The organism is Paenibacillus sp. J22P169, assembly GCF_059691995.1.
Genome location: NZ_JCAUAO010000002.1, coordinates 288,356 through 403,698 on the forward strand (window position 1 = coordinate 288,356; position 115,343 = coordinate 403,698).

The 115,343-nt window shown below is 41.6% G+C and carries 107 protein-coding genes, 2 pseudogenes and 1 other annotated feature; of the genes and pseudogenes, 79 read left to right on the plus strand and 30 right to left on the minus strand.

Annotated elements, in window-relative coordinates; genetic code table 11:
- The first annotated feature begins 575 nt into the window (after window positions 1-575).
- From AC58QG_RS15695 to AC58QG_RS15725, 7 genes are all read left to right on the plus strand, one after another.
- Window positions 576-1,289 carry a DUF975 family protein gene (locus AC58QG_RS15695; protein ID WP_497363057.1) on the plus strand — a complete coding sequence of 238 codons (714 nt, stop codon included), beginning with the start codon at window positions 576-578 and terminating at the stop codon, window positions 1,287-1,289.
- Between the two features lie 145 nt (window positions 1,290-1,434).
- Window positions 1,435-1,815: a DUF2500 domain-containing protein gene (locus AC58QG_RS15700; protein ID WP_497363058.1), complete on the plus strand. Its 381-nt coding sequence runs from the start codon at window positions 1,435-1,437 to the stop codon at window positions 1,813-1,815.
- Window positions 1,816-2,003: 188 nt separating this feature from the next.
- On the plus strand, window positions 2,004-2,276 hold the full coding sequence (locus AC58QG_RS15705) for a YjcN family protein (RefSeq protein WP_497363059.1): 273 nt from the start codon (window positions 2,004-2,006) through the stop codon (window positions 2,274-2,276).
- 327 nt (window positions 2,277-2,603) lie between these two features.
- Window positions 2,604-2,846, plus strand: coding sequence for a hypothetical protein (locus tag AC58QG_RS15710; protein WP_497363060.1), 243 nt, complete (start codon window positions 2,604-2,606; stop codon window positions 2,844-2,846).
- A gap of 176 nt (window positions 2,847-3,022) precedes the next feature.
- A complete protein-coding gene (locus AC58QG_RS15715; protein ID WP_497363061.1) occupies window positions 3,023-3,631 on the plus strand; it encodes a DUF1349 domain-containing protein in 609 nt (202 codons plus the stop codon).
- Window positions 3,632-4,186: 555 nt separating this feature from the next.
- Window positions 4,187-5,056 carry an aminoglycoside phosphotransferase family protein gene (locus tag AC58QG_RS15720; RefSeq protein WP_497363062.1) on the plus strand — a complete coding sequence of 290 codons (870 nt, stop codon included), beginning with the start codon at window positions 4,187-4,189 and terminating at the stop codon, window positions 5,054-5,056.
- A 240-nt stretch (window positions 5,057-5,296) separates the two neighbouring features.
- A complete protein-coding gene (locus tag AC58QG_RS15725; RefSeq protein WP_497363063.1) occupies window positions 5,297-5,878 on the plus strand; it encodes a GNAT family N-acetyltransferase in 582 nt (193 codons plus the stop codon).
- A 232-nt stretch (window positions 5,879-6,110) separates the two neighbouring features.
- Here AC58QG_RS15725 and AC58QG_RS15730 read toward each other — a convergent pair whose 3' ends face one another.
- Complete coding sequence (locus AC58QG_RS15730; protein WP_497363064.1) at window positions 6,111-6,722, minus strand: CGNR zinc finger domain-containing protein; 612 nt, start codon at window positions 6,720-6,722, stop codon at window positions 6,111-6,113.
- A gap of 119 nt (window positions 6,723-6,841) precedes the next feature.
- Between AC58QG_RS15730 and AC58QG_RS15735 the strand changes: the two genes are divergently transcribed.
- The 9 genes from AC58QG_RS15735 to AC58QG_RS15775 all read left to right on the plus strand — a co-directional run bounded on the left by AC58QG_RS15735 (window position 6,842) and on the right by AC58QG_RS15775 (window position 19,320).
- Window positions 6,842-7,315, plus strand: coding sequence for a hypothetical protein (locus AC58QG_RS15735; protein ID WP_497363065.1), 474 nt, complete (start codon window positions 6,842-6,844; stop codon window positions 7,313-7,315).
- Window positions 7,316-7,446: 131 nt separating this feature from the next.
- The gene (locus tag AC58QG_RS15740; RefSeq protein WP_497363066.1) at window positions 7,447-7,995 is read left to right on the plus strand and encodes a VanZ family protein; all 549 of its coding nucleotides are present in this window, start codon (window positions 7,447-7,449) and stop codon (window positions 7,993-7,995) included.
- A gap of 403 nt (window positions 7,996-8,398) precedes the next feature.
- Complete coding sequence (locus tag AC58QG_RS15745) at window positions 8,399-9,196, plus strand: phosphotransferase family protein (RefSeq protein WP_497363067.1); 798 nt, start codon at window positions 8,399-8,401, stop codon at window positions 9,194-9,196.
- 305 nt (window positions 9,197-9,501) lie between these two features.
- Window positions 9,502-10,293 carry a helix-turn-helix domain-containing protein gene (locus tag AC58QG_RS15750; RefSeq protein WP_497363458.1) on the plus strand — a complete coding sequence of 264 codons (792 nt, stop codon included), beginning with the start codon at window positions 9,502-9,504 and terminating at the stop codon, window positions 10,291-10,293.
- A gap of 232 nt (window positions 10,294-10,525) precedes the next feature.
- Entirely contained in the window at window positions 10,526-12,469 is a 1,944-nt protein-coding gene (locus tag AC58QG_RS15755; RefSeq protein WP_497363068.1) for an alpha-glucuronidase, read from the plus strand.
- 12 nt (window positions 12,470-12,481) lie between these two features.
- Window positions 12,482-13,411, plus strand: a complete 930-nt coding sequence (locus AC58QG_RS15760; protein WP_497363069.1) for an ABC transporter permease — start codon at window positions 12,482-12,484, stop codon at window positions 13,409-13,411.
- Window positions 13,412-13,422: 11 nt separating this feature from the next.
- Window positions 13,423-14,292, plus strand: coding sequence for a carbohydrate ABC transporter permease (locus AC58QG_RS15765; RefSeq protein WP_497363070.1), 870 nt, complete (start codon window positions 13,423-13,425; stop codon window positions 14,290-14,292).
- An 82-nt stretch (window positions 14,293-14,374) separates the two neighbouring features.
- Window positions 14,375-16,090 (plus strand): type 2 periplasmic-binding domain-containing protein, encoded by a 1,716-nt coding sequence (locus AC58QG_RS15770; RefSeq protein ID WP_497363071.1) that lies wholly within the window; start codon window positions 14,375-14,377, stop codon window positions 16,088-16,090.
- An 80-nt stretch (window positions 16,091-16,170) separates the two neighbouring features.
- Window positions 16,171-19,320 carry a glycoside hydrolase family 2 TIM barrel-domain containing protein gene (locus AC58QG_RS15775; RefSeq protein WP_497363072.1) on the plus strand — a complete coding sequence of 1,050 codons (3,150 nt, stop codon included), beginning with the start codon at window positions 16,171-16,173 and terminating at the stop codon, window positions 19,318-19,320.
- 100 nt (window positions 19,321-19,420) lie between these two features.
- On the opposite strand, the gene AC58QG_RS15780 is transcribed toward AC58QG_RS15775, so the two are convergent.
- Window positions 19,421-20,509, minus strand: coding sequence for a Gfo/Idh/MocA family protein (locus AC58QG_RS15780; protein ID WP_497363073.1), 1,089 nt, complete (start codon window positions 20,507-20,509; stop codon window positions 19,421-19,423).
- Between the two features lie 291 nt (window positions 20,510-20,800).
- Here AC58QG_RS15780 and AC58QG_RS15785 point away from each other — a divergent pair, with 291 nt between their 5' ends.
- The 10 genes from AC58QG_RS15785 to AC58QG_RS15830 all read left to right on the plus strand — a co-directional run bounded on the left by AC58QG_RS15785 (window position 20,801) and on the right by AC58QG_RS15830 (window position 34,547).
- On the plus strand, window positions 20,801-21,877 hold the full coding sequence (locus AC58QG_RS15785) for a CHAP domain-containing protein (protein ID WP_497363074.1): 1,077 nt from the start codon (window positions 20,801-20,803) through the stop codon (window positions 21,875-21,877).
- Window positions 21,878-21,892: 15 nt separating this feature from the next.
- Window positions 21,893-22,747 (plus strand): GNAT family N-acetyltransferase, encoded by an 855-nt coding sequence (locus AC58QG_RS15790; protein WP_497363075.1) that lies wholly within the window; start codon window positions 21,893-21,895, stop codon window positions 22,745-22,747.
- Window positions 22,748-23,035: 288 nt separating this feature from the next.
- Window positions 23,036-23,266, plus strand: coding sequence for a hypothetical protein (locus tag AC58QG_RS15795; protein ID WP_497363076.1), 231 nt, complete (start codon window positions 23,036-23,038; stop codon window positions 23,264-23,266).
- A 194-nt stretch (window positions 23,267-23,460) separates the two neighbouring features.
- The gene (locus AC58QG_RS15800; protein WP_497363077.1) at window positions 23,461-24,033 is read left to right on the plus strand and encodes a BsuPI-related putative proteinase inhibitor; all 573 of its coding nucleotides are present in this window, start codon (window positions 23,461-23,463) and stop codon (window positions 24,031-24,033) included.
- A 349-nt stretch (window positions 24,034-24,382) separates the two neighbouring features.
- Window positions 24,383-25,333, plus strand: coding sequence for an ABC transporter permease (locus AC58QG_RS15805; RefSeq protein ID WP_497363078.1), 951 nt, complete (start codon window positions 24,383-24,385; stop codon window positions 25,331-25,333).
- A 14-nt stretch (window positions 25,334-25,347) separates the two neighbouring features.
- Window positions 25,348-26,220 (plus strand): carbohydrate ABC transporter permease, encoded by an 873-nt coding sequence (locus tag AC58QG_RS15810; RefSeq protein WP_497363079.1) that lies wholly within the window; start codon window positions 25,348-25,350, stop codon window positions 26,218-26,220.
- 128 nt (window positions 26,221-26,348) lie between these two features.
- Window positions 26,349-27,968 carry an extracellular solute-binding protein gene (locus AC58QG_RS15815; RefSeq protein ID WP_497363080.1) on the plus strand — a complete coding sequence of 540 codons (1,620 nt, stop codon included), beginning with the start codon at window positions 26,349-26,351 and terminating at the stop codon, window positions 27,966-27,968.
- 209 nt (window positions 27,969-28,177) lie between these two features.
- Window positions 28,178-31,108 carry an alpha-L-arabinofuranosidase family protein gene (locus AC58QG_RS15820; RefSeq protein ID WP_497363081.1) on the plus strand — a complete coding sequence of 977 codons (2,931 nt, stop codon included), beginning with the start codon at window positions 28,178-28,180 and terminating at the stop codon, window positions 31,106-31,108.
- A 179-nt stretch (window positions 31,109-31,287) separates the two neighbouring features.
- Window positions 31,288-32,724 (plus strand): response regulator transcription factor, encoded by a 1,437-nt coding sequence (locus AC58QG_RS15825; protein WP_497363082.1) that lies wholly within the window; start codon window positions 31,288-31,290, stop codon window positions 32,722-32,724.
- 14 nt (window positions 32,725-32,738) lie between these two features.
- A complete protein-coding gene (locus AC58QG_RS15830) occupies window positions 32,739-34,547 on the plus strand; it encodes a sensor histidine kinase (protein WP_497363083.1) in 1,809 nt (602 codons plus the stop codon).
- A gap of 59 nt (window positions 34,548-34,606) precedes the next feature.
- On the opposite strand, the gene AC58QG_RS15835 is transcribed toward AC58QG_RS15830, so the two are convergent.
- Window positions 34,607-37,309 carry an MGH1-like glycoside hydrolase domain-containing protein gene (locus AC58QG_RS15835; protein ID WP_497363084.1) on the minus strand — a complete coding sequence of 901 codons (2,703 nt, stop codon included), beginning with the start codon at window positions 37,307-37,309 and terminating at the stop codon, window positions 34,607-34,609.
- A gap of 145 nt (window positions 37,310-37,454) precedes the next feature.
- On the opposite strand from AC58QG_RS15835, the gene AC58QG_RS15840 reads away from it, so the two are divergent.
- The 3 genes from AC58QG_RS15840 (at window position 37,455) to AC58QG_RS15850 (ending at window position 40,045) form a co-directional block, all read left to right on the plus strand.
- Window positions 37,455-38,348 carry an AraC family transcriptional regulator gene (locus AC58QG_RS15840; RefSeq protein WP_497363085.1) on the plus strand — a complete coding sequence of 298 codons (894 nt, stop codon included), beginning with the start codon at window positions 37,455-37,457 and terminating at the stop codon, window positions 38,346-38,348.
- A 59-nt stretch (window positions 38,349-38,407) separates the two neighbouring features.
- Complete coding sequence (locus AC58QG_RS15845; RefSeq protein WP_497363086.1) at window positions 38,408-38,695, plus strand: hypothetical protein; 288 nt, start codon at window positions 38,408-38,410, stop codon at window positions 38,693-38,695.
- A gap of 264 nt (window positions 38,696-38,959) precedes the next feature.
- Window positions 38,960-40,045 carry an S-layer homology domain-containing protein gene (locus AC58QG_RS15850; RefSeq protein WP_497363087.1) on the plus strand — a complete coding sequence of 362 codons (1,086 nt, stop codon included), beginning with the start codon at window positions 38,960-38,962 and terminating at the stop codon, window positions 40,043-40,045.
- 204 nt (window positions 40,046-40,249) lie between these two features.
- Here AC58QG_RS15850 and AC58QG_RS15855 read toward each other — a convergent pair whose 3' ends face one another.
- On the minus strand, window positions 40,250-40,492 hold the full coding sequence (locus AC58QG_RS15855; RefSeq protein ID WP_497363088.1) for a hypothetical protein: 243 nt from the start codon (window positions 40,490-40,492) through the stop codon (window positions 40,250-40,252).
- A gap of 253 nt (window positions 40,493-40,745) precedes the next feature.
- Between AC58QG_RS15855 and AC58QG_RS15860 the strand changes: the two genes are divergently transcribed.
- The 6 genes from AC58QG_RS15860 (at window position 40,746) to gltX (ending at window position 44,942) form a co-directional block, all read left to right on the plus strand.
- Window positions 40,746-40,949, plus strand: coding sequence for a hypothetical protein (locus tag AC58QG_RS15860; protein ID WP_497363089.1), 204 nt, complete (start codon window positions 40,746-40,748; stop codon window positions 40,947-40,949).
- A 21-nt stretch (window positions 40,950-40,970) separates the two neighbouring features.
- A complete protein-coding gene (locus AC58QG_RS15865) occupies window positions 40,971-41,318 on the plus strand; it encodes an ArsR/SmtB family transcription factor (protein ID WP_497363090.1) in 348 nt (115 codons plus the stop codon).
- 53 nt (window positions 41,319-41,371) lie between these two features.
- Window positions 41,372-42,019 carry an MIP/aquaporin family protein gene (locus AC58QG_RS15870; RefSeq protein WP_497363091.1) on the plus strand — a complete coding sequence of 216 codons (648 nt, stop codon included), beginning with the start codon at window positions 41,372-41,374 and terminating at the stop codon, window positions 42,017-42,019.
- A gap of 5 nt (window positions 42,020-42,024) precedes the next feature.
- Entirely contained in the window at window positions 42,025-42,447 is a 423-nt protein-coding gene (gene arsC, locus AC58QG_RS15875) for an arsenate reductase (thioredoxin) (RefSeq protein WP_497363092.1), read from the plus strand.
- A 4-nt stretch (window positions 42,448-42,451) separates the two neighbouring features.
- Window positions 42,452-42,904 (plus strand): ArsI/CadI family heavy metal resistance metalloenzyme, encoded by a 453-nt coding sequence (locus tag AC58QG_RS15880; protein WP_497363459.1) that lies wholly within the window; start codon window positions 42,452-42,454, stop codon window positions 42,902-42,904.
- An 81-nt stretch (window positions 42,905-42,985) separates the two neighbouring features.
- Window positions 42,986-43,222 (plus strand) — a binding site (T-box leader).
- A 58-nt stretch (window positions 43,223-43,280) separates the two neighbouring features.
- Window positions 43,281-44,942 carry a glutamate--tRNA ligase gene (gene gltX, locus AC58QG_RS15885; protein WP_497363093.1) on the plus strand — a complete coding sequence of 554 codons (1,662 nt, stop codon included), beginning with the start codon at window positions 43,281-43,283 and terminating at the stop codon, window positions 44,940-44,942.
- 65 nt (window positions 44,943-45,007) lie between these two features.
- Here the strand turns inward: gltX and AC58QG_RS15890 are convergent, their stop codons facing one another.
- Window positions 45,008-45,793 (minus strand): HipA family kinase, encoded by a 786-nt coding sequence (locus AC58QG_RS15890; RefSeq protein WP_497363094.1) that lies wholly within the window; start codon window positions 45,791-45,793, stop codon window positions 45,008-45,010.
- Between the two features lie 241 nt (window positions 45,794-46,034).
- Between AC58QG_RS15890 and AC58QG_RS15895 the strand changes: the two genes are divergently transcribed.
- The gene (locus AC58QG_RS15895; protein WP_497363095.1) at window positions 46,035-47,657 is read left to right on the plus strand and encodes a PAS domain-containing sensor histidine kinase; all 1,623 of its coding nucleotides are present in this window, start codon (window positions 46,035-46,037) and stop codon (window positions 47,655-47,657) included.
- A gap of 168 nt (window positions 47,658-47,825) precedes the next feature.
- On the opposite strand, the gene AC58QG_RS15900 is transcribed toward AC58QG_RS15895, so the two are convergent.
- The 3 genes from AC58QG_RS15900 to AC58QG_RS15910 all read right to left on the minus strand — a co-directional run bounded on the left by AC58QG_RS15900 (window position 47,826) and on the right by AC58QG_RS15910 (window position 49,997).
- The gene (locus AC58QG_RS15900) at window positions 47,826-48,551 is read right to left on the minus strand and encodes a polysaccharide deacetylase family protein (protein ID WP_497363096.1); all 726 of its coding nucleotides are present in this window, start codon (window positions 48,549-48,551) and stop codon (window positions 47,826-47,828) included.
- 117 nt (window positions 48,552-48,668) lie between these two features.
- Window positions 48,669-49,283: an RNA 2',3'-cyclic phosphodiesterase gene (thpR, locus tag AC58QG_RS15905; protein WP_497363097.1), complete on the minus strand. Its 615-nt coding sequence runs from the start codon at window positions 49,281-49,283 to the stop codon at window positions 48,669-48,671.
- A gap of 171 nt (window positions 49,284-49,454) precedes the next feature.
- The gene (locus tag AC58QG_RS15910; RefSeq protein ID WP_497363098.1) at window positions 49,455-49,997 is read right to left on the minus strand and encodes a hypothetical protein; all 543 of its coding nucleotides are present in this window, start codon (window positions 49,995-49,997) and stop codon (window positions 49,455-49,457) included.
- Window positions 49,998-50,396: 399 nt separating this feature from the next.
- Between AC58QG_RS15910 and AC58QG_RS15915 the strand changes: the two genes are divergently transcribed.
- The 4 genes and pseudogenes from AC58QG_RS15915 to AC58QG_RS15930 form a co-directional block, all read left to right on the plus strand.
- On the plus strand, window positions 50,397-50,663 hold the full coding sequence (locus AC58QG_RS15915) for a hypothetical protein (RefSeq protein WP_497363099.1): 267 nt from the start codon (window positions 50,397-50,399) through the stop codon (window positions 50,661-50,663).
- Between the two features lie 495 nt (window positions 50,664-51,158).
- Window positions 51,159-51,282 (plus strand): annotated as a pseudogene (locus tag AC58QG_RS15920) (glutathione-dependent formaldehyde dehydrogenase); the annotation flags it as partial.
- 105 nt (window positions 51,283-51,387) lie between these two features.
- Window positions 51,388-51,882, plus strand: a complete 495-nt coding sequence (locus AC58QG_RS15925; RefSeq protein ID WP_497363100.1) for a hypothetical protein — start codon at window positions 51,388-51,390, stop codon at window positions 51,880-51,882.
- Between the two features lie 73 nt (window positions 51,883-51,955).
- Window positions 51,956-52,252 (plus strand): annotated as a pseudogene (locus AC58QG_RS15930) (MBL fold metallo-hydrolase); the annotation flags it as partial.
- Window positions 52,253-52,549: 297 nt separating this feature from the next.
- On the opposite strand, the gene rocF reads toward AC58QG_RS15930, so the two are convergent.
- The 4 genes from rocF to AC58QG_RS15950 form a co-directional block, all read right to left on the minus strand.
- Window positions 52,550-53,461, minus strand: coding sequence for an arginase (rocF, locus tag AC58QG_RS15935; RefSeq protein ID WP_497363460.1), 912 nt, complete (start codon window positions 53,459-53,461; stop codon window positions 52,550-52,552).
- Between the two features lie 417 nt (window positions 53,462-53,878).
- Entirely contained in the window at window positions 53,879-54,985 is a 1,107-nt protein-coding gene (locus AC58QG_RS15940) for a Ger(x)C family spore germination protein (RefSeq protein ID WP_497363101.1), read from the minus strand.
- Complete coding sequence (locus AC58QG_RS15945) at window positions 54,982-56,091, minus strand: GerAB/ArcD/ProY family transporter (RefSeq protein ID WP_497363102.1); 1,110 nt, start codon at window positions 56,089-56,091, stop codon at window positions 54,982-54,984. The genes AC58QG_RS15940 and AC58QG_RS15945 overlap by 4 nt, the downstream gene beginning before the upstream one ends.
- On the minus strand, window positions 56,088-57,419 hold the full coding sequence (locus AC58QG_RS15950) for a spore germination protein (protein ID WP_497363103.1): 1,332 nt from the start codon (window positions 57,417-57,419) through the stop codon (window positions 56,088-56,090). Before AC58QG_RS15950 ends, AC58QG_RS15945 begins: the two co-directional genes overlap by 4 nt.
- 253 nt (window positions 57,420-57,672) lie before the next feature.
- Here AC58QG_RS15950 and AC58QG_RS15955 point away from each other — a divergent pair, with 253 nt between their 5' ends.
- The 7 genes from AC58QG_RS15955 (at window position 57,673) to AC58QG_RS15985 (ending at window position 68,277) form a co-directional block, all read left to right on the plus strand.
- Window positions 57,673-57,921 carry a hypothetical protein gene (locus AC58QG_RS15955; RefSeq protein WP_497363104.1) on the plus strand — a complete coding sequence of 83 codons (249 nt, stop codon included), beginning with the start codon at window positions 57,673-57,675 and terminating at the stop codon, window positions 57,919-57,921.
- A 659-nt stretch (window positions 57,922-58,580) separates the two neighbouring features.
- The gene (locus AC58QG_RS15960) at window positions 58,581-60,638 is read left to right on the plus strand and encodes a response regulator transcription factor (protein ID WP_497363105.1); all 2,058 of its coding nucleotides are present in this window, start codon (window positions 58,581-58,583) and stop codon (window positions 60,636-60,638) included.
- A 297-nt stretch (window positions 60,639-60,935) separates the two neighbouring features.
- Entirely contained in the window at window positions 60,936-61,685 is a 750-nt protein-coding gene (locus tag AC58QG_RS15965; protein ID WP_497363106.1) for a stalk domain-containing protein, read from the plus strand.
- Window positions 61,686-61,871: 186 nt separating this feature from the next.
- Entirely contained in the window at window positions 61,872-64,541 is a 2,670-nt protein-coding gene (locus AC58QG_RS15970) for an S-layer homology domain-containing protein (protein ID WP_497363107.1), read from the plus strand.
- Between the two features lie 554 nt (window positions 64,542-65,095).
- On the plus strand, window positions 65,096-65,593 hold the full coding sequence (locus AC58QG_RS15975; RefSeq protein WP_497363108.1) for a hypothetical protein: 498 nt from the start codon (window positions 65,096-65,098) through the stop codon (window positions 65,591-65,593).
- 451 nt (window positions 65,594-66,044) lie between these two features.
- Complete coding sequence (locus AC58QG_RS15980; RefSeq protein WP_497363109.1) at window positions 66,045-66,461, plus strand: DUF4274 domain-containing protein; 417 nt, start codon at window positions 66,045-66,047, stop codon at window positions 66,459-66,461.
- 205 nt (window positions 66,462-66,666) lie between these two features.
- Entirely contained in the window at window positions 66,667-68,277 is a 1,611-nt protein-coding gene (locus tag AC58QG_RS15985) for an RCC1 domain-containing protein (RefSeq protein WP_497363110.1), read from the plus strand.
- Window positions 68,278-68,440: 163 nt separating this feature from the next.
- On the opposite strand, the gene AC58QG_RS15990 is transcribed toward AC58QG_RS15985, so the two are convergent.
- From AC58QG_RS15990 to AC58QG_RS16000, 3 genes are read right to left on the minus strand one after another with little or no spacing between them, the layout of a single operon-like run.
- Window positions 68,441-69,160 carry a DUF4386 domain-containing protein gene (locus tag AC58QG_RS15990; protein ID WP_497363111.1) on the minus strand — a complete coding sequence of 240 codons (720 nt, stop codon included), beginning with the start codon at window positions 69,158-69,160 and terminating at the stop codon, window positions 68,441-68,443.
- A gap of 59 nt (window positions 69,161-69,219) precedes the next feature.
- Window positions 69,220-69,444 carry a helix-turn-helix transcriptional regulator gene (locus AC58QG_RS15995; protein WP_028554760.1) on the minus strand — a complete coding sequence of 75 codons (225 nt, stop codon included), beginning with the start codon at window positions 69,442-69,444 and terminating at the stop codon, window positions 69,220-69,222.
- 1 nt (window position 69,445) lies between these two features.
- Window positions 69,446-69,892: a hypothetical protein gene (locus AC58QG_RS16000; protein ID WP_497363112.1), complete on the minus strand. Its 447-nt coding sequence runs from the start codon at window positions 69,890-69,892 to the stop codon at window positions 69,446-69,448.
- 346 nt (window positions 69,893-70,238) lie between these two features.
- Here AC58QG_RS16000 and AC58QG_RS16005 point away from each other — a divergent pair, with 346 nt between their 5' ends.
- From AC58QG_RS16005 to AC58QG_RS16020, 4 genes are all read left to right on the plus strand, one after another.
- Complete coding sequence (locus AC58QG_RS16005; protein WP_497363113.1) at window positions 70,239-70,568, plus strand: hypothetical protein; 330 nt, start codon at window positions 70,239-70,241, stop codon at window positions 70,566-70,568.
- Between the two features lie 148 nt (window positions 70,569-70,716).
- Window positions 70,717-71,493 (plus strand): DUF3888 domain-containing protein, encoded by a 777-nt coding sequence (locus AC58QG_RS16010; RefSeq protein ID WP_497363114.1) that lies wholly within the window; start codon window positions 70,717-70,719, stop codon window positions 71,491-71,493.
- A gap of 28 nt (window positions 71,494-71,521) precedes the next feature.
- Window positions 71,522-72,055, plus strand: a complete 534-nt coding sequence (locus AC58QG_RS16015; protein WP_497363115.1) for a hypothetical protein — start codon at window positions 71,522-71,524, stop codon at window positions 72,053-72,055.
- A 189-nt stretch (window positions 72,056-72,244) separates the two neighbouring features.
- Complete coding sequence (locus tag AC58QG_RS16020; protein ID WP_497363116.1) at window positions 72,245-72,760, plus strand: hypothetical protein; 516 nt, start codon at window positions 72,245-72,247, stop codon at window positions 72,758-72,760.
- A gap of 127 nt (window positions 72,761-72,887) precedes the next feature.
- On the opposite strand, the gene AC58QG_RS16025 is transcribed toward AC58QG_RS16020, so the two are convergent.
- Complete coding sequence (locus AC58QG_RS16025) at window positions 72,888-73,178, minus strand: hypothetical protein (RefSeq protein WP_497363117.1); 291 nt, start codon at window positions 73,176-73,178, stop codon at window positions 72,888-72,890.
- A gap of 533 nt (window positions 73,179-73,711) precedes the next feature.
- Here AC58QG_RS16025 and AC58QG_RS16030 point away from each other — a divergent pair.
- The 8 genes from AC58QG_RS16030 to AC58QG_RS16065 all read left to right on the plus strand — a co-directional run bounded on the left by AC58QG_RS16030 (window position 73,712) and on the right by AC58QG_RS16065 (window position 80,341).
- A complete protein-coding gene (locus AC58QG_RS16030) occupies window positions 73,712-74,794 on the plus strand; it encodes an endospore germination permease (protein ID WP_497363118.1) in 1,083 nt (360 codons plus the stop codon).
- 20 nt (window positions 74,795-74,814) lie between these two features.
- Complete coding sequence (locus tag AC58QG_RS16035; RefSeq protein WP_497363119.1) at window positions 74,815-76,293, plus strand: spore germination protein; 1,479 nt, start codon at window positions 74,815-74,817, stop codon at window positions 76,291-76,293.
- Window positions 76,290-77,411: a Ger(x)C family spore germination protein gene (locus tag AC58QG_RS16040; RefSeq protein WP_497363120.1), complete on the plus strand. Its 1,122-nt coding sequence runs from the start codon at window positions 76,290-76,292 to the stop codon at window positions 77,409-77,411. Before AC58QG_RS16035 ends, AC58QG_RS16040 begins: the two co-directional genes overlap by 4 nt.
- Window position 77,412: 1 nt before the next feature.
- A complete protein-coding gene (locus tag AC58QG_RS16045; RefSeq protein WP_497363121.1) occupies window positions 77,413-77,541 on the plus strand; it encodes a hypothetical protein in 129 nt (42 codons plus the stop codon).
- Between the two features lie 117 nt (window positions 77,542-77,658).
- Window positions 77,659-77,847 carry a hypothetical protein gene (locus AC58QG_RS16050; RefSeq protein WP_497363122.1) on the plus strand — a complete coding sequence of 63 codons (189 nt, stop codon included), beginning with the start codon at window positions 77,659-77,661 and terminating at the stop codon, window positions 77,845-77,847.
- A gap of 105 nt (window positions 77,848-77,952) precedes the next feature.
- Window positions 77,953-78,432 carry a tyrosine-type recombinase/integrase gene (locus tag AC58QG_RS16055; RefSeq protein WP_497363123.1) on the plus strand — a complete coding sequence of 160 codons (480 nt, stop codon included), beginning with the start codon at window positions 77,953-77,955 and terminating at the stop codon, window positions 78,430-78,432.
- Complete coding sequence (locus AC58QG_RS16060) at window positions 78,425-78,796, plus strand: tyrosine-type recombinase/integrase (RefSeq protein ID WP_497363461.1); 372 nt, start codon at window positions 78,425-78,427, stop codon at window positions 78,794-78,796. Before AC58QG_RS16055 ends, AC58QG_RS16060 begins: the two co-directional genes overlap by 8 nt.
- Before the next feature lie 975 nt (window positions 78,797-79,771).
- Window positions 79,772-80,341, plus strand: coding sequence for a DUF4367 domain-containing protein (locus AC58QG_RS16065; protein WP_497363124.1), 570 nt, complete (start codon window positions 79,772-79,774; stop codon window positions 80,339-80,341).
- Window positions 80,342-80,759: 418 nt separating this feature from the next.
- Here AC58QG_RS16065 and AC58QG_RS16070 read toward each other — a convergent pair whose 3' ends face one another.
- The 4 genes from AC58QG_RS16070 to AC58QG_RS16085 all read right to left on the minus strand — a co-directional run bounded on the left by AC58QG_RS16070 (window position 80,760) and on the right by AC58QG_RS16085 (window position 83,839).
- Window positions 80,760-81,392, minus strand: coding sequence for a GerAB/ArcD/ProY family transporter (locus tag AC58QG_RS16070; protein ID WP_497363125.1), 633 nt, complete (start codon window positions 81,390-81,392; stop codon window positions 80,760-80,762).
- Between the two features lie 249 nt (window positions 81,393-81,641).
- Window positions 81,642-81,833 (minus strand): Ger(x)C family spore germination C-terminal domain-containing protein, encoded by a 192-nt coding sequence (locus AC58QG_RS16075; protein WP_497363462.1) that lies wholly within the window; start codon window positions 81,831-81,833, stop codon window positions 81,642-81,644.
- 4 nt (window positions 81,834-81,837) lie between these two features.
- Entirely contained in the window at window positions 81,838-82,371 is a 534-nt protein-coding gene (locus AC58QG_RS16080) for a Ger(x)C family spore germination protein (RefSeq protein ID WP_497363126.1), read from the minus strand.
- Window positions 82,358-83,839 carry a spore germination protein gene (locus AC58QG_RS16085; protein WP_497363127.1) on the minus strand — a complete coding sequence of 494 codons (1,482 nt, stop codon included), beginning with the start codon at window positions 83,837-83,839 and terminating at the stop codon, window positions 82,358-82,360. The genes AC58QG_RS16080 and AC58QG_RS16085 overlap by 14 nt, the downstream gene beginning before the upstream one ends.
- A 1,073-nt stretch (window positions 83,840-84,912) precedes the next feature.
- On the opposite strand from AC58QG_RS16085, the gene AC58QG_RS16090 reads away from it, so the two are divergent.
- The 3 genes from AC58QG_RS16090 to AC58QG_RS16100 all read left to right on the plus strand — a co-directional run bounded on the left by AC58QG_RS16090 (window position 84,913) and on the right by AC58QG_RS16100 (window position 87,633).
- Window positions 84,913-85,419: a hypothetical protein gene (locus AC58QG_RS16090; RefSeq protein ID WP_497363128.1), complete on the plus strand. Its 507-nt coding sequence runs from the start codon at window positions 84,913-84,915 to the stop codon at window positions 85,417-85,419.
- 295 nt (window positions 85,420-85,714) lie between these two features.
- Window positions 85,715-86,140 carry a VOC family protein gene (locus AC58QG_RS16095; RefSeq protein ID WP_497363129.1) on the plus strand — a complete coding sequence of 142 codons (426 nt, stop codon included), beginning with the start codon at window positions 85,715-85,717 and terminating at the stop codon, window positions 86,138-86,140.
- A 236-nt stretch (window positions 86,141-86,376) separates the two neighbouring features.
- Entirely contained in the window at window positions 86,377-87,633 is a 1,257-nt protein-coding gene (locus tag AC58QG_RS16100) for an MDR family MFS transporter (RefSeq protein ID WP_497363130.1), read from the plus strand.
- Between the two features lie 95 nt (window positions 87,634-87,728).
- Here the strand turns inward: AC58QG_RS16100 and AC58QG_RS16105 are convergent, their stop codons facing one another.
- Together AC58QG_RS16105 and AC58QG_RS16110 are read right to left on the minus strand one after the other, a co-directional pair.
- Window positions 87,729-88,205 carry a GyrI-like domain-containing protein gene (locus AC58QG_RS16105; protein ID WP_497363131.1) on the minus strand — a complete coding sequence of 159 codons (477 nt, stop codon included), beginning with the start codon at window positions 88,203-88,205 and terminating at the stop codon, window positions 87,729-87,731.
- Between the two features lie 80 nt (window positions 88,206-88,285).
- Entirely contained in the window at window positions 88,286-88,765 is a 480-nt protein-coding gene (locus AC58QG_RS16110; protein ID WP_497363132.1) for a hypothetical protein, read from the minus strand.
- Window positions 88,766-88,911: 146 nt separating this feature from the next.
- Here AC58QG_RS16110 and AC58QG_RS16115 point away from each other — a divergent pair, with 146 nt between their 5' ends.
- Window positions 88,912-89,880 (plus strand): helix-turn-helix transcriptional regulator, encoded by a 969-nt coding sequence (locus AC58QG_RS16115; RefSeq protein ID WP_497363133.1) that lies wholly within the window; start codon window positions 88,912-88,914, stop codon window positions 89,878-89,880.
- Between the two features lie 273 nt (window positions 89,881-90,153).
- On the opposite strand, the gene rpoZ is transcribed toward AC58QG_RS16115, so the two are convergent.
- The 4 genes from rpoZ to AC58QG_RS16135 all read right to left on the minus strand — a co-directional run bounded on the left by rpoZ (window position 90,154) and on the right by AC58QG_RS16135 (window position 94,030).
- Entirely contained in the window at window positions 90,154-90,363 is a 210-nt protein-coding gene (gene rpoZ, locus AC58QG_RS16120; RefSeq protein WP_497363134.1) for a DNA-directed RNA polymerase subunit omega, read from the minus strand.
- Window positions 90,364-90,631: 268 nt separating this feature from the next.
- The gene (locus tag AC58QG_RS16125; protein ID WP_497363135.1) at window positions 90,632-91,711 is read right to left on the minus strand and encodes a mannose-1-phosphate guanylyltransferase; all 1,080 of its coding nucleotides are present in this window, start codon (window positions 91,709-91,711) and stop codon (window positions 90,632-90,634) included.
- The gene (locus AC58QG_RS16130) at window positions 91,704-92,552 is read right to left on the minus strand and encodes a glycosyltransferase (protein WP_497363136.1); all 849 of its coding nucleotides are present in this window, start codon (window positions 92,550-92,552) and stop codon (window positions 91,704-91,706) included. Before AC58QG_RS16130 ends, AC58QG_RS16125 begins: the two co-directional genes overlap by 8 nt.
- Window positions 92,553-92,809: 257 nt before the next feature.
- Window positions 92,810-94,030 carry a glycosyltransferase family 4 protein gene (locus AC58QG_RS16135; RefSeq protein ID WP_497363137.1) on the minus strand — a complete coding sequence of 407 codons (1,221 nt, stop codon included), beginning with the start codon at window positions 94,028-94,030 and terminating at the stop codon, window positions 92,810-92,812.
- A 207-nt stretch (window positions 94,031-94,237) separates the two neighbouring features.
- Here AC58QG_RS16135 and AC58QG_RS16140 point away from each other — a divergent pair, with 207 nt between their 5' ends.
- The 6 genes from AC58QG_RS16140 to AC58QG_RS16165 all read left to right on the plus strand — a co-directional run bounded on the left by AC58QG_RS16140 (window position 94,238) and on the right by AC58QG_RS16165 (window position 102,522).
- Window positions 94,238-94,522 carry a helix-turn-helix domain-containing protein gene (locus AC58QG_RS16140; protein WP_497363138.1) on the plus strand — a complete coding sequence of 95 codons (285 nt, stop codon included), beginning with the start codon at window positions 94,238-94,240 and terminating at the stop codon, window positions 94,520-94,522.
- Window positions 94,503-95,444: a DUF1861 family protein gene (locus AC58QG_RS16145; RefSeq protein ID WP_497363139.1), complete on the plus strand. Its 942-nt coding sequence runs from the start codon at window positions 94,503-94,505 to the stop codon at window positions 95,442-95,444. Before AC58QG_RS16140 ends, AC58QG_RS16145 begins: the two co-directional genes overlap by 20 nt.
- Window positions 95,445-95,542: 98 nt before the next feature.
- Window positions 95,543-96,112, plus strand: a complete 570-nt coding sequence (locus tag AC58QG_RS16150; protein WP_497363140.1) for a 50S ribosomal protein L25 — start codon at window positions 95,543-95,545, stop codon at window positions 96,110-96,112.
- A 301-nt stretch (window positions 96,113-96,413) separates the two neighbouring features.
- Window positions 96,414-97,049, plus strand: coding sequence for a 2OG-Fe(II) oxygenase (locus tag AC58QG_RS16155; RefSeq protein ID WP_497363141.1), 636 nt, complete (start codon window positions 96,414-96,416; stop codon window positions 97,047-97,049).
- A 402-nt stretch (window positions 97,050-97,451) separates the two neighbouring features.
- The gene (locus AC58QG_RS16160) at window positions 97,452-100,997 is read left to right on the plus strand and encodes an InlB B-repeat-containing protein (protein ID WP_497363142.1); all 3,546 of its coding nucleotides are present in this window, start codon (window positions 97,452-97,454) and stop codon (window positions 100,995-100,997) included.
- A 76-nt stretch (window positions 100,998-101,073) separates the two neighbouring features.
- On the plus strand, window positions 101,074-102,522 hold the full coding sequence (locus AC58QG_RS16165; protein WP_497363143.1) for a serine hydrolase domain-containing protein: 1,449 nt from the start codon (window positions 101,074-101,076) through the stop codon (window positions 102,520-102,522).
- Window positions 102,523-102,618: 96 nt separating this feature from the next.
- Here AC58QG_RS16165 and AC58QG_RS16170 read toward each other — a convergent pair whose 3' ends face one another.
- Together AC58QG_RS16170 and AC58QG_RS16175 are read right to left on the minus strand one after the other, a co-directional pair.
- A complete protein-coding gene (locus AC58QG_RS16170; RefSeq protein WP_497363144.1) occupies window positions 102,619-103,203 on the minus strand; it encodes a TetR/AcrR family transcriptional regulator in 585 nt (194 codons plus the stop codon).
- A 4-nt stretch (window positions 103,204-103,207) separates the two neighbouring features.
- The gene (locus tag AC58QG_RS16175; RefSeq protein ID WP_497363145.1) at window positions 103,208-103,966 is read right to left on the minus strand and encodes an alpha/beta fold hydrolase; all 759 of its coding nucleotides are present in this window, start codon (window positions 103,964-103,966) and stop codon (window positions 103,208-103,210) included.
- Window positions 103,967-104,115: 149 nt separating this feature from the next.
- Here AC58QG_RS16175 and AC58QG_RS16180 point away from each other — a divergent pair, with 149 nt between their 5' ends.
- From AC58QG_RS16180 to AC58QG_RS16210, 7 genes are all read left to right on the plus strand, one after another.
- Window positions 104,116-105,639 carry a spore germination protein gene (locus AC58QG_RS16180; RefSeq protein ID WP_497363146.1) on the plus strand — a complete coding sequence of 508 codons (1,524 nt, stop codon included), beginning with the start codon at window positions 104,116-104,118 and terminating at the stop codon, window positions 105,637-105,639.
- Window positions 105,636-106,736 (plus strand): GerAB/ArcD/ProY family transporter, encoded by a 1,101-nt coding sequence (locus AC58QG_RS16185; protein WP_497363147.1) that lies wholly within the window; start codon window positions 105,636-105,638, stop codon window positions 106,734-106,736. The genes AC58QG_RS16180 and AC58QG_RS16185 overlap by 4 nt, the downstream gene beginning before the upstream one ends.
- The gene (locus AC58QG_RS16190; protein WP_497363148.1) at window positions 106,733-107,857 is read left to right on the plus strand and encodes a Ger(x)C family spore germination protein; all 1,125 of its coding nucleotides are present in this window, start codon (window positions 106,733-106,735) and stop codon (window positions 107,855-107,857) included. The genes AC58QG_RS16185 and AC58QG_RS16190 overlap by 4 nt, the downstream gene beginning before the upstream one ends.
- Before the next feature lie 411 nt (window positions 107,858-108,268).
- Complete coding sequence (locus tag AC58QG_RS16195; RefSeq protein WP_497363149.1) at window positions 108,269-108,565, plus strand: hypothetical protein; 297 nt, start codon at window positions 108,269-108,271, stop codon at window positions 108,563-108,565.
- A 157-nt stretch (window positions 108,566-108,722) separates the two neighbouring features.
- Window positions 108,723-108,956, plus strand: a complete 234-nt coding sequence (locus AC58QG_RS16200) for a hypothetical protein (RefSeq protein ID WP_497363150.1) — start codon at window positions 108,723-108,725, stop codon at window positions 108,954-108,956.
- A 253-nt stretch (window positions 108,957-109,209) separates the two neighbouring features.
- Window positions 109,210-109,854, plus strand: coding sequence for a stalk domain-containing protein (locus AC58QG_RS16205; protein WP_497363151.1), 645 nt, complete (start codon window positions 109,210-109,212; stop codon window positions 109,852-109,854).
- A gap of 183 nt (window positions 109,855-110,037) precedes the next feature.
- A complete protein-coding gene (locus AC58QG_RS16210) occupies window positions 110,038-110,487 on the plus strand; it encodes a MarR family winged helix-turn-helix transcriptional regulator (protein ID WP_497363152.1) in 450 nt (149 codons plus the stop codon).
- 256 nt (window positions 110,488-110,743) lie between these two features.
- On the opposite strand, the gene AC58QG_RS16215 is transcribed toward AC58QG_RS16210, so the two are convergent.
- Window positions 110,744-110,923, minus strand: coding sequence for a hypothetical protein (locus AC58QG_RS16215; RefSeq protein WP_497363153.1), 180 nt, complete (start codon window positions 110,921-110,923; stop codon window positions 110,744-110,746).
- A 308-nt stretch (window positions 110,924-111,231) separates the two neighbouring features.
- Here AC58QG_RS16215 and AC58QG_RS16220 point away from each other — a divergent pair, with 308 nt between their 5' ends.
- On the plus strand, window positions 111,232-112,392 hold the full coding sequence (locus AC58QG_RS16220; protein ID WP_497363154.1) for an FtsW/RodA/SpoVE family cell cycle protein: 1,161 nt from the start codon (window positions 111,232-111,234) through the stop codon (window positions 112,390-112,392).
- Window positions 112,393-112,438: 46 nt separating this feature from the next.
- On the opposite strand, the gene AC58QG_RS16225 is transcribed toward AC58QG_RS16220, so the two are convergent.
- Window positions 112,439-112,849: an HNH endonuclease gene (locus tag AC58QG_RS16225; protein ID WP_497363155.1), complete on the minus strand. Its 411-nt coding sequence runs from the start codon at window positions 112,847-112,849 to the stop codon at window positions 112,439-112,441.
- A gap of 280 nt (window positions 112,850-113,129) precedes the next feature.
- Here AC58QG_RS16225 and AC58QG_RS16230 point away from each other — a divergent pair, with 280 nt between their 5' ends.
- Window positions 113,130-114,431 (plus strand): NAD(P)/FAD-dependent oxidoreductase, encoded by a 1,302-nt coding sequence (locus AC58QG_RS16230; protein WP_497363156.1) that lies wholly within the window; start codon window positions 113,130-113,132, stop codon window positions 114,429-114,431.
- Window positions 114,409-115,272, plus strand: a complete 864-nt coding sequence (locus tag AC58QG_RS16235) for an RNA polymerase sigma-70 factor (protein WP_497363157.1) — start codon at window positions 114,409-114,411, stop codon at window positions 115,270-115,272. Before AC58QG_RS16230 ends, AC58QG_RS16235 begins: the two co-directional genes overlap by 23 nt.
- Window positions 115,273-115,343 lie beyond the last annotated feature (71 nt).

Here is a 115,343-nt window from a genome sequence, read left to right on the forward strand (position 1 = left end):
TTATTATGAAATGTGTTGAAAGGTTGGTGGCGAAGGTTTGTTTTTGCGTTCATCGTTTATCCCTTCTTTCCATTTTTTATAATTATATCATGCAAGATAATTTATCCACAACAAGATCATCGTTACGCTAACGGAAAACGATAGTGAAAGAGGTTGCCACGCGGCAGCTTCTTTTTTGTTCGTTCAAGTAACGGGAGATTATCAGAGCATAAGCGCAATATATCATGGTAGTAGAAAGAACATTGATTTGTGGGAAGGAGGATTTCTTGTTGAAGTATAGTGAATTAATGGAACTGAAAGATGTATTCTTCTAGTGAGCATTTGACTTTAACGAGGTCTGAATCCGGAAAACATTGTTGAACTAACGGAGAACGTTACTTAAATAGGGATCGCCGGCTGTTGTACAGTCGACGATCCCTATTTTTTACTGAGTATCGTGCAGTATAATTTAACTCTTAACTTTCTCCATGTGTGGGTGTGAATACCTACTTGTAAAATTGGTTCTTTACTGAGGGGACCAGATTCCTTATTATTGAGAGTAAATGTAAAATATTCCAGACAAAGTGAGGAACAACATGAACATGAACCAAGAAATTTATTATTACAAGAATTCATCGGACCTAAGGGAATTAGCAAGGAGGAGTCTGAGAGAGAACTGGGCTTCTGCTCTGTTTGTTACGGCGGTTACGACTTTGTTCGGTCCATTGACGGGCCCTGAGGCGCACTGGCTTTTAGATCTTGCAGGCTTTCTAGTAGGTGGTGCTCTCCTGCTGGGCTCTGTGCATTATTTTCTAAAACTGAATCGAGATGAAAGTGCACAGTTCACCGATCTATTTTACGGATTCAAACAATTTGTTTCTTCATTTCTGACTTACCTCCTGTTCTTACTTTTCATTCTGCTTTGGACACTCTTACTCATAATACCAGGTATTATTGCAGCCCTTCGTTATGCCATGACCTTCTACATTTTGAACGATGAACCAGATTTAAAACCGATTCAAGCCATTAAACGCAGCTCGGAAATGATGAGAGGGCATAAATGGGACTTTTTCAAGCTTCACTTGAGCTTCATAGGTTGGTATCTGCTCGCGATTATTGGTGGGTTTATTACTATTGGATTGCTCCCAGGGGTAGATATGGAGGACCCTTATTGGAGTAGTGTCATTATAGCCGTATTCATGCTGCCTGTCGTTACCTATAGCTCAGCCGCTTCAGCTGCATTCTATGTCAATCGGAAAGCCATGCAGCAACAAGAAGGAGCATTTTTGCATCAAGCCCCAGTTGAATAAAAGCTGCATCAACTTGCAATTGTGTTACTAGTAGTAAATATATGTCATTGGCGTCATAGAAAAATGGATGACGTGCGAATTGGTGGCTTCAGCCACAGGTTGAAACTTTGCGGCGTGGACATCGTAGGATACAGAACATAAAAAAATGGACAGTAAGAGGAGCGCTGCTGTTATGCCGATGGGGTTTGATGGACCGCCGTTTATTTTTAAAGCGATGTTTGTGTTGATTCCATTACTGATAATTGGAATGATTGTCTTTGCCATGATAAGCGGGATCACTACCTGGGCGCGAAATAATGCGTCTCCTGTACTGAGAAGGGATGCGACAGTTGTCACGAAACGGACGAAAGTGTGGGGCGGATCCGAAGATTCAAGCGCGAGTACTTCTTACTTCGTAACATTCGAGTTCGACGATCGTTCGCGCCTGGAGCTGCAGCTGAGCGGCTCGGAGTACGGTCTGATCGCAGAAGGAGACAGGGGAAAGCTGACGAATCAGGGGACGCGGTTTAACACTTTTCAGCGGTGAAGCCCTTTTGACAATTAGATCATGTCCGTAGAATTGATGACATAAATGGAAACCCTATATCATTGAAGTAATGAGAAACACTAGCACAACAATAAGCAATAAGATTAAACCCTTCCAATTCTAGCAAAGCTAGAGAGAAATTATACTTGGGAGGGTATTTTTAATACTAAAATATGGAGTTGATAGTGGTGAGCAAAAAAGGGCGAGTAATTTACATAACAATTTTAGGACTAGTTATACTATTTTGCTTTTTTCCTTCTCCTTCAGCAAATATTGAAGTAAGAAAACACATCTTACTTACTGGACATCCATTACTTGCTGTTACAACTGAATTGATCAATCAAGGAAAAAGGGGATCCGAAGGATACTTGTTCTATGCAAGTGATCTAAGTTCGAGTTATATTTATGTTAAACAAACAAAATTAGGATGGATTGTCGATAAATCAGGGACAGGTCCTTGAAAAATGATGATACGGGACTTGTTCAATGCTTTTTTAATTCAGAGACTGTTCTGATAATCCGTTGTTTACTATAATCCTTAGGCGTTCACTCACTTGGGTGAACGTTTTTTTGTACTAGCGAAGCTCACGAGATTAAACTAAAAAGGCGGATTAGCGTAACCTTTTATCGCAGCAGGATGCGTTAAGCTAACGAGAAATGATAGCACAATACTGAACAGGCTGCGGGTATGCTGGCGGCCTATTCAAGTAACGGGCAAGATAGTGAAATCTACTAGGCTTTGATAAGTCTAATACATACTAACCCCTAGTTATGACAAAGGAGTAATTATGCCTAAAAAGAAGATGTTGTTAATATCGCTTGTAGCTCTCATTCCAATATCCATTTTTATTATTGATTACAAAAGAGCAATAAAGGATATGCCACCGATATTTGCCATTCGAACAAATTTGTACAAGGATGGGGGTACATCAACTTATTTAGGTTTTAGTTATAAAGTTATTGATTATAATCAAGTAGATGGACGGAAGGACGTTGTTTTTAAATCTTTGTTCATTTCAAAGGGGAAGTAAATAATAAAGTGAATAATCTTAGTCGGTCTCTACTCAACCACGACTATATGAAGTGAAAATTCGCTCAGAGGATTAGCTAACGGATAACGATACAAAATAGTGTTCCCCTCTGTTATAATCACACTAGATATACACTATGTTATATATACTATATGGATGGGGGACGATGGTTAGGTATGAGTCTTTTTTATAACTGCGTGGGGAAGAGTCTAAATTCTTCTCTTAAATGGATTAATGAACCACTTGAATGGGGATTTTCTGAACAAAATTCACTTATGATTACCGCGCCACCTCGTGCAGACTTCTTCCATAACCCAACACAGGAAAGTAGAAAAAATTCTGCTCCATTCCTATATACGACAACAAATGCAAATTTTATCTTAACCACACGGGTTAGCGTAGACATACGTGACCAGAATGACTCCGGATGCCTTATGGTAATGGCAGACGAGAATAACTGGGCCAAGTTATGTTATGAGGATTTTAGAGGTCGACCTTCCATTATTAGTGTTGTAACTAAAGATATTTCTGATGATTGTATTGGCGACTATGTCGGGAATACAAACCCTTTCTTAAGAGTATCTCGATATGATACTTGTTTAGCTTTTCATTACTCTCTTGATGGTAATGAATGGGCATTAGTGCGGTATTTTGGAATGAGTAATATCCATAGTTTAAAAGTCGGTGTAGTTGCCCAGAGTCCAGTTGGTGATGGATGTGTAGTGCAGTTCGATTACTTACACCTCCTTCCTAATACTAATATAGATGTAAGAAATATAAAATAATAAAACCTTTATTTTCATCAAACCAAAGTTAAACTCCAAATGGAAGTGAACTCATAAAAATTCCCGATTTCCCTGATCTTAAGAGGTGAGTAACGGTATCCAAATTATGAAATGAGGGAATGTATTGCATTTCGAATTGAGTACAGCAATTACCCAACTAATATCAGTGGCTATCGCTATTTTAATTGTTTTATTAATTTTCAAACTAGTCAGAAAAAAGAAGTCATAGCAGTTACTGTGCTAACGAGGAACTATAGTTCAAGCACAACACAATGGCAGCCGGTATACGATCGGCTGCCGTTGTCCGTTAAAGTAACGGGCAGGATAGTTTAACTATAAATGAGTATTATCAACTAAAATCTATATTTATTTGATACCTTGTTAGATAGGAAGTTAAGTTCTGTCTATGGAACAAGTGAAGTGAAGGTAGATTATACGAGAGTATGTAGATTAAAAAAAGTAAAACTATAGAGGTGTTAAAATGGAAACAACAAATGATAACATGAGGCTGGACTCGAACTACGCTAATTATAGCGAACGAGGTGGTGGCGACTAATGGGTGTGAAAATGCACGTCGACGAAATGGAAATTAACGAGGCACTCGTACGCCGTCTGCTTGTCACCCAGTTCCCCCACTGGGCAGAGCTTTCCTTGAGACGGGTCGAGCCGGCTGGCACAGTGAACGCTATCTTCAGGCTAGGCGAAGAATATTCCGTTCGGCTTGCACGGCGGATGGGGCCAACGACACCAGAAAGTCGAGAGTTTATATGGCTGCCAAAGCTCTCACCATTGGTTCCGCTTGAAACCCCTGTACCTATTGCGCAAGGGCATCCGAATAGCGAATATCCGTGGTTTTGGGAGATACATTCGTGGATTGAAGGCGAGTCGGTGCCAATAGGGCAGATTGACGCGATTCAGGCAGCGCGTGATCTTGCGGCGTTCGTTGCAGTGCTACAACAACTCGATCCAACGGGTGGGCCGCAGGGGCGCGGCGTTCCTTTGGCTCAACGGGATAAGGAGTTCCGACACTGGCTGGATCGATTCGATGGCGATTCTGCGGTTTCTGATATTTGGGAGTCGGCGCTTGCTGCGCCTCCATGGAACGGCCCGCCAGTTTGGCATCATGGCGACCTTGACGTGCGTAACTGGCTTGTGCGAAATAAACGCATCACCGGTGTGATCGATTGGGGTGAAATGGGCATTGGCGATCCTGCATGCGATATCATGGTCGCATGGAAGTTACACTCACCGGAGGCTCGTGATGAGTTCCGCAAATATCTATCGACGGACGACGCTACTTGGGCAAGAGCCCGCGGATGGGTCGTATCACAGGCGGTGGCAATACTGGCGTACTACACACCTGAAAACAATCCAGTTCTATACCGTGAGGCGAATTCCTGGCTTGACCTAGTACTGTCAGAATGATGCTTGATAAGCTTATTGTAAATAACAACTATGTCTTGGAAAGCCTAGACCAGTGTCGGGTGACAAGAACATAGTCCCATTAATTGCCGCGTAAAACGCGGTCTTTTTATTTTATGGGATCAAGTTCTTGTCACAAGGTGAAGAAAAATTGGTTAGGTTATCGTGTGATTGCTGACGGGACTGGACCATGAATTTTTACGAACGTTAAGAAATCGAAGAAAAATATTTGGGAGGTTACCTATGAGAGAAATTGATTTCAGTAATTATTTTTGGCAGGATGAGGAAATAAAATTGCGTGCAATAGAGCCTGAAGATTGGGAGAGTCACTACATCAACCGTTTCGATTCTCATGCACGGCGTCTGTTAGAGTGTGCTGTTGAATTACCACCTACTATTGCAGAAGCAAAAAAATTCTCTGAAACATACGCTGATTTCTCATCAGGTCGACTTATGTTTACTATCGAAAATTCTGATCGAGATAATGTTGGGGGTATTAATTTAAACAGCATCGACGAAAAAAATGGCACGTTCAGTATAGGTATTCAAATCGACAGGGACCACCGAGGTAAGGGGTATGGTACAAGAGCTGTTAAAATACTTCTGAAGTATGCTTTCTTCGAACGAAGACTTAATAAATTCAATGATAATGTACTTGAAGGAAACGTAGCATCTATTAAAATGATGAAGAAACTAGGCTGCCTCCAAGAAGGTGTTCAGCGAAAAGTCATATACACAAATGGGCAATATTTAGATAGTATTTTGTTTGGTTTAACGAAAGATGAATTTATTGAGATACTAAAAGAAGATGGATCGTTTAACTAACGGTAAACGAGAGTTAAATATTTGTTACACGATTGAAATCTTTTTTTCATCTGGTATTAATCATTCAAGATTATAACAAAGGTCGACCCCCCTTTAAATATAAACTTTGACCCTCAGCCCGTTGCTGAGGGTCTCTTTTTGCTTCCAGTGCAGCCATACATCGATTTAGTCAAAAGCATCATCCCGAAAGAATATCACGAGGACGTTTTCGAGGGGAAGTGACGGAGTATGGTCACTTTTCTTTTTGGTAAAATCGTCGTGCTTTGGCACGATTGCCGCAATCGGCCATTGAACACCAGCGGCGGCTCCGGTTCCGGCTCGTATCGAAGAATAACCATCCACAAGGGTCTCCCTCACATTGTTTGACTCGTTCCAGGTCGTTTTTGGAAACAAGTAAATCTACAGCAGATTGCAAAATCGGAGGGAGCATAGTGTCCAAGTTTATCTCGGTTTGCTTGAACTTCAAAGTGTAATGATCCTTTTCATGGATTACTTGCAAAGTTTGATAAAAGTGGCTCACAGATTCATTGAAACGTTCCAGGTCTGGCGGGTGGGGCGATGTTTCCTTTGAAATGGACTTGAAAATTCGATACATGACTTCCCGCATTTCGATTGCCTGTTTCAGAACATCTCCTGCTTCAGACGGTTTCTCCTCCGCTTTTAAAAGTAGAGCTTTTGCTTGTTGTTCGGTCAAGACTTTAGCATTGAAGCACCAGTCGACCAATTTGGCGTAACTCGTAAACCAATCCCGCCTTAGCTCAGCACTTTCCCGCCAACTGACGGTATTGATGAAATCCATACACAAACGTTCTCCGACCATCATATAAGGGTTCGTTTCCGACATAATCATAACTCCTTTACTATAACCATCATAATACATATTGACAGTTAGAAACAACTCGGTTAAACTATAACCATCTAATGTAGTTTTGATGGTTATAAACAAATTCAGGAGGTACTGAGATGGACAATCCGATGTTGGTAGCTGTTAGAACATTGTTGAAGGAAACATTTGATGGACCTGAAGAAAACGCAAGCTGGTATACAGAAGCGACGCCTGGTAGTGGTTTATTCGGAACGCTTGAAAAATTATCGGCAGAAGACGCTTCGATACCTGTCAATGGTACGACAATCGCCGCACAAATGGATCATACCCGCTACTACTTATGGGTTGTGAATTTCTACTTAAATGGAGAAGAACCCAAGAAGGACTGGGAAGCATCATGGAAAATCACAAAGGTTGATAAAATCACATGGGCACAATTTAATGACGAACTTCAACAAGAATACACAACACTACTTAAAAAGATTGATTCACTTGACTCCTTAGATGAACAGACATCGAATGGTCTGTTGGGAGCGATCGCTCACTCCGCCTACCATCTCGGTTCGATACGACAGATGATCAAAGCGATCAAAGTCCCAAGCCAAACATAAGCATGAAAAAAGCTCCAAGGAATAATCCTTGGAGCTTTCAGTTTGTAGAGAAACAAATTCACTCAGTGAACTTTAAATTATAAACTGAACGTCAGAGAATAAGTAGGAATGAAATGAAAAATGGAGGTATTATGAATAAACGAGAACGATTTAAAACAATCTTTTTATATGGTGTTTTCATTTGTTACATCGTTTTTTTAATTAAATTATTGTTCTTATCAAGAATTTCACTTTTGGAGATGTTTAATAGTCAAAGGACTTTAAATAGGTCGATCAATCTTATTCCTTTTTATAGTATAAAGGAATATATACTTGGCGGTTCTGCGACTATAAAAAAATTCGCTTTTAGTAATGTGGTTGGTAATATAGTTATTCTTATTCCTCTTGGTACTTATCTGTCATTATTCAAAAAGGACAAAAGAGTCATAACCAATCTATTGTTTATATTCTTTGTGAGTTTATCTGTTGAAATCACTCAGGGGCTTTTAGGTATCGGAACATCAGACATTGATGACATCATTTTAAATTGTTCGGGTGGATTAATTGGTATTTTAGGGTATAAGTTTTTAGCGTTTATATTACGAGATGAGAAAAAAGTGCGTACCGTAATCATAATAATATCTGCTATAGGATTACCTGTTATTTTATATTTAGTATTCATGGTAACATTGAAACTCTGAATTACGCTAACGGAAATCGCACTAATTATTTAATTAGAAAATAGGAGGTAAACATGTTCATAGATCCCTGGAATCATAGAATCTTTTTTCTTGATTGTTTATATGTATTAACAGGAGATACCGTCAATTCTAGACCAGACCTTAGAAATTATAAAAATACCTTATATATGAAATTAATGGGATTTAAAGTGCAAAAATCTTGCAAAGAGGTTAGAGATTGGGCCGAAAGATCTCTATTTCTACTAGATAACCCTAATTCTTATAATTATGATTATTGGGGGATGGGTTCAAAGTATTTAAAGGAGTATCGGTAGTAAATTTGATTTACCGAGGCTCTAGTTTAACTCATTCGATTATAGTAGTTCATAGGATTATTACTCTACATATAAATGGGGTGCGTCTCATGGGACTGGGAGAACGGATTGGCAGAGGCAACACTGCGGATATTTATATCATAGGGTCAGACCAGGTACTTAAAGTATTCCGCGACCCGAAATTGCTGGACCTGGAGCGGGGGATCAGCCATATTATTGAGGAGTTGGCAGTAGGCGCTCCGACATTTTATGGTACAGTAGAAATTGACGGATTTACTGGACTTGCTTATGAGAGAATCATGGGACCTTCAATGTTGGAGATTCTGATAGGAAAGCCGGAACAAGCTGCAGAATGTGGTCGTCAGCTGGCTCAGATTCACGTCAAGTTGCACAGCGTCAAGGTTAACGGCCGTTTGCAATCTTACAAAAGCCGACTGGCTAGTACAATTAATCGCATTCGTCACGTCGGATTTGAGCCGTTTCGAGAAGCGGTCGAAAATCGTCTGTTCGATCTTCCTGAAGGGGATCATCTTTGCCACGGTGATTTCCATCCTGGCAATGTACTCTTAAATCAGCAGGGACCAGTCGTAATCGACTGGATGACCGCAGTATATGGAGCAGCACAAGCCGATGCAGCCAGGACGATCATGATACTTCGTCACGCGGTTTTGCCGGCAGAGCTTCCAGATGTCGTCAGCCAGACGTTTGCTCAGATTCGAACTGTATTACTGCAAAGTTACGAAGATACATATCTCGAACTGACCGGTTTCAATAGGGAAGAGCTCACGAAGTGGGAGCTTCCGCTGATGGCTGCACGCCTAGGTGAAAGCATTCCGGAGGAGGAGCAGCGCAAGCTACTCGCACAAATACAGCGGCAGCTCATATAAGCTTTAACATGCCATAATATGGCGGTTGGTTTAAAGTAAATGTAAATGCTCAATTAACGTTAAACGATAGCTTAATAAAATGAAGAAACGGCAGCCGGCATAAGGGCTGCCGTTTTCTCAACTTACGGGCGTAACAAACAGTTATATTTGGCACGAGTGACGGAATATCCAACTAACCCTATGTGTGAACCTGAAGGAACTTTTTCCAATTGTATCAAACTTCGACATTTTTTGTTGACAATGGTTGAACTAAAGTTATAGGGTATAAATTAAAGATATTAATTGGGAGGGAGATCAATTTGTCAGTGGTAATTAATGACTTCTTAGTTCCTGATATCGGCTATTTAATATATAGAAAGTGCACACCAACATGGGAAATCGCAAAAAATGAAATCTCATTTTGTGACATCACTTATGTTATAGAAGGGAAAGGAATCTATACAATTGATGGCGTACAATACGAGGTGAAGCGAGGTGATCTTCTTTGCATTCCACGAGGGAGCATTCGTATGGCCAAATGCATCGTCGATGACCTTATGATCTTGTACTCCGCTAACTTCAAACTCTATGAAATGAACGGACAATTAGCCGACCTGCCTCTTCCTTTGCTGACGCACATTGGGATTAAAAGCGACCTCATCGGGCTCTTTCGCGAGCTATCCAATGCCTGGGTTCGTAAGGAAACCGCGTATCATACAAAAACCAGAGGTTTGCTGCTTGTCATTATTCACAGATTATTTGAGCTGATTCTCTTAAAAAAAGACCCCACAAGCACAGACTATCGGGTGAAAAAGGCTATCAACTATATATCTGAAAACTACGCGAGCAATGTTACTGTAAAAGAGATTGCAAATCTGGTAGGGCTCAATACGGTATACTTTGGGGCACTATTTAAAAATGAAACGGGAATACTGGTCAATCAATACTTGACGCAAACGAGAATTAACCATGCAGAGGACATGCTGCAAAATGGCGAATGCAACGTAAGCGAAGCCGCAGAGCGTTGCGGGTACAGCGATCTGTCGCACTTTCGAAAGCAATTTAAAATGATCAAAGGATATTCACCATCACAATGTCTCAGAAATCAACCAGACTAGCTTACGCTAGTCTTTTTTTTGCAAAAAAATATCTTTAATTAGGCATTGTTAACTATATTCAGACTATTGTCGAAAGGTATCTTCAATGCTAAGTTTTATATTAAGGAACAAAAGTGTTTTGGCTATCGTTATAGGTGCCGCACGATGAACTTAATATGAATAAAATGTTAAATTCATACCCTATATTTTGTAGTTAATGAAAACGCTTTAATTTATTTGATAGAGGTGCATCATGGATCACGCGGGACGTATATATTCCGAATACAATGCTTGGCTGCAGCCAAAATCGAGTCTAGAGCCTAAAGCTTTGCGAATCAGTGCAGGCTTCGATTTAGATTTTATCCATCAAGAATGTCATCTAGGTCTAATTCGCCTATGGGGAGAAATTCAAGAATGCGCTGAGTACACGCTGCAATTAAAAGTTGATGACTTGAGGCCTGAGGAGTTTTCACTTACCCCACTGGACAATGGATTCGAGATCGCAGGTGGCAGTAAGAATGGTCTCTTATATGGTGTTTATCGCTTCCTAAACCGTCTGGCCACTGGAGAGAGCATGGAAAAGATTCATGAACGCTCCGCACCCAAAGTCGACTATCGCATTATTAATCATTGGGACAACATGGATGGGCACATTGAACGCGGATATGCCGGTAATTCTTTCTTCTTCCTTAATAATAAGTTTGACTACGATGAAGAAAGAATTAAAAATTATGCCCGACTGATGGCTTCTATCGGAATTAACGGAATTTGCATTAACAATGTGAACGTGAACAAAGTAAGCGCTGGTCTGATTGCTGAACCGCTGCTTTCTGACATGGCAGAACTAGCTGCACTGTTTAGACCTTTTGGTATCCGATTATTGGTATCCGTCCATTTTGATGCACCGATGATCGTCGGCGGGCTTACAACCTCTGATCCGTTGGATGAGGGAGTAAAGGAATTTTGGAAAGCTCAATCCGCGGTTGTATACGATAAAATCCCGGACTTTTTAGGTTATTTGGTGAAAGCGGACTCAGAGTTTAGAGGCGGCCCGGAGGCCTTTGGACGAACTCAGGCAGACGGTGCCAATACGATTGCTGCAGCGGTCGCTCCATTTGGAGGGTTGGTCTTTTGGCGCTGCTTCGTGTATAACTGCCAGCAGGACTGGAGAGATGCGCAAACCGACCGTCCAATGGCGGCTTATAAGCACTTTCAGCCACTGGATGGTACATTTGATCAGAACGTCATTCTTCAAATCAAAAATGGCCCAGTAGATTTTCAGACGAGAGAGCCAGTATCGCCTCTTTTTTCAAGCCTTAAAAACACCCGTGAGGCCATTGAGTTTCAAATTGCTCAGGAGTACACAGGCCAGCAAGTCGACCTGTTCGGCCTAGCTGTTCAGTGGGAAGAAATTTTGACAACAGAAGTTGATAAAAGGAAGCAGTTGAAAAGTTTGTTTGGCCAAGAAATCGTTGCTGTGACAGCGGTTACAAACACAGGCAATAACATGAACTGGACAGGCAACACCCTTGCACAGTCCAATCTGTACGCCTTTGGGCGAATGGCGTGGAATCCGGAGCTTACTGCTAAAGAACTGATCCGTGAGTGGATTCGGATCACGTTTGAAACAGATGAGCATGGACGCCAAACTATGGAGGAGATGCTGCTTAAATCAAGAGGGATTTACGAGAGCTATACAGCTCCTCTTGGTATTGGCTTTATGGTAAATCCAAATTCTCACTACGGGCCTAATGTTGACGGCTATGAGTTTTCAAAATGGGGGACTTATCACAGAGCAAGCTTTGATGCGATTGGTGTCGATCGAACTTCCAAAGGAACGGGATTTACACTTCAGTATCCAGAGTCACTACAAAGGATGTATGACGACATAGAAAGTTGTCCGGAGGAACTATTGCTGTTTTTCCATCGCGTTCGGTACGACTACAAAATGAAAGACGGACGAACATTGCTTCAATACATATATGACAGTCACTTTGAGGGTGCTCAGCAAACAGAAGCATTGTTACAATCCTGGGAGACTCTGGAGAACCGAGTTCCACAGGAAGCCTTTAACTCGGTGAAAGAGCGACTTCAACTTCAACTTCTCAATGCTCGTGAGTGGCGAGATCAAGTGAATACGTATTTCTATCGCAAAACAGGAATTGACGATGAAAAGGGAAGACAAATTTATAGGTAAGGCGGTGCAAATATGGTAATTACAAATAAAAAGCAATCGATTAGGTATTTTCAACGTTACTGGATACTCTATGTGATGTTGCTTCTCCCGATGGCCTTCTTTATCGTTTTCCGTTACATACCCATGGGCTACATTCAAATTGCATTCAAAAACTATAGCATTGTAAAAAGCCCAACGGAGATGGCGTGGGCAGGAAATAATGGGTTCGAATATTTTATTAAGGCCTTTTCCAATCGCGACTTTCTTTATTCCCTTAGAAACACCATCGTGCTTAACTTTCTTGACTTGCTATTTGGCTTCCCTGCACCTATTATTCTGGCCATTCTCTTAAATGAGCTCGCTTTCAAACGTTTTAAGCGATTCACCCAAACGATCGTCTATATGCCGCACTTTTTATCATGGATTATCATTTCAGGTATGGCACTTCAGCTTTTTGCGCCGACTACAGGGCTTGTCAACATCATGCTAAACAAGATGGGCTTTGCATCCATTCCGTTTCTGAATGAACCTGGGCATTGGGTGGTCACCTACATTTTACTGGGCATATGGCAAAGCTGCGGTTGGAATACCATCATCTATCTGGCAGCCATTACAGGGATCAACCCAGAACTGTACGAGGCCTCATCGGTGGATGGAGCAAGTCGTATACGCAATATTTGGCACATTACGCTGCCAGGACTTCGTCCTACGATCATTGTTATGCTGATTCTAAGCCTTGGGCGCATTTTGGGCAGTGAATTTGACAGACCTTACGCACTCAGTAATAAGCTTGTCACAGAAGTTTCTAACGTTATTTCCATATTCGTATATAACAACGGTATTCGTGGATTGCAATTCTCTCTCACCACTGCCGTCGGTCTATTTCAATCTGTCGTGTGCGTCATATTTTTGTTTGCAGCAAACGCTCTGGCCAAAAAATTTGGCGAACGTGGCATCTGGTAGGAGGCTATAACATGATTAAATCAAAAGGTACTAGAATCGGGGACTGGATTATCGCTTTCATGTGTTTCTTGTGTATTTTAGTCTGTCTCCTGCCGTTGTTAAATATATTGGCACGATCTTTAAGCTCTGCGGGTTCATTGGTGAAAAATGAAGTTTTTCTTCTGCCTGTAGGACTGAATTTCGATGCTTACTCAACGGTACTTGGAGATTCTAAATATACATGGGCGTTGTTGTGGACAGCCATACTAACCGTGATTACCACGCTTTGGTCAATGTTAATGACAATTATGTGTGCATACCCGCTTACATATGACAACCTGAAAGGGAAAAAGATTATCACAGCACTCATTATCTTTACGATGTACTTTAGTGCAGGCACAATCCCGACCTATTTGCTTTTGAAAGAGCTGCACTTGCTCAATAATCCGTTGGTACTGATTCTGCCAAACTGCATTAGTGTATTTAATGTCATCATCATGCGCAGCTTCTTCTACGGGATTCCGGAGAGTCTTAGGGAATCAGCTGAACTCGATGGAGCAGGACCTCTTAGGGTACTCATCAACATCTATCTACCGCTTTCCGCTCCTGTGCTTGCAACGCTGGCTCTTTTCTATGCAGTAGGCCGATGGAACGGGTTTTCTGATGCATTGATGTTTATGTCCAATAGAACCTACTTCCCCATACAATTGCTGCTTTATAACATTCTTAATAGTGTCAGCAGTATTGAGGTGGCTACGCAGGAAGGCTTTTCAAGCCCAGGCCTGTCTGAAACAATTAAATCAGCAACCGTTATGTTTGCAACCATACCGATTTTGCTCATTTATCCGTGGCTGCAGAGATACTTTATCTCCGGCGTTACAATCGGAGCGGTAAAAGGTTAATTTTAACTCATGATAGGAATTGGCTACGTCAATTTTTATAAATCAATGCCAAATAGTAAACAAGAATAAGGGAGGAACAAACATGAAATTTCGCAAAGCATTGTCCGTTCTAGCGGTTAGTACCGTTTTTGCTGGAGCACTTTCAGGATGTACCACTAGCGACAAACCAACTCCATCAGCTTCATCAGATCCATCAGCTTCAGCGCCTGCATCTAATGCTCCTAACAACAAATCTGCAGGACTAGAAAAGCTAGGTCTCGATGCCAATCTCAAATTCAAGGAGACTCGTAAAATCAAAGTAGAGATTTATGACCGTGGTAATCCCGGGGGAACCAAACCAGAGAACAACGTCTATACAAAATATATCAAAGACGGAATGCTTCGCGACCACAATGTAGACGTTTCTTTTGTTCCTGTTCCACGTTGGACAGAGGGCGAGGCGATTAACAACCTTTTGGCAGGGAATCAAGCGCCGGATATCAGTCTCACCTACTCTTATCCAACAATCCAAACGTACGCCAATATGGGTGGTGTCCTTGACCTAGGCCCTCTTCTCAAAGATAACAAAGACCTTCTGCCAGACATGTATAAGTATTTAACCGAAGCAAACATCAATTGGGACAAAGATCCTAGCACAGGAACCTTGTGGGCAATAGAATCTCGTTTGAACACCCTTAACCGCACGAATACCTTTGTGCGCGAGGATTGGTTAAAGAAGCTCAATCTTCAAGCGCCAAAAACGTTAACAGAATTTGAAAACATGCTAAAGGCATTTAAAGACAACGCTTCCACACTTTTGGGAAAAGATGCCAGCAAGATGATTCCTTTTTCAACGAGCTTTGACGTCGGCTGGCGTACAGATCATTTGACTGCGGCCTACGTACCCAATAATATAACAGACAAGGACATCTACACGCACGACTTTGACGATAGACGTTTCCTCTATCCAAATTACAAAGAAGGCATAAAAACGTTGAATAAGTGGTATAATCAAGGTCTGGTTTGGAAGGATTTCGCACTTTATCCTGCCGGAGATAAAACGGAAGATAATCTCATGAAAGCGGGCTATGTGGGCGCATTCATGCACAACTGGGATTACCCGTATCGTAACGGCGCCGACAGCATTCAGGCAGGCATTCAGAAGCTTGTTGGCCCAGATGCAGCTTATATTGCTGTTGAACCATTTGCCAACGATGCTGGTGTTTATAAGAAATTTTTATCAGGTCCTGTTGACCGTAAAATATTTTTCCCAGCTACAAACAAAGAACCGATTGCTTCTCTGCTCTATTTAGATTGGATTTCCAAGCTTGACAATCGCGTATTCCTGCAATTTGGAGAAGAAGGCGTTACTCGTCAAACGTTGCCAGACGGTTCCGTGAAGACGATTGCAGCAACAGGCGAAAAAATTATGAACTCTCCAGCAAACATCGATTACACGATCACAAGTAATGGTCTTGACCTTGGCGATCCTGCTAAGACAGTCAAGTCAATTGCCAACGGTTATGCTGGTATTGACGCCAAATATATTGAGAAAGCGAATGAAAATACAACTCATGACGGACGTGTAGGCAAAAATGCCAATGTGGGTGCTATCAAGGCAGAAAACGGCCAAGGTCAAGCACTTAAAGAGAAACGTGATACGCTCTTGAACAAGGCTGTTGTGGCACCTGTTGACAAATTTGACGCTGTATATGACGCAGGTATGAAGGATTACCTCGGTTCAGGCGGTCAAGCGATTATCGACGAGCGAACAGCTGCATGGGAGAAAGCTTTCGGAAAAGAAACAAAGCTGAAATAGCATTCTACGAGCAAAAGATTGATAATGCCTAGAGGCTTGCACATGCAAGCCTCTAGGCTTTTATGGAGGTAGGAATTCGTATGCAGATTTTGAATGATGGTTGGCAGTTTGCAAAAGGGGAGCCAAACGAGTTTGTACCCGTCAGTGTTCCTCATGACTGGTTGATTGCAGATACAAAAAATTTGTACAAAGATGACATTGGTTGGTACAAGCGTGATCTAGATGCAAGTAATGTAAAGGACGGACAGCGTCTTTTTATCCGCTTTGATGGCGTGTATATGGACAGTACCTTGTTTGTAAACGACAAAGAAGTGGGTCAGTGGAAGTATGGATACACAGCTTTTGAATTTGATATTACAGGTTTTATAAGCAAAGACAGCACAAACACCATTTTGCTCAAGGTCGTTCATCAAGCGCCAAACTCCCGATGGTATACAGGGGCGGGCATATATCGGGATGTGTTTCTGATTGTAAAAAACGCTTGTCACTTCGTATCTGACGGAATCTATATTACAACCCATAAAGTGGACGGTCAGTGGAGTTACGAAGTAGATGTGGAAGTAGAAACCGAAGGAATGCCTTATCAGGTTCGCCATACGCTTTTAGAAAAGAATGACGAAATCGTAGAGTGGGACGTTGAGAATCCCCAGCTCTACACCCTGCGAAGCGAACTATTTGTAGACGGTGAGATTACAGATACTGTGGATACCCGCTTTGGCTTTAGGACGATCGAGTATACGACAGATCGGGGATTTTTCCTCAATGGCAGGCATGTAAAGTTAAATGGCGTCTGCCTCCATCACGATCTCGGCGGATTGGGTGCGGCAGTGTACCCGGACGCCATTCGCAGGCAGCTTGAGATATTCCGTAAAATGGGTGTCAACGCAATCCGTACAGCTCACAACCCGCCCGCTAGCATTTTTAACGATATTGCAGATGAAATGGGTTTTCTCGTCATGAGCGAAATATTCGACGTTTGGAAGCGTCCAAAAACGAAACATGACTATGCGCGTTTCTTTGATGAATGGGCGGAAAAGGATGTGGCCTCTTGGATTCGCCGGGATCGCAACCATCCTTCGATTATCATGTGGAGCGTTGGCAACGAAGTTTATGATACGCATGCAGATGCAGAGTCTGGAAAAGCAACGATGACTTACCTCATGGAATTGGTTAAAAAGCATGATCCCCATGTTCATGCGCCTGTTACATTATGCTCCAATTACATGCCATGGGAAAATACGCAAAAATGCGCTGACGTTATTAAACTAATCGGCTATAACTACGCTGAGCCCTTATACGTGAAGCATCATTCTGAACATCCGGATTGGATCATCTATGGCAGCGAGACTTGTTCCACGGTGCAAAGCCGAGGCATTTACCATTTTCCACTCTCCAAATCAATTTTGGCGGACGATGACCTGCAATGTTCGGCTCTTGGCAACAGTGCCACAAGCTGGGGAGCCAAAAGCGTGGAATGGTGTATCAAAGCAGATGCAGACACTCCTTTCTCACTAGGACAGTTTATTTGGGCAGGTCAGGACTACCTTGGCGAGCCAACACCTTACCACACGAAGAACACCTATCTTGGACATGTAGATACGGCAGGCTTTCCCAAAGATTCGTATTACTTGTTTAAAGCTGCATGGACCGACTATCGAAAAGAGCCCTTTGTCCATCTGTATCCGTACTGGGATTTTTCGGAAGGTCAGGTTATCGACGTCAGAGTCTGCTCCAACGCTGCTCAAGTAGAATTGTTTGTAAATGAGGAGAGTCAAGGTATTGTGTCGCTGGATCACGATAAAATCGTTGCAGATTGGCAAATCAAATATCGCACTGGAACGATTCGTGCAGTGGCTTACGATGAAAATGGCAAACAGATTGCAGAGCAGAGCAGAACATCTTTTGGTGATGCTGTAAAGCTGCAGCTAGAGAACGAAATCATAGGCGAGCTACTTTTTACAACGATTACAGCCGTGGATTTCCAAGGCAATCCCGTTGAAAATGCCAACTGTCGTGTCCAGGTATCCGTTGAGAGCGGAACATTGCTCGCACTGGATAACGGCGATGCTACGGACTATGACCAGTATCAGACGGACTCCAGGAGGCTCTTTAGCGGGAAGCTGTTGGCCATCGTAAAGCGGGTGGGTAATAGCGTTCCTGTCATTCGTGCAAAATTAGAGCAGAGTGAAGTGCCTATTCGCAAAATCGAATTGACAGCGGACGGTTACCATGTGAAGGCAAAGACTTTTCCAGAACATGCAACCTATAGCGACTTATATTGGCGGGTCACAGATTCCGCTGGTATTGATAGCCAGTTGGCCACGATTGTGGTATCTGAAGATGGACAAAGCGCAACCATCAAGCCTAGAGGAGACGGCGAAATTTATGTCCGTTGTTCCCCTAGAAACGGCGGAAATCATTTTGCTTTTATCTCGATGATTACACTGCAAATTCAAGGCTTAGGAAAGCCCTTTATTAATCCTTATGAGTTCGTATCCGGCGGACTGTACACGAGCAACGTAGAGCTGACCAATGGCAATGAGCGTGGCGTAGCTACGTTAAGAGATGGCGAAAGTCATGTCGGGTTTAAAGACTTGGACTTTGGAGATTACGGGTCGGATGAAATTACTTTGCCTCTATTCCCTTTGAGTAAGGACCCTTTTACTTTTGAAATTTGGGAGGGAATGCCTTTGGAGGGCGGCGAGCATCTCAGCACCATTCACTACGACAAAGGTTCAATTTGGAATACTTACCAGGAAGTGGTCTATAAGCTCCCGCGTAGGCTGATCGGTGTGACCACCTTATGCCTTGTGTTTAGACAAAAGGTACACATCCAAGGCTTTACCTTTTCCCAGTATCAAAAGGCTTTCCAAAAATTGAAGGCCACTGAAGTCACAACGGTTTATGGCGATTGCTTTACCATTCGTGAGGATACGATTGAAAATATAGGGAATAACGTATCTCTCGTATATGAAAATATGGACTTCGGTGAATTAGGCGCAGGACAAATTGAAATTTGCTGGCGTTCAAAAATAGAACAAAATTCGATACAGCTCGTGTTTACCGATGGCCAGCGTGAAATCAGAAAAATGATAGAAGTGGCAAGCATGGATGAGTACGCCAGTGCCGTGTTCAGTCTAGACGAATCAATCACAGGCAAAAACACCGTGTCGCTCATTTTTCTTCCCGGCTGCAACATCGACATTGGCTGGCTTCGATTTATGAAGTAAGCTTGGGAACACAACGAAGAGGATGCTCTCCTTTATGGGGGGGTACGGTATCACTCTGACAGAGAAATTTAATGGCACCCGAATGGGGTGCCATTATTTATTATTCGTTATCAGCCCATGGTTGTCGAATCGACACTACTGTCTCCCCGGATCTAATAGCCTGCTCAATCAGCATGCCGATATAGTGGTCCTGAGAAGCTTCCGGAAGACCATAAAATCCGGGTCCTCCCTCGGCATAAACCGCCATCTTCTTCAAACAGACTGCAATAGCAATTTCATCGTCATATAACCTAGCAGGTATGTAGGGGTTTTCATATACCCATTGTTCTCCCGCCATAATTCCTTTAAGGAAATAGCCTTCCGCGTTCTCATACTCACCTTTATTGATGCGCTTTAATTCCATTTGAATCTGTCTACAGAAAGGATCTTGTATGCTAATCCGATTATCGAATATTTCCCCTCGTTCCCCCCTAATACATAAATGGTTTGAACGGGTCCATGAACGATGTTGATCCTTGGTGAAATCGTAAATCCCTAGCTTTCCACCAAAATCCAACCAAGCTAAATCTCTCTCTGACTTAATTAATTTATCTTCTGTAGGTGGACCACCTCGGTTCGGCCCAGCAACCCAATCGGATTCAAATCTCATTCCCTTAATACTGACTTCTTCAAAGCGCACTCCTAACATTTTCCGCATTAAGCTTACTGCATGATATAACTGAGATATGGATACTGTCACTTGATTAACATTACCTAATTGTCCTGACATAATAAACTTATGTCGGGCTTCTTGAATAGGATGAAATTGGTATTGTTCAGCTATTTGAATGCGCGCGCCTTGACGGGTAAGCTTGTTGTGCAGCAGCAGCAAACCATCCAGATTAGGTGCAGGAGGTGTTTCTGCAAGTACAGGAATTCCTCGTTCCGCCAGCTGCAGCATATAATCGATAGCGGCTGATGCATTGATAGATAGTACAACAAAGTCAGGTTGTTCATTTACCAAGAGCTGATCCAGTGTCCGATAAGTCGTCACTTGCCATAGGTCTTCCATCGCCCTTCCCTTGGATTCATCACGAATTACCATTCCGCTAACACAAAATTGTTCTGGAAGAGCCTTTGCAATTCTTAGAAAATACTGTGCGCGAAAGCCTCCACCGCCTATAATGCTGAATGTTATTGGTTTCCCCATCACTTACACCGCCTTCTTCAGTCGTAGCTTCGTTTTATCAAATAAAAATTACATAGTCAAGCTTTAGAATCAGTGTATCTGGCAGAAATGCAATAAAAAAACGCCACATATTGTGGCGATTCCGTTTTTGACATAATTTAAGCAAGGGGGCTGTTTCCAATACCCTTACAATATTATTATAAATCACAGGAAAACATAAGTCTACAATATTCTAGGAAATTCCAGTATCATTTTTATCAAGGCAAGTCACCACCGCCATGCGGTTCGTACATAGAGAAAGGAGGAGATTGTTTGATCGGTGAACGGACGACGAATAAGCGACTTGAAAGTATTAAAGTTATTGTTCATGAAATGTTGTTGTCAATAGAGTGTATGGTTAACAGGCAGGAAGCAGCTGTTCACTTGTACGGGGTATCTACATTTGCTTCAATGCTCGCCATGAAGCGAGGACAAAATCCAGAACTTGCGGCGATCGCTGGAATGCTTCATGATTATTATGTTTTTAAGACTGGAATCAATGAGTTTCCCGGTCCTAATAGTGCTGAGGCAGTGAGACCTATAATACGGGATATAGGCATGTTTACCGAAGAAGAACAGCTTACTGTTCTCCGTTCTATATTTTACCAGGGGGATGGCAGTCGAAGCCATGGTCCCTACGAAGAGATCGTAAAGGATGCAAATGTGCTACAGTTATACTTTCAAAATACTAGCTATAGGATACCTGGATTAGATGTAAATCGATTACGAAATGTGCTCGGAGAACTGGGAATTGTGGGTGAGTGTAAAGAAGAAATCAACATAGAGAAGGAAACGAAACCCCAACTCAATGAAGACAAACGCCGCAAGTTGGCTGATATTGCAGAAGTGCTTGCGGGGCAAGACATAATCGGCGTACCAGGAGATGAACGCTTTCGGGAAATCTGTAAATATTGGCCGGATGCCAGTATCTACAAAGTGCTAAAGAACAGTTGGTGTGCTGCGTTCGTGTACCACAGCTGCAGACAAGCAGGATTTCTTTTGCCGATTCGGTATCCGAATGGGATTCATCGGTTCGCCGGCGTTGGTGCGTGGTTGGAGTGGGCTCAGTTACCCGAGACCGGGTTCTTCCATCATGACGAGCAGAATGGGTTTACGCCTCAACGCGGGGACATCGTCATCTACGATAAGCTTCTATCTGATCACTCGCATGATCATATTGGTATTGTTCTTTCTAGCAACGAGAAAGAAATTTTGGTAGCAGAGGGCAACAGGGATAATAAAAATTACTCTAGCATTTTTTACAGAGAGAGAAGTCATCGTATTCTTGGCTATATCCGTATTGACAACAGTTATCAATATCATTTCAGCGGGGACTATAATCCGCTCTAACATGGAGGTGCATGATTGAGCTTGAATATAACAGGTATCCGATATGAACGCTACACTGGAAAAGATTATAATGTCGCAAGAGAATTATTAAGCTATGACATCGACGCGGGTGAAGAAATTCTTCTGTTGCTTGCTAAAAAACCGGAATTATTTATTAACGTATATATTGAGGATAAGCTTGTTGCACTAGCACAAGTGAACGAGCCTTCAACGCAGTCCTACTTAACTGTGTTTGTTGCTCCTCAGTTTCGTAGGCAAGGAATCGGTTCTGCAGCGGTAAAGTATGCTGAAACCAAATTACGGGCGGGTGGAACCCAAAAAGTAAGAAGCTCTTATCGGGCTGGTCATCAATCATCTCTTGCGTTTGCGCGCAAGCTCGGTTATGACAATTATTTTTCATCGACTTTTATGCAGCGAACCGGCGATTCCTTTCCCCTGGAGGAGCTTCCGGTGAGGCAGTACTCTGACGAAGACTATCTTATCAGTCAGTCGCTGTATGCCACAGCTTTTCATGAAATGCGCGTCCGTGTCAGGTGCTTTCCCGATTCTGTGATTGCCCAGCCCAGTGAAAAAGAGCGAAGAGCATGGAAAGAGGATGCGGGAGACCGATTTGTCTATGAATTAAAAGGGGAAATCGTCGCTTATAGCCATCTTTCTGATCATGTACTAAGTAGTATTTCCGTCCGTACTGACTTGCAGGGGCTTGGGATCGGAAGAAGATTTGTTATCTTTTTATGCAATGAAATCTATCGACGGGGCAGTGAAAAAGTTGATCTTTGGTGTGTTTCCGAGAATTATGCCAGAAGCCTGTATGATAGCCTTGGCTTTAAAGAAAAGTATATTACGGAATTTCTACAGAAAACGCTGTGATTTTTGTCTTACTTATGATGGAGAACGAGTAAACGTTACTTAAATAGGGATCGCCGGCTGCAGCGCAGTCAGACGATCCCTATTTTGCTGAAGTAACGGGCAGGACGGAAGTTACTGGTAGAAATTAAATGGGCGCTTAGATTATTTTTGGTGTTGTAGATCAGTACATCTTGTATAATAATTAGCATAATGATGTGAAAATATCATTTGAAAATTTTCAAGGTTGATAGAGTTGAAACGTAAGATATCTTGGAATAATTCTGAACTGAACAAATAAAGGGGATAAAAATGAACCAAGAGGATGTCAAGCAACGTATTAAAGATTTCCAGCAGGCAGATGGAGTGCACCCTCTTATTTGCGGACTCAATAGTAAACACGAGAAATTATACCCTAAGGTTCTTGAACAAGGGTTGGTTCTTCTTTGCCCTAATTGCAATTACACTCAGACGTACATCCCCGATCTCTTCTTCGATGATGGTTTTTATGAGTGGTTGCGGGGCATGAAGAGATTGATTTAGGGAGAAGAGATATAAGCTGCACGACGACACAAACATTAGTACTTACAAATCCCCGTTAATCGGGGATTTTCTATTTCAAAGCACCTATGTTTGTGTCGCGAGGCCACGAAACAAGCATACATACATAATACAGTCACCTAAAAATTGGAACATTTTTCAACTTAATTCCGTCTAAGTTTATGAGGTGGAGGACGATGGGAATAGGACAATTATTATGGAGAATCATTTTAAGTACATTCATTTTGGGTTGTTCAACTAGCACAAATAAAGAAAGTAAACCACATGAAAATTTGGAACCAGTGCAAATCGAACGAGCAGTGACTATCAACCCGAAAATAGAAAATGAATTACAAAAAATGAAAGATGAACAATTAAAATCAGTTTCAGGACTCTTTAAACCATCATTAGAAGTGCTAAAAGTGGATGGGACAATAAAACTTAATTTTTATCTTCAGAATGTTTCAGGTAAAGAACAACAAATTTCATATGCGTCAGGACAAAAGTACGATATTTTTATTTACAATGAGCAGAATGAAGAGATTTATAAATGGTCTATTAATAAAGCGTTTACCCAGGCTCTAATTGTAAGGAATTTTATAAAAGATGATAAGCTTAATTTTAATGAGGAATGGAACTTAAAAGATAATAAAGGCAATTTAGTACCACGGGGGAAATATACAATTGAAGTTAAAATAATGATAAATGTAAAATCTGAAACAATTAATCCAGATGACCTAACTGCTAGAACAATATGTGAAATTAGTTAATATGTAACTGCTTCATTTATCTAACGAGAAACGATAGCACAATAAACAGGGAGTAGACTGCCGTGGCAGCCGCTCCCTGTTTTCATTCATGTAACGGGCAGTAGAGCGTAATGGAATGAATATTTATCATCATCTCAGTTTCTTCTTCCCAATAAAATCAAAGGGAATATAAAGCTGCTTTGCATACCAAAATATAAAATTATTACAAAAAACAATTTATAAAATTACATTTTAATAAAAATTCATCAGCGTATAATTCGTTACATGAGATCGCGTTATAAGATTTTTGCTCAAACTATTTCGTAGGAGGTTATCTTGTTAAAAATTAGGCAGGAGAGGGACGATACAAATGAAAGCGGTTGTAGAAACCACTAGAGAGAATATCCAAATAAAGAAAAAGAACAGTATCCTACATAGCGTAAAAAGAGATTCACTTTTATATCTACTCTTACTGTTGCCAATGGCGTATATCTTCATATTTCGATATGCACCGATCTATGGCGTGTTGATGGCCTTTCAGGATTATAACATTTTTGAGGGAATTAGCGGGAGTGAGTGGGTTGGGCTTGATGTCTTCAAATTCATTTTTGAACAAAATAGTTTTTACCGTGCGCTTACCAATACGCTCGTGTTGAATCTTCTGGATTTGGTAGCGGGGTTCCCTGCACCCATCATCCTGGCCATTTTGTTGAGTGAAATCCGGTATGTCCGATTTAAAAAAGTGACCCAAACCATTCTATATTTACCGCACTTCTTATCCTGGATCATTATTGGCGGTATGGCCTACCTGCTATTTTCCTCAGGTGGGATGGCGAATACAGTTTTATCTAGCATCGGGATTGGAAAAATTGAGTTCCTTTCTCAAAAAACGAATTGGTTGATCATGTATGTAGCTATTGGAGTATGGCAAAGTGTTGGCTGGGGTACCATTATCTATTTGGCTTCCATCATTGGCATCAATAAGGAGTTATATGAGGCGGCAGATATCGATGGCTGCAGCAGGGCTCGTAAAATATGGCATATTACTTTGCCTGGGATTAAGCCTACCATTGTTATTTTGCTAATTTTACAAATCGGCAAGATGATCTCGATCGGGTTTGATCGGCCCTTTGTGATGGGGAATTCACTGGTAAATGAGTACTCCGATGTCATCAGTACCTATGTATATCGGATTGGAGTGGCATCTGGCGATTTTTCGCAGGCAACAGCGGTTGGACTATTTCAATCGGTTGTGGGGTTAATCTTTTTAGTGGCAGCCAATTACATTGCCAAAAGAATTGGTGAGCAGGGAATTTGGTAAGGAGTGTGAGTTTGTTGCGTAGAAAAAAAAGAATCAGTTTCACGGAGATAAGTATTATTTTGTTCATAACTGCTGTATCAATTACTTGTTTAGTTCCATTTTTGTATATGATTGCGCTTTCCCTTAGCTCAAATGATGCCATTATCTCTCAGAAGGTCGGACTTTGGCCGGTAGGCTTCACACTTGAAACCTACAAAACAATTCTAAGCGATGTTGAAATGCTTTATACAATGGGGTACACGATTGTGCTGACCATTGTCTACACACTTGTTTGTATGTTTTTAACGATCTGTGCAGCGTATCCGCTTACAAAGCAAAGGTTAAAGGGAAGAAGCTTTATTTTAACCATTCTAGTATTCACCATGTATTTTAGTGGAGGTTTAATACCTAGCTATCTGCTTGTAAAAAATCTGCATTTGATGAATACGATGTGGAGCTTAATTTTGCCAGGCGCTATGAGTGTTTTCAATTTAATTATCCTAAAAACCTTTTTTGCATCACTTCCGGAAAGTTTGGAAGAATCGGCCTCGATTGACGGTTGTAGTGATCTTGGGATCCTAATACGAATTGTTCTTCCGCTATCTTTGCCTTCTATCGCAACGTTAAGTCTCTTTTACGCAGTGGACAGATGGAACGGTTTTCAGGATGCGCTATTCTATATAACTGATAAGAACCTGTACCCGATGCAATTAAAGCTGTACCAAATCATCACTGCGAACCAACAGCTCGATAGCCAGCAAGGTGAAGGCAGTATGGGGGCTTATATTGTTCCTGAGGCATTGAAAGCGGCAAGCGTGATGTTTGCAACCATTCCAATTTTAGTCGTTTACCCGAAACTTCAGAAATATTTTGTGGATGGTGTCATGACGGGGGCAATTAAGGGATAATCAGGCAGTTTGAAGGGTGGTGGTTATGGGAGCAATGAGGTAGGATGGATAATAATAATTTCGATTTTAGGGGCACTACGGAAAAGTTAACTACTTTGTTAAAAAAGATATAAGGAGAGGTCACAAAAATGAAAATCAAAAAAATGTTGGCTGTACTACCGGTTTCGACTCTATTAATAAGTGCTTTAACAGGTTGTGGAAGCGATAGTAATAAAGTAAGCTCATCAGCATCACCAGCAGCTTCAACTGCAGCCGCAACGGCAGCTCCAACTCCTTCAGGTTCTCCGGTTACACTAACGGTTGAGGTATTTGACAGAGGTATACAGGGGCAGCCAGATCTGAACAATAATACGTGGACTCGATATATTAATGATAATTTTGGCAAACAGAACAACGCGATTGTGAAATTTGTTCCAGTACCTAGATCTCAAGAAATTGACAAGCTTAATGTAATGATGGCAGCAGGTGAGGCACCCGATCTCTCATTTACGTATGACAGTCCTACCGTATCTAGATACGCTAAATCGAATGGTATTGTTCAATTGAATGATTTATTGGCTAAGAGTGGCAAAGAATTAACGAATTATTTGGGTAAGACGGTTCTTTCATATGGAATGTTTGATGGTAAACAGATGGCCATTCCTGCTAAAAGAACTTCACTAGCATGGAATGGTATGTTTATTAGAAAGGATTGGCTCGATAAATTAGGGATGCCTGTTCCTACGACGAGGGATGAATTATATAATACGTTAGTTGCATTCCGAGATAAAAATCCGGGAGGCGTAAGTGGCGTTATCCCTTGGGTATTTGCTGCAACTGGTTTGAATTATTCCTATGGAAATTTAGGTGAATCTTTCTGGGGGAAACAGTCGGAGGAAGAATTTGTTACAGCTCCTAGCTCAGGGGGAGCTGCATACAGCTGGTTAAGACCTGGAAACAAAGATGCGATGAAGTTCCTGAACAAGCTTTACAATGAAAAATTAATCTCCCCTGATTTTGCTTTAGACAAAACAGCCAAACAAGCCGATGCTGACCTTACCAACGGTAAAGCAGGATTCGTCGTTGCAAACTGGGATTATCCGTTAAGGCAAAATATCAGTCAGCCATTAAAAGCAAATGTGCCTACCGCAAACTTTGTACCCATTGACGCTTTTAAGGATTCAGATGGAAAATATAAAAAACTCGCATATAACGAAAATGGCGTCAATGTCTTTATTCCGAAGACCAGTAAAAATGCAGAGCTGGCTATTAAATACTTAAACTGGATGTCCGACCCGAAAAATTTATTCTTCCTTCAATATGGTGTAGAAGGCGTTAACCACAAGATGGTGAATGGGATTCCGCAGGTTATTAATCAAACAGGGGATAATATGCAAACGAGTTATCTAAATCTTGATTATACACTCGTTGTAAATGGTGTGGAGCTTGGTGATCAGCAGAAGAATATAAAAGCATTAGCTGCAACGGCGCCTGGATTTGAAGATCTTGCAGAAAAATCATACAAAATCAATACGACGGATACGTACACCAATTTCTTCTTTGATACGCCAAATGAGGCCAATATTAAATTCGGCAAAACACTCGGGGATATGAATAAACTAATGACGGATAAACTGATTGTCTGTAAGCCTTCAGAATTTGATGCCTTGTATGATAAGTTGGTTGCAGAATTCCAGGCAGCAGGCGGGCAGGCTGTAACGGATGAAAATGTGAAAATCTACAGAGCCATGAAAGCAAATAAGAAGTAATTAAAAGAACATTTACCATGCATATAAGCCGTTGTCTAATCAACGGCTTATATGCATGGAAAGTAAACTAGAAAAGAGTTGGATCTGATTGGAGGACATACTGTTTAATACAAAATAAATGTGGAAAAGAAGGTAATATGATGACTGAAAATGGCATGCATGTAAAAACGGGGGTCAGAAATTATATTTCAATAATCTTAATGGTTTCAATGATGCTTAGTGTAATTGGTGTCGGGGCAACAGGAGTAAGCCAGCCTGCGTACGCGGCCACAACAACAGCAACAGCAAGTGTTGACGTAAATGCTAATGTTACGGGTAACAAAGTCTCGCCACTTTTAATAGGTGCATTCGTTGAAGACCTTCATAATGAAGTGGATGGGGGATTATACGCAGAGAAGGTTATTAACCGCTCATTTGAATTTAATTCCGGTGACGGGGGGACATATAATCATCCCTTAGGAGGATGGATACAGCTTTACCGTGATGGCGGAGCAGGAACCATTACAGTGGAAAACGCCAGCCCTCTGAACTTTGTAAATACGCATTATGTGCATTTTAATGTTACTACAGCAGGAAATGGCGTCGGATTATCCAATGGCGGGTGGTATGGATTTGCTGTAACATCCGGAACTACCTATAACTATTCACTTTATGCCAAAAGAGGATCAAATTACAACTCATCCATAACGATAGGAGTAGCTAGTCAATCAGGCACTAATTATGGTACCGCTACCATTAATTCTATAACGACGGATTGGGTTAAATATACAGGTAGCATTACTATCAATACCACGGATGCCAATGCCAAATTGGTTGTATTGGCGAAAGGAACGGGCGATGTATATCTGGACTTTATTTCGGTATTTCCTAGTGTAACCTATAAAAATCGTCCGAATGGCGTTAGAGCAGACCTAGGAGCTGCCCTTGAGGAATTGCATCCTAGTTTTCTGCGCTTTCCAGGTGGGTGCATCATCCATAGTTCTTATTACCAATATAATTGGAAGGATCAAATAGGTCCTATTGAAGGGCGTAAGGAGTACAACAACTCGCAATGGAATATGTATGAGACGACAGACCATATAACAAATGGTTTTGGCATGTATGAGTATCTACAGTTAAGTGAAGACATCGGAATGGTTGCCGTACCCGTCCTTCCAGTTGGTGTCACACACCTTGCCGGTGCTCTAGACCCTAATAGTCCGGAAATGGCTCAACTTACACAAGATGCACTGGACTTCGTAGAGTTTGCCAACGGCAGTGCTACTTCAACATGGGGGGCCAAACGTGCCGCTATGGGACATCCAGCACCGTTTAACATTCAGTACCTCAATCTCGGGAATGAGGAGCATGACAGCACGAATGCAAGAGCAGATATTACCAAAATATATAATGCTGTTCACGCTGCATATCCTGCGCTCAAACTGATTGTAACCGCAAGTGACTCACACTCCCTCTATAACTTTAGCACGAATTTGGGTGCGTTTGGCGTGGATGACCACTATTATTTTAACCAAGGTAGTCTTGGATGGATCGAGTTCATTAATGGCTATGATCGTTCCAGACCACAGGTCATGTTAGGCGAATATGGCTCCAATATCAGGGATGGTAAAATTATTGATGCGCTTGATGCAGCTAAAGATAAAGCCGTATTCGAGAAAAATGGGGATATTCTAAACATGTCCGCCTTTACAGGGTTAAGAAAAGTAATGGATTTTGATAATCTGAATGTGTTTAAAACGAATTATTACCACGCTGAGAAGATGTGGAACACAAATTTGGCCGACTATAATGTTAATTTCAGACAATCAGGAGATTCCAATCTTGTGGTTGTAGCAGGCAAAGATACAGAAACCGGTGATTTAATTCTAAAGCTTATTAATAATAGCGCGAATGTTATCAACAGTACGGTTGCAATCAATGGCATGACGAATATTTCCCCTACTGCAAATGTGACGTACTTAAAACCAAAAATTGCAGGGAATAAGGATGCCAGAGATAGTAGATACCTAAATGGGAATGATTATGGGCTGAGTACAGATTTAAATGAAGTTGATACAGGAACAACCACGACGAGCGTAAGTGGTAATCAAATCAATTATTCATCAGAAGCTTATTCCTTCTCAACGATTCGAGTTCATGGTACGATTTCTTCTGACGGTGATCTGATCTATGAAACAGAAAACTTTAACGGTGGAGCTAACATAACGGCGGGTCGTGCATTAACACTTATATCCGAGCTTGCCGGTCCAAGTAATGACCACTGGAGTAGTGCTGATTTACAAGCGGTGAATGAATATGTTCAATATAATAACGTGAACATTGCGACTGCGGGTACCTATAATATGAAGATTGGCGTTAAAAAGGGTCCTAACCGAGCCATTACCCAATTATCTATTGATGGCATCAACAAAGGTTCACTTATTGACGCGTATGCTTCTGCAGTGTCCTATCAAGAGGTTGATTTGGGTACAATGACGTTAAGTGCTGGTATGCATAGCTTTAGGTTTACAGCAACGGATAAGAATGCAGCTTCTACAAGTTATGCGACAGCTGTCGACTATTTCAAACTTGATAAAGTTACAACTTCATATGTCGATGATGACTTTAACAGCACGACCACAGGTAATCCGCCTTCGGGATGGGTCCTAGACACAACGGTAGGTACAGTAACTGTACAGAATGTGCCAGATTCTTCTGATAAGAGTGTATTGCTTAGTAAATCTGACACTACCCTAGGAAAAAAGACGTCCATGTATAAGACGTTTGGTCCAGCAAGTGGTACTGTTTCAGTAGAAGCAAGAGTCAGAAGAGATGCTACGACAAATTGGTGGAGTTTGCCTTATATCTATAGCAGTAATGGAACTGCGGCACAAACGCTTGCATTTGATAATGGCAATATTAAGGTGAACAGCAATGGAACATGGCAAACGGTACAAACTTTTACAGCAGGTACATGGTATGCTCTGAAATTAGTAATAAATACGGATACAGATAAATTTGATTTGTATATCAATGGTGTTCAGAAGCTAAGTCAGGTTGCACTTAGAAGCGCTGTTACAGATATAAGCAAAATAGAATTCTATGCAGCAGATGCTAACACAGGTACTACCTATGTGGATAATGTAAAGATTTATAAGTAGGATAAAATGTTCAGCAGTAGAGCTTTAAACCTAGGCACTAGCCTAGGTTTCTTTGCTTTTTATAAAAAAACATGAATAATTACAAAATTAATTTATAAAAATACATTTTATTAATCTCAATTTAGCGTATTATTATTAACAAGAAAATTTTACAATGATTAACGATCATGGAGGTACTTATGTATAGAGTAATTATTGTAGATGATGAGCCTTGGGCGATAAAAGGAATACGCAATGCCTTTAACTGGCAACAATACGGGTTCGAAATCATAGGTCAATTTACAAGTGCCCATAAGGCAATTGAGTTCATATCCGAGGAATCGCCTGATCTAGTCTTTACAGATATTAGAATGCCTGATATTTCTGGTCTTGACCTTATGAGAATGACGAAAGATATGGGATTGGATGTTGATTTCGTTGTTGTAAGCGGTTTCGCTGAGTTTGCTTATGCGCAGGAGGCCATCAGATATGGTGCGTTGGATTATTTTCTCAAGCCCTTAGATATTGAGTTGGCAGATCCCTTAATTGAAAAGCTGGCCTTGCATTTCTCCAAGAAGCGAGGCATTCGAAATAACCTTATTTTAGAAGCGCTTACGGCACCAGATAAAAGTGAATTAAAACGTTTAATGCCATTTTTTGAAAGCACATCAGACGATTATTGGCGTGTCGTTATCGTGTATGCCGATAGTGAGAAAAAGGAAGGTCAAGCCATTAAGTTTGGCGATATTGGACATACCTTAGAAGTTGAATTTGGCTCAAGAAAGACACTGTACATTCTCAAAAGTGATAAGAGATCAGAGTTGGATGTACAATTGGATGCTGCACTATTCACAGGTTTGAATATAAAATCAATAGGAATCAGCTCCATTTCTACGAATTACGATCAAATGGCCAAGTTAATCAAGGAAGCCGATCTTGCAGCTTCACAAACATTTTTGAATGAAGAAAAAGGGATATTTGAATACGAACCAAAGCTTAGTTTGGTCAATCCATTTATAGATAGCATTGCTTCTAGTATGAAAGAGAAAAATTTTGGAGACATGGATGACATCATTCAGAAAATGAAGGTTGTCTTCACCTTTCATCATTTAGGTATGGGAGAAGTCGTTTATTTATGGAATCAAGTGGTGAGCAGCTTGGTTGGCACCTATTACGAAGAGTTGAAGGACATGGAGCTTGATTTCCTCAATTACTCTGAACTGAAAGAGCGATTCGAAAACTTTGAGTCCTTAGGCAGCTTTTTAAATGACATTTTCAACTACTTAAAGCAACTAAACGGCCAGTCCATGCATGAAAATGATAAGAACGCTTATTTTACCCAAATGGTGAAATACATCGACAATCATTATCAGGACGAGTTATATCTGAAAGATTTATCTGTCAAATTTCTGATCAACCAAGTATACTGCTGCCAACTGTTCAAAAAGGTTTTAGGCAAAACCTTTTCAGAATATGTAACCGATTTGAGAATCAAAAAAGCTTGTGAACTATTGAAAAGATCAGAGTTATCCATTGAAGAAGTTGCAACAAAAGTAGGATATTTGGATTACTATTATTTCAATAAAGTGTTTAAGAAGCAATGTGGGATAACACCTACGAAATTCAGAAAGAGTTGACTGGAGTGGGGACTTTGCAGATTAGTAGACTCAAGCTTAAACATCAGATCTTACTGATCTTATTATTTTCGATTTTCATATTTACCGTCATGGAATTCTATTCCTACTATAGCTTTTATAATTTAACCCAAAAGAGAGCTGTCAATTATGGGGATACGATCATAGAACAAACTTCCCAAAAGATCGATTCCGTTTTTAACGATATTAAAGTCAGTACAAACATAGCTGTTGATAATAAATGGGTACAGGAATTTACCATTGTAGATGATGATTATAAAAGGAGTTTTGAAATTGGTACTTATGTCATTGACCTCATTGAATATATGAGGTTGTTTAATTCGTATTTGAATGGCATTGTGATTACGGATAATCAAGGAAGAAAAATTTCCAGTTTAGCGACTGCCAACGGTGATATTACGTTTTCAAATCAGTACAATTATTTTATTAATTCTTTTAAAAATGAGAGTGAGACCATTGGTAAAGGGAAATTTACAAACCTATTAAAGGACGAAAAAACAGGAAATGAATATTTCTTTTATATAGCACCCATCGTTGAGGCGATTGGCGGGGTTCAATTTTCTAAAAAGACAGGTTATTGTTCCGTAATGGTGAATATGGAAAAGATCCAAGAACTTGTGGAAAATACCGAATTGACGCCTAACTCAGCTTTGTATATCCTAAACAATCGAAATGAGGTTGTTGCGTCAAATAATGCAAAATTTCAAGGTGATTTATTTAAGGATATTCTTTCCGTAGATAGCCAAAGCTTAACCAATGGGGTAAAAACCCAAATCAATGGAGAAGATGTCATCGTTCAGGCAAAAGGCTTAAGGCAGGCGGACGAGTGGCGGATCGTCAGTATGATTCCGGTGCATGAACTGACAACGGACATGAATGCGATTAAAAATATTAGCATTATCGCAGGAATTGGTATCATTGTAAGTATGATGATTCTGGGGTACTTTTTCTTGAACAATCTGACTCGACCCGTGATGGGGCTTATCTCAGATATGAAAAAAATGGGTAATCGCGAGAGGGGATTTCGGGTGAAGGTACGTTCAACCAATGAAGTTGGCGTTCTGGCCTATGATATTAATAGGATGATTGACAATATGGAAGTGATGACGAGTAATGTTATGGATACCCAAGCAAGATTATATGAGGCTGAATTGAGCAAAAAACAAGCGGAGTTTGCTGCCTTACAAAGTCAAATTAACCCGCATTTCCTTTATAATACTTTAAATTGCATTAGTAGTATTGGTCTAGAATACGGTAGTAAGGAAATCGCGATGATTACGTCAAGTATGTCCAAGATTTTTCGATATAGTATTGAAAAAAGCGAACTCGTCCACATAAGCGAAGAAATTCAATGTATTAAAGCCTATCTCAATATTATTTCCATTCGATATGAGAACAAGTACTCATTGGAAGTTAAAGTTGATGATAAGCTATTAGGTATGAAAACACCTAAAATGATTTTGCAGCCTATTGTGGAAAATTCCGTCTATCATGGACTCGAAAGTATGGACGAAGGAGGACAACTTTGTGTAAGCGGCCATATCGACGAGAATGGAGATATATGTTTTCAAATAGCGGATACGGGGAAAGGGATAGGTCAAGATGAGCTGGAACGCATGAAAGCGAAGCTGAATAAGGCCTATGCGGAGAGAGTGCAAAACAGTTTGGAAGGGAAAAGTATCGGTCTTTCCAATATCAATAATAGGATAAAGCTGCTATTTGGGGAAAGTTATGGGGTAGAGATCGAGAGTCAGGTTGGGAAAGGAACGACTGTGATTGTTAAGATTCCATCTATAATGAATTGAAGGTAAAATAGCACAAACAGAACCCGCCAAAGATAGGCGGGTTCTGTTGCGTAAATCATTTAACACGCCCGGATCCGCACAGCGGCCTGCGGCATGCAATCGGTAATGCGCATTTCTACACCACCACAGTTGTTAATCGTCCAGTGCACTCTACACCCTGTTCCCTCAACTTCATAGTGCACGCCGTCTGCCATGTTGACCACGATGCTGAAGGCTTGTTCGGCTCTACTTGCATAGCGAAATTCCGCCTGATACGCCGTATAGCTTACGTTAAAGGACTGCTGTAGCATCCAAACATTAAAACCAGTGGAAACTTTGCCAAGTTGGTAATAAGCAGCAAACCAATTGATGACTGGAGCCGACAAACCGCCGAATTGATGCCATCCTGCGCCTCGACCTGTTTGCACGATAAAGTGCTCATAACAGTTGTAGGTGGCCTCGGTCTCACGCTTCCATAACTCTAAAGCGGTTTCCGCAATTCGGAAAGCAAGATCGGAGTAACCCAAATCGAGCATGGTTTTCCAGAAAAACCATTGATGCGGCATCCAAACCGCACCGTTCCAATAGCCATCCGCCTGATAATAAGGCGCGCTTTGATCAACGGTGGACAGGCCGATTGGCGTCCATAAACGTTTTTCGTCAAACAGCGCAGCAACTAGGCGATCCGCACGCGATTTGGTACAGATGCCGGCTACTAGCGGGTAAAGCCCATCCATCCCCATGTTGTAATTGGCCCCGGAGCTGTGCCGTAGAGGGCCTTCTGGCTCACCCTGCTCGCTATGCACGACATAGCCGTAATAACCGGCTTCTTCATCCCACGCATGCTTCTCCAAAGCATGACTCCATCGTTCTATATCCTGCTCGTATTCCATTATGTCTTCCTGCCAATTCTCCGACATTGCGGCAGCCATTTTCAGAATTTTAGCAATACGAATGGCCTGGCTCGTTGTCACAATAGGGGCAACGGTTGCTTCCAGCGTTTGCGCATGCACATATTTTTGCGGCGGATAGTCGTCCCACCCCCCGGAATTATAGAAGTAATCCCATGTCTTAAGTAGTCCGGAGCGCAGTGTGCCAGTAGTAGACCCGCTAATTTTCCCGGCTAGGAACAAGTAATATTGACGTAATCGCGGATAAAAATGATGCAAGAAGGCGAGAGACTGCCCTTGGTTCCACAGCTCAAGAAACACATAATGCTGCACGGGCACTGGGCTGCCATGATGAATGAAGGCAGCCTGGCGGTCACCAGGTTCTGTCATATACGCGTTCAAGCAATCTATTGCGCGACCTGCATGCAAATCGGAGAACCCGAGTGCGATAAACCCTGAATCCCATGTATATAGGGAATCCCACCAGCGCCCTGGCGTACTGTGGCGAATATACCTGCGTTTGGTGTAGACAGGGAAGACTGTATTGGTTAGCAGCGTAGCTCGCATAAGTTGCTGGCTAAACGCATAGGTGTCACCGGTACCATAGGAGGGAGGCGGAATTAACTTCGCACGTTCAGCTTGATAAATGGCTTCGCAATTGTCATAGTCTAGCGAAACCGCTGTTAGGGAGGCAAGCACTTCTTCGTACGTCCCAGAGCAGACCATGCCATGAAGGATCTTCGAAGAAGCGGGTTCGACATGAATGGGACGCATGAACACATTCGTAAAGTGACCCTTGCCATTACCTTGCAAGACGGCATCAACGTGATTGTGCACCGTATGGCGGGCATACCGATCCAGTTCGTCGTTTTTGTATTCTCGTATCTCTACATTGGGGTAGTTCCACAAAAGGCCGTAATGATACGGGCAATCTTTATATCGGAGGATCAGGCTGCCAGGAACAGGCCCTTCCAGTAATTCAGGCTCGATGTGCCAGGGGCGGTCGACAAAGACAACTTCCTCGCAAGCGTCGTGCTCGAACAGTGTAAAGCCGTCCAGCACCAAGGGGCCGGAGCCGCAAGCAGATAAGGAGAGTGTGAAGTCTCCTGCTGCAAGCATCCCGATCGGTAGACGGGCAACCCTCAGGGAGTTGGAAGTCACTACATCGAATCGGTATGTCTGATGTCCAATTTGAAGCTCAAGCTCCCCGCTTTTCTCCGTTTGGTAGCGCAGCAAAAACACGCCGTTTTTCAAAGGCTCTGCGAGGTTTATCTCATAACGCAGCAAGTCCCCTTCGTCGGCACCGAAGTTGCATCCTATTGCGGACCCCCCCGTATAATGCTGGCCTCGAATTTCACCCCTAAGAAAACCGTCATAGACCAAGCCGTCCGACGGTCGTTGGCGTGCGAAGTTCAATTCGCTATAATCTAGCGCATCTACCCACACTGCGCCCTCGGGCAGCTGCGCATCCGCACATATCTGTACGTCGCCGTGCCCGAGAAGGCGAGGCGGCTGAAGCGAAGCCATCCAGTGCAGTACCAAGTTTTGCGGATGCTCGGATTGGTTCACGAAGGATACTCGAATCAGACGGCACTGATCGGCGATATGGCTGAAGGAAATGTCGGTATAGACTTGATCTTTCCATTCAAGCTCATGGCGGTGGGAGAAGAAGCTGTAATCCGCCGTTGCCTCCCATGGATGATAGCCAGATTCCCACAGCACGCTGGGAATATCCATTTTTCTCCTGTAGAAGCCAGGCATTAAACTAAGATCAAAACGCAAGCCTCGCGCTTGATCGCTGATATGGGAGATACCCATGTATTGTTTGGTATAAGGTCCCCAAGCAGGCAGTCTAAGATCATGGTCACCCAGGAGTGTCTCGATCTCATGCATTGTCTATCGCTCCTTCGAAATGTAGGCTTTCTCTTTATTTTAAAATATTACCTACCAAAATGCCTCTTGATATAAGCTTCAATTATCTTGAAAACGGACATTCATGATATGATGGGAATAACAATTGAAGTGCAGGAGGATCCCCGTGCCAGTGAATCTGACAGCTTACGATAAAGAGCATGTGGATTATGCAGATCCACATTTCCGGATTAAAATATGGACCATAGATTATCCTAGCCAACCATCCGAGCAATATGGTCCCTGGCACTATCATGAAGAGGTGGAGTTGATCGCTGTGCTGCAAGGCACCCTGACGATGGAAACACCACATCTCAGCTATAATCTGCAAGCTGGTAATGTGGTGATATTTGGCTCCAATGAGCTGCACAGATCCCATAAAGATGGGCATGACGATCTGCTGTATATCGTCTGCCATGTGGATATGGCAGCTTTTATGGATCCATCCTTGCTTCCGTATCTCGCCGCTTTTACCGGCCGCTCGGCCAATTTAACACAGTTCAATGAAACGCTGCGCGAATATCCAGCAAGCGTACAGGTCATTCACAAACTTATCCATGAGATGCTGCTCGATATGACGAGACAACAGCGGGGCTACGAGCTCTCTGTCAATGCTAGCTTGAAAAAGCTCATGTACACGTTAATTCAGATTGACGATGCCCACATCATAAAACCGATGGATCCACAGTTAGCGGAGAAATTGCGTCCTGCACTTGTCTATATTGAACAACAGTTGGAAAATTATTTCCAAATTTCGGATATAAGCAGCAAGCTGAACTATAATAGCAGTTATTTTGCCAAGCTGTTCAAAAAAGGAATGGGGATGACGTTTACGTCCTACGTCCAGATGCGCCGAATGAAACGAGCAGAGCAGCTCTTGCTAACAGAGGCGTGGTCTGTAACTGAAATTAGCGGCAAAGTAGGGTTTACTAGTCCAGCCCAGTTTTATCAATTATTTAAGAGACATTTCGGCTGCTCGCCGAGGCAGTTTGTTGAGAAACGGACCCTCCCTAAACTTTAAAGGGCCTCGCTTGTAAGGGAGAAATTGGTACAGAATCTTCCGTGTATCAAGAGAGTCCAATGGGAGCATTCCAAAGAGAGATTAGGCCAATATTGGAAGCTGCTATAAACAAACAATTTCCGAATAATGATAATGGGGATACGTTTGCTGAGCAGGCAGTGATTTATTACGACGATGAAGATGAAAATAACATTCGCAAAGAGCTTGAAGATAAATTCAGAAAAAAAGTAGTTTTTAAGAAATCAAGATATAAACCCAAATATCTTCGTGATATGGCAACAGAAATAAATGTTTACTTATTCTCTATAAGGAACAATACGGATATTAAAATTGAAGTTCAAAAATAATGAGTTACATCCAGCGGCATTTTAGAAAGGTAGATCACATCAATCGCTACTCAGATTCAACTATTGTAAAACGAGACATAAAAAGGATCATGGCTGCATCGCAGTCGATGATCCTTTTTTACTAATCATTAACAATGTACTTTGATCTCGCTTGAATGTTAACATAAGATTGGTTGATGTGTTTTTGCAACAGAACGTTAACCTATACGATATTAGTTTAGCATCTAAGAAGGGAATTCCCAAATGAAAACTTGTTTGAAATTCATGGCAACAGTGATACTGTCTGCCACGTTATTCTGCGCAAACTTGAATACAATACAAGCATCCGCCATTAATTTTAATGATGTATCGACCAGTTTTTGGGGATATTCGAATATTCAATGGGCTGTCGAAAATAACGTTGTAGATGGATATCCTGATCGTTCATTTAAGCCGAATCAAAATGTGGAACAGGCAGAATTTATTGCTATGCTTAACCGCGCATACCAGCCAACTGATTTTGATCCTACGTCAGAAACGGGAGAATGGTCGGTACCCTATATTCGATATGCCAATAAAATGGGATGGAAAGTTGTAACTCCCTCATCTTTAGGAGGGCATTCAAGTTCTGTATATTTAAATAGGGGAATGGTTGCGCAATATCTTGCGAACGCTACCGGTAAAAACTACAATATGGATGATTCCATCCAATACCTGCTTGATCTTGGGCTCTCCGATGGCAAGACCGATAAAAGCATTAGCGGTTTTCAAAAGAGCGATGAAGTAACTCGCACGGAAGCGATTACGTTTATTCAGCGCTTGAAAACACAATTGAATTTACTTCAAGTAAGTCCTTTGACCGAAGAAAAATATGACTGGGTTAGAGATTTAATATCTGATGATTTTAAGCTTGTTTATGATTTTCAGAAGAAATATACGACACAAATGGATGAAATCAGATGGAGATTATTTACGAATAACGATCTCAATGAAATTGGATATTATTATTTAGATCATGGGAATAAGGTAGACACCATTCAATATGTTTATGTTTTTAAAGTAGAAAATGATAAAACATTATTACTTGAAAAGAACTTAAAACAGTTGATGGGTGATGGTGTTAGTTTCAAAAGAGTGAAGAATAGCATGAATGATCTTCTAAAGATTCAAGAACGCGCACTACAAAAAATGCTTGACAATCATCTTAAACCACAAGAATTTGAACTCTATATCGATGTTTTTACAAATAAAGTTGTAATTAAAGGGGAAGTTTCAGAAGCTTTCGAATCAGAGTTGATTAAAATATTAGGAGCGGAAAATATTGATGTAGAGTATAAAGAAAATGTCGCTTTGCAAATTGGATCCATTTGAATAAGATGGTGGACTTGATCATTTATCCAATGGCGGTTCATTGGCAGCGAAATATTCAGCAACATAAAAAACCAAAAGAGATGACAATTATGTCATCTCTGTAATCAATAACTCGAATAATATGGAGTCAATTTGCTGGTCAAAGCAACTGTCAAAAGTGATTTTTCACTAAAAAGTGATTTCGTTACTAATTTTTGTCGGTGTTTAATCCCAAAACTTGATTTTATATATAGTTCCGTTGTAGAGAGCAATGTTAAACTCCTCTAGAAATTTCCATTTGATGGTGTCTAACCACTCCTCTAGCAATTCTTCTCTTTCTTCTTCATTCGCGGCTTCATCAAATGATAATTTTTCTTCTTCACCATTCAAATACTCCGCTTTGATCTTCTCAATATCTTCGATATCAAGTAGCGACAACACACCTTCGACTAAGGAACGCTTTGACATAATGAACACCTCCTAAAATATGGAATTAATTCTATATAGTATAAGGAAATTTTTTGCAATTGCTTGTACATAGATACTAGTAGATAAGTGGATTTTTTTGATAGTTTTTAAGGGATCATCGGAGATGACAATTAAAATGGTTGATAAATCAATTTTTTTTGATTAAGTGATTGACCTATTATGAAAAAGATGGTAAATTGAGATTATTAAGTTAAATCAAAAAAAATTGATTAATTATTGTGGAGGTGTTAAAATGAATATGAATTATTATTCTATTGAGAGCCAGATGCTTCAACGCAAAACAGAAATTGAAAAAGCTGCCGCTACAGCATGGCAAATAAGCAATGAGAGAAAAGATCGCCAATTGTTGAAAGATGCAATTTCTGGACTTAAAGCTTTGACTATCAGAACTCGTACACAACCTCAAACTCAAACAGCATGTTGCAACTGCTGCTAATTTCTAAAGAAGGTGTAGACAATGATCAAAGAAATACCGATTACATCAGTAAATGAGCCAATTGTATCCTTAAAAGAGTATGAATCAAAATTCAAAGCACTTGCCGATGAGAAGCGATTACAAATCATGTATGAACTTACTCAGCGCGGTAACACCTGTGTGTGTGATCTTACTGATATTGTAGATATGCCTCAATCTAAACTATCTTATCATTTAAAGATTCTGTTGGATGCGGGGATGATTACAAAGGAAACACGTGGTACTTGGAGTTACTACGAAATAAATCAAACTGAGGTAAGTCGAATCCTTTCTGAGCAATTGTGCTGTATTTTTAAACCTGCTCGGAATGAAGGCAGTGATTGTTGTTAAATTTTTTTTGAACATTAAATCAATTTTTTTTGATTAATACGCAAGGAGAAACAATGAAGAAGAGGTTAATTGCTGAATTTATTGGTACTTATTTTTTGGTCTTTGCTGGCCCAGGCGCGATGATAATTGACGAAATCACCAAAAGTATTACGCATGTGGGTGTTGCTCTCACCTTCGGGCTCGTAGTTATGGCTCTCATCTATACTTTTGGACATATTTCCGGTGCACATTTCAATCCTGCGGTTACCATCGGCTTTTGGTTGCGTGGCGACATGACTTCAAGAGAAAGCCTTTACTATATCGTAATACAGTTTGTTGCAGCAACTGCCGCGAGTTGCACTCTGTATTTACTATTTGGGAATATTGCAGATCTAGGTGCAACTATGCCAATCTCAACGGAAGGGCAATCATTTGTGCTTGAATTTATCTTAACGTTTGTCCTTATGATAGTGATTTTAGGATCCGCGGTACATGGTAAAGCCATTAAAAGTTTTGCAGGAATCGCTATCGGGGGTACGGTTGGTCTCATGGCAATGTTTGCAGGCCCTATAAGCGGCGCTTCCATGAACCCAGCGAGATCGTTTGGACCCGCAATCGTTTCGGGTGCAACGCAGCATTTATGGTTATATCTAGTGGCATCCATCCTTGGAGCTACAACTGCCACATTGGCATATAAACTTTTAGATGAACAAGGAGATTAAGAAAAATGGATAAGAAGCTTGTGTATTTTCTTTGTACAGGTAACTCATGCAGAAGCCAAATGGCAGATGGATTTCTAAGAGCGTTAGGTAGTGATAAATTTGAGGTCAAAAGTGCTGGACTGGAAGCACATGGACTTAACCCTCACGCCGTGGTTGTCATGAAAGAGGCTGGCGTCGACATTTCTGAGCACACCTCGGATGTAATCGATCCAGAGATCCTACAGAGAGCTGATTACATCATTACGCTGTGCGGTCATGCAAACGATAACTGTCCTGTCGTGCGTAATGATAAAGCAGAGCGTTGGCACTGGGGTTTTGATGATCCAGCAAAAGCAACGGGGACAGAAACAGAAATTATGGCTAAATTTTGTGAGGTTAGGGATTCAATAAAAAACCGTGTTGAGCGGTTTGTGAAAGAAGGTAAATGACATGATTAATAGAATGCATGTAGCGGTAAACTGCAGCAACCTCCAAAAATCACTCGATTTTTATAAAGCCTTTTTCGGAGAAGAACCTACCAAAGTGAAAGAAAATTATGCCAAGTTTGAGCTGATTGACCCAGCGCTTCATTTTTCATTAAACGTTCGCCCTTTTGAGAAAAAGGGAGTGCTTAATCATCTAGGATTCCAAGTGAATGGCACTGAAGAAGTACTGGCAATAGGTGATCGCCTACGCCATGCTGGGCTCCTTTTAATTGATGAAATGAACACAACTTGCTGTTATGCAGTTCAGGATAAAGTCTGGGTGCATGACCCTGATGGCAATGCGTGGGAGATTTTTTATACGAAAGAAGACTCAGTATTCGAAAGCGCCACTGAATCACGAGACATATCTCTTTGTTGTACTCCAATTGGGGTAATTAATAAGAACGCTAACGGGCAGTAGAACGTGGCGGAAAGCCAACTGCTTGAGCAAGATTGACTAGAAAAACGTTACGTGGTAACATCATTATAATTTCTATATATTGTAAAAGCGATGAGAAGGAAGAGTAATTAAGACCTCGAATTTGCAGAGAGCTCATGATAGGTGGAACATGAGTATTCGAACTTGATGAAAGAAGCCTTTGAGTAACAGACCGAAAAAGGGAATAAGTCTGTCGGGATTTCCCGTTACTGAAAAATGCGCTTTTTGCGTGTAAAAGTGGGTTGTATTTACTCAACCAAATTAGGTGGTACCACGGAAGTTAAACCTTTCGTCCTTAGCGGATGAAAGGTTTTTTTGTTTTTTTATAATGACAACTTTACGAAAGGGATGATGAAAAATGAGTAACAATACAGAACTTGCCGATCTTTTATTTCCGGAAGTAACAATATCGCTAAATGAAATTTTAAACAGTTACCCGCCAAGAAATTTAGATAAATCAGCTATGGTTACCAGATTTGCTCCAAGCCCAACAGGCTTTATCACTATTGGCTCATTATACGCTACATTTATTTCTGAAAGATTAGCACATCAAAGTAATGGAGTTTTTTATTTACGAGTAGAGGATACTGACAAAAAACGTGAGGTAGATGGAAGCGTAGCGGATTTGATCGAATCCTTAAATCACTTTGGTATTGTTATTGACGAAGGACCAACAACATTGAAATATGAGTCAGGGGAATATGGACCGTACATTCAAAGTTCACGGATCCATATCTATCATATTTTCATCAAGGAATTGATTAAACGGGGTCTTGCGTATCCATGCTTTTGCAATTCAAACCAGCTGCAGAACATTAGGGATATTCAACAAACTCAAAAAGTAACCACGGGTTATTATGGGCCGTGGGCCGCGCATAGAAACTTTACTTTGGATCAAGTCAAGGAAGAAATTAATAACGGGAAACAATACGTAATAAGACTAAAATCGCCAGGCAAGATAACGGGAAGGGTCACTTACAGAGATCTAGTTAAAGGTGATATTAGTATGCCTGAAAACGAACAAGATGTAGTTATAATGAAATCTGATGGTATTCCAACATATCATTTAGCCCACGTTATTGATGATTTTCTCATGGGAACGACGCATGTGATAAGAGGAGACGAATGGCTTTCATCAATTCCTATTCATCTGCAATTGTTTGAAGTATTTTCTTTTAAGAAGCCTGAGTATGGACACATTGCTCCAATTATGAAAATGGATGGAGATTCCAAAAGGAAATTCAGCAAAAGAAAGGATCCTGATGCAGCAGCTAAATATTATCAAGAAGAAGGGTTTCCTAGTGAAGCAATTTGCGAATATTTCATGACTTTAATTAGTTCCGGTTTTGAAGAGTGGAAAATGAAACACTCTGATCAACCGTATACAAATTATATTGTAGACATCCGTAAAATGAATGTCAGCGGTGCTTTGTTTGACATAAAAAAGCTAAACGACATTAGCAAGGACTTTATCTCGCGTTTAAGTGTAGAAGAAGTGTTAGATCGGGTACTCAACTGGGCCCAGAAATACGATATTCAGCTATATAATTTATTGACTAAAGATAAAGACTATTCAAAAAGGATATTTAATATAGGACGTTCATCAGATAAACCGCGTAAAGACATAGCTAAATGGTCCGAGGTAAAATCATTTTTCGCTTACTTTTTTGACGAAATGTTCGACTCTCCAAGTAGATCCACAGAAAATCTCCCTAAAACAATTCCTTGCGGCATAGCAAAACAGCTCGTTACTGATTACTTAGAGGTTTATGATTCAGATGACGACCGGGAACAATGGTTTGGAAAAGTAAAGGATATATCGGAAAAGCATGGTTTCGCGAGAGACATGAAACTCTTTAAGAAAGACCCTGAAGATTATCAAGGTCACGTCGGAGATGTTGCAACAATACTAAGGATAACTCTTACAGGTCGAGCGAATACTCCGGATCTGTACGACATCATTCAAACGCTGAGTGATAAACGGGTTAGAAACAGACTAATTAAATTCTCTTCGAAATAAAGATATAAAAACGAAGCACGAATAAATGTGCTTCGTTTTTATGATTTTTTTGTGTGTGGGCACCGTCAAGAAATTAAGCCCCTTCCATATTTTTTCGCAAATTGATACACCGAATCGGCAAATGTTTTTTTCTGTACGATGAGATAAGTAACAAGGGCCTCTCTGTCTTGATTCGACACACCCCAATCCCCAGGTATTTCACGAATCACATCTTCAATAATGGCGTCAGGTAAAGCAAGAATCTGTTCAATATAAGAAGAGAGTATCGATGAATCTTCAAGCATGCCCACAGTCCAGATATGAACGATAGAATCCTTTTTAAACTTATCGTGCTTTTGCAATGTTGCTTTGTTCCATTTGTATCCTCCCGGAAAACATTTTCCGTGATCGATCATATGAATATCATATTTGCCCTCAGGCAGCCGCTCCAGAAGAATGTTGCTTTTTGTACGGTCAGAGTTATGCACCCAATGGTCGAATACGAAAATCCCGGCCAAAACCTGATTGTTTTTGATTTCCGTTTTAGTCGGATGAGGAGGTTCCTTCGATAGCCCTCTGCAATTGTCTATAAATAGGCTCGCAAATTGTGTGCCCGGATTGTATTTGGATGAAAACTTTTTTGGTATATATTGAATCTGCTGTTCTGTCATATTCACCAATTTAAATGGCACTACAGGCAAAGAAAGGTGTTGCCCTAATCTGGCAATTATGAATTCATTTACCAGTTCCCTTGTTCCGTGGAAATTGTTTTTACATTTTACCGCATAACGGTTTCCATCATTAAATGACAACAAATGTGCGGCTTTTCCAGACAACGTCTCCAAATATGTTATCGGTTCTAAAGATGTCATTGCTCCGCAACCCCTTTTTGATAGCATTTAACATTACAATACTCAAAAATAATTGAAGAGAATGGACAAAAGGAATATTATTTTCAAACTTGCCGTTAAAAGCCAGGATTTAAAAATCTCATAAAAATTATGGGTGAAAGATCCAATAAGTATTTTGGCTAAAAACTGGTATAATCAACTAGCTACTCATTTATGTTTCAACGCATGTTCAAAAAAAAATGAAAAATTAAGGAAGTTACATATGCATAATATATCAAAGGCAGCAAGGTTCAATACTCCTTTTAAAATCACTTTTGTCTATGTGTTTATTGGTTGTTTATGGGTACTCCTATCTGATAGATTAATGGACACACTGAACATGTCAGCGGCAATTACTATACATTCCTCGAAGGGGCTATTTTATGTTCTAAGTACGGCCTTGATTCTTTATTTTTGGGTCAAACGTTTGAAAAAGGCGCTTACCGAAAGCGAAGAACGTTATCGAATACTTGTGGAACATTCGCCAGAACCGGTACTTGTTCACAGTCAAGGAAATATTGTCTATATTAACCCTGCTGGAGTTAAAATATTTGGGGCAACTAGACCAGATCAACTTATGGGTCAACCAGTCATTAATTTCGTTCATCCAGACTTTATAGACATTGCGAAGAAACGTATTAGGCAAGTCTCAGAGGAAGGAAAACCAACGGATCCCATTGATCAGAAATTTTTTCGCTTGGATGGTCAAGTTTTTGATGTAGAAGTTAGAGGAGTTCCTATTGTCTTCCTTGGTAAACCGGCTGTACAGCTTTTATGTAGGGATATATCTGAGCGTAAACAAGCCCAGCGTATGCTGGAAGAAAGAGAACAAAGTTATAAATCGCTTGTAGATAATAATCCTGATGCCATTTTTTCGTTAGATTTAAACGGGTGTATGCTTCATAGTAATCCTGTTACTGAGAAGATAATGGGCTATCAGAAGGAAGAGCTTCATAATCAATCCTTCGTTCACTTCATTGTCGCTCCAGATCAAGAGAAAACATCGCATCAGTTTGAAAAGGCGGTAAAAGGTGAATCAAATAACATTGAAATTGCGATCACACATAAAGATGGGACAAACGTGGAAGTAAACTTGAAACTGGTTCCTATTATTGTCAACGATAAAATTGATGGTGTTTACGGTATTGCAAAAGATATCACAGAACGTAAGCAAACAGAAGAACTATTGCTTAAATCAGAGAAGCTTTCGGTAGTGGGGCAGCTTGCGGCTGGTGTTGCTCATGAAATTCGAAATCCGTTGACCTCACTTAGAGGATTTGTTCAATTATTACAAACGAGGGTTGATGGATATAAAGAGTTTTTTCAAATCATGTTAACTGAATTGGATCGAATCAATGATATTGTGAGCGAATTTATGGTTATTGCCAAACCGCAAGTAGTCAATTTTGAGATGAAGGATCTTAGAAAAACTCTTCATGATGTGATATCGCTGCTAGACACACAAGCAATTCTTAGTAAAGTACAAATTCATACTGAGATTATTGAGGACGACATTCCTTTAATCAATTGTGAGGAAAATCAATTAAAACAGGTATTCATTAATATTCTTAAAAATGCGATTGAGGCGATGACAGGTGGGGGGGATATCATTATTCAAATGAGGGTAGTCGACAATAAAATTATTATTCGTTTTATTGACGAAGGCTGTGGAATCTCGGAAGAAAGATTACCGATGTTAGGCGAACCCTTTTACACGACAAAAGAAAAAGGGACCGGATTAGGATTAATGGTATGTCATAAAATCATTGAAGCGCATCGTGGGACTCTCCTTATAAAAAGTCAGATCGATGCGGGAACAACTGTTGATCTTATTTTGCCAATATAGAAAAAATTATAGATAATAATAAACCGCGCGCAGCGCGGTTTATTATTTTACGGATATAAGGGACGATACTTGACCCAATATCCTAACGAACTGACAGTCCCTTAACTTGGCTACAAGCACTAGTTCAATGGCATAATGGCATGCCGTAGCAGCAAGTCTCTTGATCGTCTACGGATTCTTAGCAGGGACTGCCTTTCGATAGGTTAATAACTCGGAGACGGTAACAAACCTATACCCCCTCTTTTCCAATTCGGGCAAGATTTTTTTTAGAGCCTCGATGGTCTGTGTATGACCTTCCACGTAATCGTGGAACAGTACGATATCCCCGCTGCTCGAATTGGTTAAAACTTTATTTACAATTTTATTGACCCCTGGCCTACTCCAATCCTTCGTATCTAAATGCCAAGACCACATTATCATTTTATATCCTTCTTGCTTGACAATACTGACTAGCCCCTCATTATAAAAGCCTCCAGGGGGACGAAATAAATGACATCGAATCCCGGCGACGGAGAAAATGGTTTCCTCTGCTTTATTAATTTCATTTTTCATGTTTGTCCGTTTAGAAAGAAAAGCATGGCTATATGTATGATTGGCTATCTCATGTCCTTCGTTTACTTCTCGTTTGAGCACGTCAGGAAAAAGTTTTATTTTATTCCCAACCACAAAAAAAGTGGCTTTAGCATGATACTGCTTGAGCAAGTCCAAGATCTGAGGTGTATAACTCGGATGAGGACCGTCATCGAATGTTAAGGCGATCACTTTCTCATCGGTAGATATTTCCCAGACGACTTCTCCTCTCGTTTCATAATAAGACCGGTCTTTTTGGGGAGCGGCGTAACCAACAGACTGAAATAACAAAAAACAAATACAAAAATTTAGTATCGTTCTCATTGTTGCCTCCTGATTTTAGTTCAATTTTCAAGATTAGGATGCACCAATTGTTCAAAATAAATGGCTGGGTGAAACCTACATTTTAACAAAGTGAGATTTCTTTTTGTTTATTTAATACTAAACTTGATTTTCACGATGGAGAAGATACATGGGAATTTGCTCGATCGTGATTGCTTCATACATTGGCCGCTTGTTCAACTGGCTCCGATAAAGTGTAACTTCTTTTGATTTCCACTCGAGGATGTTTCCTTGGGGAGAAGGAGGCACCGGAAAATCACTCAGCTTATTTCGATCAAATGGAATCGTACCAGAATAATTGCGTGCAAGCGTCAGATGCGGATGAAAGCGGCGCTCTTCAGGCGTAAAGCCAAGCGGCGTAAGTGCGCAGGCTACCCGTTGATTTAGGCTGTTAAGCCCTTCTAAGTCGCCTCCGACACCGGCCCACATTACAGAAGGCTGGGTCGGTCGGCCGAATAAGCCAAGGGATTCCACACGCAGCGAGATAGGACTAGATACGTCCGATATTTCTTGAAGAGCTTGAGTAATGTGTGGTACACGTTCTGACGGTGTCTCTCCGAGAAACTGCAACGTAATATGCAGATCCTCATGATGAACCCATTTGCGAAAAGGCAGATGAGGTTTGATTTCATCGATCCAGCCGGCGACCACAGACTTAATTTCGGATGGGATCGGCACAGCAACAAATAAACGCACCTGATTGATAGGATTCATAATACCCTCGCTTGTCCATCGTAAGGTTATGCTAGCTCAGTTATAGCATACCCATGATTTGGACAGACTAATTCATTGTCTCTATGCATGTACTATCTAGAGACAGCAGTTGACTTGGGGTTGTTGATTATAACACCTTACATAAAAAAGCACCATCCAATGATGATGTTTTTAACCTGCAATAAATGTAGTCAAAAGCATTTTATGCCATGTATTATACTGCGGTAAATCTTTTAGCTGTGGATTTATTTCAACAAGGGATTGAAGGAAAGTTCTAATGCTTTCAATACATCCAATAACGAAGTCCTCTTTGTTAATAAGGTTAAAAGGGGATAGAGGCATTTCTTTGGAAGAAGTAATTTTTTCCCCATCATACCAAGTAGGAGATTCATCCCACTCCAGACAAAGTGCGATAATAACATTTTCTCCTTTATCGTCAAGTACACAAACAATTGTTTTATTGATTTGACCCGTACTTTCCTCAATAATCGCCATTCGTTCATTCTTCAATATCGAAAGGGCTTCTGTAATAGCTTCAATCATGGGCATTAAAGGAGTTGACAATACTTTATTAGTGTAATTCCTGAAAAATGATTCCCCATCAATTAAAATGTCTAACCTGCCCCAATAGGAATAATCAACATCGCCTTCTTTGAAGCAGTTCACAAGGTTACACTCTGCTTCAGGTTTAAATACAAGTTCGAAACTCGACATATCTTACCTCCAAGATAACATCTTAAGAGAAACGCATTCACGACACTCTAATTGTCTTATAAATTGAATAACAAACGATAATTAAACACGAAATTAAACCAGTAGTATTCATAACAAGATTGTACTTATGATAGTGAACCAAAAATATTGAAAAACACATGTGGAGAGTTCTATTTGACTTCATGTCACCACCTCCAACAAGGGGGTTCAAATAATTATTTAGGATGTCCAAAAAACTAGAAAAAAACAAATCCCCGCATTTGGGCATTACTGATTGGGCTGGTTGGATTTGTAATGATACTAATCGGAACAATTCATAATGCAACTATTGCTATTGATATAATGTCTAATTTATTAAAGGGTTGGAGGTAATAGTTATTCAATAGGAGCTGTGTAGATGTGATGATGAAAAAAAATATATGTTTTTTGCTTATCCTCATGGTTGTTTGCTTGATAGGTGTTCTTATCTTACAAAGAGAAGCAAAGCAGAAAGTTTACTCTCATTTGGGAGCTGGGAAATATGAAATTATAAACTCAAGATTGGTGTTTTATGAATATGGTTTACTTTGGAGAGTTACTGTAAGTGAAACTAGACTAAATGAACACTTAGAATTTACGGATGATGTTACTTTTTTTGCGAATAAATATATAGAACACAGTAAATAAAAAACAATCTGAATTTCATTGAGCTAACGGGCAGAAGAGCGGAACAATTGCATACAGTTTCATTCCAAATCGTGCTCCAGGCGTGAGCTGTTTCTTATAAACTTCAGGTCGCCGGCGAAGACGATGGCTTCATAATAACATCATTTTCTCAATAGCTGGTTGCTTTCGGTATTAACTTTTACCTTAAAGTTCTTTCGTATATACATTGTTTTTCCATTTATATAAGATAAACTAGAAAAAAGTGAGCAGAACCCTATTACTTTGAAGGGCTTCTGCTCACTTTTTCATTACTCTTGGATTCGGTGCTTGGGATAGAAATGAAGTAATCCGCACAGATTACCATTAAATGCTTGCTTTCAATAACAAAGTGGTGCAAGAGCAAAAGGTGACTATCAAAGTGAACGACCGTGGATAGGTCAGCAAACAAGAATACATGGAATTAAACAAGGGAGTAAATAAATGAAACTGGAAAGCCAATGTGACCATTCGAATGATACTATACAAGTAAATGGTGTATATGGGGCAAATTATTAACGCATTTCCTTTTGGTGATCTGTTTAGCCTTAATATTACTGTGAAATTGGGACAAGCTCCTATTATTCACTATATCGTCAGATTAAGGAAAGTGTGTTTGATCCGATGTGATCAGCCATAGGCTGCACATACGGTTTAAAAATGAGCATATAAAATTCAAACAAAAATATGTAAGGAGCGATTAAAGATAATGACAGAATTAGCGCAATTAAAACCGGAGGAACTAAAAAGAGAAGATTTTGAAAAGGAGTACAAGGCATATATGGAAGCACAGTGTACTCATGAGTTTGCGCTAAACAATAAATCAACAATTTACGTTTGCAAGATCGGATTGGCGCAAGGAGCTAACACTAATGATGCCGAACCTGGCAGGAATCTTAATACAGGTAACGTTGCTTTAGGTGTTGAGCTTCAGCCAGGCAATATCAGTACTGTAAATATTGTTGACAGAAAAGTAGCTGCAAATATAGCAAATCTTTCTCTCATATATAGAATTATAGCTTCTGGGGAAGAGCTTGTAACGGAATTTGAGGAAGTTCGTGCGCCAAATGACGAATATTTAACTTACGTTACGTGGTCAATAAAGGATCCGGAGAATTTCGAACAGGAAAATTATCCAAAACCAGGAATTGAAGTGATTATTAAAACAAATAAAACAACTCAGTCACCAGGAACGACAATGTAAGTCAACCATTTTAAGCGCCCTATCAAAGGAAACACATCAAGTTCTTGGCAACCGACATTAAAAAGGAAGCTATAAAAGTAAGGTAGATCATTTCTTTGTTCCTTATGGTGTAAGTAATCGCTTGATACGCTGGGGAGTTGCAAAAGAAAAAATCACAGAGCTTTATTGGTGGGATGAAATGGAGTACCAAGGTTTAACCATTGCGTTGACTCCACCAAAACATTACTCGGGAAGAGGGATATTTAATAAAAATACTACTTTATGGGGCGGTTGGGTCATCATTGGAAAAAATACAAGTTTCTATATTAGTGGGGATGGTGGATATGATGTGCATTTTAAAGAGATTGGTGAGAAATATGGACCTTTTAACGGATCTTATTGGCTTATGATCTAGACAAATATTGTATTATTTAATCATAGATCGCTGAACTAACGGTGAACGAGAGTTCAATAACAACAAGAAAAGGCAGCCGACCCTTTTGGATCGGTTGCCTTTTCTCAACTAACGGGCAGTATAATGCAATTAAAGTTATCACGTAACACTTATTTTGGTTGAATGAGACTCATTGAAAAATATCTGATGCGAATTAGAAACGCTAAAAATGAACCTTTTGAACTGTTTAATTATTACATAAATAAACAACTGAAAGGAGTCCTGCGTAGTCGATTATAGAATTTGATCACCGAAGAAGGAACTGATAAGGCTTACCGCTAACTCGGAGGTTTTGTTGCTATCGTCGAGTAGCGGGTTCACCTCAACAAATTCAGCAGACGTCACAATACCTGCTTCATGCAGCATTTCGACCGCGAGATGAGCTTCGCGAAAGTGAAGTCCACCTTTGACGGCAGTCCCTGTGCCAGGTGCCTCATCAGGATCCACAGAATCAACATCATAGCTGAGATGAACGCCATCTGTTCTTAATTTAATATAATCAATTGCTTCTTGCATCACATGTGCCATGCCTTTGCGGTCAATATCGTACATGGTAAAGCATTTGATACCAAGGGAGCGAATTAGTTTCTTCTCACCCTCATCCAGAGATCGAGCTCCGATAAGCACAATATTTTCTGGTTTCACCTTCGGATTTATACCTTTCATGTTGGTCAATAAGGGATGCCCGATGCCAAGGCTGACAGCAAGTGACATGCCGTGTATGTTTCCAGATGGGCTTGTATCTGCTGAATTTAAGTCGGAGTGTGCATCAATCCAAATGACCCCTAACTGCTTATAATGATTAGATAATCCCGCAATTGTGCCAATGGCAATACTATGATCTCCGCCGATAATGAGTGGGAAATAATCTTGGCTCACGACTTTAGAAATCTGTTCAGCTAGTTGGGTATTGATCTCAATAACCTCAGCGAAATGTTTCAAATTCGTCGTTTCCACTTGAGCATCTAAGGGAACTGCTGGTTCATTATCCAGACGAAGATCAGCAACGTGATCAACGGTATAATCCATTTGGTGTAACGACTGAAGTAACCCTGCTTCAAAAATGGTATTAGGTCCATGACTTGCGCCCCGGCGGCCTGCTCCAAGATCAAAGTTGACACTGATAGCAGCTATTTTCGGTTTGATACGCATCGGATCCACTCCTTTTGATTGAATGTTTAGATGATAAATCCTCAGGCTCCGCTCCTTTGACTAACATTCCCAATCTACATGTAACCAACATTCTTTACTATGAGCGGACAGACAATTCCCCAGTAAATGACATTCAAGCCGCTGAGACTCGACTTGGTACGGGATAACGAATAATTCAAATCCTTCACGGTTATTCTTAAATGAAATTGGTTTCCCGTGTTCGACTCCTCGAAAGTCTTGTGCACGAGCCACATCCGAGCATCTCGGTAGCCTAGCCTATTGTTATGAGCTATTGTTCTCCGAGGGAGTTTAGTGATATCGCAGGTCTCAACATGCATTGGGTAGCTAGCCCGAAGCGAGTATCTGAGAGCGATTCTTTAAACACAGATTTTATCATTATGCGGTTTTGCCTTACTCCAAAAGGCCTCTTTTGACGATGTTTATGGTGATTTTGGGTTCGATGGACATTTCGGGATATACCTTGTCCCATTGAATTGTTTTCCAATAACGATAATGATGCGCTTTTACTTCCAACCCAATACCTAAGGCATCGCAATTGGCTTGTTGCAGCTCCTTAATGACTTCCTTCGCCCTTTCGTTCAACTTTTGCTCCAATTGCGAGCCGAGCTTCTTCAGCATATCATCATCGACGTGAATAGTATCTGGCACTTCTACTAGGTTACAAGTGAAGTCGGCACTTATAACCGCCTTGACGGAGTCCTTGTCGTTTGTGACGGCAATGTTACGTTTGCCGTCTCGGTCCATGAACAGCGAAACATACATGTTTTGAGAAATGTCCTTCTCGGTGATGGTGAAGTAATCAGGGTTGAATTTCGAGAGCATGATGAAGACCATGGATGCTTTGCTGTCGAGCTCGCCGGACATCTGCTTGTTGTGGAATAGCGCGAGTCCCGTTATTTTAGCCCGATCTTCACCCTTTGGATTGACAATCGGAATCGTAGCGTCGGTACCGGTTTCCATTAACATCGAATAAATTAAATAAGGAGAGGCTTTCGGAATCAGACCGTTATCTTCGCCGCTCTGTAGCAATTCGTAAAGATACTCACTGACCATCAAGCGATCTTCCGCTTTCAATTGCAGCAACTTGCTTGCGGAATCATCCACGATGGCCATTTTGACATTGATCGGACTATGGGCTTCTCGATAATACGACTCCAGCGCGGGATACAAGCTTTTTCGTGCCAATCGTTTGTTGATGAGTAAGATGCGTGTTTTCCCGAAATCTAGATTTTGGGAAGCCGTTTTCTTAATTTCCACGTAAGCCTCGTTAATCGTCCTTCCTTCAGCGCTGATGATTGGCACAGCGACTTCGGATTGAGCTTGTTTCTTTAACTTAATGGTCGGAACGGATATAGAAAACAGAATCTTGCCGTTTTCGAGCAAGTCGTAGGCTTCTGCATCCTCGATCCGTATTTCCTTCAATTCGCGTTGGTCCCAGCACCCGGTCAACCCTGGAAGGAGGAGAACCAGGAGCAAGATTCCTATGTGCGGCTTCATGTTCGAACTCCTTTCCCCCCTGATAGCCATCTTTTAAGGTAGATCATCATCAACATCATTGCCGGGATCCCGAATGCCGCTGCTGGCCCATAAAGGGAGACGAAGCTTTGGAAGCGGGATAATTGCGAGATATCCAGCTCCCGTTGGCCAAGCACGATCAAGACAAGCGCGCTCACGAGCAGGGCCGGAAGTTTGATTCCTTTCTTGGAACTTGCGATGGCAGTCACCGAGGATACAAACAGTAACAGATAAGTAGATAATGTAGTGATAATAAACAGGATCCAAACAGCCAGCACGATGATATCCGTTCGCTCGATGAGCTTAAACGATATCGTTTTGAACTGAAACAGCAGCGGATGTCGGATGAAACTGATCATTTCGGAGTTGAAGATGACCGTCGAAGAGAACACGCAGAGCATATAGATGGCTGTGATTGTGATATTGCAGAAAATCGCAGTGCGCAAGACGGATTTAGACGGCATTTGAAAACAAGGCGAAAGAACCATAAGAATTTCTAAGCCTATAAACGACATCATACTTTGCCAAGTGCTGTAGCCGATTTTTAATAAGCCGGAAGAAAATAGAGGCATCACAAAGTGCAACTCGGCATCCTTAAGCGTATAGCAGATCAGTGCGATGAACAATGGAACGAACGCCGTGGCGAACACGGCGAAGCGGGCAAAAACACGTGGCGGATTGGAAACGAGATAAGTGCATCCGCCTACGAGCAGCAGCGCCAGCATCCAAGAAGGAGTATTCTCGTAAGCCCATAAATGCGTTATAAAAATCCAACTCGCAAGGGCTTCATAGCATATGGTAAACGAATAGACGGCAAACGCCAGAATGAATAAGCGTCCTAAGTACGGGCCGAGCCGCTGTAATAGCATCTGGAACACGGTTTTGCTCCTGTCGTGCTCGCTAAGCATCCAGACCAGGATCAATAGAATGGTATTCAATAGGCCACCCAACAAGCAGGCAATCCAGCCGTCCGACCCAGCATCGGCGTTAACCGCATGCGGGAGAGATAAGACCCCAAGACCGAATTGCGTTTGGAACAGCAGGCAGAACAACTGAATGGGACCGATGGGCATATTCACGGTCTTCATCGTTTGATGCTCCTGACCGGCAAACAGTACGGGACGCCGTATGGTTCCAGGGCAAGGAAGTGGATGAGCATGATAACAAAAACGAATACAATACCGTAAAAGCCCAAGATTGTTGCCCCGATAATAAGTGTGAACTGCATCATCGTCGTTGAGGAGCGTAATTCTGTCGATGGAATCACAAACTTCCCGATCGTCGTAAGCGCGATGATAACAATGATGATGTTGGACACGAAACCAATTTGAACGAGTGACTCACTGATGGTGATACCGCCGACGATACCCGTCATCTGGGCAAGCGTCGAGGGCAGACGGAGAGTGGCCTCAGCAATGAGCTGGAAAATCATTATCATGAGTAACACTTCAAATATCGGCGGGTAGGGTACGTTTTCCAGGGAGGCCTTGATGGTGTTAACCATCGAGAACGGAAGGACTTCATAATTGAAGCCGGAAATTGTGATATAAAGACTTGGCAGAAATATGCCGAACAGCAATCCAATTATTCTGACCATCCTCATCAATAACGAGGGAAAAGTGCCTTGTATGAGGTCGTCTGGCGTCAACATGAACGTATAAAAAGAAACGGGCAGAATAAGGCATGAACTGCTTCGGTCGCAAAGCACGCAGATTCTTCCGCGGGCCAGCAGAGCGGCCGCGAAATCAACGCGTTCCGTGCTGAGGGTTTGTGGAAAGACGGAATACTTGCTTTCCCGCAGCTGCTTCCGAATTAGGCCGGGGTGCAAGTCGTGTGATGATGACATTGATGATATACGGTTAGCTGCAATATTTACGATACCCGAATCGGCTGTTCCATCCAACCATACCATAGCGATTAGACGCTTGGCGTTCATGCCCAGCTTGAAATAACGCACTCTGAGTTCACCAGTGGACAGATGTTTGCGAACCAGATTCAGATTTGTCTGCAAATGCTCAACGAAACCGTCTCGATTGCCGGCTAAGGAGCGCTCATTCACTGGCTCCTCTGGAGAGCGACTGTTTTGCTGACTGACATCGAAGCTGTAGCAGAGACCGACTGCTTCGCTGCAGATTATGGCACTGCCTTCGAGCAGAGCGTCAACAGCATCTTGCACCGAGAGGCAGGGCTTTACTTTGGTGGCGGTCAGCAGTTCTTCCATGCGCATCGCTACTTGCCCATCATTGGACTCACGCTGTAACTGCTTAAGAAGGCTAAGTTCAATTTTTGCCTTGTCGCACATCGTTTCCAAATACAGAAGCGTGGCTTTGTCTTCGCCTATATTCAGTTCTCGAATGATAAAATCGTCGGTATGACAGAGGGCTTCTTGAATCGAAGCGATATCAACGGTTGGCAATATTTCCCCCTCCTTCTTGGCTTATAGTGACCAGAATTTAGGAATTCATGCACTGGGAGGAAATACGCTTTAAAAACGAAAAATCCTTGACCATCATAAGGCTACTGAAGAACGGGCGCATTTAGATCATATTGCCATTAAGCTAAAGGGCAGTTATGCAAGCAACAACACATAACCCTGCACCACGTATCCTAAGTGTATGTATAGGGCATTATATGAGGCATTATATGAGCATGTTTCGTGTATGGGGTGAATGATGATGATTGGAATATATGCAGCCCTTGTTATGTTCATCATATTCGGTACTATCGGGTTTTTGATGTATAGGGAGATCAAGTATATTGATCGTGAAAATGTATCCGGCTTAGCCTTCAATCAGATCAAGGCTGCAAAGCAGGTGGAAGAGGTAGCCAAGGACGTAGGCGAAAGCCTAGAAGAGCTTAGAAAGATCCATGCTGATATGGTCCAAAGGCAAGATGAAGAGAAAGTAAAGACGAAGTAAAGACGAAGGAACAAAACAGTCATTAAGCTAACGGATAACGATAGCACAATAACAGGGAGCAGATTGCCACGGCAGCTGCTCCTTGTTTTCATTCAATTAACGGGCAGATTACGTAAATGGTCATTCATGGTAAAATCCGCTTAAAAGGGGGGATAGTCTTGGATGATAATATCTGTAGAGCAGTTGCGAATGGTGATATCGAGTGCGTAAAATCCCTTTTTTTGAGAGGTATTAGTGCAAAAAATGAGTATACATAGTGGTCATTCTCAAGCACAGGAGAGCACCGGGGCTAACGCGGCCACTTCGAAATCGTCTCCGTATATAACGCTATATCGGACAAGCGTCTTTCTTGGGGATTCGACGATAGGGTTAAGTACCGCTAATCTCAATGATTGGGGGGGTTTTTATTAATTCGCCCGAACTTGACAAAACATCTGATGGAATCATCTATAATGTGACAATCAAATCTCCGGATCTCGGCTATAATTTAAGTGGTATATTATGCCGACTTTACAAAATTTATGAAGGCCCCTTTAAAACAAAAGAAGGAGATGGATGTATGGAAGTTGATATTTGGTAGCCAAAAAAACCGGTCGTCGCTAAAGGATGGAACTAAAGAGGGCTATTGGTTGAAAAGGAGAGTTGAGGGGGAGCTGAGGATGGGGAGCGGAATCGAACATGTAGATCGGAACTATATGGTCGGGAGAGAGCGGGAAGTTGAATTTTTCCTGGAGCAGCTTACCGTCAGCGACGGTACCAGACGAATTATGAATGTGTACGGAACCGGAGGAGTGGGCAAGAGCTACTTGCTGAATGAATATTTCCGTCTCTCCGCGATGGCGGATGTTCAATGTGTCGTCATGGACTGCCATGAGCTGTTGCTGGGACCGCGTGATTTTTGCTTGCAGCTGTTGCGCGCGCTGTGCATTTCCTTGTCCGAGGCGGAGAGAGCCGCGGATATATCCGAATTGACGGACGCATCTTTGAATTCGCTTCAAGAGCTGGCGAAGGAAAGGAAAGTCGTGCTTGCTCTGGATACGTTTGAAGAAGCCGGAGATATTCACCACTGGCTGCGAGAGCAATTCCTGGGGCGCTTGGACGCGGCTATTCTGGTCGTCATTTCCGGCAGATACGCCTTGCAGGGAGCATGGCTGCTGCCTTTGCCGGGAAGTCCAACCATACATCGTGTACCGATTGCCGAACTTGATTACGAGGCAGTCAGACTGTTTCTACAGCGCAGAGGTATGGGCGAGGAAGATCAGGTTCGTCGCGTGTGGGAGAGAACGAATGGCCACCCGTTGACGATGGTGTTGTTCGTCTCCACCTCAATGACCCATACGTTGCATAAAGGTTTGCTGCAGGAGGAAGAAGTTTTCAAGCATGTCGTAAACGTCTGGCTGAAAGAAGTGCCCGATCCACAAATGCGTGAATTGGTCGAGATTGCCGCGCTGCTCAGGCATTTTAATCAGGAGCTGCTCAGTTATGTGGCAGCCAAGCCAATTCTGACTAAAAATTTCCAGGAACTCGTCGATTTCTCTTTCATCCAGAGACGGGGTAGCGGCTGGATGCTGCACGATCTGCTGCGCGACGCTATCGGAAGCGAATTGCGCTTAAGGAGGCCCGATTACTACGGGGAGCTTTGGAATCGTTGTATTCGCTATTACAGCAACAAATTGAAACAGACATCGCGAAAAAAATCAGCAGACCCGGCTATTGCGGAATTCATCTACTATATCGGCAATCAATTTCTTCAATTTCTACTGTTCCGCAAGTCGATCTCCTACAGTGTAGAGCTGCTGAACCCCTATAACTGGCAGGAAGCGGAGCAGTATATTGAACATAGGAAGCGTACGGCAAAAGATGCGGTGCTCGTCTTCATGAACCGGGAGACGAAGGAACAGCAGCATTTTGTCATCTCCAAGAAAGACAGCCTCAATGTACTGAAGCAAATCCGCCTGCAGGAGCTGTACGATCTAGGCTACGGCTGCGTCAAGCTAATCAGGGATCACCAGGGGGTGATCTGCGGTGTCATGGAGATTATTCCTATCCATCAAGGTACGATACCTTATTTGCAATCAAGGCCGCTCTCGTCGGCTTACTTCAACCATTTGCCGGAGCACGTTCTGAAGGAGCTGATGGTGCCGGTTCATACGAACTCCGGGTACTTTATAAAGACGCTTGACGTCTATGACTTTGCCGATGAGCTGATGATGCAATCTTCTTTGTTCACTCTGGTTAGCCATAGTCTGGCCAATGGATACGTCGTTGCGGCTCCTATTCCAAGCCCAATCTCTCGCGCCATCATGACCAGTCTCGGCTTCGAGGAGACGACGGACGTGTTCCACTGCGATTATGACGGCATTACACAGGCCCCTTACTACATTCTGGACACGCGAGGGGGGCGAATTCAGGATTATTTGAATAAAATGTTGACTTCGTTCGGAGTGCCGTCGGAAGATGAGCAAGCGGAGAATCAGGAAGCTGAAGCGCTTAAGTGTTTGACGAAGCGGGAAAGAGAAATTGTAGAGCAGATCTCGGAGGGCTATTCCAACAAAGAACTCGCCGACCAATTGCATCTTAGCGAAACTACGGTGAAGAAGCATTTGTCGAATATTTTCCGAAAGATGGAAGTTAAAAACCGGACGCAATTGACCCATTTGTTTAGTAAAATGTCGTCAGCGACAAGAAGACGGCAATCTGAACAGTCGTCAACTTGATGTATGGCAGAGGAGCCGCCGTTATGGCGGCTCTTTGGCTTGCAAGGGGAGAGTGCCGATCATTGGTTTGCGCTAGGGAGAGGGGCGCTAGGTTCACAGAAGGCGTACTACTCAAATACAACTTTCGTATACTATTTTTCCATTTGTACGCATGATATTCTTTAATCGTTGACGGTTGCAAACGAAATTGGATTTTGAAAGGATGTGCCGTTATTGAAGGGTCGTTCATTCGCAAGGTGTCTAGCAAAGCATAATAAGTTACAATCATAAACCGTTTGTTATGGGGAGGATATGTGGATGAAGAAATGGAAGGTCGTCTCAATGGTGCTAGGCGCTTCGCTGCTGTCTCTATCGACAGGAGCCTACGCAGCGAGTTCGCTGCAACAGATTAGCGCCTACTTGAACGGAGAAGTCAAATTTCTGAAAGACGGGGCGGCTTGGCGACCGATAGATGAAGCGGGAAACGAGGTGCTTCCGATCACCTATGAAGGCACGACGTATTTGCCGCTTCGGGTTGTCGCGAATACATTCAACGTGCCTGTGTCTTTCGACGCAGCAACGAACACCATCCTGCTTGGCAAGACGGGCAAGGGTGTAACCTTCTACGATAATCGAATCAGAGCCGAGGATCATAGTCTGGAATTTTACGATATCATTGATAAACAACAGCTTGTATTCTCGGGTCAACAATACAACGGCGCTTATGCTTTTGCCGGCGGCCGCAATCTAGGAGATAGTCTGTATCTGCAATTTGATTTCGGGGAAAAGTTTAATACGCTGCATCTGAACGTCGTAGCCAAAGAAAATATGAGTCTCAAAGTATATAACGGCGATAATCAGGAGCTGACCAGTGAAATCAATCTGATCAAGGGTGAAGTCAAGGATGTAGCCGTAGATTTGCAGGGCAGCCGATATGCTAAGGTATATGGATATACGCCAACGTTCCAGGGGGGGCATTATCCGCTCATCTATGTACTGAAGGACAGCTATGTTACGAATGACCCCATTTCTTCTGCTCCGCGGCCCCAGCTGCAGAAATCTCCGTAAACGGATACGAAACCAAGCAATCCTGTGGTTCCTTAACTGGAATCATAAATCAATAGTAGAAGTGATACGATTAGCGCCAAATTTTTGAAAATTGCCGTGCTGTATCCTGTTCGCCTATGCAACCGAGGTTTGCTTTTTCTAATAAAATGGGGAGGTGTTATTATTTTTAGAAGAAACTATAAATCATTGATCTTGACATCCATTTTTCTGATGCTGTTCAGCATAATCACTCCGTATCTTGCTGTTGCTGAAAGCGATAACAATGGAGGGAGGAAATCTGTTACATTCAGCGACATTCAGTCGCATTGGGCTTACAACGAAATTATGGAACTTTCCGCAACAAATATCGTGGCTGGATTCGAAGACGGATCGTTTCAACCTACTGGCAATGTAACACGGGAGCAGTTTCTGAAAATGCTTGTAGAGCTAAGGAAATATCCGCAAAATTCCAGCTATGTTCCTTTCAAAGACGTTGAACAGGGGCGTTGGTCTGTACCCTATATAGCTGCAGGAGTAATGAACGGCATTTTGCTTCTCACCGATTTTCCAGACGGCTTTAAGCCGAGCCAGCCCATTACACGTTATGAAATGGCGGTTTGGATTGTAAGAGCGCTGCAGCTTCCGCCGCAACAGGAAGAGAAATTACTTGGAAATGTGAAGGATCAAGCGGATATTACGAGGAATCGTGACTTGATTGAAGCAGCGTTAGGAACGGAGATTATTCAAGGATATCCAGATGGTACATTCAAGGGCGGAAATAATTCTACCCGAGCGGAAGCAGCGGTTATGTTAGTACGCGCCCTTCATTATTCACCGGAGCAATTGCCGCAAGACGCTACTCGCACAATTTTTGAATTCAAATCAGAAGTGAAGCAAAGCGAGAGTACGAGTTATTCGAAACGAGACGACGTTACATGGGTCATTAACGATCCGGATTTGAAATTAGATGTTGGCGATGTGTTTATAATGCCTCCGAACGACACATATTTTGGCGGTATTGCAAAAAAAGTGGTATCCGTTAGTGAGGAGAATGGTTCCCTTGTTGTGAAAACATCAGTCCCCAAGGTTAAGGAAGTTTTTTCTAAGCTTGACATGCATACCATAGAGCCCATAAATCCAAAGATGCTCATCCCCGCCGATCCTTCTATCCAAATTAAGACGAACGATGTAGCCAAACTGGATACGTCCTTTACCTTGCCATGTTTCCCGATTGATATGAATAATCTAAATTACGAAGGAATTGTTCTCGATGCGCACATGAATTTCTGTAACTTAGGGGTAAATGCAGATCTTGGTCTTGATTTTGATTGGTTTGATTCTGATTTCTATGCCAAATTGGTGCTGATTGGAGACATCACAACGAATGTGACAGTGAGTGCTAATAAAGCATTAAACGAGCCCATATTCATTCCGTTGACGGAAGCATATTATCAGACCACTCCTATCCCTTTCGTATTTATAAAAGTACAGCTATTCTTGAGAATCGATCCTGATTTTAGAGCTTCATTAGAAATCAAATTCGAGGATCGATTCCATCTTGAAGAAGGTATGAGTTATTCGCTTAGTAATGGTTTCCAACCTATAGATAAAACAACGAATACAGCAACGTTAGATGTGAACTCCTTGTTTGATGCCAGTCTTGCTGTTGGTCCAGAATTTCAGTTGGAACTGACTTTATCAGATATTGCATATGCTGGAATTGGACTTAATCCTGGGATTAAAGCAAGCTATAATCGGTATTACGAACAGGGGCGATGTGATTCTATCGATGTTGATGCTTTTCTCAAATTGCGTGCATACGCAGGCTATGATCTGTACTTTGCAGAGGATGAATTCGAAAAGGATTTGTTTGGCAAGGATGGCTTGAATTATCCGCTATATCAGATAGATATCCATTGTCCACCACCGCCGTCGCCTAGTAACTTAAGTGCCAAATTAATTAGAGTGTACGGTGCTTACGGTTCATCTGGTCAGATTAATCAACTCTTTGTGGATCGAACCGATGTTCAACTGAGCTGGGACACCGTTAACGATGCAACGAGCTATAACGTGAAGCGTTTGGATGATTCTGGCGGTCAGCCTAAGACAATTCGCTCCAACCTTCCAAGTACTACATTTACTGATACAACAGCTCATAAAGGTAGTACGTATTATTATCAAGTTACAGCAGTGAATGATCATGGTGAAAGCACACCTCCCAGTACTTTAAAGGTTAAAGTAGTGCCTACCCCGCCTCAGAATTTAACCGCAGTATTTGACGGCTCAAATGTCATTCTCAACTGGGATTCAGTTGGCAGCATACTCAGTGGCTTCCCTAGGTATAACGTAAAGCGAGCTGAAGGTTCCAGCAATGATTATAAGACGATAGCAAATTATATTGACGCTACTACGTTCACGGATAAATCGGCTTCTTTCCTTAACGGATATAGCTACATCGTCACAGCAGAGGATAGTAGCGGAAAGAGCGAAGATAGCAATGCGGTATATGTTTTTTTGAGTAACATAGTAGAAATAGAGCCAGCACCAGGAGTTAATCTACCAAAAGTACCCTTAGACCTATTGGTCAAACCGGCTGTTCCTGGGAATTTCAATGCAGATACAAACGTAGGTAGCGGGAAAGTTATCCTCAGTTGGAACGCGGTTGTAGGCGCAACAGGCTATAACGTAATGCGCTCGGACGCTGCGAACGGTACGTACCAGACCATCGGTTCCAAAGTTAGCGGTACGACTTTCACAGATACAACAGCCGCAATTGGTACAACGTACTACTACAAGGTCACAACAGTGAATAATAATGGTACTCAAAGCAACGCTACTCCTATCAAATCGGCTACACCGAGTTTTGGTATAAGGTAACTTACGTCAATTTGACCGAGTCTTAGATTGAATATTGAATTGAACCTTTACACATTTTAAAAGTGCAGTTTCTCGAAGTTGAGGAATTGCACTTTTTTAATCAATTGGGCTATTCGGCGCCCTTGGATCCAAGTTAACCATTACACTAGTGCAGAACGATAGTTCAATCAATTGAAACGGGATAATCACTACCCGAATGCTTTACTGTTATGTACGATAATCATAACTTTCACGACGCTAAGGTCTTAACCAGTCAACTGAACACTCACAAAGCACGAAGGTTGTTGCATTCAGCAGCTCCACTCTAAAAACTTTTAGAGGATAAAAATGTACATTAGAAAATCAATAAATTTTATACTATCTACAAGCTCTGTTAAAAGCAGGGTATATTAGTAATCATTAAGGTGAAACTTCGTTGGTATTCTTTATTCGCAGAACGATAGTTCAACACAAAACGGCTGCCGCAAGGCAGCCGTCATTGCGCTAACGGGCAGATTAATGCAACTTCCAAGTAATGGAATCGTATAAAGTATGACGACAGAGGAGGGAAATTCGTGAAATTAAAAACAAAACTAATTACCATTACAGTTACATGTTTAGTTGGGGCAAGTATATTTTCTATTTCCGCACTAGCTGATAAAGATGTAGCCTCTCTGAAAGCTCTAGCTAAGGTAGCTAAGGATAAGGAACATATTGAGCACAATTTATTGGACGCGATGCCTGACCAAACAAGAGAGGACAAAGATGCAAAAAACCAACAAGGTATTAAAGTTAAGAGTCTCGGTAATGAAACAAGAAAGCTCGAACTAGAAGCTGATCCTGACGATACTGAAAATTTCGCCAAGCGATTAGATGAAGCCATTGAAAACTATTCAATGGGTGTCAATGAATTTAAGGATGCTGCGAAAAGATATAACGACGATACGTATCTCAAAAAGGCAGAAGAATCAGAAAAAATGATCGAACGATTTAAAAAAGGAAGAGAAGAATACCAAAAAAATGAAAAGAACGTACATCAACTCCGTCTAGAACTTGATCTTCCTGTACAATAGTTTATTCTCTCCGTAACTAAGCTAACGGTGAACGATAGCTCAATTGGCAAAGCAAAATGATAGTCAAGATAAGGGATGATTGCTTGGACGATTACGTTGGAATAATTATAGCATTGTTGCTAGGAGTTGGATTTTTCTTTATACGGAAATCTAAATTGTATAAAAGGAATTTGACAGCACGATTGACAGGCTACGCTCTTATATTAATGAGTGTTATCCTTGTTTTTGTTGTTATCATAGCGTATCTCTCTCAAGCATCACACGGATATGGACACTAGATGTTTTTACGCTAGAGTTTACGTGAGATAAATCCTTAATACTGAGGGACAGAAAACGTTTGTTCAATAAGAATCAGTTCGAGGCTGCCGGCATGAATCGGCAGCCTCGTTAAAGTAACGGGCAGGATAGTTGAACGGAGTATGATATAATCCTTCTGCGGGGAGATGATACAATGTCTAGTACAGAATGGATTACTGAGCTTTTGGAGAATGAGAATCTTTCATACGTAAAACAAGCAATCAGTCGCATTGAAAACCCAGAATTATTGCATGCCATCGCACTGAATTATAATTGGGATAACGGTTTTGAAGTGCCTAACTGGATAGTGGAAAATGGAAACTGCGAGTTTGGAACAGCACTATTGTTGTTCTACAGGGCTGACGGTTACATACTCTTAGAGACTAATAAGGATATGACAACAGGACAAACAGAATGGGTTGCATTCGTAAGTAACCTTTTAAACAAATTAATAAATAATTATTTTAGTATATCGAAAGTTCCTTACCAACCAGAGTTGACTAAAGTACAAAAATACAAATTAATAAAGGCTAATCCAAACATACCCGAAATCATTTTTGATGGGGTCTAACCACTGTTAACCATTCAACTAACGGATAACTTTAGTTCAATAGCGGTTGCTTCGGCAGCCGCTTTTTGTTGCTCCGCTAACTGGAGTGCGGTGAACCTTATTACAGAAAAAGGAAATCTATTTTTCCTGACGAATAAAATACTTGGATGTTAGCTAGGTATTTATTTTGTAATTTATTTGATTATTTATCATAGGAGGAAGTATTGTGGCTCAGGTTAATAAAATAACTGCAAAATTTTTTATTGTTTCTTTGTCCGTTATTATTTTTGCAAGTTACTTTCTAACAGATATAACTTATGCAGAAACAGAAAAAGGAGATATACGCCAAATATCCTCGGGCTATTGTTATAATCTAGCGTTACTTACGGATGGAACGGTTTGGGCTTGGGGTGATAATACATATGGTCAGTTAGCAGATGGCACAACAGGTGACGGTGAATTTTCAAAAAACTATCGAGCAAAACCACAGAGGATATCAGAATTAACAGATGTCAATTCTATCTCGGCAGGGACTGACTTTGCAATTGTTGTAAAAAAAGATGGAACCGTTTGGTCATGGGGACATGGTCATACAGGACAATTGGGCAATCAAGAAAACATGGAATTATCTCCAATAGACCTACAAAAAAGATGGTTAAAATATGATGAAACCAAACCGGTACAAGTAAAAAATGTAAAAGATGTTGTCGCTGTTTCCGCAGGAGCATCTCATGTTCTCGCCTTGAAAAAGGATGGAACGGTATGGGCATGGGGGAGTAATATGGTTGGACAGATTGGAAGTGGGGATTCTCGTACAATCCATTCGACCGCAGTTCAGGTAAGTGGTCTAAGTGATGTCATTCAAGTTGCAGCCGGTATAAATCACAGCTTAGCACTTCAAAAAGATGGAACGGTTTGGGCTTGGGGGCTGAATGAAGATGGCTCCCTTGGGACAGGTGTATTAGATACAGGGAGTTATATTCCTATACAAGTTAAAATAACGAGAACTGTTAAAGAAATCATGACTCTTGGAAGAGGTTCGAGCGCTGCTATAACAGAGGATGGCTCTGTATTTCAGTGGGGGCCTGATATCTTTAAATTGAATGGTCAGAATCAATCCTTTATTCATTCTATTCCGGAACTAGTACCCACGCTTTCCGACGTAAAGACGATACTGCTTTCCTCTCAGATGAATTATGCGGATCATTCTATGATTATTTTGAAGAAAGATGGATCCATTTGGGGGCTTGGCAAGAATAATCTGGGTCAAATCGGCAATGGTAGTTACAAGGATGTGCCGGAATTAACCCTTAATTCAAATATAAATTCGATAATTCAAATCAGTGGAAACCGTTATTATTATGACGGTACACAAACAGTTGCGTTAGATAATAATGGTAACGCTTGGGCTTGGGGGTTTAATCAGGTGGGGCAAGTAGGCCCAGGGGGATGGAGTTTTGATGAACCCATAAAAGTGGTCATACCCTCAATTTTTAAAGTGAGATTAAATGGGGAAATATTATCTTTTCAGCAATATCCAGACATAATTAATGGAACAACAATGGTAACTCTTCGAAAAATATTTGAGTCGCTTGGAGCAACCATCCAATGGGAGAGCACTACACAGACTATTTCAGCTACAAGAGGAAATGTAAGGGTGAAGCTTTCAGTCAATTCAGAAACGGCATTTATCAACGATGAAAAAGTGCACCTAGATCAAGCTCCATTTATTAAGAATGAATTAACGCTTGTACCATTGCGTTTTATCACTGAATCCTTCGGTGGACAAGTTATATGGGATGAGAATAACAAACTTATTGATTTGAAGATACATTGATTAGTGGCAAAGGTTATAATTGGCTACTTATTCAACTATCGGGAGAACGTTAGTTCAATATCAACCAAAGAAGGCAGCCGACCTAGTGATCGGTTGCCTTTTGTCAACTAACGGGCAGTTTAGCGTGGTATTCATTTAAGAATCCGCCTTATTTAGGTGCGTGCTAATATCTTGCCGCTTTCTTATTTGCAGACATGGAAGCAAGTGCAGACTCATTGAATCCTTTAATGATGAGCCAAACCGCGAGAATCATTTCATTGGCTGCTACTGGTAGCGCCAAAATAGCACCCCAAACAGAAACTTGTTGAATTACACCGAACATTACTAACAAGGCATAAATAAAAACAAGAGTTGCCCCTGTAATACCTAAGATGGATATAAACCTGGGTACGAGTCTGGATTTATAAAATATATAACTGTACATCATCGTGTTGATGCCCAGCATGAAAAGGGGGCCAAGCATAAATGTCCAGTCATGTATTGCTTTTAATAAAGTGCCTGAAACTTGAAAAGAGGCAGTATCCGGGGCTCCTGTTACTACAAATTCCCGGCTTAACGTCACCAGGGACAGTACGCTGATTACACCAACAGTAATGATAACCGCTTCAAGAAACCTGAAGCAAAGATGCCAAAGAGCTATCGTTTCATTATACTTTCTTAAAAGCGGAAACATTGTAGTTGCAGTACCAACCGCTGAAACAACAAGTATTAACTCCATAAGCGCTCCCAGTATGACCTGGTTGGCATGTTTAGAACCTTGAATCAGGTAATCGGGATCATTTAGGATAGGTTTGTATAAAATAAAAGCAGCTATCATCGACGTAACCGCTGCAAGTATAAACAGTACTCCCACAATTTTTGCAGTTTTTTTGTATGAACTCATTTTTTTTATCTCCTTTTTTAATAATTCATCGTCAGTAAAAGTAATGATATTCCTAGTTCTTACTCCTGTGTGTTATCCCCGTAAAAGAATACCTCTTCCAAAGGTAAGTTGAAGGCGTGAGCAATGCGAAAAGCCAGTTCAAGAGACGGGGAGTAGTTACCCTTTTCCAGGGCCACAATCGTTTGTCTGGTTACGCCCACCTTGTCAGCCAACTGCTGCTGGGTCATTTCATCATAGTTGAATCGTAATTTTCGGATGTGATTGCTGACAAGATTCTTGCCCATATTAGACTCCTTTCCGATAGTGATAAAGTTTCGTAATGGAGCCGGTCAAATCGGAGAGAAATCCGGAGGCGATCAGGATCATGAACATCGTTTGCGACGGCTGATCGATGACCAGTGATACCATGGCAAGAAGAAAGCCGATGATAAACACGAAAAAAGAAATTCGGTTCGCTTTCAATTCAATGAGTTTATCCAGTTCATCCGCAAACTTCGGTTCCTTTTCTCTGGTCGTTATTCGAAAGACAATGTTAAAAATAATGCTGATAATGATATGAGCGACTATTGAAACCAACATCAGCACCAGGACGAAGGAACCCCAAAAGCGAAAGGTTTCCGTCGACTCCAGTCCCCCTTCGGGGAACTGCGGATACATGTACAAGCAATAAGATCCGAAAATGAGTACGGTGCTGATGAAAGATACGATGCTCTTCTTTTCTTGATAGGTCACGGTGGCACACTCCTCTTGTAATGTATTTTTTACATAAAGTAAAGTATTGTATACATAATGTTACCAGAATTAACCATAATGTCAAGTGTAATTTACATGTTTGATGGCTGACTGAAGCGATTGGATTTCATAAGAGGACAACCCGATTGCGACGGGGGGAAGAGTAATAGACTTTATCGCGCTGTATAATTAAGTCATTAAACTAACGGTGAACGATAGTTTAATCATGACATGACGGCAGCTGGTATACGGTCGGCTGCCTTTTCCATTGAAGTAACGGGCAGGATTGTGGAACCATTCAACGAATACCAATTGTTAAGAGGAGTTGAACGAAGGTGGTATTCCGATGAAATATTTAAACTCTTTACAAACCAAAATACCTTTGTTTATTTTGGTTGCTTTAATCTTTGGATTTTTATGGATTGGATTACGCAGTGTTGCCGACCAACAACTTGTTGAACTAGACGAGATAGAGAAAACTATATATTTTTGGGGATTAATATGCTTGGGCATAATCATTCTTGCTCAGTTTTTATTAGCGTTGGTTAGTAAATTTATAAGAAAGAAGTTCAATTTAACTTTTCTGAAATTACTATTTAGTTGTTTATTTGCTTGGGTTATAACAACATGCCTATTTATAATTACAGTTATTCAAAATCTCAAAATAGGGTTGTAGAACGAACAACAGTTTAAACTAACGGAGAACGATAGTTAAAGTACAATACGACGGCAGCCGGTATTCGATCGGCTGCCGTTGTACGTTTAAGTAACGGGCAGTAATGTTGAATAATGTAGTGTTTCTGAAGGAATAATATTGGGAAAACATGGGCGGTAAGGTTATGCGAATACTATTTCTATTAGCTTTTGTGCTTCTTGTTTCCCCAATACAAGGTAACATCGCAAATGCAACAACATCGACAAACATAATGATACAACAGGCTCCTAGCGAAGAGGTTCTTAAGGATTCGCTATTTGCAATGTTATATCCTTATGTGACTGAAGCAGTTGAAAGCTACTATGGAGAACGAAACCAATTTTGGAAAGAAAAAATTATAGATATTAAGGAACAAGGAAGGTATCACTTCTTGTTTAAGGTACAGTTGGAAACATTTGAGCATTCACATGCTCCCCCTTTTGGTCAAGACCTAATTACCTTCAGGGTTGCACTCGGGAAGGTAACCGTTACAGATTACAACCACAAGGGAGACGAGTGGGAAACTAAAATCAGTACATTTAAAAATTCAGTGATTCAAGACGTTCAAAACACATTCGGTATTGATTTCGCTCCGTACAAGAAATACGAGTACGGACAGTTGCTCTTCGCTTCGGAGACACAAAAAGAACTCCAACCACTAGTAGATATCAATACCAAAATTGTTGAGCAGGTTCTCCAACAATCAGGAACAATAACAAAGGGTTATAAAAATGTGGTGAACCCCTTTACATTTATCAAAGATGATTTTGGATATATCGTGTACAAAAAGAAAGACGGAACAAACGTTGTACTGACTCTAAAGAAAGTAAATGGAACTTGGACATTTATCAACCAAGTCAGTAAGCAAGGTAAGCCTATGAAGTCAGAACTTCTATGGTACATGTAAAAATAAATCAGGCAACGAGGTAATGTAAATGAGATTGAAAATAACTTCTATTGTTTTATTTACCATGCTTCTTTTTTTAACCGCTTGTTTTAGTAATAAGGATGCTACTCAAGACTCGGTTAGTTTGGAGAAGAAAATTACCCCTATCAGTCATGGTCATGAGACTGAAAATCTAACTTTAGAAGAGGCGCAAAAGAAGGTTCAATTTAAACTTTTGGTACCCACGTACTTACCAGAAAAATTGGTGTTTGACCATGCATATGTTGGTTATGGCACAGCTTACGTTTCTGAACCGACAAGTGGTGCAGTAATTTTACGTTTTACAAATGGAAACACCGGTTTCATAGTAGTCGAACAACAAGGAAAGATGGAGCAATTACAAAATGCAACCGAGAAGCAAGTTACAAATACTAAGCTTGGACAGTATTACAATAATGAACTGCAATTTGAGCCGACTTTACTATGGCAGAATGGAAACATTGTTTGTCGAATTTATACAAATGAGCGTAGTTCTTTTAGCAATGAACAGAGTTTGGTTCAGATTGCTTCAAGCTTCAAATAATAAAACCAATATCATTAAGTTTGTGTTGTTGCATAACGATTTCGATGGAGCTGCTTGTATACAGCTCTTTTTTCTTTAATTGGTTTCGCGCTGCATGTATGGCTAACGGGCAGATATGTTGAATATGATTAAAAGTTGCTTAATCGAGGAAATTATTATAAAGTATTCCATATTTTACAGGAGAAAATTATGAGAAAGATTGGATTGTGTCTTTTGGTAATGTTTTGTCTAGCCTTTTTAAATCCATTTCTGCCACAGTTAAGGGCGAAAATGTCCATTTTCTCGCCACAGCAAATGATTGATATGTCAGATTACGTTGTGGTGGGTAAGATTGAAAAAGAACTTATTTCTAAAAAACAAAACACTGAATATACAGCGATTCACACCGAAGTAACTGTTTCACTTGAATCTGTTCTGAAAGGCCATATTTCACAAAAGGAAATTGTATTACAGCACGATTCTCGAACAGATAGAATGCGTACTGATGGTGTAGATTTTGATTTTCCTAAAAAAGGTACGAAGGTTATGCTTTTGTTAAAACAAGGAAGAAACGGAATAGCACTTACGTATGCAAACAGTATTTGTTTAATCAATAACAATATAGTTTCGTTGTATATAGGCACTGAATTTGTGGGTAATTGGAAAATTACAGATTATAAGAACACTTACCAAACCTTTTACGACAAGACTGTTTTGACTTACTAAATGCTATAGCTCAAAGCCAACAGGCTACCGATAAATTCGGTAGCCTGTTCAACTAATGGGCAGGATAGCGTAATCTGTTTGTAGAAGATATGAAGTGAACCTACTTCTGAAAGGCGATGTATTGCTATTATTCAAGCAAATGATAACCTAATAATCGTCCAACAATTTTGATTGTAAATACTACAAATATAAGTGTTCCAATTAAGAAAAATATCATATTAGGTCGTCCAGGCTTACCAAGCACATCCAGTATCACAATAGGCCATTCCAAATACCACCAGAGCAACCTGCGCTCTTCTTTTTCGGTTCTATAATTTTTCGCATGTTTCAATGCGTCCTTTAATGGCCTGTAAACAAAGAAGCCGCAGCCAACCATCATAACCAGACCAAAGATCCACGCAAAAAACATTTCCTTCATATCATGACTCCTAATTAGTAGTTAAGTGTATAATCTCTAGTTAAGTGTATAATCTCTCCACATATCCAATGATATACATATCTGATTGTTAAACATGATTCATTACGCTAACGGGATACGTTACTTCAATAAACTACAAAATGAGGCTGCCGCCGCGAAAACGAGAGGCAGCCTCATTAAGCTATCGGGCAGGATAGTTGAGCAAAGACGGTTCTGGGGCAACTGGAACGGGAGCTGAAGTTCACGATTATAAGACACATTCTGGGGCTTAAATAACCGAAGCTACCGGCGTGACGAAGGTTGTTACACTATACCGGGTATTAAAAGAGCTTTCTGCGGATTGATTGCATAAAGTAAAGTTGTTAGTAGCCCTGTCGCTGACTTTAAGAACCATGTTCGCAATTATCCGAAGACTAGGGCTTGTTAGTTAAGTCACCTGAAATTCGCAGCGAACAAAATGTGTGGGATATTTTCCCGAAAATGGGTAAGTATATAAAAATCAAGCTCATTTTATCTCAGAGGGGGATTCATGCATGATTCAAAAGAATTTGCCCTTTGCGCTCGTCATGATGACTTTAATGATGTCTGTCGGTCTAATGAATCACGTGCAAATGGTCCCTTTATTATTGGAAACGGTACAAAGGGACGCTTGGATCAGCATCGTAATATTGATTGTACCCATCTGCTTATTCATGATTCCGGTTTACTATATCTGTAAAAAAACGAGCGGCCGTAACATTCAAGACTGGATCAAGTTCAACTATGGCTTCATACCGTCCTTTCTTTTTCGGAGTTCATGGATCGTATATTTTATTTTTTTCGTCTTTGTCGCGGCCAAAGATACAGTTATGTGGACGCATGTTTCCTATTTACCACATACCCCCGTGCTTGTTATCGCCCTATTCTTATGTGGTTTATCCGCGATTGTCAGCGTTTTTGGTGTACGCATGATTATGATTGCATGTGGCATTTTTTTGCCGACCGTATCATTGCTCGGTTTCTACATTTCCTTTGCGAACATTCCGAATAAGGATTACTCCAGTATCTTTCCCGTCCTTGAAAACGGTTGGAGTCCTATTCTGAAAGGGCTGATTTATATAGGCGGTGGATTGTCGGAGTTGGTCATCATCATATTTCTAAATCAGCAAGCTTCTAAAAAATCATTATTTTTTTATTTTTTACTTGCTCTGATGTTAGTCTGCCTGGCTTTGGGTCCGACTTTAGGCTCGATTAGTGAGTTTGGTCCTGCGGAGGCTGCCAAACAACGTTATCCTTCTTTTGAAGAATGGCGGCTTCTACGTATTGGACATTTTATCGAGCATATGGATTATTTATCCATTTATCAGTGGATCACAGGCGCAACCGTTCGAATTTCACTTGGCATCTGTCTAATCCTCGATCTTGCGAATTTGACTAAGCGGCGTACTCGAGCAATAGCTGCTTCATTGATTGGTGCAGGATTCATATTGGCTAACCTACTACATATCAGCGATTATGATTTTTTGTTCTTCTTACGGCATTGGTATTTTCCTGCGGTTTTACTATTCCATTTGCTGATCGTCGTGATCCTGCTCGTTCTTATCGCTCTATGGGGGCAAAAGAATGTAACAAAGTAGTTTAAAAAGGTGGTACAACTATGCTGCAGTCAGACAAGATCACCATCGGTTCTTTAGAGGAGAACTCCATCAGGCGGCTGTTCAAAAACAGCCAAGATGTTCAAATCGATAACGTATTAATGAATTTTCGTCATTCAACGCATAGCGTGATTTTAATCTACTGCATCGGCATAGCCGATTCCAAGCAAATCAATAATTATGTCCTGCTTCATTTGGAGAGCATGATAGAGCTTCATCCGGACGAACAATCTCTCGAGTGCTTCGGTCCTTTACGATTGAAAAAGCTGAATGGGAATGACAACGTTGATACGCTGACAGCTGATGTTTTTACTGGAACCTTAATTATATATTTAGAAAAATCGCAAACCTTTTATTCTCTGGAAATCGCCGATGCTCCGAAACGCAATCCTGAGGAATCCGCATCAGAGGTCTCAGTAAAAGGGCCGCGTGACGGTTTTACCGAAGACTTGACAACCAACGTCGCCTTGGTTCGACGCAGAATTAAATCAGCCACATTGTGTGTTGAATATTTCACTGTCGGCAGAAGAAGTCAAACCAAGGTGGCATTATTGTATGTAAATGATATTGCAAATTCCGATTTGATCCAAGAAGCCAAAGAACGTCTTTGTAAAATTGATGTGGATGTGCTGCATAACAGCAGCCAATTGGAGGTCATGCTTGCTGATAGTTCGATTTCTTTATTTCCGTTAATCGATTATATCGGGCGACCGGATTATGTGACTGAAAGCTTAATGGTCGGTCGGTTTGTTTTTTTAGCTGATGGTTCCCCTAACGCCATTATTGCTCCAGTCACGTTTACCGAGATTCTCAAAACACCGGAGGATCTCTATTTACCTTTTCAATTTGTTACCCTTGAAAGACTCCTTAGAATACTTGGATTTATTATTGGTACACTATTGCCGGGCTTCTGGGTCGCATTATCCGCCTTCAATATCGACCAGCTCCCTTTCTCTCTGGTGGCTTCAGCAAAAATAAACAGGGCTGGTCTTCCTATGCCGTCCACACTCGAAGCGTTTCTAGTGGTTAGTCTTTTTGAAGTGTTCCGGGAAGCAGGCATTCGTTTGCCCAAATCGGTCGGTCAGACGGTTGCCGTTGTCGGCGGGCTGATTATTGGTGACATGTCTGTAAAAGCCGGTCTTACCTCGCCAATCATGATCGTGGTCGTATCGATATCTACCGTTGCTTCGTTTATGCTGATCAACCAAAATTTAAATGGGACTGCGACCATTTTTAGATTTTATGTTCTTCTCATGTCCTGCTTTTTTGGCATATTTGGGTTTATCCTTTCCGTTATCTGCATTGTCTTTTATATGTCCGGCTTGGAATCCTTCGGCATCCCTTACTTGACTCCAATATCTCCACCGCTTTGGAAGGAATTGATACCTGCTTTAGTGAGAAAACCTCTTTCTCAAATGAAGAAGAGACCAGGTTCTCTGCAACCAAAAGATGCCACCCGTCAAGGAGATGACGCTTCTTGAACTTCGGACGTATCGTTGTATTGATTCTAAGCTGCAGCCTGTTCCTCACCGGTTGTTGGGATCGAAGAGAGCTTCAAGATACCGTCTTCGTAGCCGCAATTGGCGTTGATTATAAAGACGGACAATATCTCGTATCTTCCCAACTTATTAATTTCGGTAACGTTGCCAAGCGTGGTTCGGGAAAAAATGCTGGAGAGAGCACATGGATAGGTACATCATCCGGTAGTAACCCGTTTGTCGCTTTTCAAAATTTAAATCAAATGACATCCCAGCAGCAGTTATATTTAGGACAGGTGACAGCTCTTGTCTTAACCAGCCGCGCGCTTGAGCAAGATGTAGAGGACATCCTAGAAGCGTTATACCGTTATCGGGAGCTTCGTTATACTGTCTGGTTATTTGGGACCGAAGAGCCCATCACGCCATTGTTTGGTTCAGATGCTCTACTTGGGCTCTCGCCTGAGCTGACCGTCATCCACAATCCTAGACCCGCTGCCGCCAAAGTAGCACGAACTCGGCCAGTTTCTGTGAGACAATTCCTTAAGGCCTATAGAGAGCCCGGGGAAACGGCGTTTATTCCCTCTCTATCGTTACATAACAATTGGGAGACAAAAGAAAAACCGATGCCCGTAGCCTATATCGATGGACTCTATGCTTTTTATCAAAAAGAGTATAAAAAGAAATTTCTGCTTTCCGATGTCGAAGGAATTCGTTGGATGAACAAACCTTCAGATGAGGTCCTGCTGCAGGTAAATGGAGAGCAATTTCAAGTGACGTGTATGGTGAGAAGTAGTCATCGGAGCGTAAAGTGGACTTATGCGAAAGGACAGCTTCAATATATTCTGGACTTAAAAATAAAAGCCAGTATGGAAATGGCGAATGGTCAGTTCTCCAAAGAAGAGCTGAGGGCGGCTGTGGACAAAACGATACGCAATGAAATCATGGAAACCTTTCAACTGGGTAAAAAATCCAACACCGACTTGCTGAATTTGGGTAAAGAAATGTTTAAATATGATCTTCGCCAATGGCGAGAAATTTACCATTCACCTAATGTCAAACCTGCCTTGAAGGTGAATCTCCATTTGTTCCTAGAGCATTCGGGAACTTATAAGGCGGGATAATATGGTAAATCGTAGAGAAGTCAATACTTTTGTCATTAAACTAACGGATAACATTAGTGAAATAGCGGTTGCTTCGGCAGCCGTTTTTGTTTTCTCAGCTAACGGGCAGAATAATGTAGCGAAACTTTAAGTAGTTGGCAACGTATTGAGTTATACCTACATCTTTTGGAAAGTCGTTGTATGAGGCGAAACTGCCACAGCAGTAAAGCTTTGGAATGAAATTAAGAAGCGGAGTGATTATTTGAAAATGAAAGATGACGGAAATGGTTCTTTCATAGGCGTTGGAATTGCTTTAGGTGCCGCTTTTGGTTCCGCTTTTGGTGTCGCATTTGGAGCAGTATTCGGTAATGTAGGTGATGGACTTGTATTTGGAACTTCATTTGGAATTGTAGTCGGATTAGCAGTCGGTATTTTTAGAAATAACAAAAACAAGTGAAAACGCTCGATTACGTTAACGGGGCACGCTAGTTCAATACAAACAGATTAAAACCTCTCATTAGAAGAAAACCTAGACTTAATAGGACTAATGGGAGGTTTTATTATGAATATAAGTCAATTGTGGAAAGTGTATGAGGACGATAAACGCATCCAGGGATTTAGTATAAACACTCTAAAAGCATACGCCTTGCAGCTAAAAATGCTAGTGAATGAACTTGGCGATATCCACATTTCAGATGTTACCCTACAGTTGTTAAAGGAATATTTAGCGAAACAATCAGATCGATTGAAGCCAAGTAGTTTAGGGCATCGTATCCGCTTTGTTAGATCTTTGTTTCGCTTTGCTTATGAAGAAACCTACCTAACATCAAACCCATCTCTAAAATTAAGAGAACCTAAGATGGAAAAACGAATCCCGAAGTTTTTAATTGAGGAAGATGTGATCCATTTGAAGATCTCTTGTCTATCCATGCGGGAACGAGCTCTTCTAGAGTTCCTGTACACTACCGGTTGCCGAGTTGGAGAAGTGCAAAAGATAAACATTGAAGATTTGAACTGGGAGAATTGCTCTTGCAATCGTTAATGGAAAGGGAGCGAAGCAACGAGAAGTTTATTTCACTACCGAGTGCAAGGTTTGGTTGAAAAAGTATCTGGCAAGTCGCCAGGACTCTTGTAAAGCCTTATTTGTAACCGGAACGTGTCCAATACGCAGAATGGCCATTCCCACGATTAGATGGTCACTAAAACGGCTTGCAGATAGGGGGGAGGTTGAAACCAACGTGTACCCACATCGTTTTCGCCATACTTATGCATGCCAGTTGTTGGACAACGGAGCACCTTTGGATTTCATTCAAGGCATGTTGGGACATGAGAAGGCATCGACCACTCAAATATATGCACAGCTCCGCGGCGAGCGCAGAAGAGAACTTTATCGTCGATTCTTTTAGGCATTCACTGCCATTACTTTTTGGGGAGACTAAGCAAGACATACAATAGTGTTTTATTTGGAGTTGGCATATGAAATACGAGGAGACGGATGAGTTTCTCATAAAAAAGTTACGCAAATACATAGAAGGGTATGTATATGATGCTGATCTATCCAGTAGCGAGTGCTTGAAAGTGATTGTGGAGATAGTACGTACCTATCCAAACACTGGGAAGGAAAATGTAATTGATTGTTGAGAAAACAAAGATTGGATATAAATCGCAATAACTGAACTGACCCTTGTCTTTATTATACTAAAGGGCTCGATTGAATAAGCGTAAAAAGGCTGCCGAGTGCAGCCTTTTGTGTTAACGGAAAGATTTCATCTATGTGTAGCTTCATTAAGCAAAACTATTTAAAAGCAGGTATGGGAATAATGGGTTATGTGAGATGATTAAACTTGCTGTAAGGTGGTATGTTGTATTTTTTATTTAATTATAAGTGTTGTATGTCTGCTCATTATTATTGGTTCTTATGTTAGTTTTAATGAGGCTATAAGAAACAGAAATCGGTTTGTATTTTTAGAAAGGTTAAAATATTATGTAATTGCTTTTCTTATAAGTGCAGCGATAACCGCGTATGCTTATTTGTCTTCGAGTGAAAGAGATATATTCTTTCTAACAATAATACAATTAGTATTGACTATATTGGTTGGCACAGGGAGTTTCTTTATATTTGGAGATTCCAATTTTGATGGGATTAACACAAAGATTCGAATGATAAAGTACTTTTCAATTTGTTTATTAATTTTATTACTTGCTTATTTTGTAATTCATGGTCGATAAAAGGTGGAACGCATAAGGACATAGGCCACTCCCCCAATAAAAGTTGCATAGTTTGGAATTTAATCGTGATGGCTGCCGAGGCGTTAAACTAAAGGGCAGGATAGTTGAATCAATAACGGGCATAATATTACCAAAGATTGGAGGTATTATCCTTGTTTAAACCGACTATTTTATTTCTGTTTATCTTTACACTATCAATTGGATTTAATTATGATTTAATCGCTGCATCAGCGAATCCTTTAGCGGCTCCATCAAATGTTAGATTGGACAAGCTGAACAATGCTACGGATTTCAAATTACTTACCCCCCGTGACTGGTTTAAGAGTTATAAGTTAGAAATTAAAGAACCTTACCCTTTTGATCTTGATCGATCAATTTCAAAAGTTAGACTTCATTATTTCGATAAATCAAGGCAAACGTACTTGTTTGGAATAGAAGAACATAAGGCGGTTGGTTACAAATTCAATCGAGTTGAAACTACTTTCGATGTACGTAACCACACTAGTACCACCAGAACAATAGTTGAGGATTTTAAATTTGATGTAAACGGAGAGAGGGTTAACATAAACGGAATCGAAGGGCGATTCGTACCATGGGTTAATCACATACCTGGAGGATATCTACGCTGGATACAAGATGATACTTTTATAGAAATCGACAGTGGCGATTTGTCTAAGGAGATGATGGTAGAACTGGCAAAATCCATGAAGTTGATTAGGTAGGTGATTAAACTAACGAAGTAACGATAGTTAAGGGGCTTGCCACGCGGCAGCCCCTCTTTTGTTTATTAATGTAACGGGCAGGAGAATGGAAATAGTTGGAGAAAAATAATGGGCAGAATTCCTATTAAGTCGCTTGCATACATGGATTTATATGTTACCATTATAAGAATGTATGTTCTTATAATGGGGAAGATGGCTAAACTTGAAACAGCATGAATTTAAATATCTTCGTACCTAGAGTCAGACATCAATTTTTCATGGCTTCGCGGTAATCATCATGGGCATTCCACGAGATCTTCTAACATTCAGCCACTACCGTAAGTTGCAGAATGTTCTGTTTATCGAATTGCACAACCTTACTCGCTTGTAGTATGTAAGGTCGGTCTCGACTTGCGCTTCCTCACCCAGGTTAGCATCACTAATAACAGGTTAACGAAAATGACCGGTAGAGAAAAATCAATACAGCCGTTTTTCCGAAAGGAAATCCAAAGGATATCATAGATCCGTAAAAAATTTCTGAAAAGCGGCTTTGAAATTGCGGAAGTAACGGATTGATGTCCACGTCCTGGATGATTAATACGCAGATCACCAAGATTGAACCTACAAAAAACGGGAGAAACACGAGGACGGACCGAACGATCGATCCGAGGCCGAGCCAAACCGCATAAGTGGTTGTGAATATTATCATAAGTATGATCAAGGAGGGGGACGTTTTTGGGAGAATAGCAGTTGTATAAAAAAACGACAGAGATCTGAGGGATACTACCCCCAAACCAACAATGTTCAGTAAGATGGCGGAAAGCACGAGTTTTCCCAGCCACTTCCCAAGCAAGATTTCGATAATATCAGCCATGTTTAAATTCTTAAAGTTTTTTTGTACATAGGTTGTCATCCACAATACGAAGATTGCGGCGATCATGGCAGAAAGGTTAGCGATCCAGACATCCTGTAAGATCAATTTCGCTTCCAATAAATATAAAGTCGAAAATCCTGACATAAACGTAAAACAGAGGCATCCTAGCTGAAAATGTGATATTTTTTCTTGATTCACGATGAATGAACCTCCGACTTTACATTCATAACTTCTTGTACATATTCAGAAAATGATTTGAAAACAAATGTATTAATGGATTCCATCGTTGGCATTATATCGCCGCTGACTGGAATTAACCAACAGATGATACAAGCAGAAAGGAACGAAAGAACAACGGCATCGCGTCGCTTTCGTTGTTTCCAAAGTTGTATCGTTATCCTTATTTCGTAACAAATATAAAAAGCACAAATTATAGGGATAAGCATTTCACTTCCCTCCTAAAGTTTCACTCATTCCAAGTGTAAAGATATTTACAACAACATTGACTTTAATTGGAACCGAGGGATATATGTTGCTCCAATCGTTTTTTATTGATTTCCACTCTTGAGGGTCATACTGGCTAAAGTAATCGGAAAAGCCGACAACATCAACCTTTAACTCGCGCTGGAAATAAGCCAGACTTTCATATGTCTTTAAGCTTTAACGATACACTTTTGCCCCATACATTTTCATTCAGGATTTTCCCGAGAAATTCGTTCGAAACCAGATCGCCTGTTTCGGATTTTAACATCATTTTGTCCGCCGCCATTCCCTCGCTGACAATCACGTAGCTGGACATTCGAACTTCACGCGAGCGGGTTAAATAATCCACGATTTCATAAAAAGAATGACGGGCAGCACTCTCCCCAATTACGAAAAATTTATCATGCTCCCCAATCAAGATTTTTCCGGAACGTCCTCCCAAATTCCGAGCAGCATCCATAATGGAATCCCCCGATGCGCTTGCAATCCATTCCGTACTATCCTTTTTATCCGTGTTTTTCGTCGTTGATTGGATGCAATACACGGTGATAATATATTTATTTTTCTGCTCATCGTAGTCAATACCCGTTATCATTACGAGCGCTATATCGCTAATTTCACGAACATCCGGCGAGCAGCCAGTAAGAAGACACAATAGCACGCTCAACACTAAATGCATTTTAATGTTCTTCATGTTCCTGCCCTTCCATCCATGTAATCAACGTATCATTCTTGGAGACTCTTCTGTGTTTAATCGGGAAGAGAACATAATGTTCGACTATATCTTTCCAGTGTTTGGTATCAAACGTAGGTAAGTAAAGCTTGCCGAATGATCTCAAAGAGCATAAATGAAGGATTATGATAAACATACCTAGGGCAAGTCCTAAAACGCCAGTCCAAGCAGCGAAAAAAATGAGCGGGAACCGAAGCATTCGCAACGAAATTGCGGTATTAAACGAGGGTATTGTAAATGATGCGATTCCCGTCATGGCGACCACAATAACCATCGGTCTGGACACAATTCCAGATTGAACTGCAGCTTCTCCTATAATGAGTGCCCCTACGATGCTTACGGATTGCCCAACGGAACGAGGGAGCCGCACGCTGGCTTCACGTAGCACTTCAAAGGCGACCTCCATAATGAATGCTTCCAGAAAAGTCGGTAACGGTATACCAGCTTTGGTTGAGAGGAAAGCTTGCATCAACGGCGTCGGAATCATTTCTAAATGAAATGTTGTAAGAGCGATATATAAAGAGGGACCAAATAAGGAAACAAATAATGTAAACAACCTTAATATGCGCAGGAAATTAGCAAAATAAAACTTTTCATAGAGATCCTCGCTTGGATGTAGAAAGTCGGTAAATACTGCAGGCGCCAGAAGCGCATTGGGGCTCCCATCTGTCAAGATCGCAACTTTTCCCTGATTCATAGCGGTAACGACTCGGTCAGGTCGCTCCGTATTCTGTATTTGAGAAAATGGGGAATAAGGGCTATCCTGAATCCACTCTTCGATTTGAGCGTTATCCACAACTACATTAAGACGGATGGATTCTATTCTTCGCTGAACTTCACTCAATACGGTTGTGTCCACTTGATCCTCGAGATATAAAATCATGACTTTGGTCTGACTTTGTCGTCCGATGATATAAGATTTCGATTTTAGCTTCGCGGTCTTCAACCGGCGATAAATCAATCCCAAGTTAACCTGAAGGTCTTCGATGAACCCTTCACGAGGCCCACGCACGTTCGGCTCCAGTATAGGCTCTTCAATTGCACGCTTTACATAGCCAGGTAAAGATATCCCGTATGCTTCGGATCGCCCCTCAATAAAAAAAACGATGCCAGCACCGGCAATAAAATCCGCCGCTGAACTCATACTCGGCAAAGTGCACACCAATCCCAACGAGCTTATTGACCCAAAAATTGTTTCGTCCGCACGTTTAGTATGTAGGTGAAGATCCTCGTGAATTTTCGGGATTATATATTGGTTTAATCTTTGTTCATCGACTAGAACGCTTAAATAGGCAACTGATCCGAATCGTGGGCCCTCGACGTTATCGAAATGATGGAAGCTAATTAGTTCGTTATTTGAAAATATTTGCCGAAGATTGGTCACATTCCGTGCAACTGAAGGATCGATTGTATCCGTTTGCATTTCCATTACAGTTCCTCCAGAGTGGTTCAATATTCTTAATGGGTACATTTACTAGTTGAACTTAAGTTATTCAAAGTAAGGTTCTGACCGCTTGTCAGAGACTTAAAGGAGATGCTTAAATGGAATACTTTTTAGGGATTGTTCCACCTGAACATATATGTTACAAAATATTGGATGTAAGAAAAAATATAACTATCATTCCTCATTTCCTCACATTACAGTAAAAGCATCTTGTGCATTATCGGAGACCTGATGAAGAGCAAATACGAAAATGCTTTGAACTTGACTTGTATCGTCCGCATATAACAATTGCTAGGATTAGACGACGTAATTATCGAGAAAATGAAAGACAATTAGTTAACGAAGATGTTGGGGAAGGGCAAACTTTTGAAGTGGAAAAATTAGTTTGTTTTATCGTGAAAATAAGAAAGAAGCTTGCTTCGTGGCAGCTCATTTTTTGATATTAAAGTAACAACTACATGGGTCTTCATGGAAACTAATCCCAAAAATTAGCGTCTAACATAAAGAGTGAAAGGATAACAAAAAGAATCAAATAATTAAAACTATCTGAATGTGTTGGAGGGGGGAGGCATTATGTTTCTTCTGAAAAAATTCACTTTTTGGTTCTCAGCAATGAGCATAATAATTTGTCTAATTGACTATTTTGGGAGTGGATTAGCCAATATTATTCTTAGTCAATTTCCTCCAATTACTTGGTTAATAAGAGCTGAGCCATACAGAGACTGGATGATAGATAAAAGTATATTTCGGGGTAGCAGTATTTTAGTTACCTTTCGTTTCGCAGCATATTTAATCCATTTCTGTTCTTTCCTTATTGTAGGACTTGTTTTGGATTACATTATCCATTTATTCAAATCGAGGCAGCTTCTTTTTAGTTCATTCAAGTAACGAGCTGCTAAGCATTCAGCTGCCTTTTTTATTGAAGTAACGGTCAGATTACTTGAAGAATACGTCCTCTAGATGGAATGTATTAAAATCCACTAATATATGCCTGCAACTGCTGATACAGCTTATGTACAAGCGAATAGAATATAATAATAGTTTAATGGAGGTGTTTTATGCCACATCATGGTTCGCGAGGAAATCGCGGAAGAGATCCGCATCGTAAAACTTTTCCGCCTCCAGATGTTCTTGGAGTGGGTTTATCATCCGGTCGTCATTTATCACAATCTGTAGAGGCAGATGAATGGGTTAAAATTATATATTCGGATCAATTTGTCAGAAGCTTTGGATCAATAAATTTCAGCTTAGATCCGCCCCTTTTTGAGTCATCAACAATTATTGCAACACATAGTGGAATAGGCTTCATGTCTGCAAGTAGTTCTTTTGTTCCTTCTCAAGCCGATAAAACCTACACTTTGAGTTTACAAATTCGTATTAATAATACACCACTCTTGACTCAAATAGATGATTTTATTGGTCCTAGTGCTAATACAATATGGTCGTCTTTTTTCGAGATAACAGAGCTGTCGTTAATTGAGATTTACGTTAGATCTTCAATTGTTGGAACAGTCAGAAGCCTTACATGCGCAATCACGGAGGTACCAACTCCTCCAGAGCTATGAGATAAGTAGTAGTGCCCTTCTGGAAATCAAACAACCTCTACTGAAACGAAAGCTAAATATCCAAATTAACGTGGCAGCTGGCATAGATCAGCTGACTGTCAGTCACCGCAGCAGCAGATGTTTAAGCTAACGGATAACTATAGTTCAAGCACAACAACGGCAGCCGGTATACGATCGGCTGCCGTTGTCCGTTAAAGTAACGGGCAGATTGGTTTAATAAGAAATCGTTTTTATTTGTATTAATTTGTTATAATAATTTGAGATTAGATCAAAATTTTAAAAAGAGGTGTTACTTATGATTTTAGGTATCAACCCTTATTTAATATTGAATGGAAATGGACAGGAAGCTGTTTCATTTTATGAACATGCATTCAATACAAAGACCCTTATTCTTCAAAGATTTGGCGACATGCCTGGGGAAGAAGATACAAATCTATCTGATGAAGAAAAAAATCGTATCTTACATGCACATCTCAAAGTTGGTTCAACAGATTTAATGATATCTGACACATTTACAGGTCTACCTTATCAAATTGGTGATCAAACGACCTTAGCTATTTTAATTGATGACGTTGAAACAACGAAAGAAGTATTCGGCAAATTACAAGATGGTGGTAAAGTGATCATATCATTACACGAAACATTTTGGAGTCCTTTATACGGACAAGTAATAGATAAATTTGGTGTTACATGGCAGGTTTCAACACAGTCAGCTCAATAGTAAGCCAACGCTTAACTAATGTAGAACGAGAGTTCAATAACAACAAGAGAAGGCAGCCGACCCTATTGGATCGGTTGCCTTTTCTCAACTAACGGGCAGTTATCGCTAATGATTTTCACCCAATATCAGAATAAAACTAATTTGAAGTAATATCATCGTCGGGATAGACATACGAATACTTTTACGGGACACTCTATACAGTGGCATAGTGGCACCACCGGAGGTCAGACACTGCTATGAGAATTCGGGATTGGGACCGCAACTTAAAATTTCGCTTAGGCGTGGAGTTTGCTTTTAACGTCGTCTTTTGGACGTTTTTGCCTTTTTTGGCCATCTTTTTTGCTAACTCATTTGGGAAAGGCTGGGCAGGCGTGCTGCTCGTCCTGTCCCAAGCGCTATCCGTCGCAGGCAATTTGCTAGGCGGATACGCAGCCGATCGGTGGGGCCGCAAACGAATGATGGTACTGGCAGCTTGTACGCAAGGCATCGGCTATGGCATATTCGCAATCTCCGCTTCGCCGTGGGTTTCCTGGCCTTTCATCAGCTATCTCGGCTTCACCCTGGCCAGCTTTGCCGGTTCGTTGTACTCGCCGGCCAGCGAAGCGATGGTCGCCGACGTTGCGGAGGAGAAACACCGCTCCAGCATTTTTGCAGTATTTTGGACTTCCACGAACTTGGCGGTTGTGTTCGGCCCCGCGCTCGGCGCCGTGCTGTTCAAAGACAATCCCTATATCTTGCTGGCGGTCGCATCCGTATTTTGCCTGCTCATATCCGCGGTGCTGAACCGTGGTTTGCGCGAAACACTTCCGCAGTATACTCCCGTCAACCCTCGCAAAAAAGACGAAGCGCCGTGGTATAAGTTCCTAGCCGAGCAGCTACGAGGTTATCGTATTATCGCTTCGGACCAGGTGTTTTTGCTATTCATCATCGCAGGCGTCCTACTGGCACTCACGTTCATGCAACTCGACATCCTGTTTCCCGTTTTCTTCAAAGAATCAATTCCTTCCACCGATATCCTCGGTTTTGGCGGATGGCACTGGGTCGTATCGGGGCAGCAGCTGTTTGGCCTCATCGTGTCGGAGTTCGGCTTGCTCGTTGCGCTTTTCACCGTAATCGTGACCAAATGGATGACGGCTTACAAGGATCGCTACGTCTTTATAAGCGGAGCCTTGTTGTATGCGATCGGGATGGTCCTGTTCAGCCATATGTCCACGTTCTGGGGGCTTTCACTCGCAGTCGCCATGTTCACCATTGCCGAGATTGCTTCGACGGGTCCCCAGCAAGCGTTTGTTTCCCGAATAGCGCCAGAAGATATGCGCGCACAATACTACGCGGCGTCCAGCATACGTTTTACGCTCGGACGCACGATCGCTCCATTGGCGATTCCGCTAAGCGCATGGATCGGCTTCACTTGGACGTTCGGCTTCTTGGCGGCATTGGCTGCCGTTTCAGCCGTTCTCTATTGGCTCATGTTCAAGCTCTTCAAGCGCTAATAGCGCACAAAAGCCTGCCTCGATGGCAGGCTTCTATGATGAGCGAGAGGCAGCTGTTGATTTCGATCACCGGGCTATTTGTCATCCGAATACCCTTATTTTTTAACCACAGGCACCCAAAATTCGCCGTAGAAAGTGCCATCGCCGTTATCTTTGCGATAAGTTGCATTTGGACCACCGATGTAAGCATAATCAGTGATTTGGGCCAAGACTTCGCCAAAAGCAGAGTAAGTCAGCTGATCAAACAAAGTTTCCTTGTCGCCATTTCCTGCGACCACGATATACTCGCTCTCTGGAAACTCGATGATGCGCGTTGCGTCAGCTACTGATTTGCCAGCTTCTACCGCGAAATAATTCCACGGTTTTCCTTGATAAACTTCATTGACTGACCATTCGCGATCATCTTTTGCGGCGTCTTTGAGCTTATTAAAACGCCCGTCAGCCTTGAGTCTGTCCCAAAACTCGTTTTTTTCTTTTTGCAAAGCTGGCATGTCTTGAAAATTCGACCGAATTGAAAAACCATAAGCGGTCAATGTAAATGATTTTTTGTGTTCAAGTGTGTAATCTGCCATATGAGTGCTCCTTTTATCCGGAATAACTTCTGGGTGGTCAGGCTCAACTTGTTTTTTGATTTCGTCAAATTTGACAAGGATTAGTTTTCGACTTTATTTGCCCGAAGCCACATTTCGCCGTAGAATTCACCTGTTTCATTTGCTTTAACGAACGTTGAGTTACCAGGACCAACATATTTGTACTCTGTGATTTCTTGGATCAGGCCGCCGAAAACTTTGCCTGTGATTTCGTCAACAAGGCGGTCTTTGTCATCGCCTGTCCCAGGCACGACGAGGTAATCGCCAGCGAGGAAATCGAGGACGACTGCACCTTCCACGTTGAACTCACCCATTACGCCGAAGCCGCGCCAAGGCTTGCGGTCGAGGTTGTAGTTGATTTGATATTCTTGCCCGTCAGCGAGTGCGAGAAGTTCAGCAAGCTTGCCGTTTTCAGTGATTTCAGCTTTCTTCGCTGCAGTTTTTGCTGCATTACCTGCCCAGTCGTTGTAGTCATCAAATGAAACACCGAAAGCAGTCATTTTGTAGTCTTCTGAGATTGTTTTGATGGAGTAGTTAGACATTTTGTTCTCTCCTTTGTGGGATTTATTCTTTACAAGACTGATTCTATTAGCCAAATGTATCAAAAATTGATACTCTTTATTGAAAATTGAAAATGTAAATCCGTCAGTGCTGACATTATATGCTACATTTTTGTTATAATAAAATCATGAAGAAAACAGAACGAGTGAACCTGATCATGCGTTACATCAATAACCGCGCGCATTTTACGATTGCCGAGATTCAGCGAGAGTTCAAGATTTCCCGCGCGACGGCGATCCGCGACATAAACGAAATTCAGGCGATGGGTTTTCCGCTGACGTCCGAGCTTGGGCGCGGTGGCGGATACTATGTCCTGCAAAATCAATATCTACCCGCCGCCCGCTTCACGCCAGAAGAGCTGAAGGCGATTTTTATCAGCTTTATCGCCTCGAAAAATTCGCAGCTGCCTTATCTGCAAAATCGCCGCTCAATCACTGAAAAACTTATCGGCATCGCGTCGCAAACCCAGCAAGACGAGCTGATCGAGCTGAATAATATTTTGCTTTTCGAAAATACAAATCCCGCCAATCCGAATCTTTTGGAGCTCGATGATGCGGCGCCTGCGGAGCTAAACCAGCTGATTTCGCTTGCTGTGCGGGATAAACATTTACGCGTGACTTATGAGCTGAGTCTTGGCTGGCCGCAGTTGCTGGACGTTTTTTTGCTGCATATATTTAACTCGAACGCTCAGTGGCTGGTCGAGGTTTATGATTTTGATACGGATGAGTTTCGTTATTTGCCTGTTGAGATGCTGCGGGATTCGGCAATTTCTGAGCAGGAGATGAAGTGGTCTGAAAAAGAGATTTTAAACAAGAAACTGCTTCGTGCACGTGAATCCAATCTTGTTGTGAAACTTGATACGATTGGGATTCAGCGCTTTAAGCGTATGCACCCGCCTGGAATAATTTTGTCCTTAACTGGGATGTTTCAGTCGAGTGGGATATTCAATGTTCAGTTGGATGTGACCGATGTTGAGGCGCTGGCGTATTATGCGGATTGGCTTTTGTTTTTGGGGAAAGGGGTCGAGTTTGAGCGGATTCCTGATGAACTGCGTGTGATTTTACAAGAGCGTTTATCCACTTTAAGATTCTCTTGAGTCTTATCTGAGATTTTTCTATTTGTGATAAACCAGTAGATGATTAACGAATTAGCAAAAAAGAGATATTTACCACGATTGGAAGTAAGATGCTGTCGGGTGACAAGAATATCTGTACAACGAAAGTCGCATAATACGCGGCTTTTTTTATTGATTGTATAGAAGTTCTTGTCGTATGTTCAAGACAATAATTTCTATACAGAGCCGGTTACGGTATACAAACAAAAACGCCACCGAATTTCTCCGATGACGTCAGTTGTTAGGTATAGCAGTTTACTTCTTTATCTCCGGCTCAGTTTTCTCAAAACCGATAAAGTTGCCGTAAAGTTCTTCTAACGCAACACCCACATGTTTGTGAGACTTTTGGCCTTTCAAATCTGATTTTGCACCGTCACGTAAAGATCTTGCTCTCATGGACGAAGCAACAACTAGCGAATACTTGCTACCAATTTCAAGTAGTTTATCAATCGAAGGATATAACATTCAATTTACCTCATCCATTATACGTTTTTTTGATACATTTTATGCAATGTTCTGTGTTCCTTCATATGACTGAGTTCATTGTTCTACCTCCAGCATATGCAAGAGAGCATCATGAAAATACAAGTAGCAAAGTTAAATCAGCAAATTTCCTTGGATGAGTTTCTCGGTTCTTTATTCATTATGTCCTCTTTAACAGCTAATTATCTTCCGGTAAGTAATTTGGTGTAAGGATCGGTCATTTCATGTATTCCTATATTGGCACACAGAACTAAATATACTGCGTCATTCCTTTTTCCTTCAGCAGGTCAACGATATCTTTAACAGATTGCGCTTTGTCTTTGGGACATATTAAAAGTGCATCCCCAGTATCCGCAATGATGAAGCCGTCTACGCCAATTGTCGTGATTAGTCTTCCATTTCCGTATATGATCGAATTTCGTGTATCTATACCTATATGGTTTGCTTTAATAATGTTTCCCGATGGGTCTGGAGGGAAGATCGTGCCGAGCGCATCCCAACTGCCGATATCATTCCAGCCAAATTGTCCAGACAGGACAACGACTTCATCGGAGCGCTCAAGGATCCCGTAATCAATTGAAATGTTTTGAAGTGTCGGATAGATGTTATTAATGATTTCATCTGCCTGATCCGTGCCCAGATAGTCGCTGATTGGAAGCATTGTCTTATAAAGCCGAGGCAGGTAACGCTTGAAATTATCTATAATGACGGAAGTTTTCCAAATGAAAATACCACTATTCCATAAATAATTACCGGATGACAGATAGCCCTGTGCTTTCTGGAAGTTCGGTTTTTCTACAAATTCAGATACTTCGTATACAGCAACAGGATTTGAAGTGATAGGTTCTTTATCAAAGGCGATATAACCGTATCCGGTCGATGGAAATGTAGGCTTAATTCCGATGGTAACGATTTTGTCCGTCTTCATTGCGACCGTACAGGCTTCGTCTAACGTAAGCCGAAATTGTTCTTCATCGGTTATATAATGATCGGAAGGCAATACGACCATTAAGGAATCTCCGTGTGATTTTTCTATAGATAACGCCGCGAAAAGTATGCTTGCAGCCGTGTTTCTGGCAACGGGCTCGATCAAAATGTTGCTTTTCGAAACACTGCTATGCATGATGCTCTCCATCAGTACCGCTTGAGAACGATTCGTAACAATAACGGTATTTTCTTGAGGAATAATGCCTTTGAATCGTTCGATCGTATCGTTTAGCATGATATCATTCCCGCTAATATTTAGAAGCTGCTTTGGGATCTCTTGTCTAGACAGCGGCCAGAAGCGGGTTCCGCCCCCGCCTGCAAGGATAGTAGCAAATTTATTCATGATGCATCACCAAATGGGCAACGGAGAAGGAAATGATGCTCTCAGAGCCTTGATTAAGGTTCAGTCCAGTGGCATGGATGCCATCATAACAAGCTCCTGTTTGAGGATCAATGAGAGAGGTTTTTAATGAATTATTGCCTAAATACCACTCATAGCATAAGGATGCTATCTTCAGATAAGCTGGGTCTTGGAGCACGATCGCGGCTTCCTTACACGCAAGAAGCATTTCACAGGCTTCAATCGGCTGTTCATCGTAGAGGGCCGCTTTTTCATCACGCAACTGCCAGCCATGGCTGCCAATCGGTTTATAATATCCTTCTTTAGCAAAGGTTTTGGATACTAGAAAATCCAGACTTTCTTTAGCGGTTTCCTTGAAACTAATGTTATTTGAGATATGTGATGCTTTTAAAAGTGCCCATGGGAGCATGGAGTTTCCGTAGGTAAGGCTGTCTTCAAACCAATTCCAACCGTTTCCCTTATTACGTACATATTGATTGTGAAGTTGGACCGCTATTTTTTCGATCAAATTGATGATGAATGCTCTTGGTAGAAAAGCCTTTTCTTCTGCGGTATTTGGCGTGTGGAGATAGGGGAAGGAGTAAGTTAAAGCATTAGGGGTTTCTATTAAATAACTTAGACCGATGATTGCATAGGCTCCCGCACGAGGAGATCCTAGATTTTCGATATGTGGTAATGCCTGATTGATTAAATAACGACAAGTATTAAGTACATTATCGGGCAGCAAGGAGGAATAGGTGAGTGCGAATCCTAGTGCCCATAGTGTGCGTCCTTGACAATCCTCGGAGCCGCTAGCCTCCGTAAATGAGCGGTTATAATTCATGAAGTTTCTAAAATTTCCATCTGTATTCTGAGCGTGGTGAATGAAGGAAACGTAAGTATGAATGAGGTCTAATGTGCTGGAATCTTTTTGGCTGCTATACAATAAAACGGCTGCGATTAAAGCCCGTGCGTTATCATCCGTCGTATAACCTTTCGAACGGTCGGGTACTCCAAACTTGGTATGTTGAAAAATACCTGTATCATCCGTTATCCTGCGCAGGTAATTGGACTTAAACTGCAGTATCGTTTGTACTTGCATTAAATCACTCCTAAGTGTTTTACTTTAGCAAAACTGGCATCGTAAGCATTTACTTTAGTTGATTCTGAATCAACTATTTTTTCTTGGAAGATGGCGGCATAGGTTTTGGCTATTTCGTTCCACAGCATGGTTCTTCCGAGTTCCAGTGTACGATTTTCCATTTCAGCTATTTTAGAAGGGTCATTCAATAATTGAAGGATGCAAGCTTCCAAAGAGGCCGAATCGCGGAAGTTTGCCAATAAGCCCCTGCCCTCTGCCAGCATTTCTTCGGCATATCGGTAGGGTGTGGAGACAATAACCCTGCCATAGCCGACTCCGTATGCTAAGGTACCGCTAACGGCCTGATCCTTGCCTAAATAAGGAGTCATATAAATGTCTGACATGACTAGCGAATGAATGACTTCATCCTGCGTCAAAAGCTTGTCGACGAAATGAACGTTACGCGTTAAATTATATTCTTCCACAAGATCCATCAGCTTTTGTCTGTATACTTCGCCTGTTTCTTGCTTAACGACCGGATGTGTTTTCCCCCAAACAATATAGAGAGAATCGGGATGTTGTTTGACCACTCCCCGCATGGCTTCTATGCTGTACTCAATCCCTTTACCAGGGCTTAAAAAGCCAAAGGTGGATAAAATTTTCCGATCTGCAAAGCCGTATTGCTCTTTAAGCTCTGATCTTGATCCGGTTTGGACATGGGGTACTCCATGGTGAATGAATGCGATTTTGGTGGCTTCAACGCCATAAATGGAGATCAAATCCGTTACTGTAGATTGCGCCATCGTGACAACTTTAACACTTAGCTCTGCAACTCGATTCATGATGTGACGCTGTTTGGCAGAGGGTTTCGTTAACACGGTATGAAAAATGACGACAAACGGTATATTCAGTCTCTCGACGAATGGAATCAAGTATTCACCGCTTTCTCCGCCGTATATACCAAATTCATGCTGGATAACAAGAAGATCAACGACTGACGAGTTAAGATAATCGGCCGTTTCTATATAATCGGATAGCTTATGTTGGTCAATTTCCCTCAACACTTGCTCTTGATAGTCGTAAGTTTTGTTGTTATTAATAGCAATGATACGAGGCTTATTAAAACCATTTATGTGCTTGAGTTCATCTAATAAATCTTGTGTAAATGTAGCTATACCGCATTCTCTCGGCAAGCTAGTGCCTAGAAAAACGATATTCCGATTGCTGCTTGAATACTTCATATAATGAGCCTCCAGGTTGGTTCGCGATTTTTGGAACACAAAAAAAAGAATCTAAAGATAAGTCTTTAATTCTTTTGGGGTAAGGGGTATTTTATTTTCAGAAAATTCCAAATTATTTCCTGTTTCCACTATAACATGACCATTTTTTCTTGTCAATTTATTGACTCTCCAATGCATCCCCTGTATATTTATGGGGGAGGTGTATGTGTGTCAGTCATACGCAGTAAACTAAAAGAAGTGATGGAAAATCACGATCCTAAATTATCGATACGTAGGCTCGCTAAAGAGATTAACTACCACTTTGACTCCGTTCGTCGTATGTATAAGGATGAGATGGTACAGTATCCTAGGGATTTATTACTAAAGCTTTGTCTGTATTTTAATGTCCAGCCTGGGCAGCTCATTGGCATCGAAATGGATGAGGAAAGTGGTTGGACGATAGATGCATCGATGGATTATCAGGAGGACGTCAATGACAAGGAAATCGATTAAAACGGAGAGCTGTAAACAGCTTTTGGAAACGTTTTATGAAAACCCTCGAGTAACAAAGGTGCAGAAACTAGTGTTCTCCGGGGTTGGAAATCGCGATGTATACAATATAACTGCTCCGTTTCAGTACGACGGGGAGGAAGTCATCTTAGGAAGAGTTGAGGAACGGGATAGTGAGTTCTCTCAAGTCTTCTTTTTTACATGCAAGAATCAGATTTGGAGTCCCCGAATACATACACACACTTATAACTTACAGGATCCATGTATGACCATCATCAAAGGTGAGCTAATAGTTGGCGGGGTTGAAGTCATTACGGCTGTCGATAATCCAAGTAAGATTGTGTCGTGGGTTACTCAATTTTATCGTGGGTTTCAAATAGATGCATTATGTCACTTCTCATCTGGACCCGGTACGATGAAGGATATTCGACTAGTTGAGCTTACCGACGGTAGAGTAGGTGTATTTACTAGACCGCAAGGAGCAAGAGGCGGAAGAGGGCAAATTGGATTTACGATCATCAACTCGCTGGAGGAGCTCAATGAGCAAACCTTCATCAATGCAGAAATTCTTAGAGAGCAATTCGTTTCCGAAGAATGGGGCGGTGCGAACGAGGCACATTTACTGGGGAATGGCCATGTGGGCGTTCTGGGACATATAGCCTGCTTTGATACCGTAGGAAACAAGCATTATTATTCCATGGTCTTTTCGATAAACCCTGAGACTTGTGAGAAAACACCCATGAAAATTATTGCGACAAGAAGTGATTTTCCAAGAGGTCCTGGCAAGCGGCCAGATCTAGAGGATGTAATTTTTAGCGGTGGGCTTATAAGGTCTGGCAATGGCCGAGCAGTCCTTTCTGTTGGCGTTAGTGATGCTGAGGCTTATCAAATTGAGATCCCTGATCCATTTATGGAGTATGAATAGGAACAAGTTGGTACTTAATTAAGTTTGACTAGATTTTATGGTCATGTTATAATTTGTGTGACAAGAATTTATGGTCAAAGAGAGCAGGAAACAAACAAATGAGTAAATTTATTCAATTGAACAAGCGCACTGGTGAAACAAAGTCCCACATGAATCAAGCAAGAAAACAGGGGCGCATCCCAGCTGTGTTGTATGGGATTGGTAAAGATACTTTGTCTGTAGAAGTAAATGAAAAAGAAATGCTGGATATTTTGAAAAAAAATCCACGAGCTATTCTGCAAGGCAATACATTCGATGAGAAAGTAATTCCGATCATTGTTCAGAGCGTCCAAAAGGATGCGATGTCGGGCAATCTGCTGCATATCGACTTTCATCATGTGAACATGACTGAAATTATGGACAGCAAAGTTACTATCCAATTCTCTGGAGAGGCAATCGGAGTTAAATCCGGTGGGGTTCTGCAGATCGAAATCTATGAAGTAGAAGTGCGTTGTATGCCTGGTGATTTGCCGACTTCCATGGAAGTGGATATCAGTGGCCTTGATACTGGCGACAAGCTTCTCGTTTCCGACCTGATCTTCAAGGATGGCATTGAAGTGTTGACGGATGCGAATACAGTTATGATTCAAATCAAAAACGTGCATGAGGAAGTCGAAGCAACAGCCTAGAAAAAATCATCCCCTTACGGCGGAGAGTATTTAAGTTCATGAGCTTATATACTTCCTGCTGTAAGGGGATTTTTGGGTTTCTTACCTTGCCATGGATAAATCCTATTGTCGGAGTACTGTATGATGGGGAAATGATATATTTAATAGAATATTTAATAGAATAAGCTTGTTTGTTCTAAAAAAAATGCAATTGAATAATTCATATATTATATGAGGAACATCTGATTCCACGAAGAACCGTTTAAATCGACTGATATAATGTAGATTACTTCCTCAGTAATCAATAATGGAGGATACAACGATGGCCATTATAGAGCAGACGATTTTCAATTCATTTGGAAACAAAATTATTACTAAGGATAAAGAGATTCATATTGTCGGCAAAATGGATGAACCGCTTATTTTAATTTTGGACAATGTATTAAGCTACACAGAATGTGATGCTTTGATTGACTTAGCTAATACCAGAATGCAGCGAGCTAAAATCGGCAAATCTCGCCTAGTAAGCAATATTAGAACAAGCAGCAACATGTTTTTTGAGGAAAGCGAAAATGAATTGATTCAAAAAATTGAGACCAGAGTTTCTGAACTGATGAATATACCGATCGCACATGCTGAACCGCTGCAAATTTTACATTATAAAGCTGGGGAACAGTATCAACCTCATTTCGACTATTTTACATCCGAAAATGTTGTAAACAATCGCATCAGCACACTGGTGATGTATTTAAATGACGTGGAAGAAGGCGGAGAAACGTATTTCCCTTCGCTTCGTTTTGCAGTAACGCCGAAAAAAGGCAGTGCCGTCTATTTTGAATACTTTTATGACGATAACCACTTAAATGAACTAACATTACATGCAGGAAATCCCGTCGCAATCGGGGAAAAATGGGTAGCGACCCAGTGGATGAGAAGACAAAGACATCGCAACATGTAAAGGACGAAATTCATCCATGAAAACGATAGTTAAATATCACAAGGGCTGCAACGTTGCAGTCCTTTGTTGCGTTACCGGGAGGATAGTTTAAACCTTCTAAAATTTGGACCGTTTCGGTATGAAGTCGAAAATCCTTATTGAGTGTCAGTAGGACGACCTCCTCTAAACGTATCGCAATACAACAACATTAAAACACAACGCAGGGCAAAGACAACAGGTTAGTATGACGCTAAAATGGAATCGAACACACACATCCAAGTACATGTACATGGGAGGGGGTATAGAGTTAGAGTTGCAAATTTTGTAACGGTGAGATGACTGGTAATTTTACGAATTCAATTACGAAAGCGTATTCTTTTTATGATTTTAATTAGCAAATCACAAAAGGAGGTTTTTACTAAAATGGCATTCAAAATAAAACCAAGTATGAGATTTTCACTAATTGTTGCATTATTAATTTCACTTGTTTTTCCTTATTCAATAATGACGGCATATGCGCATGAGCCTGTTGAGATTCAAGAACCGACATCGCCTATCCAGATAACGGTGAACGGTAAAAACTTGAAATCCGATGTGCCTCCTAAGTTTATTGACGGTAAAATATGGGTGTCTGCTGAGGCAATAGCTCATTATCTGTATTCGGTATTCTATGAGTCTATCGATGGTAAAGAATTTGTTTTAAGAAATGATTATTACGAAATGACAGCTAGATACGGTAGCGATAAAGTAACATTAAAAGACGGCTCAACGGTTACGACCGAAATGCCCTTTAAAGAGAGCGTTAGAAGTTTCATCCCCTTGGATACGCTAATGTATGCGTTTGGAGCAACCTACACATGGGATGCCTTGAGTAATACGGCAAAAGTTGTATATGATGAAAACCGGCATATTGCCGCTGATGCCGCTTTGCCGGTAGCAGGACCAGGTGATATCACAGCCGTGGGAGTTTCGAGAGACGGATATTATAGTATTCCGAGCGGTGATCCGAACGCTGAAGTAACCGTATGGCGGAAGTCAGCGGGTCCGGAAAACTATGTAAATGGTAATGTGCCAGAACCGAGAAATACCGGATACGCTTGGGTTATACAGCCTAAGCCTGGTTATAACGCGGCAACAGGTGCCTTTGAAGGTGGTATTAATTATTTGGCCGGCGGACAAGGCACTGACGAAATCATTAGAGTGAGAATTCACTACTCAGACGGCAGGCCGGATAAGGAATTTAAAACCACAATTACCTCGAAAGCCCAAGTTGGTTCTGGAACACCCATACCCAATACAGGAAATGATTTGCTGTTAAGAACTACGTTCAATAATATAAGCATGTATCTCAATTATGATAGATACACTTCCGGAGATACGATTCCATATAAGATTGCGACAACACCTGCCGCCACCACAATACAGGTTGTCTCTGACCCTGCAAATGAGGTGCATTTCAGAAAAGTAGGAGCTGCGACATGGGAAGATGGCCTTACACTGGCATGGGATTCGCCTAACAAGCAGTTCAGAGGCTCTATCGTCGGTCTTGAATCCGACACCGTATATGAAGTGCAAGTTAAAGTTCTTAAGGACAATTCAACCTACACTAAAACAATAAGAACATGGAAAGAAGACGTCCCCATTGCTAGAGATATACCTATCGCGTCCATATATGAGCCAGGAAAACCGCTTTCGGTTCAAGGGTTAAGAGGGACAGAAAACGGATATATCCGTATCATTGGAGACGGAAAAACCGTTATCGATGTAACCGATGAATTTTGGTCAGCGGTAGTGATCGCGCAGTCCGAATATGTGATTTTGGAAAACTTGATTATCCGTGGAGGCAAGAGAAGCGGGCTAGCTATTCTCAGTTCAAGTCACCACATCCGAATTATCAATAATGATATTTCCAATTTCGGAAGACCAACAACCCAATACTTAGGTCTGCAAAAGATCGTCGCAAATGCTGATCCAAACCTGGCTGTTGACTTGCGTACAGGGCAACTTTATACTGCCAACGCCACGCCTGTTAACAATGACTCCGGTATTTTTATAAGCGACGTAAGCAATCTTGTCATTGAAAAAAACTATATTCATGACCCAAAAACAAGTAGCAATGCCTGGAACGGGGGCGGAGGCAGAGATTTTTGGCCTAACTGGAACGAAAAGCATCCGCAAGGTGTAAGCGGCATGTATGCAAGAGGTGGACAAGGCAACGTTATTCGATACAATGACATTGTCGGAAGCGACGATCACCGGTTTAACGCTGGCATTGAAACTTTTGTAAATGGCGATAAAAACGGCGGTATTGGGACAGACTCCGACGTATACGGCAATTATTTGGCGTATGCGCAAGCTGACAGCATGGAATTAGAAGGCGCGGATATGAACTTAAGGTTTTACAACAACAAAATAGAAGGGGTTTCTGGCGGCATCGGCATGGATTCGAATTATGTTGGTCCCGTGTATATCTATAGAAATCTTATAGAAAACTTGGGTGACGAATGGGGATTGATTGCAGGAGTAACCAAGTACGGAACAACTCTTAATGAAGCGGTTTCTAAGGGTATGGGTGTTAACTATCTGTTTAACAATACTATCCTTAGTTCAATGGGTCATATCACCCGAAAAGACGCTCAAATATACAGAGTGTATCAAAGGAATAATATCATGGAATCCATAGATAGTCCGGTACTTAGTGGCCAATACGAAATTACGATTAAACATATGTTTAATTATCCGGGAGCCAGTTACGATTATGACTTGTTTAACGGAACCGGGGTAACCCCTAATGTCTACAGTACTACGGGTGGACCTCCGCCTATTGTTGAGCCTCATGGGATAACCGGGGCCAAAACCGGAAACCCTGTCACAGCAATAGCTGCTGATAACAGCAAAAAGGCAACATTCACTAACAGAGATGAAGGTGATTTTAGCCAAACAAGCAGCAGTCTTGGCTTTGATAAGGGCACAACGATTCCTAATTTTGTAACCGCGGCCGACTACACAGGCGCTGCACCTGATATTGGCGCTATAGAAAGCGGTAAAGATGTGATCCTTCCTACCAGACCAATCGCTTTAAGGTCAGTTGGTAGCAAGTATCAGCTTAACCTTACAGGGAATACGACTCAACAAGTCATTATAAAAACGGCCGGTATTCCGACCGGAACAGCGTATGATTTGGTGAAGAACAGAGATTATGATTGGTTTACCGTTACTAATTCAGAAGGGAAAACCAAGGGCGTTATTACTGAGGGTGTCGACTTGGTACTCAATATAACAGGCGCCCCTAAGAAAATCGGTAAAAATTTCTTAGGCGGTCAATTTGGAACAACAATAACAAAAGGTCTTGCTGACTTTGCTAATTCAAAAGCTAGTGTATTAACAGGTCAACCAGCAAAAGGAAAAGGAGCTTTCTTTGTTAAATTGAATGGTGGTCTTTCGCTGCCGATTTCGGTTTATGTAACGGAAGGTGCCTATGATGCGAGCTATAGTCTAACCTATAACTACAATGACGGTGTTACATCTGATGAAACGGTGACGGTTCATGCAAACGGATCGTCGCTCGGCGAAACGGTTACCCCTCCTCCGGCGCCGACAAGAGAAAATTATATCTTTGTAGGTTGGTACGACGAAACGTTTGCGCGCAAGTTTGATTTCAGCAAAGCAGTCGAAGCAGATACCGTTCTTTACGCAAAATGGAAACTAGCTATTACAAGTGTGTCGCCGGGCAATGGGCAAAGCGATGTGAATTTTGACATTGTTTCAGCGAACGGCAAGGGGTATAAGGTGTTTATAGCAAACAGCAAAATGGGACCTTTCACCGCATACAGCAATGTAAATTTCAACGCCAAAGGCGCACACATCAAGGGACTTACAAACGGAGAGACCTATTATGCGTATATCGAATATACAGATAAAACAGTTACAATAAGAAGCGACACAGTTGAGATAAAACCGAGCAAGTAGATAAAGATATATCCCCCTGCCTATCAGGGGGGTTATTTTATTATCGATAGAATCGGATAAGAAAGGTGTGTAATTCATGACAGAAAAGAATGTATTGCCGACTGGTATCCCGGAAGAAGAGGGCATTCCATCATCTTCCATACTTCATTTTATTAAACGCTTAGAAGTGAACCATTTGTGTATGCACAGCTTTATCGTATTACGTTCGGGAAAAATAGTAGCGGAAGGCTACTGGAAACCTTTTACCGCTGACAAAAAACATCGTATGTATTCTACAAGTAAGAGCTTTGTTTCAGTTGCAATCGGTTTAATGGAAGGAGAAGGACTTCTGTCTCTGGATGATCGTGTTAGTACATTTTTCCCTGAAAAGCTTCCCCCTGAGGGCGTACATCCTTATATAGAAAAGATGACGATTCGCGATCTGCTGATGATGGCATCAGCCCATGACAAGACGACTTTCAAGCAAGTTAATGATGATGACTGGGTGAGGACATTTTTTACGGTTCCACCGACGCATCTGCCAGGCACCGTTTTTTCGTACGATACATCCGCGACAGTTACGCTTACAGCAATTGTAGAGAAAGTTAGCGGGATGTCTTTGTTAGCATATATGCATCCTCGCGTGCTTACGCCAATCGGTTTTTCGGAAGATGCTTACTGTTTAAAAACCCCTTTGGGGGTCTCCAACGGTGGGTCAGCCATTTTTTGTACCTCGCGTGATCTAGCTAAATTTGCATTAACTTGCATGCAGGAGGGAAAATTTGACGGCAAACAGTTAATTCCTGCGGACTATATGAAAGCTGCAACCTCTTACCAAATCGATAGCACAAATTCAATTTTCAATTTTATTGATAATCAGCAGGGTTATGGTTATCAGTTTTGGAGAACTCGCAATAATGGATTTTCTTTCCAGGGGATGGGGGGGCAGCTTGCTGTCTGTTTGCCGGACAAGGATCTGCTCATTGTTACTACGGCAGACACGCAACCGAATCCAGATGGCATACAAACCATTTTTAATACGATCTGGGATGACCTATATCCGCATCTTTCTGACAACCCATTGAAGCCAGACGAAAAATCATATAGGGAATTGTGCGAGAAAACAAGCAATCTTTCTATTTTGCTTCCGGAAGGACAGTTATCTTCTCCAGTTACAAAAAGCATTAACGGAAATACGTATCAATTAGCGGTTAATCCAATGAACATAACGAAATTACGAATAGTTTTCCATGAAGAAGAGGGGGTCTTGGAATTTGAGAATCCTGAGGGCAAGCATCAGATCGCTTTCGGCTTTGGAAAAGCAATTGCCCAAAAGTTTCCTGTCTACGATTATGATTGTATAACAGCAGCTGCATGGAAAGATGAACATACCTTATATATAAATCCAATGATGATAGATGAGGTTTTTGTACATGTCAGAATTACGCTTTGTTTTAAAAACGATACCGTTACAATTGTAATGAAAAAGTTTGCAGAGCGCTTTTTAGATGAATATTCCGGCTTTGCCAGTGGAGTGAAAATGTAGTAGGATCCGCAATCGATGATGACGGCAACTTTGCTTGAAAGAGGGTCGTCAAGTCTTTCAGGTCATCCCCACGAGGATGACCTGATCCATTTTCAATCATCTCTTTGCAACAAATCTCAACAGCCAATCCACTTGGGGAGTCACATATCCTTTGCCTAAAACCATCACACCGGAAAGGATTGTAAGGTAGCTTGCAATTAATTCCTCCGGATCCCCATCCGCGACTTCTCCTCTTTGCTGTCCTTCCTCAAACAAGGGCAGCAAACGTTTGACGTAGACATCTACCGGGTATTTTTGAATCAGCTGACTGACTTCTTCAGGTACCTCTTCAAAATTCCGTGCCCGATGGAGCAGCATAAAATATGGAGCTCCGCTCTCATCGAGCATGCCTTGAGTTAGGATTTTAATTTTTTCGATCGGAGATCCCATCAATTGGCTCAAATTATCGATTTCCGTAATCGATGTTTCAACCGCTTCCCGGACCAGGGAGGTAAAAAGATCTTCCTTCGTTTTAAAATAATGGTAGAATAGCCCATGGCTCACGCCTGCTTCTGCGGTTATCATGCTAATTTTCGTACCTGAAAGGCCGCGCTGGGCAAAAATTTTGACTGCAGCCGACGTAATCTGCTGTTTGCGTTCTTCGTAAATTTTCTGAAGTTGGTCTTCTTTTAAGCGCGGCATGTATTCAAACTCCTTCGGGAATAAGAAAAAAGTTGGTGAGCAGGTTCACTATCTGGTCAGGCCCGCCGTCATTCTCTGGACCAAAATGGTCCAGATTGTTTACGGTTTCCATTGTCGATTGGGCAATTGTTCGGTTTAATTCTTTCATCATTTCTTGCGTAGAATCTGAGCTCTTGCCGCCTTGAATCAACAGCACATCTGCATGGGTTCTGCTCAAGATGAGTTTGGCATACCAATAGGGGAGCCGAGTTAAGGGGGTATGGCCCATCCCTCTCACGAAATGTGCAAATGCGCCAAGTCGATCATTCTTTAGCATCGCCTGCTCGTAACGGTGCATCCACGCGTCGTCCATCGGATTAATCAGCACGCCAGGTTCATACAAAGCTACTTTGGTGATAGAAGCATCCATTCTGGCCAGCTCCAGCGAGACAAGCCCACCATAACTGTGTCCAATCAAATAGTCGGCGCCTGTCGCTTCCCGGATGGCCTGAACGTCTTCGCACTCTTTATTCATAGCATACTCTGGACCCTGAGGTCCACTCAAGCCCCTGCCTCTTCGATCCATGAGGTGAACGCTAAAGGAGTGAGAGAGGGCAATGGCTAAGCGAGTATAATCATTAGAATCCCTTAATGCAGCATGAACAAGTATAATCCCAGGGCCCTCGCCGATCGATCTGTATCCAATTCGTGTTCGGTCACTCGATAGGACCTCGCGCTGCTGAAACAAGCCTTGTTTATTGGGAAAATCCTTTGAGGTTGACATTTTTTTCGACCTCCTTTTTTGATTGACTGAATCAGTCAATTAAATAATATGACAAAAAACCATTGTCTGTCAATGGCTTCCTTAGAGGAGGAACACGTTTTTGTTGAAACTAATTAGGCATTTTTGGAATAAAATTCAATTTATTTCGCATGCTATTGAGTAATAGTGAAAAAGTAGGGATCACAATGGGTTCCAATTTGCAAGATAAGATGCCAATTCAAGCTGATGTCGCAGATACGCGCACAATGCTTCAGAACATGCAAGATGAAATCCCTGAGCTCATCGTTCGTGAGTTTCAGATCAAGTCCTCTGGTACATTAGCTATCCTCGTCTATTTGGATCTGCTATCTGATAGGGATATGATTCATAACAATGTCCTCCATCCGCTGATGCATGAGGGAGTAGGGAATACGCCGATTCGACAGCTCATCACGATTGGCAACGTTTCTCAGGCAGATGATTGGTCCGCAGTTAAACAAGCGATTCTACAAGGTCAAAGTGTGTTGTTCGAGGAAGGCAAAGTGGCCGTAGAAGTACTGAATACGAGCAAATTGCCACAAAGGGATATCCAAGATCCCAAATCAGAAATGTCGATCAAAGGCGCGCGTCAAGGCTTTATTGAAACAGGAAGCACCAATGTTGCTTTAATTAGAACGCTCATTCCGAACCCGGAATTGAAAGTGAAAGAAATCGAGGTAGGTCACAGGGGAAAGGTAAAAGCTAGCCTGATCTATTTGGAAGATGTCACTGAGCCAGAAATTCTTCAAGAATTCGAAGATCGGATTCGACAATTACATATTGATTCTGTTATCGGCGTGGGGGAATTAGAGGAGTTGATTGAGGATAATCCCTATTCACCTTTTCCGCAGTTTCTTACATCGGAGAGGCCTGATGTCGTCGCTATGCATATCCTCGAGGGAAGAGTCGCTGTCGTACTTGATGGGTCACCAGGTGTCCTGATGGGCCCAGCTTCTTTCGTGAACTTTTTTCAAAACATCGATGATTATTCGATGGGATGGCAAGTCGCATCGTTCATGCGGTTGATGCGCTACAGCGCCTTCTTTGTCGCCATTCTATTACCTGCCATTTACATCTCCGTTATTTCCTTTAATATCGAAGTCATTCCCTTGCAGTTGTTGCTGTCTGTTGGGGAATCTAGGGCTAACGTTCCCTTTTCTCCACTTCTGGAGGCTCTGATCATGGAGTTCACATTGGAAATGTTGAAAGAAGCGGGCATTCGTCTGCCATCTCCTATAGGTCAAACCGTTGGTATATTAGGAGCCATTGTTATCGGTCAGGCGACGGTTCAGGCAGGAATTGTTAGTAATATTATGGTTATCGTCGTTTCTCTGACGGGTCTATCATCCTATATTATTCCAAACAGTGATATGTCCGCCACCGTTCGCTTAATTCGTTTTCCGATGATGCTGCTAGCCTCATTCTTCGGGCTTATGGGCGTTGGGATTGGCACGATGGTGCTCATCGGGCACTTAATCGCATTGGAATCGTTGGGAACACCTTATTTTAGTCCCATTAGTCCTGTCCGTTTTGCAGATTGGAAAGATACGTTCATTCGTCTCCCGCTCTGGAAAATGGATAAACGTCCTCTTACCGCAAGGCCTACGCAGTTAAAACGACAAGCGTCAAATCCGCCCAAAGGTGATGGTGAATGAAAAGGTATGCATTGAATGATATTACGCTGATGCAGTTTATTTTCATGATTCATGGTGCGCAATTAGGCGTTGGTATCCTTACCCTACCTGCGGATTTGGCCAAGGTCGCTGGAACGGATGGGTGGATTTCGCTTTTTATCGGCTGGGCGATTACGGTCATCTTAAGTGTCGTTATCATTCAAATCATGAAGCACCATCCGAAGGACACGCTGTATGACTTGCTTCCGAGGTACTTTGGAAAGTGGCTCGGGCGACTGTTAAACCTCTTGGTGGTCGGTTATTTTCTATTGGCTTTTTTCTCGAGTACCTTCGCAGCACTTGCCGTAGTCAAGCAAACGTTACTACCGAAGACACCCAATTACTTACTCGCGCTTGTAGTATGCATTCCGATATATACGATTGCCAAAAACCATCTCCGTATCTTAGCTAGATATGCTGAATTAACGTTCTGGGGATCTTTATGGTTGCTTCCATTGTTTATGTATGCCTTGAGAGAGAGTGTGTGGCTAAATTTGTTGCCTATTTTAAAAGAGGGTTGGATGCCTATCCTTCAAGGGGGGAAAGCAACCTCTCTTTCCTTTCAGGGCTTCGAAACTCTTTTTATCCTATATCCCTTTTTGAAACACAAAGAACAAGCGATGAAGGGAGTCTTTATTGCCAATACGTTGACGTTGTTCATTTATGTCATGGCGGTGCTCGTTTGTTTTGTTTATTTTCCGCCGGATGGCATCACACATTACAACTGGCCTCCGCTTCGGTTATTAAAAACGATTGAATTTCGTTTTATGGAGCGATTTGAAGTGATATGGATTGTGGGCTATCTTTTTATTCTTTCAAGAGTGTGGATCTTTGCTTTGTATTTCGCCTCACTGGGGTCTAGCCGGATTCTAGGCAAACAAGATCATCGTCCCTATGTAAGGTTCTATGTGCTATGTTTGCTGATTGCTTCCTTTTTCTACGCTCCGGGATATAGCAATGGCCAGAAGTTCCAAGAGTGGTCAGGAAATGCAGGGATCCTATTTGCTTTTATATTTCCTTGGTTTTTGTGGCTGTACACAACCCTATTCAGAAGGCTGCGAAAGGGGGCTTCGCTATGAAACGCGTAGTTACGGGGCTAGTCATCGTTGCATGTCTTTTGACTACTACGGGGTGCTACGACCAAATGGCTTTAGAGGATTCTTCGCTGACCCTGATGTTGGGCTTGGATTTGGATGAGAAAAATAATCTAATCATCTTTCAGCAAAGTCCTGTATTTTATAAGGAAGCGAAGGAAAAATCAGAGTCCCTCGGAGTCAAGGTAACCTCCATACGTGAATCGCGTACGAAATTCGACTCGATTGCGACAGGGCTGACCATAGGAGGCAAAATTCAAACGATTCTTCTTGGTAAGCGTCTTCTTCAACAAAGGGAGGATTGGTTTCAGTTACTCGATGTACTTATTCGTGATCCCAAATCAACCGTAACCTCGCGAATGATCCTCGTGGATGGGCCGATCGGTGAGATCTTCGATAGTAAACCGAGAGATAAACCTCGACTTTCCCTGCATATGAGAAAGTTAATCGATACCGCCAGTCATCGTATTATTACCACATCGACCACACTGCAGAATTTATCTTGGCAAATGGAAGAGAAGGGCACAACGCCTTCGATTTCCAACGTGAAGATGGATAAAGAGCAGATTCGAGTGACAGGTACGGGGTTACTGCATGACGATGGATCGTACGCCACCTCAGTCGGTTTGCAAGAGAGCTCCTTATTGTTGATCCTGCAAAAGGAAGCCAAGGGAGACATCTCGCTCTCCATCCCTGTCGCCGAAACGTTTGAGCCGAACGATCCTCCCGATCACATTATTACCATAAACGTTAAGAAAATTAAAATGAAAATCAAGTCGAGATTAGATGATCAAAGTGGATTTGCATTTGACGTTGATTTAAAGATGGCTGTCGATCTAACCTCTCGCGACTTTGAACTCGACATCGCCAAACAACAGAAGCAATTGGAGAAGGCGATCACTTCTGAGCTCCAGCAAGAGTTTTCGGATTTAGTCGCGAAATGCCAGGAAAACGAGGTTGATCCTTTCGGCTTTGGGCTGTATGTCAGGGCTTATCAATATTCAGCGTGGAAAAAAGTGCAAAACGAGTGGGCTGCGGCTTTTGCCAAGTCGAAAGTAACGATCACACCGAAAGTAGAGCTCAAGCAAGCGGGAGCGACCAAGTAGGGGGGATATAGGGACTAACCATATTTAGCAACGCTGATAACATCAGAAAAAAGTGAATAAACCTGTCTGCTTCACGGCAGATTCTATTTTTGATTATTGAACTAACGGGCAGGTTAGTGTAAGAAGGAACGACGAAGAGCAATTCTGATGACGGACCTGCCACTTTCCGTTGATCGAGTCAAGACGGTTCCATATGGAGCCGTCTTTTTGTTCCTATCATAAACTTTCAAGAATAAGACGTACTCTGTAAAGATACAGTCATTCGATGGCTTCACTTTTCATGCTAAAATTTTTAGGTAATCCTATTTTGAGCAAAAGAGAGGAGGCTAATTGAAGTATTGAAAGCGCGTACATTTTCGATGAAAGGGCTAGGAGTTGAATTCTAACATTGAAATGATGGAGGGATAACAATTGGTTACTATGCGTGTAAACCGATTAGGCTGCATATTGTTGGCAGCAGTATTGCTTTTATCCTCATTATTTTTCACACTGCCTACAGTTGTTCATGCCGATGAGTACGATTCGATGCTGCTAAAATGGAGAGATACATTGACGGGAGGGAATTCATTCAACACGTTAGATACAGATATTGCGAGTAGGACGGCGTCCATCGTAACGGAAGCGCAAACCTACTGGACGAATATGGATAAAAATGCTTCAATAGTACAACAGACCCTGCGGACATTACGGCATCCTATAAACGATTGAAAATTATGACGCAGGCAGCCGTAATACAAGGTACAAGTCTATTCAATAATACGCTGCAAGCGCCGGCGTTTACAACAGTGCAACATTAAATGCGGTAAATGACTACGTCGAGTATACCGTCAACATTGCACAAACAGGGACATACACGGTGTATCCGATGGATCGGACTGTAGCCAATAAAGGCATTTACCAGTTGGCCATTGATGGAGTGAACCTGGGGACGACAATAGATCAATATGCGAGCGCGAGTGGATTCAGGGAATCAAATCTAGGTACAGTGACATTTAGTACTACTGGGAACAAACAGTTCCGGTTTAAGGTGTCTGGCAGTAATGCAAGCAGCAGCGGATATATGTTAGCTTTTGATTATATAAAGTTGGTGAAAAATTAGCGCTTCTAGAGATCCCCGTAATGCGGGGATTTTTTTAACAGTTAGAAGAAATATCCACTTGAATTTACGGGCATATGAGACTAAAATCTGTTTGTAAAGGGCTACAAGGAACGAGAGATGGAGGTGAAAAACTGCCAAGACGATGCTGGAAGCCGAATTCAAAAGGCATTGATCAATCAAAGAACATGAAGATATCATGGACAATAGTATTGCCCTTTCTTTTAACATCTATACAAAATGAGGAGGAATTTACTTGAAGAAGAAATTATTAATTGCGCTTGGACTTACTGGTATTATAGCAGCATCTATTACTGTCGGGGCTTATGCGGCATCGGATATTAAATTATTTATTAACGGGAAAATAATCAATGCTGATTTGCAGATCGTAGATGGATCCAGTTATGTTCCTTTGAGGGTTGTTTCTGAGTCACTTGGAGCTGATGTAAAGTGGGATGGGGACAAACGGGAGATTAGTATTACGGGACAAACGGGTCAAGTAGGCCAAACCGTCTATGAGAATACCCAATATGGCTTCCGTTTCACGCTGCCGGACAGTTGGAAAGGGTACACGACCGTAACGGACAAATGGGAGGGTCACTCTGTAGGGGATGCGCAAGGCGATAAGGTCAGCGGCGCGAGCCTCAGCATCCGCCATCCCAAATGGACCGCTGAACAGCCTAGACAGGATATCCCTATTTTCATCTTTACTGTCGACCAATGGAACGAGCTTCAGCAGGATAAGTTCCATATCGGCGCAGCGCCTATCGGCCCAAGCGAACTGACGCGCAATGACAAATACGTGTTCGCACTTCCGGCACGCTATAACTTTGCCTACTCTGATGGCTACCAAGAAGTAGAAGACATCTTGAAGAGCAATCCAATTCAACCGATGAAGTAATCAAATCTTACAAAAAAAGGTTATCCTTTGCTGTATACGGCCTAGGGTAACCTTTCTATTTTTACTTGTCACTATCACTCCACGTATAAATTATCCTCAGTAGTTAGAAAAATTACCCGCTTGCATTTATGGGCATAATGTGTTTGTAGCCAGCTACAAGGAACGAAAGATGGAGGTGAATACATGTCAACAACGATCAATATACCTGCCATATGTAACTGTACGAAGCTAAGACGAGCTCAACGTCATGTTTCACGTCTGTACGATACCTGTCTAGCAGAAACAGGAGTTGGGCTTAAAGCGACTCAATTTTCGATTCTAGGCTATCTCAAGCATGAAGGTCCGAAGACGATGCTGGAGCTTGCTGAACTAATGACGATGGACCGTGCAACCATTGGACATAATCTCCGTCCGCTTGAACGCAGCCAATTAGTTCGTATTGAGGTCAGCGAGTCTGATCGGCGCGCACGAATCGTTTCATTAACCGATGAAGGGTTAAAACGGCTAGCGATTGGAAGACCTGGTTGGGTCAAGGCCCAAGCTGAATTCGAGAAACAGTTTGGCATTGATCAATCTAAGAACATGAGAGATATCATGGACAATATTATTGCCCTTTCTTTTAACAACTATTAATTTATGTGCGTATTGAATATCGACGGTGATACGACATCGTCGATTAACTTGGGACAAATAAGGGCATATGAGACTAATGTATTATTTATTCGCTTAGAAAGGAAATACTAATGCATACAAAAAATCAAATTACGGGGGATGCAATCACACTGGACCAATTTTCTCCCCGTTTCTAATCACAATATCCATCAATTTGCAGAATCGGCCTATCATTCGTTAAGCATTGAAAAGTTGGCGGGCCTGGAATGAATCATTTTTAAAAGCGGTTGCGATTGCCCTCACGCTGCTTTTTGTTCAATAGGACTGCAACGCCCATAATGACAACACATGCGGCAGAGCCTAATTCGTAACCTTGTTCTTTTGCTCCTAATAAACCTCCGATTACTCCACCTGCAATAATACATAATCCACAAATCATACCTGCTTTTCCGATCATTCTGAACACTCCCTCGTTTTTTCTTATGTATTGATCTTACCAGATCGTATCTTCACGGATAAGTGACCTTTTTCACGAAAATGATATGACAATTCTCACATTATTCGTGCCGGGACATGAGGATTGTCATTTTTCCAAATGAAAGGTGGGTACAATCTTGATTCAGAAGAATGGAATTTAAGAAAAATTTTATAAATACCCCACTTTTTATTAAACAGTTTTTCTTATACTTATGTAGCTTTCTTAACATATCCAGAAATAGGTGATTCATTATTGAGAATATCCTCGGAGGAACGCAATTAGCTTTCATGTTGAAAAGAATAATTAAAGGGCTGGATGTCATTATTTTGTTGTTGCTGCTCATCTTAATGATCATTAGTATATTCTGCATCTACAGCGCAACACGGACTGATCCAGATTATTCCCAATCATATATTAAAATGATGTATTTTTACGGTTTAGGGTTTATGGTCTTATTTATAATGCTATTTTTTAACTATAAACTCTTATTGCGCTTTTCGCCGATGTACTATTTCATTGGGGTGGGACTGCTGGTCTTATTATTTTTTAAAGGGGATACGCTCAACAATGCTCAGGGGTGGTTCATTCTTCCTGGTGGGATTGGCTTTCAACCGGCAGAGCTTTGTAAGCTCATTTTAATCTTGTTTTTATCGTATTTTCTATCCAAAAGAGAAGTCGAGACGCTTAGCCTGTTCAAGGAAATACTGCCAATGGGTTTTATAACATTAGTTCCTTTTCTCTTGGTTCTAATGCAACCAGATCTCGGTAATTCCATTGCGTATTTGGTTATTTTTATTGTGGTCTGTTGGTTCGGGCACATTAACTACAAGCATGCTTGGATAGGCCTTGTAATTATGATAATCGTAAGCGGAAGCTCTCTCTGGAGCTATGTCGAATACCATATGGAAGTAAAGCAATTCATGGCATCCAAACATAAAGAGTACTGGTTGGATAGAGTGGATGCCGTCCTTTTGCCAGAGCAAGCTTCTGAAAAAGCAACTTATCACATGAAACAATCGGTAAAAGCAATCGGATCAGGCTCGTTAGAAGGAGATGGCTATCTTCATGGAACTTCAGTCCAGAGTGGTCAGGTTCCATATACCTATGCAGATTCCATATTCGTTGTAGTGGGAGAAGAATTTGGATTTTTAGGAGCATCTGCGTTACTCTTCCTTTATTTTCTTCTCATTTATCGAATGATCACTATCGCACTTAGCATTCGCAGCCAAACAGGCATTTATATCATTGGTGGAATTTCCGCTATGTTTTTGTTTCAAGTTTTCGAAAACATCGGGATGCTGATCGGTATTATGCCGATTACGGGAATCACCCTTCCTTTTATCAGCTATGGAGGCACCTCGCTGTTGATTAACATGGTATCGATAGGCTTTGTTCTAAGTATAAAAATCTATGATGACATAGATGTTGAAGATATTATAATGCGTTAATGTTCGATCCAATAGCGAATATGGTGATTTATAATGAGTACTTACATCAGTTCGCTCGACGATGGTTATGTTTAGCTTTAATGATGCGGTAACAGAGCTTGATAGAATTCGGCACGGAAAATACTTTTTCTAAAAGATATGAGAACGCTGAACGGTTTCCACGTTTCGTGTTGCATTCAATGCAAGAAGCGAGTAAGTTTTGGGGAAGATCTGAGCCTCCTTTGCTTGAAGGGACAATATGATCTACAGTCGTTGCGTGACGTCCACACCACAAACAAGTGTAATGATCCCGTTTTAATGCAGCTTTTCGATAGTCTCGAAATAAAAATGGGTTGTAAAGTAATTGGATTGTCTGCTCGTCGATCCAGACTGCACGGGCTCGATTAACTTCCCTCCAAGCCCGGTGAAGTAAACATGGGGTTAGTATTTGGCCATCCACATTGAGTACTCGTATCATAGTCAATCGCCTCCTAAGGCTAAAGTTAGTATAACCACAGACAATACGTGGTTATGTCTGTTGGAGACGAGAGGAGTATCGGATGTTAAGTACCTTAGCAGCTCGATAACAAGAAGCCTCGCTGGGAAAGCTCCCGCGGGGCTTTTTTTGTTAGGCTCTGTTAAAACTCTATATTAATTCCGGTTAACCGAGGAGATTTCGCTTAATTTTTTTTGCTTTTCTGTCACACTTCACATCCCTTACCCGTCATACAGGTAAAATTTGAAGGGGATGATGAACGATGCAAAAGGTTGATGTGGTCGTTGTTGGTGGAGGGATTGCGGGTTTAACCGCAGCAATTTACGCAGCCATAGCCGGGAAACAAACGGTGGTCATTGAAAAACAGAATCGCTTAGGCGGCCGAGCCATTTCCAATAAGAATAAAGGAGCTTACCTTAATTTGGGCGCGCATTCCTTGTATAAGGGAGATGCGTACGCGACTTTCCGGGAATTGGGGCTGACCTTGCAAGGAAAGCGGCCTTCATCGTTTGCTTATGGCGTTTGGAAAGGGAAATTGAACACCTTGCCTTCGGATATGAAATCCTTGTTTACGACCCCGTTGTTGTCTTGGAAAGGAAAGATGGAATTTGCTTCCTGTCTTATGAAAGTTAAAAAAGCGGATACTCGTCAATTTGACCGGATCAGTATCCGCGAATGGGTAGAAGGGAATTTGCAAGATCCCATGGTGCGCAATATCTTTTATTCGTTACTTCGTGCCGCCAGTTATGTGGTCGGGCCGGATTTGCCAGCCGCGGGTCCTGTATTGAAACAGCTGCAGAATGCCCTTAAAGGCGCGTTGTACCTTGATCGTGGCTGGGGCGAATTGATCGAGGAATTGCGGAAAAAAGCATCCGACCTGGGAGTGCGGTTATTAACAAATACCAAAGTCTCGTCCATCGATACCCGTGGCGGGATCGTGCGGCAGGTTCTCTTTGAAGACGGAACGACAATCGATACGCACCATGTTATCCTTGCCACATCGCCTTCTATTGCCAATGAGTTGGTGCCCTTTGCAGAAAAAACCGCCCTTCATACCTGGAAAGAACAAGCGATTGAGGTCACCGCGGCTTGCCTGGATGTGGCCTTGAAACGACTTCCCAAGCCTAAACAACAATTTGCTTACGGGATTGATCAGACCGTGCTTCTTAGCAATTATTCGCGTGCAGCTTATCTAAGCGACGATGGCGCCCAAGTCATATCGCTCATTAAGTACCAAGGGAAAGAACCGGACCCGGATAAAGATTTGCAAGAACTGGAAGGCGTGCTGGATTTGATGCAGCCGGGATGGCGGGAAGAATTGATTGTCAAGCAATACCTTCCTAAAATGACGGTTTGTCACGACTTTATGCATATGAAACGTCATGAGAATCCCGGACCAGCTGTCCCGGAAATACAAGGATTATATGTAGCAGGAGAATGGGCGTCGCACGGTGAAGCATTGGTTGATGCCGCGACGGCAAGCGCCAAAAGAGCCATACAACACATGCTCTCCCTTGAGAGTAAGGAGAGGAATGCCTTTAATGAGCACAGAGGAATTATATAAACGTCATAAAACGGAGCTGTTTTCGTTAGCCTATCGAATGCTCGGCAGCGTCATGGATGCGGAAGATATCGTACAAGATGCTTTTTTGAGTTATGACGGAATGTACGACGTCGGGACAATCCGTAACGAAAGGGCATTCCTATACAAAATCGTAACGAATCGTTGTCTTGATCTTCTTCGCTCGTCAGCCAAAAAACGGGAAATGTACGTCGGTCCATGGCTTCCAGAGCCCCTGATTGAAAAAGGGGCTTCGGACAACGATCCATCTAATAGGTATTTGCGGTCGGAGTCGATTTCCACGGCTTATCTTCTGCTTCTGCAGCAATTGAGTGCAACGGAAAGGGCGGTTTTTCTTCTTCGAGAGATTTTTCATTATTCGTTTGAAGAGATTGCAGATATAGTCGGGAAAAGCAGTGCGAATTGCCGGCAAATTTTCCACCGCGCCAAAAAAAGCATCCATTTCGACCCGGACCAACAACCGTCGGTTTCCATTGCGGAGGATAAGATTAAAGAGTTTGTGAATTCGCTGTTGCAAGGAAATACGACGAAGCTTCTTGAACTGGTTAGTGAGAATGTTGTGCTCTACTCGGACGGCGGAGGCAAAGTAAGCGCGGCACAAGTGCCTGTTGTCGGGTTTGAGCAAGTGCTGAAGCTTCATCAAAATGTGATCAACATGCATGCGGGTAAATTTACGTACTCGTTCCTCATGGTGAATGGGCTCCCCGGAATCCGCATTCGTTTGGATGAAGGGATTCAATATGTTTATTCTTTTGCTTATCGAGATCATAAGATCGAAGCGATTTATACTGTCGCAAATCCGGAAAAGTTAAGACATCTATAGAATCACTAATTAAAAAGAGCTGTATAGTAAAATTCTACGAAAGGAGCTGCCGAGGCACTCCTTTCATTTTT

Bases quoted from the DNA above. Each gene is read 5' to 3' on its own strand.
- AC58QG_RS16175 (WP_497363145.1), bottom strand. From the start codon at position 103,966: ATGTCAACCTCAAAGGATTTTCCCAATAAACAAGGCTTGTTTCAGCAG.
- AC58QG_RS16200 (WP_497363150.1), top strand. From the start codon at position 108,723: ATGGATCGGACTGTAGCCAATAAAGGCATTTACCAGTTGGCCATTGAT.
- AC58QG_RS15745 (WP_497363067.1), top strand. From the start codon at position 8,399: ATGGGACTGGGAGAACGGATTGGCAGAGGCAACACTGCGGATATTTAT.
- AC58QG_RS15720 (WP_497363062.1), top strand. From the start codon at position 4,187: ATGGGTGTGAAAATGCACGTCGACGAAATGGAAATTAACGAGGCACTC.
- AC58QG_RS16155 (WP_497363141.1), top strand. From the start codon at position 96,414: ATGGCCATTATAGAGCAGACGATTTTCAATTCATTTGGAAACAAAATT.
- AC58QG_RS15850 (WP_497363087.1), top strand. From the start codon at position 38,960: ATGGCAACAGTGATACTGTCTGCCACGTTATTCTGCGCAAACTTGAAT.
- AC58QG_RS15870 (WP_497363091.1), top strand. From the start codon at position 41,372: ATGAAGAAGAGGTTAATTGCTGAATTTATTGGTACTTATTTTTTGGTC.
- AC58QG_RS16010 (WP_497363114.1), top strand. From the start codon at position 70,717: ATGGGCGGTAAGGTTATGCGAATACTATTTCTATTAGCTTTTGTGCTT.
- thpR (WP_497363097.1), bottom strand. From the start codon at position 49,283: ATGAATCCTATCAATCAGGTGCGTTTATTTGTTGCTGTGCCGATCCCA.
- AC58QG_RS15725 (WP_497363063.1), top strand. From the start codon at position 5,297: ATGAGAGAAATTGATTTCAGTAATTATTTTTGGCAGGATGAGGAAATA.
- AC58QG_RS16130 (WP_497363136.1), bottom strand. From the start codon at position 92,552: ATGAATTATAACCGCTCATTTACGGAGGCTAGCGGCTCCGAGGATTGT.
- AC58QG_RS16030 (WP_497363118.1), top strand. From the start codon at position 73,712: ATGATTCAAAAGAATTTGCCCTTTGCGCTCGTCATGATGACTTTAATG.
- AC58QG_RS16090 (WP_497363128.1), top strand. From the start codon at position 84,913: ATGCCACATCATGGTTCGCGAGGAAATCGCGGAAGAGATCCGCATCGT.
- AC58QG_RS15815 (WP_497363080.1), top strand. From the start codon at position 26,349: ATGAAAATCAAAAAAATGTTGGCTGTACTACCGGTTTCGACTCTATTA.
- AC58QG_RS15770 (WP_497363071.1), top strand. From the start codon at position 14,375: ATGAAATTTCGCAAAGCATTGTCCGTTCTAGCGGTTAGTACCGTTTTT.
- AC58QG_RS16095 (WP_497363129.1), top strand. From the start codon at position 85,715: ATGATTTTAGGTATCAACCCTTATTTAATATTGAATGGAAATGGACAG.
- AC58QG_RS15845 (WP_497363086.1), top strand. From the start codon at position 38,408: ATGGGAGCATTCCAAAGAGAGATTAGGCCAATATTGGAAGCTGCTATA.
- AC58QG_RS16005 (WP_497363113.1), top strand. From the start codon at position 70,239: ATGAAATATTTAAACTCTTTACAAACCAAAATACCTTTGTTTATTTTG.
- AC58QG_RS15715 (WP_497363061.1), top strand. From the start codon at position 3,023: ATGAGTCTTTTTTATAACTGCGTGGGGAAGAGTCTAAATTCTTCTCTT.
- AC58QG_RS15835 (WP_497363084.1), bottom strand. From the start codon at position 37,309: ATGCATGAGATCGAGACACTCCTGGGTGACCATGATCTTAGACTGCCT.
- AC58QG_RS15755 (WP_497363068.1), top strand. From the start codon at position 10,526: ATGGATCACGCGGGACGTATATATTCCGAATACAATGCTTGGCTGCAG.
- AC58QG_RS15855 (WP_497363088.1), bottom strand. From the start codon at position 40,492: ATGTCAAAGCGTTCCTTAGTCGAAGGTGTGTTGTCGCTACTTGATATC.
- AC58QG_RS15940 (WP_497363101.1), bottom strand. From the start codon at position 54,985: ATGAAGCCGCACATAGGAATCTTGCTCCTGGTTCTCCTCCTTCCAGGG.
- AC58QG_RS16185 (WP_497363147.1), top strand. From the start codon at position 105,636: ATGAAAAGGTATGCATTGAATGATATTACGCTGATGCAGTTTATTTTC.
- AC58QG_RS16085 (WP_497363127.1), bottom strand. From the start codon at position 83,839: ATGGAAATGCAAACGGATACAATCGATCCTTCAGTTGCACGGAATGTG.
- AC58QG_RS16115 (WP_497363133.1), top strand. From the start codon at position 88,912: ATGAAGAAAACAGAACGAGTGAACCTGATCATGCGTTACATCAATAAC.
- AC58QG_RS16080 (WP_497363126.1), bottom strand. From the start codon at position 82,371: ATGAAGAACATTAAAATGCATTTAGTGTTGAGCGTGCTATTGTGTCTT.
- AC58QG_RS15730 (WP_497363064.1), bottom strand. From the start codon at position 6,722: ATGTCGGAAACGAACCCTTATATGATGGTCGGAGAACGTTTGTGTATG.
- AC58QG_RS16170 (WP_497363144.1), bottom strand. From the start codon at position 103,203: ATGCCGCGCTTAAAAGAAGACCAACTTCAGAAAATTTACGAAGAACGC.
- AC58QG_RS15695 (WP_497363057.1), top strand. From the start codon at position 576: ATGAACATGAACCAAGAAATTTATTATTACAAGAATTCATCGGACCTA.
- AC58QG_RS16180 (WP_497363146.1), top strand. From the start codon at position 104,116: ATGCTATTGAGTAATAGTGAAAAAGTAGGGATCACAATGGGTTCCAAT.
- AC58QG_RS16235 (WP_497363157.1), top strand. From the start codon at position 114,409: ATGAGCACAGAGGAATTATATAAACGTCATAAAACGGAGCTGTTTTCG.
- gltX (WP_497363093.1), top strand. From the start codon at position 43,281: ATGAGTAACAATACAGAACTTGCCGATCTTTTATTTCCGGAAGTAACA.
- AC58QG_RS15925 (WP_497363100.1), top strand. From the start codon at position 51,388: ATGACAGAATTAGCGCAATTAAAACCGGAGGAACTAAAAAGAGAAGAT.
- AC58QG_RS16215 (WP_497363153.1), bottom strand. From the start codon at position 110,923: ATGATCGGAAAAGCAGGTATGATTTGTGGATTATGTATTATTGCAGGT.
- AC58QG_RS15765 (WP_497363070.1), top strand. From the start codon at position 13,423: ATGATTAAATCAAAAGGTACTAGAATCGGGGACTGGATTATCGCTTTC.
- AC58QG_RS15780 (WP_497363073.1), bottom strand. From the start codon at position 20,509: ATGGGGAAACCAATAACATTCAGCATTATAGGCGGTGGAGGCTTTCGC.
- rpoZ (WP_497363134.1), bottom strand. From the start codon at position 90,363: ATGTTATATCCTTCGATTGATAAACTACTTGAAATTGGTAGCAAGTAT.
- AC58QG_RS16165 (WP_497363143.1), top strand. From the start codon at position 101,074: ATGACAGAAAAGAATGTATTGCCGACTGGTATCCCGGAAGAAGAGGGC.
- arsC (WP_497363092.1), top strand. From the start codon at position 42,025: ATGGATAAGAAGCTTGTGTATTTTCTTTGTACAGGTAACTCATGCAGA.
- AC58QG_RS16020 (WP_497363116.1), top strand. From the start codon at position 72,245: ATGAGAAAGATTGGATTGTGTCTTTTGGTAATGTTTTGTCTAGCCTTT.
- AC58QG_RS16230 (WP_497363156.1), top strand. From the start codon at position 113,130: ATGCAAAAGGTTGATGTGGTCGTTGTTGGTGGAGGGATTGCGGGTTTA.
- AC58QG_RS15775 (WP_497363072.1), top strand. From the start codon at position 16,171: ATGCAGATTTTGAATGATGGTTGGCAGTTTGCAAAAGGGGAGCCAAAC.
- AC58QG_RS16220 (WP_497363154.1), top strand. From the start codon at position 111,232: ATGTTGAAAAGAATAATTAAAGGGCTGGATGTCATTATTTTGTTGTTG.
- AC58QG_RS15895 (WP_497363095.1), top strand. From the start codon at position 46,035: ATGCATAATATATCAAAGGCAGCAAGGTTCAATACTCCTTTTAAAATC.
- AC58QG_RS15735 (WP_497363065.1), top strand. From the start codon at position 6,842: ATGGACAATCCGATGTTGGTAGCTGTTAGAACATTGTTGAAGGAAACA.
- AC58QG_RS15825 (WP_497363082.1), top strand. From the start codon at position 31,288: ATGTATAGAGTAATTATTGTAGATGATGAGCCTTGGGCGATAAAAGGA.
- AC58QG_RS16055 (WP_497363123.1), top strand. From the start codon at position 77,953: ATGAATATAAGTCAATTGTGGAAAGTGTATGAGGACGATAAACGCATC.
- AC58QG_RS16035 (WP_497363119.1), top strand. From the start codon at position 74,815: ATGCTGCAGTCAGACAAGATCACCATCGGTTCTTTAGAGGAGAACTCC.
- AC58QG_RS16135 (WP_497363137.1), bottom strand. From the start codon at position 94,030: ATGAAGTATTCAAGCAGCAATCGGAATATCGTTTTTCTAGGCACTAGC.
- AC58QG_RS15805 (WP_497363078.1), top strand. From the start codon at position 24,383: ATGAAAGCGGTTGTAGAAACCACTAGAGAGAATATCCAAATAAAGAAA.
- AC58QG_RS16190 (WP_497363148.1), top strand. From the start codon at position 106,733: ATGAAACGCGTAGTTACGGGGCTAGTCATCGTTGCATGTCTTTTGACT.
- AC58QG_RS15995 (WP_028554760.1), bottom strand. From the start codon at position 69,444: ATGGGCAAGAATCTTGTCAGCAATCACATCCGAAAATTACGATTCAAC.
- AC58QG_RS16160 (WP_497363142.1), top strand. From the start codon at position 97,452: ATGGCATTCAAAATAAAACCAAGTATGAGATTTTCACTAATTGTTGCA.
- AC58QG_RS16125 (WP_497363135.1), bottom strand. From the start codon at position 91,711: ATGAATAAATTTGCTACTATCCTTGCAGGCGGGGGCGGAACCCGCTTC.
- AC58QG_RS16145 (WP_497363139.1), top strand. From the start codon at position 94,503: ATGACAAGGAAATCGATTAAAACGGAGAGCTGTAAACAGCTTTTGGAA.
- AC58QG_RS16015 (WP_497363115.1), top strand. From the start codon at position 71,522: ATGAGATTGAAAATAACTTCTATTGTTTTATTTACCATGCTTCTTTTT.
- AC58QG_RS16025 (WP_497363117.1), bottom strand. From the start codon at position 73,178: ATGAAGGAAATGTTTTTTGCGTGGATCTTTGGTCTGGTTATGATGGTT.
- AC58QG_RS15945 (WP_497363102.1), bottom strand. From the start codon at position 56,091: ATGAAGACCGTGAATATGCCCATCGGTCCCATTCAGTTGTTCTGCCTG.
- AC58QG_RS16100 (WP_497363130.1), top strand. From the start codon at position 86,377: ATGAGAATTCGGGATTGGGACCGCAACTTAAAATTTCGCTTAGGCGTG.
- AC58QG_RS15900 (WP_497363096.1), bottom strand. From the start codon at position 48,551: ATGAGAACGATACTAAATTTTTGTATTTGTTTTTTGTTATTTCAGTCT.
- AC58QG_RS15965 (WP_497363106.1), top strand. From the start codon at position 60,936: ATGAAGAAATGGAAGGTCGTCTCAATGGTGCTAGGCGCTTCGCTGCTG.
- AC58QG_RS15795 (WP_497363076.1), top strand. From the start codon at position 23,036: ATGAACCAAGAGGATGTCAAGCAACGTATTAAAGATTTCCAGCAGGCA.
- AC58QG_RS16110 (WP_497363132.1), bottom strand. From the start codon at position 88,765: ATGTCTAACTACTCCATCAAAACAATCTCAGAAGACTACAAAATGACT.
- AC58QG_RS15910 (WP_497363098.1), bottom strand. From the start codon at position 49,997: ATGTCGAGTTTCGAACTTGTATTTAAACCTGAAGCAGAGTGTAACCTT.
- AC58QG_RS15990 (WP_497363111.1), bottom strand. From the start codon at position 69,160: ATGAGTTCATACAAAAAAACTGCAAAAATTGTGGGAGTACTGTTTATA.
- AC58QG_RS16050 (WP_497363122.1), top strand. From the start codon at position 77,659: ATGAAAGATGACGGAAATGGTTCTTTCATAGGCGTTGGAATTGCTTTA.
- AC58QG_RS15890 (WP_497363094.1), bottom strand. From the start codon at position 45,793: ATGACATCTTTAGAACCGATAACATATTTGGAGACGTTGTCTGGAAAA.
- AC58QG_RS16225 (WP_497363155.1), bottom strand. From the start codon at position 112,849: ATGATACGAGTACTCAATGTGGATGGCCAAATACTAACCCCATGTTTA.
- AC58QG_RS15760 (WP_497363069.1), top strand. From the start codon at position 12,482: ATGGTAATTACAAATAAAAAGCAATCGATTAGGTATTTTCAACGTTAC.
- AC58QG_RS15955 (WP_497363104.1), top strand. From the start codon at position 57,673: ATGATGATGATTGGAATATATGCAGCCCTTGTTATGTTCATCATATTC.
- AC58QG_RS16045 (WP_497363121.1), top strand. From the start codon at position 77,413: ATGGTAAATCGTAGAGAAGTCAATACTTTTGTCATTAAACTAACGGAT.
- AC58QG_RS15710 (WP_497363060.1), top strand. From the start codon at position 2,604: ATGCCTAAAAAGAAGATGTTGTTAATATCGCTTGTAGCTCTCATTCCA.
- AC58QG_RS15800 (WP_497363077.1), top strand. From the start codon at position 23,461: ATGGGAATAGGACAATTATTATGGAGAATCATTTTAAGTACATTCATT.
- AC58QG_RS15820 (WP_497363081.1), top strand. From the start codon at position 28,178: ATGATGCTTAGTGTAATTGGTGTCGGGGCAACAGGAGTAAGCCAGCCT.
- AC58QG_RS15960 (WP_497363105.1), top strand. From the start codon at position 58,581: ATGGGGAGCGGAATCGAACATGTAGATCGGAACTATATGGTCGGGAGA.
- AC58QG_RS15980 (WP_497363109.1), top strand. From the start codon at position 66,045: ATGTCTAGTACAGAATGGATTACTGAGCTTTTGGAGAATGAGAATCTT.
- AC58QG_RS16150 (WP_497363140.1), top strand. From the start codon at position 95,543: ATGAGTAAATTTATTCAATTGAACAAGCGCACTGGTGAAACAAAGTCC.
- AC58QG_RS15700 (WP_497363058.1), top strand. From the start codon at position 1,435: ATGGACAGTAAGAGGAGCGCTGCTGTTATGCCGATGGGGTTTGATGGA.
- AC58QG_RS16105 (WP_497363131.1), bottom strand. From the start codon at position 88,205: ATGGCAGATTACACACTTGAACACAAAAAATCATTTACATTGACCGCT.
- AC58QG_RS16210 (WP_497363152.1), top strand. From the start codon at position 110,038: ATGTCAACAACGATCAATATACCTGCCATATGTAACTGTACGAAGCTA.
- AC58QG_RS15860 (WP_497363089.1), top strand. From the start codon at position 40,746: ATGAATATGAATTATTATTCTATTGAGAGCCAGATGCTTCAACGCAAA.
- AC58QG_RS15740 (WP_497363066.1), top strand. From the start codon at position 7,447: ATGAATAAACGAGAACGATTTAAAACAATCTTTTTATATGGTGTTTTC.
- AC58QG_RS15865 (WP_497363090.1), top strand. From the start codon at position 40,971: ATGATCAAAGAAATACCGATTACATCAGTAAATGAGCCAATTGTATCC.